Genomic DNA, 115343 nt, shown 5'->3' with positions numbered 1-115343 from the left:
CAGTTCCCACAGCTTCAGACTCATCAGCGCCATCGCCAGGAACAACGACAAACTTACGTTACCCAGCACCGAAACCGCACGCTCGAACACCCGATAAAAGCCCAGTAATGCCAGACCGTTACTGAGGATCACCCCAACAAACAGCACGCAGACAAAGGTCGGCAGTTCCAGCACCGTTCCGACCAGCATTTGCGCAACGATTTTTCCCACCGTCAAACAGATAGCGATCAGCGCGATGGTTTCAATCAACACCAGCGAAGTGATCATGCGCCCGACATCCGGCTTTTCAAACGCGGTCGGCACAGCCTGATCATCCGGTATACCATCTGGCGTAGTGGAGTGTTTGACCAGATAGCGCGCCACCGGACCGCCAATCAGTCCACCTAGCACCAGGCCAAACGTTGCGCAAGCCATCGCCACTTCAGTCGCATTGGCGAAACCATAGCGCTCAATAAACAGTTTGCTCCACGCGGCTCCGGTTCCGTGTCCGCCTGAGAGGGTTATCGAACCGGCGATCAGACCCATCAGCGGATCCAAACCCAGCAGGGTCGCCATACCAATACCGATAGCGTTTTGCATCAGCAGCAGGCCAACAACCACAATCAGAAAGATACCCACCACGCGGCCACCTGCGCGCAGGCTGGCGATATTGGCGTTCAAGCCGATGGTAGCGAAGAACGCCAGCATCAACGGATCGCGCAGGGTCATGTCGAAGTTCACTTCCCAGCCCATGCTTTTTTTCAACACCAGCAGCGCAATCGCCACCAGCAACCCACCAGCGACAGGTTCAGGAATAGTGTATTTTTTCAGAAATGAGACAGACTGGACGAGCTTACGTCCGAGCAACAACACAAGGGTTGCCGCAACCAGTGTTGATAACGTATCGAGATAAAACATTTACAGCTCCATTAGTGCGTTTAGCACAATCACGCACGATGCATTTCAGACCGATTTTTAGCTCTTATTGAGTTTTCGGGGTGGATTTTAAGCAGAAAATGATGAAAAGTTATATAAAAATGTTTGTTTATCCGTTTTAAATATTAAGAATACCCACTAGCAAACGTTTGCTTTTCAGCCCTGGTCAGATAAAATCACCGCTTTTCCACCATGGGATTGCCTCTGATGTCCGTTAACGCCGTAGAGTCAACAAATGCGCAACCGGTTGCGCAGACTCACAACAGTGAACTGATTTACCGTCTTGAAGATCGCCCCCCGCTAGCCCAGACCCTGTTTGCCGCCTGTCAGCACCTGCTGGCCATGTTCGTCGCGGTGATCACCCCTGCACTGTTAATTTGCCAGGCGCTCGGTTTACCGGCTCAGGATACTCAACACATTATCAGTATGTCGCTGTTCGCTTCCGGCGTAGCCTCTATCATTCAGATCAAAGCCTGGGGGCCGGTCGGCTCGGGACTGTTATCCATTCAGGGCACCAGCTTTAACTTTGTTGCTCCACTGATTATGGGTGGTACGGCGCTAAAAACCGGTGGCGCAGATGTTCCAACCATGATGGCGGCGCTGTTCGGTACGCTGATGCTGGCAAGTTGCACTGAGATGGTTATCTCACGCGTACTGCATCTGGCACGTCGTATTATTACTCCGCTGGTCTCAGGCGTGGTGGTGATGATTATCGGCCTGTCGCTGATTCAGGTAGGTTTGACGTCGATTGGCGGCGGCTATGCCGCAATGAGCGACAACACCTTTGGCGCACCGAAGAATTTACTGCTGGCTGGCGTGGTGCTGGCGCTAATCATCCTGCTTAACCGCCAGCGCAACCCGTACCTGCGTGTTGCGTCATTGGTGATTGCGATGGCGGCAGGGTATCTGCTGGCCTGGTTTATGGACATGCTGCCGCAAAATACCGCGCCGGTAAGTCAGGACCTGCTGATGGTGCCAACACCGCTGTATTACGGCCTGGGCATTGACTGGAGCTTACTGCTGCCGCTGATGTTGGTCTTTATGATTACCTCGCTGGAAACCATCGGTGATATTACGGCTACCTCCGATGTCTCCGAGCAGCCGGTTTCTGGTCCGCTATACATGAAACGCTTGAAAGGCGGCGTACTAGCGAACGGTCTGAATTCATTTGTTTCCGCCGTGTTCAATACCTTCCCAAACTCCTGTTTTGGTCAGAACAACGGGGTTATTCAGTTAACGGGCGTTGCCAGCCGCTATGTTGGTTTTGTGGTGGCGCTGATGCTGATCGCGCTGGGTCTGTTCCCGGCGGTCAGCGGTTTTGTACAGCATATTCCTGAGCCAGTACTGGGCGGGGCAACGCTGGTAATGTTCGGTACTATCGCCGCATCCGGCGTGCGTATTGTGTCCCGCGAACCGCTAAACCGTCGTGCGATTCTGATTATCGCGCTGTCGCTGGCCGTCGGTCTGGGCGTTTCCCAGCAGCCGTTGATCCTGCAGTTCGCCCCGGACTGGGTGAAAAACTTGCTCTCTTCCGGCATTGCTGCAGGCGGTATTACCGCTATCGTTCTGAACCTGATATTCCCTCCAGAGAAGCAATAAGCAAAATGCGGCGTTGATTCTGAATCGACGCCGCTGTAACGCTCTTTCACCATTCCCGCCTTGAGCATTCCATCTAAATCGTGCATAACTTGATTATGTGCACTTCGCAGGATGGAAGACCATGAAATTTATTGGAAAGCTGCTTCTTTACGTGCTGATCGCCCTTGCAGTGGCGATCCTCGGCCTTTATTTTCTACTGCAAACACGCTGGGGCGCAGAGCGCGTCAGCGCCTGGGTTTCACAGAACAGCAGCTACCATCTGGCATTTGATGCCATCGATCACCGGTTTTCTTCCCCTTCCCATATTCTGCTGGAAAACGTCACCTTTGGCCGGGATGGTCAGCCCGCCACGCTGGTCGCCAAAACGGTCGATATCGGACTGAGCAGCCGCCAAATCACCGACCCGCTGCATGTCGACACCATTTTGTTGCAAAACGGCACGCTGAATTTGTCCCAACAAACCGCACCGATGCCGTTCCAGGCCGATCGCCTGCAGTTACAGGATATGGCGCTTAACAGCCCCGGCAGCGAATGGACCCTGAGCGCACAGCGCGTTAACGGCGGCGTCATGCCCTGGAGCCCTGAGGCGGGTAAAATTCTCGGCAGCAAAGCGCAAATTCAGCTTAGCGCCAGTTCATTGACGCTGAACGACGTCCCGACGACCAACGTATTGATTGAAGGCAGCATCGACCATGACCGGGTGACGCTAAGCAATATTGGCGCGGACGTGGCGCGTGGGGCATTAACCGGTGTAGCGCAGCGCAATGCCGACGGTAGCTGGGTAGTGGAGAATCTGCGTCTGAACGATATTCGGTTGCAAAGCGACAAATCGTTGGCCGATTTTTTTGCCCCGTTAAGCACCATTCCTTCCCTGCAAATTGGTCGTCTGGAAGTGACGGATGCCCGTCTGCAAGGCCCTGACTGGGCGGTTACGGATCTCGACCTGAGCTTGCGCAACATGACCTTCAGCAAGGACGACTGGCAAACTCAGGAAGGAAAATTGTCAATGAACGCCAGTGAGTTTATCTACGGCTCGTTGCACTTCTTCGATCCGATTCTGAACGCTGAGTTCTCGCCGCAAGGTATTGCGCTGCGCCAGTTCACTACCCGCTGGGAAGGCGGTATGGTCAGAACGTCGGGTAACTGGCTGCGCAACAACAAAGCGCTGATCCTCAATGATGCCGCCATCGCCGGTCTGGAATACACGCTGCCGGAAAACTGGAAACAGCTGTGGATGAAACCCCTACCCGCCTGGCTAAATAGCCTGACGCTGAAGAAATTCAGCGCCAGCCGTAATCTGGTGATTGATATCGATCCGGACTTCCCATGGCAGCTCACCGCGCTGGACGGCTATGGTGCCAACCTCGGGCTGGTACAAAACAATCAGTGGGGGATCTGGAGCGGCAGCGCCACCCTCAACGCCGCGGCCGCCACGTTCAACCGCACTGACGTGCGTCGTCCTTCGCTGGCGCTGACGGCGAACAATAGCACCATCAATATCAGCGAACTGAGTGCCTATACCGAAAAAGGGCTGCTGGAGGCCACCGCCAGCATTTCGCAGTTGCCTCAGCGCCAGGCTCAGATCAGCCTGAACGGGCGCGGCGTGCCAATGACGATTCTGCAACAATGGGGATGGCCCGCACTGCCCCTTTCCGGCGACGGTAATATTCAGCTTACCGCCAGCGGCAATATTCAGGCCGATGCGCCACTCAAGCCAACGGTCAACGGCCAACTGCATGCAGTGAACGTGGAGAAACAGGAAGTAACGCAGCAGATGCAGGGTGGTGTGGTTTCAGGGAGTGAAGTCACAACACCACCACCTGCGCAATGATTTATTGCCCGGTCATACACTTCGCTTGCCGGGCCTCCCCCCACTCATAAACGCGCATATTCACTGCACAGCAGCCATTTCGCCGGCTCGTCCTCTTCTATCACAGGGAAGCGACCGCCCGGTTCAAGAAAGTGGTTGTCGTGCAGGTCGTCATTGACCATTGAGATTTCCCAGCCCAGCACGAACGCTTTCTCCGCCCAAAAGCGATGATACAGCCGCGGCGGCAGACACACCCCCTGCCCCGGTTTCAACACCAGTGTCTCACCGGGTTTCACACTATGCCGCTGACCATCGACGCTAACTTCAACAATATGCCGTGCGTCATACCCGTCATCAGGCGTGGCCCATGCCAGCTGCATACATAAGTCACCGCCGCCGCGATTCACGATATCCTCCATTTTATGGCGATGAAAATGCCATGGCGTTTGCTGATCCTGCTGAATTTGCAGCATCTTTTCGGCGTACGGTTTAGGATAACCCGCTGACCTTGGCTGACCATTACGCAACGTCAGTAACGTCAGCCCCGTTTGCGCAAAATCTCCACGGCCAAAGTCGGTAATGTCCCAGCCCAGTTTCAGATCGAGCACTTCGCGCCATAGAGCCAGCTCCTGTTGCCGCCAGACGTCAGCCGTAAAATACGCAAAGTCAGGCAGACAAACCCGAAAGGTCTCAGCGATGGCATGCGCCTTATCAACGGCATAATTAATATGTGAACGCTTCATTATTTACTGTTCTCCCTGTTTGGGCGGCAAGCCACGCAGCTCCCCGCATTCCGCTGCTATCACCGTAGTGCGCTTTAACTATGGGGGTTGAGAAAAAATCGGTAAAAACGAAAGGGGCAACCTCAGCGTCCAGATTGGCAACCAACAGATCGACATTAGATAGCCCACCGCCGATCACTATCACGCCAGGGTCGAGAATATTAACAATCGTCGCCAATGTTCTGGCAAGCTGCTGGCGAAACAGCCCCACCAGCTGTACGGCATGCGGTTCATTCTGCTGTGCCAGAGCAACAATGGCGCTTGCGGAGAGCGATTGCCTTGTGAGCATGCGGTAGCGCTCGCTTATCCCGGTTCCAGAAACAAACGACTCTACGCAGTTTTGCTTACCACAATAACAAGCGACTGACGGGCCATCATCGTGCTCACAGTATCCCGGCAACGTGATGTGACCACACTCAGCCGCATTCCCCCACGCGCCGACAAAAGGCTGTCGATTAATAGCAATGCCACCGCCACACCCGGTGCCCAGCGTAATACCAAACACGACGCCATACTTCTGGCCCGCACCATCACAGGCTTCCGACAACGCAAAGCAGTTGCCATCATTCGCCATAACCACCGGCTGCCCTAACCTGTGCTGAAGATCCGACTGCAATGCCCGTCCATTGATCACTTGAATATTGGCATTTTTAATCATCCCGCTAAGCGGTGAGATACTGCCAGGTAACGCAATTCCCGTCATCATGGGACGCTGAATATCGCTGCGGATCTCGTCAATAAAGGCCACAACGGCTGCCACAAACTGCGAATAGCTCTCTTTCTGCGTTGGGCAACGATAGCGCTTAACCTCCTGTCCGGACGCATCCATTACCACTGCCGCAATTTTTGTTCCCCCGATATCCAGCCCCAGATAGTGCATATATTTTTCCTCACTCACGAAAGAGGCGGGTCACCCCGCCAGCACGCCGTTAGTACAGTGATGCTTTGCCAGTTGAGCCGAACAGTTTCATTTTGTGACGGATCACTTCCCGCGCGGCATCGATCGCGTCCGGATAGATCACGTTCGGATCCCACCAGGTTTCTTTCGCCAGGATTTCACGGACTTTCTGGAAGTAGGCATACTTCATATCACTGGAAATGTTAATTTTGCCCACGCCCAGCGTAACGGATTCGGCAATTTCCGCATCCGGATTCGCTGAACCACCGTGCAACACCAGCGGAATGTCTACACGCCCGGCGATATCACGCAGGATGTTCATTTGCAGCTCTGGCTGCATCCCTTTCGGGTAGATCCCGTGTGCCGTACCAATCGCCACCGCCAGCGTGTCTGCGCCGGTACGGGCGATAAAATCCTGTGCCTGAACTGGATCGGTATAGGTGATCTTCGATACGCCGCCTTCCACTGACGTTCCGGTCTGGCCAATCGTGCCCAGTTCCCCCTCAACCGAGACACCTACCGCATGCGCCAGTTTGACCACTTCGCGGGTCAGCGCCACGTTCTCTTCATACGGCAGCAGCGATCCATCAATCATCACCGAGGTAAACCCACACTGAATCGCCCGCAGGACATGCTCCACTGAAGCGCCGTGGTCCAGATGCAGAGTAAACGGCACCCGGCTACGCATCGTGATATCACGGACGTAGCTAAAAAACGCATCGCCGACAAAATCATGTTCGCTGGGGTGAATGGAGATAATCGCCGGGGTGTTGGTCGCTTCCGCTTCTTCCACGACAGCACGTACAAAGCAGCTGTCCGCCACGTTGAATGCGCCGATGGCAAAACCGTGCTGACGGGTAGGTTGCAGTAATTCTTTCATCGAAACTAACATGTTAATTCTCCAGTTTCAGGGTGTAGAAAGCCCTGCCAGTGCGTCATCGCAGAGGCATAGAAGGCGTTACAGAAAACAAATCAGGCTTTATTGATAGCGCCGCTGGCCTGTAGATACGGAATAATGGCTTCCTCGCAGGCCTGCTCCATCAGGGCCAGGGTATCAACGAGCTCACCGGATGTGTCATGACACAGGGTATGCAGCAGCGCGGCCTTTCCGGCTTCAAAGACCGCTGCGCCAACGTTTATCTTGGCGACGCCAAACATCGGACAGCGCTGCAACTGATCAAACGGCGTCCCGCTGCCGCCATGCAGCGCCAGAGGTACCGTTGATAACCGGGCAATTTCCTCCAGCCGCTGGAAATGAATGGCTGGCGTAACGCCCGGCGCGTACATGCCGTGCGCCGTACCGACCGATACTGCCAGTAAGTCGATCCCGGTTTGTTGGATAAACGGTGCCACATCAGCAGCCTGAGTCATCAAATCCATGTTAGTCGCATGGTCATAGCGCGGAGCATCGGCCAGATGGCCCAGCTCGCCTTCCACACACAGAGAAACGCTGGCTGCGAGCTCAACCACTGCACGGGTCTGGCGAATATTCTCCTCCAGCGCAAAGGCGGAGGCATCGATCATTAACCCGCTGAATCCGGCGCGAAAAGCCTGGCGAATGCGTACAGGATCCTTTCCATGATCCAGTGCCAGCGCGACCGGTACCGAGGCTTCCTCTGCCAGCGTTTTGACGACCGCCGCCGCTATCGGGGCCGGAAAATGCTCCAGATGCCCCTGATACAGATTCAGAATGATGGGCGCACGGTGTTTCTCGGCCACCCGAACCGCTGCGCGGGCGCTTTCCAGGTTCATGCAGTTGATGGCCAGCAGCGCGTACTGCTCGCGCCAGGCTTTCGTCACCATGCTTTTCATATCGGCAAACATACGGCCTCCGGTTATTCCAGGGTGAAGGTGATCTCTTCGTCTTTCAATTTTTGATCGCTGAGTTCATCAAACTCTTCGTCACGCTCGGTCACCGGTTTCTTCCACAGCGACAACATGACACCGCAAATCACCGTGCCGATCCCCAGCGCCAGACAAAACAACAGCGGATGCGTAAAGAGCGGGACCACAAACATACCGCCGTGCGGTACCGGGCTTTCAACACCCCACACCATAATCAGGCCGCCCGCTACCGCCGAGGCCACCACACAGGAGCCCACCACGCGCAGCAGGTCGCGCGCCGCAATCGGAATAACCCCTTCGGTAATCATGCAGATCCCCATCGGGAATGCCGCTTTCAGCGCCTCGCGCTCCGCGCGGGTGTACTTGTGACGCGTCAGTAGGAAGGAGAGCGTAATGCCGAATGGAGGGATCATTGAACCGACAAACTTCACCGCTTCCGGACCATAAACGCCGCTGACCAGCATGCCGTCAGCAAACAGCGACATGGTTTTATTCACCGGCCCGCCGAAGTCGAATGTCGCCATTGCGCCGAGGATGGCGCCCATCAGGAACCGTGACCCGCCCTGCATAGACTCCAGCAGATGAATCAACGCGTCTTGCAGCCAGGCTATCGGCTTGCCAATCAGCGTCATCATCAACAGGCCGCCAATCACGGTACTCAGTACCGGCAACACCATGATGGGCATCAGCCCCTGCATCGACTGTGGCAAACGGATATAGCGCTTAAGTAGAAGGACGGTATAACCGACCAGGAACCCGCCCAGCATCCCGCCGATAAAACCGGTATGAATTTCACCGCAGACAAAGCCGACAATCAGACCTGGCGCGAATCCAGGACGGTCGGCAATGGAGTACGCAATCGCCGCACTAATCAGCGGTACGATTAACCCCATCCCCCAGCCGCCAATCTGGTTGAGCATCCAGGGTATGGTTCCTGTTTTTTCACCCACGTTAGTGCCGCCAAGTATTTGTCCGAGAGCAATACAGATCCCGGCGGCGACAATTAACGGGATCATCCACGAAATCCCCGTTAATAAATGTCTCTTTATTTCCTGAGATAGCGGAATTTTATTTTCACTCATGTGAAATCCCTCCAGAATGAGGATCGCTACTGGTTGTTATTAACTAATGATTTTTCGACCTTTTCAAGAAACTGAATCGGCGACTTTATAACTATTTCGGTTTTTACTCGCACAATAGGTTTATTTGAAAATCGCTCCTCCCCTTTTATTTTTACATCGACAGCGAGAATCACGACATCAGCTGCAGAAATATCTTCTGTGAGTAATTCGTTTTCCGTGCCAATGGTTCCTTGGGTTTCAACTTTTATATTATGACCAAGCGCTTTAGCACCTTTAATTAACTTTTCACGGGCAATATAGGTGTGCGCAATACCCGCCGTACAGGCGGCAACACAAACAATATTCATAACGTGCTCCACTTTTTATTTAGCAGACATTGGATTCAGCATATTGGCTAAAAAGCTCAATAATTTTCTGTGGACTACTTTCGACTAACAGCTGTTCAATAATATCGTCATCCGCCAACGCTCCGGCAACCTGCGAGAGCAAACGAATATGGGTGGTGTTTTGATCCTCAAGGCGTACCGCAAACAGAATAATGCAGCGCACATTGCTGCCGTCCAGGGTTTCCCAGGGAATGTCCTGGCGGGTACGCCCAATTGCCAGCGTGGTATTGACCACTGCCGAGGATTTCCCATGCGGAATAGCAATATGGTTTTCGAAACCGGTCGAGCCTTCTGATTCACGCTGCCAGACATCCTGAATAAACGTTTCCCGACAGCTAATTGCCCCATCTTTTTGCAGAATATCCGTCAGTTCCTCAATAACCTCCGTTTTGTTTGTGGCCCTCATGTCCAAAATAACGCGATTTGTATTGAGTATTTTCGTGATGTCCATCAATCATACCTCATGGAGTTCAGACATTAATTTTCAACGACCAGCGATGTCGCCCGATGTAATTTTTCCGTAATAACCGTTTCTGTTACCCGCTTAATATCCACATCATTGAAAAAGGCGGTGACATACACAACCGGCATGGCAACAACGGGTAAATTAATTGTCGATACCACCAGTTCAATATCGTCCGTCAGTATAGAAGGCAAGCTACTAACCGACACCACGCCAACGATGGTCCAGTCCGGAAATGCGCGTAGAATGCGGCTTTTAAGTAAGTGGGAAGTGCCGATACCGGTTGAGCAGACCAGCAGCACGCGCTTACGCGCGATCTGCCGCTCCATTGCGGCCTGAAAATGTACGGTTAGATATCCCACCTCATCTTCCGACACGGCTCGCTCGCCCCAGCCGCTAAACACCCGATTCACCGCGCACTGGGTCAGACGCCACACGTCCTGCAACTCGCCTTTAATATCCTCCAGCAACGGATTGCGAATGCGGATCTGGTAGTTCAGGCGGTTAATCAGCGGCTTAATATGGATCAGCAATCCGTCATACAGCGCAGTATCCTGGCTAAGATCGCTGTCGACCATTTCAGCGAAGGTGGCAATCAGCCGCTGGGTAATCAAGCGCGCTTCGTCGCTGGAGAGCATGTGGCCAATCACGCTCACGTCGTTATGCTCTTCAATTACCACGCCGGAAGAGATAATGTATTGATAAATAAACCAGACTTCGTCTTCCGGCAGCGGGTGGGCAATGCGTTTTTCAATATGCTGAATCATACGACTGGCAATGGAAAAGATGTTTTCATCACAGGTAGTGATGCTCTCTTCTTTTCTCGGCAGCGCATTGCCCCGCGTGATGCGATACATCATGATCAGAATATGAGTAAAGATATTGACGTAGTAAGGCTCGCCCAACGACCAGCACAGATCGTTCTCCATTTCCTGTAACAGCGTCTGGACAAATAAAACGTCTTCTTCGCCGAAGTAATGTACTAACGCTTTATAGCTGCCCTGATCAAGACGTGAATAAATTACGCTGCCAGGTTCATTATGGTTAATCACACCGTTAATCAGAGACGCCATTGCCTGGCGCACACCGCTCTCACTGCCTTCTATGTGTGTACCGCTCTGGCTGCGAATCAGCGACAGGCCCAGCGGGGTAATCCAGGATTCAATCACTTTCAGATCGTTAACAATCGATGCGCTACTAATAAAATAACGTTCAGATAATTTGCTGATCGACGTTTCATGCGGCGTTTCGCTTAGTAATTGCGAAGCTATTTTAACCCGCCGTGAATTATTCATCATGCCGTCAGCTTCATCACCTTCCGTACCTAATAACTGATCCAGATATAAAAGGTCAGTAATATTATCGGCACTTAATAACACGCCCGCCCCAGCGCGTTTATCAACAGATATTTTCCATTCAGATAGCCATTGTTCCAGTAACCGCAGATCGCGCTGCACTGTTTTCTCTGAAACAGATAAATACTCGGCAATTTTCAGAAGCGTGACATATTCCTTCCGGGACAGAAGAAACTTTAATAATCTGTTTTGTCGCGAGGTAATCATTTGCATTATTTACCCTTATCACACACCAGATTAAATAGCTAAAGAAGCGCTTACGCTCCACGTGTAATCCGTGATGGTAAATATAAGAGGACTACGATGTGGCAACAATACTAAATCGTGTCCTGTATTCCGGACAGAAATAAGACAAAAAGAGGAAATAGTGAGATATTTACGGCACAGATCACATTTTTCGTGGTAATTAGAGTGACCGCGCTCGCAAATATAGGGTGATGAAATGTTAAGTCAGGATATTTTTGATTTTCAGATCTGGAACGCTGCCCGCAGCGTGGTGCCGGATAAAACGCATCCGGCACCACGTCGACACATGCTTACAAGGTAATCGTCAGCTCACTGCCCTGTGGAATAATGACTACACCGTGCTCGCTGCCCATATGCGACCCGCATTTAATGCCGCCAACTTTCTGAATATTACGCAGGCACAGCGTCCAGTTACGTGCCTCACCATTCCCTTGCACGGTGACGGTATTACCTACACGCTTTGCCTTCAGCGTGAAGATAACCGAGCCGTCCATCGTAGGCACTTCACACACCGCTTCCCGGCCCTCCTGCAGATGGAACAGCTGGAACGCGGTTCCTTCGTGCCAGGCGTAATCCGGCTTCTGGTTATTGCTGCCCAGCGCCAGCAGAGTGTTCTCGCGCACGTAGACTGGCAGACTCAGGAAGTTATGCTGTTGCTTATGCCAGCGGCTGCCAGACACCTCATCGTTATGCCACAGATGCGTCCAGCGTCCTTCCGGCAGGTAAAACTGCACATCGCCCGCCTCGCTAAACACCGGCGCAACCATTACGCTATCGCCCAGCATGTACTGCCGGTCGAGGTAATCGCACGCCGGATCGTCGGGGAACTCCAGCATCATCGCACGCATCATCGGCGTGCCTTGCTCGTTGGAGCGCGCCGCTTCGCGATAAAGATACGGCATCATGCGGCATTTCTGTTCAGTGAAATAGCGCACCACATCGCAGGATTCATCATCGTACGCCCACGGCACACGGTAGGATTTACTACCGTGCAGGCGACTATGGCTGGAGAGCAGCCCAAATGCACACCAGCGCTTATACACATGCGCAGGGGCGGTATTCTCAAAGCCGCCGATATCGTGGCTCCAGAAACCAAAACCAGAGAGACCAATGGATAAACCACCGCGCAGGCTTTCCGCCATCGATTCATAGTTGGCGTAGCAGTCACCGCCCCAGTGTACCGGAAACTGCTGTGCGCCCACCGAAGCTGAACGAGCAAACAGGACAGCCTCTTCTTCACCGACGGTGTCTTTCAGCACGTTCCACACCAGTTCATTGTAGATGTACGCATAATGGTTGTGCATTTTCTGTGGATCAGAACCGTCAAACCACTGCACATCCGTGGGAATGCGTTCGCCAAAGTCGGTTTTGAAGCAATCCACACCGATATCCACCAGACCTTTCAGCTTGTTGGCATACCACTCACAGGCTTGAGGATTGGTGAAGTCATAAATCGCCAGGCCCGGCTGCCATTTATCCCATTGCCACAGGGAACCATCCGGCCGCTTGAGCAGATACCCCTTCTCTTTCAGTTCGTTGAAAATCGGTGATTTTTGCCCGATGTACGGGTTGATCCACACGCACACCTTCAGCCCTTTCTCTTTCAGGCGGCGGATCATACCTTCCGGATCCGGGAAGGTCACAGAATCCCACTCAAAATCGCACCACTGGAAGGCTTTCATCCAGAAGCAGTCAAAGTGAAAAACGTGCAGCGGCAAGTTGCGCTCGGCCATGCCGTCGATAAAGCTGTTGACCGTCGCTTCGTCATAATTGGTGGTGAACGACGTGGTCAGCCACAGGCCGAACGACCAGGCTGGCGGCAGCGCGGGACGGCCAGTGAATTGGGTATAACGGTTCAACACGTCCTTCGGCGTTGGGCCGTCAATAACGAAGTATTCCAGATACTCGCTTTCCACGCTGAACTGCACTTTCGACACTTTCTCAGAGCCGATTTCAAACGACACACACTGCGGATGGTTCACCAGTACGCCGTAACCGCGGTTGGTGAGATAAAACGGGATGTTCTTGTAAGACTGCTCGGTACTAGTGCCACCATCGCGGTTCCAGGTTTCTACCGTCTGGCCGTTGCGCACCAGCGCGGTAAAGCGTTCGCCCAGGCCATATACCGTTTCCCCGACACCGAGATCCAGGCGCTCAAACATATAGTTACGCCCGCTGTGGGCATCCTGCACGTAGCCGTTATTTTTCAGCTGACTGCCGGTAATACGCTCGCCATTACGCAGGAAATCCAGCGACCAGAACTCCCCTTTGGTGACGCGCACGCTTAAGTTGCCGCTCTTCAGCTCGGCAAACTCAACGGTGTTCTGCATCTCAACGTTAACGTCTTTCAGCACGTTCAGTGGGTAATGCGGGCCGGTATCCAGCGCACCCTGGAAGTGTTCCATACGTACGCCCACCACCCCTTCCTGCGGAGAGAAAAAACGCAGGGTAAACAATGGGGTATCCAGTTGCCAGGTACGTTCACGCACGTCGCGCGGCGCAACGTAGACAATCATCTCATTGCCCTGCTGTTCAACCTCGAACACCTGAATCGGGTTAATCACATTCAGACCGGGTTGAATCAGCCAGTTTCCATCGCTTATTTTCATTGCTGGTTCCTTAGTTCTGTAATTCTTTCGTCGTGAAATCCTGCTGATTACGACGCGCCCCCTGAGACAGTTGACTCATGATTTCAGTCAGATACGGGGTTTTCAGGGTGTAGAAGCGCTTGGCAATCACGGCACTCAGCAGGTAGCAAATAGCCGGGACAATGGTGAACAGTGCGATGATGATACTAATGGTGGCGCTGTTCTGGGTTTTCGCTGCGGCGTCGTAGCCCCCACCTGCCAGCATCCAGCCAATCAGTGCCCCACCGAACGCCAGGCCCAGCTTGAGCACAAACAATGTGCCCGCAAAGCTGATCCCCGTCAGGCGTTTACCGTTGCACCATTCGCCGTAATCAACGGTGTCGGACATCATCACCCACTGGATTGGCGTTACGAGCTGGTGCAGTACGCCAATCACGAAGATAAAGGCGAACATGGTGATGCTGGCGTGCATCGGCACAAAGAACATCGCCAGGCTCGCCACCGCCAGCGCGGCGTTGGTCCACCAGAAGACGCTGACTTTGCATTTCCAGTCGGTGAGCGGCTTCGCCAGCGCAGAGCCGATCAGGTTACCAACGCAATAGGTGGTGAGGAAGGCGACAAACACCCCCGGCGTACCCAAAATCCAGGTGACGTAATACATCATCGCCCCGCCGCGAACACAGACGGCCAGGATGTTGAGGATGGTCAGCAGGCCAACGATGCGCCATTGATCGTTTTGCCAGATGTCGCGCAGGTCTTCACGCATCGAGGTGGTGCTCGGCGGCGCTTCCACGCGTTCTTTGGTAGTGAAAAAACAAAATGCCAGCATCAGGAAGGCCACCACCGAGAGCACGGCAATCCCGCCCTGAAAGCCGAACGCTTTATCCTCGCCGCCAATCAGATTCACCAGCGGCATCATCAGCACGGTGGAGAGCATGCCGCCCGCCGTCGCCAGCACGAAGCGCCATGATTGCAGGGAGATACGCTGCGTTGGGTCATTGGTGATGACACCGCCCAACGCACAGTAGGGGATGTTCACTACGGTGTAGAGCAGAGTCAGCAGGGTGTAAGTGATGGCAGCATAAATCATTTTACCGTTCAGGCTGAGATCTGGCGTACTGTAGGCCAGCACGCAAACCAGGCCAAACGGCAGTGCGCCAAACAGTACCCACGGACGAAATTTCCCCCAGCGCGACCGTGTACGGTCGGCAAGCAGCCCCATGCAAGGGTCTGAGATGGCGTCCAGCGCGCGCGCCAGCAAAAACATGGTGCCGACAAATCCGGCCGGAATACCAAAAATATCGGTGTAGAAGAACATCATATATAACATGACGTTATCGAAGATAATGTGGCTCGCCGCATCCCCCATCCCGTAGCCAATCTTCTCTTTAACAGACAGAATCTCACTTTTCATTACGCATCCTTGTTAGCACTTTCACACGCCCTGATACCGGTTACAGTTCTTGTAAACCATCCCTGTGAGCGCGGGTATTCCGATTTCTCGTTATCAAATTATGATTCTTGTTTTCTGTGATCAGGGTAGCGTCGAAAAATATGATGAAATGTAACTAACGGATTTATTGAGGATTTATATGAAATCGCTCATAGCAAGACAAAAGGGAAGTTAAAAAAGTGAGTGAGGGGGTGTGGAAACCCCAGGAAGTAGCTATAATGCGCCCCGCCTCCATGTAGCAATCGAGGCGCGGAAGATCGTCATCTCCGGTGAGGTGGCTGGACTTCAAATCCAGTTGGGGACGCCAGCGTTCCCGGGCAGGTTCGACTCCTGTGATCTTCCGCCAATTAGACTCTCCTGAACTCTCCCGAAGTCAATAAATCCCTTCTAATCCCTTATATATCAGGCATTCCTTGTATCCCGAGAGCAATCGACTTCAACCAGTTTCAAACGGTTTTTGGAGTATAAACTTGAAAAGTTCATATTTTTCAATTTATTGATGTATTTGTTCTAATCCCTTCGCCCTCCACGACCTATTTCTTACTGACTCTCATGATTCAATTATTCTTCGTAATTTCAATGTGTTTCTTTGTTTAACGGTCACTTACTGCACGAAGATAAAGGCTAAACCGATTGTGGGAGACGATCGGCGGATTTCGATACCACTTTCGGGAGATACCTCATATGAAACTAACAATCTACAGGAGCCAAAAAGAAATCTTTGACGCACACGGATAGTACGGTCTTGTAAAGGCTGGTTAATCCTTCCAATTCGCGATACCAGTTTCCTAAATATCACTTTTGTATCCGTCTGGTACGAAAAATTAATTATCATAAATTGGATTTATTTAATAAATTGCAAGGGATATGTTAGAGTGCTGGTCTGAAAATATACCAGTAAAAATAAAAATCACGTAATTAATTTTTAGAATATAATTCCATAGTTATCTTTTTTTGAATACAATATAAGATTTTTCATCCTGCATAAATAAAGTAGTCTTTTTACAGGTCAATTTTCTCTTATAGGCAGTAACATATTTTAAATAATTTAGACTTGGTCTGATTTAAAAAGGTACTTATTTATTTTATTAAAAATATCTTAAGGAGTTTGATCATTATCGATAATTTATTAAGGTGACTAGTTTTAGTCTCATTATCCGATCAAAACTTATGTAGATACAAAAAACATATGAATTAGTTTAGTATTTATACCATTTTTAATACTTGCTATGCTGAGTAGTTCGTGTGCCTTATTTATATTATGTCACGCTTGCTGAAAAACATGAAAAATATAGTTAGATAGACTTGAGTTGTACTGATTAAAATATAACACGAGATAGCTAATAATTTAAACGTAAAGATACGGGTGACAATTCAGCCAAGATACCTTTAACCTCGTTATGTATGCTGTAAGTTTGTAAGAAAATGTTTCTGTGTGTTTTGAGAATTTTCTCATTTTGAATAAAAGATGAAAGTGCGTTTTCACAAGTAGCGCTAAAAATACACCAATAATCGCATTAAAATTCCGATATCCATTAGTAATTCAAATCTAAGAATGAATGATTGATAGTTTTTAGCTATGAATGGCGAGGGGTTGATATCACATCCTTGTTGTGTAAAAGTTCATCTCATGCACTTAACAATATTAATAAAATCAATTACTCGATTGTTAGGCATTTTTTAGAGGGTAGATGTGCTTAAAAGTACACACTTACCTTTCCATGGATGAAATAGAGTTGTTAGAGGTTATGGAGGCTTCATGAAGTATCAACATTTCTGGCCACCAAATGATATTTACTTTGGAGTTGGTGTCGCTAGTGTTATTGATGAAATGTCACTGATTACAAACGAAAGAAATTATTTATTTGTGAATCTTAATCAATACAGCTTACATAGCACCTTGGTTTTTTTCTCACGGAATAAAAATATCAATAAAATCATAATCATCATTTCCAGTTCACGGTTGATGCCTTTGGCTCTTTTTTGGCTGGATAATATCAAAAATGTTATTGCTGTTTTCGATACCTCAACACCTGTGTCGGAGATGATTAAGAAAATAAGCCTATATCGAAATGGTGACAAGATAACGGCAGGGCGAAGGGAATGTAGCTTTAAGATTAGCAACAAAGATATCATGAAGATGAAGTACTTCTTAACCGAAAGCGGTATGGAGGAGCTTCAGGATAGATTCATGAACTCGCCGTCAACATTGTATCGTTGGAGAAAAGAAATCGCCCATAAATTCGGCGTGCGGGACCCTCGATATCTTCTATTGCCAAAATAAGCAGATATGCGTTATCTCAATAAGAATTACAATTAAAGCTCCGATCTTTAATTGTTGTTTTAGAACTGATACTGCATACGACCTCCATTTAACTAAAATTAGAAAATATAACATTTCTAGCCTTCCTTAGACTAGAAACTGTCGTAATTTCGATAAGAATAGATACGCTGGCTAAGATCGTCAGGGGCGGTAGCGTTCCAGAAAATATCTGGAATTTATTTAAAGTGAATAATTATTAAATAAGGGATTTATCAGTAATGATCAGCAAAGATGATGTGAAAATTGCCATTATTGGACTCGGGTATGTTGGTTTGCCATTAGCTGCTGAATTTGGGAAAATTCGTCAGGTGGTTGGTTTTGATGTTAATCAGAAACGTATACTTGAGCTAAAAGAAGGGATCGATGTCAATCTCGAAACCACAGAAGAAGAGCTACGTGATGCTCGCCATCTGACGTTTACCTCATCAATTGATGAAATCAGAGAATGCAATTTTTACATCATTACCGTCCCGACACCGATCAACGATTATAAGCAGCCAGATCTCACCCCTTTGATTATGGCAAGTGAAACTGTTGGTAAAGTACTGAGACCAGGCGATATTGTGGTCTATGAATCTACGGTATATCCAGGATGTACTGAAGAAGAATGCGTGCCGATCCTTGAGCGTATGTCCGCGATGACGTTTAACAAAGATTTCTTCGTCGGATATAGCCCAGAGCGTATCAATCCCGGCGATAAAAAATACCGTCTGACAACTATTAAGAAAATTACCTCTGGCTCAACTGCAGAAACGGCCTGTCTGGTTGATGAGATCTATCAACAGATCATCACGGCAGGAACGTACAAAACGGAAAGCATTAAGATCGCGGAAGCGGCAAAGGTGATTGAAAATACCCAACGCGATCTCAATATCGCGCTGGTAAATGAATTGGCGATAATCTTTAACCGATTAGAGATTGACACTGAAGCCGTGCTGCGAGCCGCGGGAAGTAAGTGGAACTTCCTGCCATTCCGTCCGGGACTGGTTGGTGGTCACTGCATTGGCGTCGATCCCTATTATCTGACTCATAAATCTCAGGGCATCGGTTACTATCCGGAAATTATCCTCGCGGGTCGTCGACTGAACGATAATATGGGTAACTATGTTTCGGGACAGTTGATCAAAGCCATGATCAAAAAAGGGATTAATGTTGAGGGTTCTAACGTTCTGATTCTGGGGTTCACCTTTAAGGAAAACTGCCCGGATATCAGAAATACCCGCATTATCGATGTTGTAAAAGAATTGGGCAATTACAGCTGTAATGTTGATATTTTTGACCCTTGGGTGGATGCTGAGGAAGTCGAAGAGGAATACGGGATTGTACCTGTATCGGAAATCAAGGCAGCTTCTTATGATGCTATTATTGTCGCCGTTGGCCATGAGCAGTTTAAGAAGATGGGGAGTAATGATATTCGTGGCTTTGGAAAAGATAAACACGTACTTTATGATTTGAAGTATATCCTTTCACCTGAGCAGTCAGATGTGAGGTTATAATCATGACAGCTTATGATGAATTAAAAATACAACTCGTTCTTGAACCAAAACGTTGGCTTATTACTGGCGTAGCAGGTTTTATCGGCTCTGGATTATTAGAAGAATTACTGTTTTTAAATCAAACTGTAGTTGGGTTGGATAACTTTTCAACTGGCTATCAACATAATTTAGAGGATGTGCGTGCCGCTGTCAGTGAAGAACAATGGTCCCGGTTTACCTTTGTTCATGGGGATATCCGATCGTTTGCCGATTGCCAGGCTGTTTGTGAGAACGTCGATTACGTTTTACATCAGGCCGCTTTGGGAAGCGTGCCACGTTCCTTGAAGGATCCTATCACGACAAATAGCGCTAATATTGATGGTTTTTTAAATATGTTGACGGCGGCGAGAGATGCACATGTATCTGGTTTCACCTATGCCGCAAGCAGTAGTACTTATGGTGACCATCCCGATTTACCTAAAATTGAGGAACGGATCGGCCGGCCATTAAGCCCGTATGCGGTGACAAAATACGTCAATGAATTGTACGCCGAGGTATTTGCTCGCAGCTATGATTTTAATGCTATTGGCCTACGCTACTTTAATGTATTTGGTCGCCGCCAAAACCCTAACGGAGCATACTCTGCAGTCATTCCTCGCTGGATACTATCGCTTCTTAAAGATGAACCAATTTATATCAATGGCGATGGCTCAACAAGTCGGGATTTTTGCTATATAGAGAATGTGATTCAAGCCAATCTATTATCAGCAACGACTAATGATTTAGCCTCAAAAAATAAAGTCTATAATGTGGCTGTTGGAGATAGAACTTCGTTAAATGAACTTTATTATCTCATTCGCGATGGGCTGAATTTATGGCGGGACGAACAAAGTAGAGCTGAACCAATTTATAAAGATTTTCGCGACGGTGACGTTAAACATAGCCAGGCAGATATCACCAGAATAAAAACATTTCTTTCATATGAACCTGAATTTGATATCAAAGAAGGACTTAAGCAGACTCTAAAATGGTATATCGATAAACAGACTGCTTTGTATTCCTGAGTATAACTACTCACTTTCCTTTCACGTGGATGAATTTAATGAAATCGTCAGGGATGTTTACGCTAACAGCCATTGGTAGTTGCCGTATTGTGAGTCCGGTAAAACGAGCTCAGCCTTATTTTAATTTTCAGGCTAACTTTAAAAAAGTATATGGTTTTACTCATACGAGCAGCGAGGCATTACAGCAGGTACGTTTTGTTTTGGGCTTGATAGATATTCCAGAAAAGGTCCGGCCTTTTATTTTTAGACCTGCCGTAAACTATTCAAACACCGATGTTCATAGTCGTTCTGATTTCTATATCGTCGAGATTTCAAGTCAGAAGAAGATTATGGCCTATGGTTTCTGCTTACAAATAAATTATTTAACTCGTCATTTCTATGAGTTTTTTAGCCAAACAGAGCGGGCGCGTGTGTACTGGTCGCTGGCCACGCAAGGAAATCAACATAAACTGCTGGCCTATCTCAAAGACGATCCCTGTTTTGCCGGAATGTCGGAAGACGATCGTGCCTTATTAAGCAATATCAATGTCGAGCAGATGGATGAGCATGCTATCGAACAGGATATGATCGAAATCGTTCAGCTTCTTGGTCACGATCGCGTTATGTTTATGACTCATGTTGATGCCGTGACTCGTGCCGGAACCGTCATTCAGTCCCGCAGTCGGTTAATTAAAAATGTCGACGCTATCGCCGCCAGAATGGGTATTCCTTGCGTTAACCCGACAAATTTGATGGAAAAGTGGGGGCAGAAACGTGCCCTGGAAAAAAATGGCGACGATCTTACTCATTATACCGACATGTTTGGTGACGCGATCGTTGCGGCTATTTTTAAGGGAGTGATCAACAATACCAATCATCATCTTGATGAGGGGCGGCAAGAGAAACAAGATAAAATACGTGAGATTACCTTATCGATCACTAAGCAGCTTGCAGATGGCGACATTATTGCTGCATCACAGCAACTTTTTGCCGCATTAAGAAATCAGCAGCAAGAGCCTGTTCTGATCCAACTTCGGTCCGTAATTTTCAGCCGTTTAGGTTATTATGAACAGGCTTATCAGGATATTAGTGATGTTGAGAAAATTATCGGTACGACGGACAGTACATTACGTTGTCGACTGAGGTCTCTACATGGATTAGCGCGTTGGCGGGAAGCCTTATCGACAGCCGAAATGATGCTTTCCAATGAAATTGAAGATGAAGAAGTACTTACTGTTGCCGCCGGCTCAGCCGATGCTTTACAACTGTTTGATAAGTCATATCAATACTGGAAACGTGTGCTGTTATTGAATCCTGAAACCCAAAGCGGATGGGTTAATTTCCTGAGCAGCACGCAATATTTCAATGATGGCACTGCATTCTCCGAAGCTTTCCATGCCGGCATTCAATCGCAGTGCCTAAATGATGCGTTTATGGAAACAGCGTTATCTTTGGCAATCAAATTTAGTGATGAATTGATTTTCATGCATGCGCTCGAGCAGCTACTCCGCCATGAGTCAGAATTTGCGCTGACGGTATTGTCGACGATTCATGATACCGGTCTCGTCATTCGCACAGCTTTCTGCATCAAAAATATGAGCTATCATCAGGCGCTTAGCACCTCGTATAAAGATAAACTCCACGACGTTTTTGAGGCATGGAACAATACCGCGCTGTCGCTACATTCGGTTGATAATTTTGTCTCACTGAGTACTTCGCTGGTGTACAGCTACTCTGCATTTATGGTTTATCCCCATGCACGTATTTCACGCTTTAATAATGAAGTTAAAACGGCATGGCGCGAGAAATTAAGAGAAATGTATGAGCGCGGGGATTATGAAAATATCCTGACAGGGGCGAAAATTGTGTGGCCACTTCTGGAGTTCGATCCCATTAGCACCGTATATTGTGCAAGAACTCTGGTGAATCTTGGTGCCTGGAAAGAAGCGTGCACGTTGGCACACATGACCTTGATTCGTAACTCGAACATTACCAGCCTGCAGTCGATTATGTTACGCAGCATACGTCATATTAACGACATTCCGTTCCTCATTGATTTGATTGCTAACGTCATGAGTATTTCTCCATCATTCCAGAATGCCTCGATGAACGAGTTGTTTGAGAAAGAGTGTCGCAATGTTGCAACCAGAGCACTTAAATATGTACGTCAAAAGAAAAGTGAAGGTCGTCTGGATGAAGCATTATCTGTATTGATTAGCCTGAAACGAATTGATCCTGATGCTTCTCGCCTGATGCGTGAATTTAAGCAAATTATCAGGTTATTTAATGAGTCACTGAAGGATGGCGGCAGTACTATCGCATCTTATGAACATCTAGATTATGCGAAAAAATTACTCGTTTTTGATAGCGAAAATGCTTATGCCTTGAAATATGCTGCATTAAATGCAATGCATTTACGCGACTACAACCAGGCTTTGCAGTATTGGCAGCGACTGGAGAAAGTGAATGGGCCAACGGATCCAGTGGCCAAGCAGATCTCGACCTGCATAACCGCATTACAAAAAAATACATCAGGGAAGTCGTAATGATTACGCAGGAAGAAAAGATAGCTGTGCTAGGTAAAACACTTTCAACATTGAAAAAAGAGAGGAAGCTTGAGCAAGCTATTACGTTAATTGACAATGAATTACCGGCTGAAGCTTTAACTTCATTAGCTATGCTAAAAAAAGCCGAATTTCTTCATGATTTCAATGAAACGGAGCGTGCATACGCGCTCTACGAAACGCTGATTGCGCAAAATAATGATGAAGCACGTTATGAGTATGCACGGCGTTTATATAATACGGGGCTAGCCAAAGATGCGCAGCTAATTCTTAAAAAGGTTAGCAACAACGTACAGAAAAAATATAACAATTATTTAGGCAAAATAAATAAGATCTGCGATTTGCTTGAACGTCTTGAAGGGGAAACGATCCCTGTGGGGACCAACACCCGTATTATTGCAATGAAGCATGCCATCTTGTTCTACCGAAATCGTCAACCTCGACAGCTTCCCGCCGGGTCTTTCGGTCGTCTTGCGCTCTGTACTGGTTCGCTAGGTAGCGGTGGTGCAGAACGTCAGATTTCCAGGCTGGCTATCGAGATCGCCAGAAAGTATCGGCAACAGGGGAAAATTGGCGACCTGAAAGTAGAAGAACCGGTAGAGCTCATTATTCGCTCCCTGACACCGGAACTCAGGCAAGATTTTTTCCTGAAAGAAGTGCTGGAAGAACAGGTCGAGGTGCTTGAGATCGCGAAGATTACCGGAAACTTCTTTGATGATGCGACAATAGAATCTCCGGAGTTGCGCTTATTGTTATCTCATCTGCCGCCGGTGTGTAATTACGGCATCAAGCATCTGGTCCCCCACTTATGCGAGCGCAAGCCGGATTATCTCTCCGTTTGGCAGGATGGCGCTTGTCTGATGATTGCGCTTGCAGCGTTGATTGCTGGCGTGCCCAGAATTCAACTGGGATTACGTGGGTTACCGCCGGTAGTGAGAAAGCGTCTGTTCAAGCCGGAATACGAGCCTCTCTACCAGGCACTGGCGGTTGTGCCTGGCGTTGATTTTATGAGTAACAACCATTGTGTGACCCGCCATTATGCCGACTGGCTGAAGTTGGAGGCGAAGCACTTCCAGGTTGTATATAACGGCGTCTTACCGCCATCTACCGAACCCTCTTCTGAGGTGCCACATAAAATCTGGCAGCAGTTTACGCAAAAAACACAGGATGCGGACACGACTATCGGCGGCGTTTTCCGCTTTGTCGGCGATAAGAACCCTCTTGCATGGATTGATTTTGCAGCACGCTATTTACAGCACCACCCCGCCACGCGCTTTGTGTTGGTAGGCGATGGGGATATGCGCGCTGAAGCACAGCAACGCGCTGAACAGTTGGGGATTCTGGAAAGAGTACTATTTGTTGGCGTTTCGCGTGACGTGGGATATTGGCTGCAAAAAATGAATGTATTCATTTTGTTTTCGCGTTATGAAGGGCTACCCAATGTGCTCATTGAAGCACAAATGGTCGGAGTGCCGGTGATTTCAACCCCTGCTGGTGGATCGGCAGAATGCTTTATAGAAGGTGTTTCAGGTTTCATTCTTGATGATGCACTGACGGTCAATCTTGACCAGGCTTGCCGCTATGCAGAACAGTTGGTCAATTTATGGCGCAGCAGAACCGGTATTTGCGAACAGACGCGGTCATTTTTACAAGAACGCTTCACCGTGGAACATATGGTGAGAACGTTTGTACAAACCATTTCCTCTCAGCCTCGTTAATTAATGGGCAGCATTTTTTCAGTTATTTCATTTATAAAATAAGCCATGAAAAAAATTATTATATTGTTAACGACGTTTTTCCTGCTTTCGGGATGTACTATTCCCAGGGCGGTATTTAAATCCAGCCTGATTAATCAGGACGATCCTCGTTATAATCTGGTCGAAGTCACTCCGACATTAAAAATGAGTGATACCGATACTGTGCCGAAAACTATTGTCGATCCGGTCTTTGTCGCAAATAACTGGCACTGGACATCTTTGGCTAAAGGCGATGTGCTGCATATCACTATTTTATCCTCGGGCGGGGCGGGGTATTTATCCAATAACGCGAGCGGCGACCGTGCGGATTTTGAAAATATTCTTGTGGCTGACGGTAATACCGTTCAGGTGCCTTATGCCGGGACAATCCCGGTTACTGGATTGGATGTGACGCAACTGGCTGATGAGATCAGACAGCGACTTGCGCGCGTTGTCCTGAATCCCCAGGTGCTAGTGACACTTACCGCCCGCACCGGGGCCATGGTGACGATCGAGGGCAGCGGGAAAACGGGTCGTTACCCTCTCGAACAGAGTATGAATCGTCTGAGTCATTTTTTGGCAACGGCAGTGGCAGTAGAAAATACCAGCGCAGATATGATGGAAGTTCACGTGACGCGCCAGCAGCATTATTTCACTGCGCGACTGTCAGATATTTATCAGTATCCCGAGCTGGATATTGCCTTACAGCCGGATGACCGTATCACTCTACGTCAAGTGACCGAGTATGTTAATGTGCTCGGCGCAGCGGGTGTTCAGGGGAAACATGCTCTGGTTCAGCGTCATTCCAGCGTGGTGGATGCTTTGGCACTGGCGAAAGGATTAAATGACAATCTTGCCGATCCGCAGGCGGTTTTTCTGTACAAGCATAACGAAGCGGAACAGGCGAAACAGCAGATGCGTAAGCTGAATATCTATCATGTCGATATGAGCCAACCTGACTCGGTGTTTTTAGCACAGGCCATGCGAGTGGAAAACGGCGATGTTATCTATATCTCGAACGCCTCTTTGACTGATTTCGCTAAGGTGAAAGCCGCATTCGATAGCTTTTTGATCCGCGGCTCAAACTCTTTCTAACGTCGCCATATGAATATTTTGAAAAATAATACTTATTATTTTATGAAACTCATTACTGTCTGTGAGTTAATCATTTTGTTAATGTCACGCGATATCAAAACACGCTATAACGGTAATTTGCTAAACTATATGATGGTGCTGGCCGTACCACTGGTATGGATAACCATTACCGTTATTTCTTTTCAATATTTAAATCGCGCGGTGCCAATATTCACTGACGATATCAGCTTTGTTATTGCAGGTATATTACCGTATCTGTTATTTCGTTATACCATTACCGCAACTATGCGCACCCGTTCATTCTTTACATCGTTGGCGGTTGTCTCGCAGGTTAAGAAAAGGCATGTAATTTTTGCTCTTGCCGCAGTCGAATTTGTTAATGCGGTTATCATTTATATTATTGTTTCATTGATTAACTTTCTTATATTTTCTCGTTGGGAAGCCCAGAAACCGATCCTGATTTTTGAAGGGATGGTTATCGCATGGCTTCTGGGGTTATCGTTTGGTTACTTTTGTGATGCCCTGTCTGAACGGTTCCCGCTGGTCTACAAAGCCGTTCCTGTGGTGCTAAGACCTATGTTTTTGATTTCGGCTGTCTTTTATACGGCGAATGAATTGCCCTATTCATTATTAAGCATATTCAGCTGGAACCCTCTACTTCATGCTAATGAGATAGTCAGAGAAGGAATGTTTGAGGGGTATCACTCCTTGTACCTTGAACCTCTTTACCCTCTGGCATTTTCCGCAACGTTATTCCTCGCGGGCATCATTTTTCACCTGATCTGTGACGCTGAAAATCAATGACTTTTGCTTCAGGAGAGACGCGTTCGTGTTCGGTTTATTAGGTTGTACACGCTATTTTGAGTCTGATAAGGGCCCGCGGGTGGTCCTTGATAAAACAGATTTTGTCATGGATTACCATGAGCACATCGGTATTCTGGCGGCCCCTGGTTCAGGCAAAACGACGCTAACTCGATTGCTGTGCGGCATAGATGCTCCTGATGAAGGGGATTTTATTGGGTTACGGGGCGATGCGCTCCCGCTGGGGGCAAATGCTTTTGTTCTGCCAGGGTTAACCGGCGAAGAAAATGCGCGCATGATGGCAAGTCTTTATGGCCTGGATGGCGATGAGTTTTCACATTTCTGCTATCAATTGACCCAGCTTGAACAGCGTTATACCGACAGGGTGAGTGAATATTCTGTCACGATGAAAGCGCATCTGGCATTTGCCATTAATTTACTGCTTCCCTGCCGCCTTTATATTGCCGATGACAAGCTGTACACCGGGGATAATGTCTCACAGTTGCGTATGCAGGCGGCGCTAGAGCTTGAGCTGCAACAGAAAGGATTGATTGTACTAACGCGCAACCCTCGGCTTATTAAAGAACACTGTCATGCGTTTGGCGTTTTGCTACATGGAAAAATTACGATGTGTGAAGATTTAGCACAGGCATCTGCGCTTTTTGAACAAAATCAGTCAAATCAGGCGACGATTCAAGCTGATGATTATTCCTTTGATATATAGATAGAAAATATACGGATAGCGTGTGGAAAATTCAGAACGTATTAAAAAATGGAAAGAGGAAAGGGCGAAGGTAGCAGAAGAAAGCCGGGCCTCGCGACTGCAACAAAAAGAGGATGAACGCGCCCTTAGCCAGACGGAAAAAAAGGCAGATTCGAAAAGTTATCATCGCCCAGACGCCGGATGGTCCGCGACGGATGCTGATTCTGTCCGTAGAGCGTCATTGGTTATTAAAGAGCGACGTGTTCAGCAAGCCAAACAATCGCTACGTCGGCTCTTTCTTTATATTGCTTTGCCGCTGCTGGTTATTATGCTTATGTCGTGGCTATTAACCTCGCGTTTTTATAGCGCGGATGCCACCTTTATTGTGCAAACGGATGCCAGCCAGGATAATTTTTCTGGAACAGCTTTCTTTGGCGCAGGCAATGAGATGTCGGAAAGCTTTCAGGTTCGCGAGTTTATACTTTCGAAAGAAATGATGGAGCGGATGGAAAAAGAGCTTGGCTTTTTATCTTATTTCGCGCAAGACGATATCGCATTATTTTCCCGCTACCATGCACCTCTGGGTATTAATAATGATCCTTACCGTTACTATTTATCGAAAGTCTCGGTTGCTGTCGATATCCAACAGGGCATGCTGCGTTTAAACGTGAAGGCGCGGAGTGCGAAACAGGCTGAATTTTTTGCCCAGCGTATTCTGGCTTTTGCTGAACAGCACGTTAATACCGTTTCAGCGCGGATGCAGCAGGAACGGATTTTATGGCTGGAAAACGATGTTAAATCGGCCCAGGAAAATCTGGGGGCAGTTCGGCTAGAATTGCTAAAAATACAGCATATACAAAAAGATATTGAACCGCAGGAAACCGTGACCGCGATTTATCAATTAATTGCTGGCTTTGAAACGCAGTTGGCGGAAGCGAAAGCGGAGTACGCGCAATTAATGGCTAATGGTTTGGATCAGAACCCCCTTATTCCTCGCCTGTCGGCCAAAATCAAGGTACTGGAAAAGCAGATCGGCGAACAGCGTAACCGCCTGTCAAATAAGTTAGGGTCGCAAGGCTCTTCAGAAAGCCTGTCCTTGTTTGAAGATCTTCGCCTGCAGAACGAGATCGCCAAAACACGCTGGGAATCTGCCTTACAGACCTTACAGCAAGGGAAGCTTCAAGCTTTACGTGAGAGACGGTATTTGCTGATTATTTCTCAACCGATGACGGTGTCTGACACCACTCGCTATGCCGATGGAACAAAGTGGTTACTGTTCTTCGTGTTGCTGGGCATCGCGTACCTGGTGACTTCTCTCCTGATAACTATCAGGCGGATGCGTGAATAAGGCAGAGTAAGGAAATACGATGAACTTGCACTCTACATGTGAAAAAATATCGCCAACCACCCTGCTCAAACGAGAGGATTGGGAGGGGCTATGCCACTATTTCGGTCAGCATCCCGAAAAAGTGCGAGATAGTGCTGGAAATGAGCAAAACATTATTCTCTTCGCTATCGCGTGTTTGCGTAGAGATGAAACAGATGTCGGGCTAACTTTGTTGTCTGACCGTGTTCTGACTGCAAAGAATGGCCGTGATTTATTGCGACGCTGGGTTATTTCGCCGCTGGCATCACATCGTCGGGATGCTGTACTACAGGTGGTTAATAAACTGCTGGCGGTGAATGTGTGCCAGTCGGAGGATGTCCTGCTGGTCGCAAGCGTGCTGCTTAAGAGTAAACAATATGCGACTGTTGCTGACTTAGCCGAGCGGGCATGGCTCGCTTTTTCGGGCAATAGCAAAATTTTTGCCCTCCATTTGCGCAGCCTGGCGCTGGTGGATAAAGAGTCACAGGCAATCTCATTGGCCAGAACACAGGCGCAGGAATTTCCCCCGCGGGGAGATATGATTGCAACCTGTCTCAGTTTCTTAAATAAAAGCCGCCGACAAGAAGATCATGACCTGGCTCGTGCATTGCTCCCTTTCTTCGCGTTAGAAAGTCAGGAGTCGGCGGGGCTGGCGGTTGATACGCTGTGCGCTGCCCGTAAATACCAGGAAGCCATTCAGACTGGGGAGTCCGCAATAGCCCGTGGGTTGGATGGTGCAACGCTGCGTCGTAGTCTGGGACTTGCCTACTATCAATTCGGTCGTGGCCGGGAAGCGAAGCTTCAGGCCGCTGAGCATTGGTCTCACGCCCTGCATTTTAATCCTGATAATTTACGTATCGTGACCCTGTATACCGATGCCTTAATCAGAACGGGTCAGAATGAGAAAGCCATTCCGTTACTGCAGCAGTCGCTCGCGACTCATCCTGACCTTCCTTATGTCAGAGCGATGTATGCCCGAGCACTGCGTCAGGTTGGGCAATACGCTGCTGCCAGCGATGAGTTTGTACAACTTGCAAAGGAAAAAGGGGCAACGAGTAAATGGAACCGTTATGCCGCGGCGGCGTTGTTACAGGCGGGGAAAACAAGCAAAGCGGAAGACGTCTTTGAGCACTATATTCAGGCCAGAGCGAGCCATCTGCCTCAGTCATTCGAAGAGGGGCTGCTGGCGCTTGATGGGCAAATATCTGCCGTTAACCTACCACCTGAGCGCCTTGACTGGGCATGGGAAATTGCTGGCAGGCAGTCCGGTATCGAGCGCCATGAATGGGAACGCCGGGCGAAGTGGGGATATCTTGCAGATAATTATCTCCTCGACTGGCTTGAATGCCGTGGAGAGCAGGCCGACGAACCGATGTACCGATTGGCCGATATATCGCATGTCGAGCAATTTTTCCAACGACTGCAGCTTGATCAACGTGGTTGCATTGTTGTATCGGCTCATCTGGGCGCAATGTATGCCGGGCCGATGATCCTGTCCTTGCTGGAAATGAACAGCAAGTGGGTGGCTTCCACACCTGGCGTGCTCAAAGGGGGCTACGGTGAGCGGTTGATTTCGGTTAGCGATAAAAGCGAAGCGGACGTAGTCAGGGCCTGCATACAGACTTTACATAGTGGGCAGTCGCTTGTTGTGGCGATAGACGGCGCGCTGAATTTGAGCGCGCCGACTATCGACTTTTTTGGCCAGCAGATTACCTACTCCACCTTTTGCTCTCGTCTTGCCTGGAAGATGCACTTACCCACCGTATTTGGTGTTCCGGTGTGGCGAGATGGGCGCATCCATTTTGTTTTGGAGAAAATGGTCGATCCGCAGAGGTTCGAAAGCCAGTCTTCTTTCATTACACGCTGGAAAGACAATTACCTGAATTGTGTGACCGAAATCCTGAAAAGCGGTCCGGAAAATCTGAGACTTTCGGGGGGGATTTGGCGAAACATCACGCGCAAGGATGAATCATCTTTGGGCTGAAAAGACGTTTGCCCTGCAATGCCTTTGGCGCACCAGGCGATGCAGCCGCCAAGTAAAACTAAGTTATTCTATTTAGAAAGCATCCGTTCATTAACGTTCGGGTGCTTTTTCGTTCTAACGATATGAAAAATGGAGAATTATATAATAATTACGTTATACCTGATTGTAGTTCTGTTTGTCGGAGGGTTACCAGAAGACAGTATCCTGAAGTCCTCCCTCAGATAGGTTAAATAGGGCATCGAAATCCGCTTTTACGTCAAGCGTTCTTTTCCCTATGCAAATCTCTACAGCGATATCAGATCATGACGCTTTAGTTATTGAAGCGCGGGGTGGTAATAGTGTGCCGTTATTGCGTTATCTTGAGGGTCAGGGAAAGCAAAGCGCGCTAACGACAAATCAGGTTGCCGACTGGCGGCAAGTTTCCATCTGAGTTGATCACAACGACATCGCCACTATTGAAATCTGGCAGCGCTATCGTGGGCAGATGCTCGCTACAATCAACAAGCTCTTACTGAAGCGAATAAATGGTTGCAGGCACATCCGGGTGCTGACGCCAATGCGCAACTTGCCTACGTATATCACTCTCAGGGGAAAAACTGGGACGCGCTGTTAGTTGCTAGCCAGGCGGAGGGAGTACCTACGGCAGACCCAGTGAAGCGCTGATTGCTGAGGTAGCTCAGGATGTAGTGCATACCTCTGCCTACCTCTGCAGCCCCTGGCATCGTCATAAGAGATCACTCATTCTCCTCTCACGCGATAATGCTCCTTAGGTTCACACCAGTATGCCTGCCCCTCTCCCCATGTCACATACTTCCAGGCGTCCCTGAGGATTTCAAAGACATTCCAGACCTCACGATGCTTCTTTTACCTGTAACAGTGATGACGATGAGCCGCAGCCATTAACACTCCGCATGCTGACTGAGTCTGCAAAAGCGGGTAAATGGCTTTATGAATGAGCCTTATTGATGGATGCCGTTTATCCGACCTACCGCTTCGCGAATAAAAAAGCCGCCGATCGGTTAATCAGCGGCTTTTCCATTACCTGCAACTACATCAGAAGTTATATTTCACGCCCAGCATACCGCGGGTATCGCTGTAGCCTTTGTCGCCGATCTGTTGGGCCACGTTGCTCCACACGTTGAGGCGCGGAGTGATTTGCCCTTCTACACCGACTTTCAGCTCGCCGATGTTCTTCGTGCCGCGCATATCGTTGTTCACATCATCCATCTTCACGCGAGTCGTCTGCGTGTTGTGGATCCAGTTGGCTTCGACAAACGGCTGGAACTCGCGAGATTTACCGTCGTCGATGGCGTTGTGACCGTTGATAAAGGCTTTCACACCCAGGCGGGTCATCAGGTTGCCATCGGTGTCATCCTTCACGCGGGTACCGTTCACTTCGCGATGACTGTCGGCCTGCACGTCCATCCACACCACTTGCGCTTTCGGTTGCAGCCAGTAACTGTTGCGCTCGTTTTCACCCAGTTTGAAGCTATAACCCGCTTCAACAGAAGCAGTTACCCCGCTGGATTTGTATTTCTCTGTCGCCTGCTCCTGGCCCATCACTTTGTTATCAAACCAGTTGTACAGCATCCAGGTGTCTACGTAAGTGCCGGTCTTGTCTGCGTCATTGGCATACCAGGTGCCGTACAGCCCTACGCTGTAACCGGTGACCTGACCACGTGAATGGTAGCCAGTCAGGCTGGACTGCGTGCGGTTCTGACTGTTGGCGTAACCTGCCATTGCGCCGATGTGCCAACGGTCAAGGCCGTCTCTACTCCACTGCGCCAAATCGCTGCCTAACTGCAGCACATAGCTGTTGCTTTGGGTTTTCAACTGCCCGCTACCGTCTTTAAAGCGGGTATGCGCCCCGACGTTACGCATCCACATACTGGTGACTTTTTTCTCGCCCGTCAGCATGTCGATGTACTGCGTCTCTCCCAGACGATCGTGCAGTCGGGTCATAAACAGCGTGTTTGCGGCGTAGTTATTCGCCAGATAACTACCCGCTTCCGGACGATACTGCTGCTCGGTGACCGGAGGTGCGACAGGTATTTCCGGTTCAGGGATTATCGGGTCAACAGGATCTACCGGGTCTGGATCGACAGGACCGGGGTCAATAGGATCAACCGGATCCGGGTCGATGGGCTCTACCGGGTCCGGGTCTTCCGGATCCGGCGGAGCTGGAATAAAGCTGGTCAGATACCAGTTGCTGCCCTTTTGCACCAGGTTATAGTCGTACGCACCGGCAACAATACGACCCGCTTTCTCAAAAGTACCGTCAGAATTACCTGCCACTTCGATAATCTCAATACCTTCAACAGTCTGCGCCCCGGTTCCGCCAATGTTGTTCACCGCCACAAACGCGTTACCCGTGGTGTTGCCGAGCACTTTCAGCTTGTCGGTTTCGGAGGCATCGTCATTCAGGACGGTATTGAAAACCAGTTTGCCGCCGTTGCCGATGAAATCTTCATTAATGGTAAGCGTCTGCCACGGTTCGCCGTCAGCATGCCCAAAGTTCACCACTGACCCGCCGTTCAGCGTCAGGTCGGTGAGCGTTGAGCTGTTGGTCATATTCCAGGTCGCATCGCTCATTTGCAGCGAGATAACCCCCGTTCCTGCCGTGACGCTGGTGATGTATGACGCCCCACTCCACAGCGAGTTGTCGGTCATGTTGAGCGTAATGGTACTGTTTTGCTGCGGCAGGCTGCTGGTTGCAGCAGTCGCGCCAGCGGCATGAAGATCGCCGTCGATAAGGAAGCGCCCGCCAGCGGAGCCATCTACGGAGCCGCCCGTTTCGGTGCTGATGGCATAACTTTCATTGCTGTGATTGCCCGCCATGGTAATGGCAGCACCGCCAGCCAGATTTATTGCCCCGCGTGAAGTCGCATACAGGCCGCGTGGCGCTTTGCTGTTGTATGACGCTGCTTTCGCCGAATTGTTTACGTTGATCGTCGCGTTTTCACCGAGATTCACCGTCGCATTGGTGGAATAGACCGCATGGGCGCTGGCGCCGCTCACCGAAATGGTAGCGTTATTGCCCAGTTCGGTTTTGGACGATGTAGCGGCGTAGACCCCTATTGAGGAAGTGCCCGATGTCTCAATAGTGGCATCATTACCAAGGCGGATCGAGGACCCACTCTGCCCGGTGCGAAGACCTTCTGAACTGTCACCTATCGTCACAATGTGTGCCCGGTCACCGACGACAATCGTATTTTTGGCCTGCGTGGCATCTTTCATTGCGTTTGCAGTGATACCACGCCCCTGATTACCGGTGGTTTGAATATACAGATCGTCGCCAACATAAATGTTGGCTGAACCTTTCCAACCCTGGCTATAGGAGTTGTAACCGGCGTTAATACCGTCACCATCCTGACCGTCCACATAAATGCTGGTGCGATCTCCGGTGATGATAAAGACCGGGTTATCCGGCGTATTAGCCCCGTGCGTGCGAATACCGTCAACATCTTTACCATTGTTGGCGGCATTCTTCGACTGCGTGCGGATCGTCAGGTCGTCACCAAAAATAACGCCCGGGCTACCCGTCGCGCTATTCTGAATAACGGTAATGGAGTGTTCGAAGGCTTCTGCTCCTGGTCCATTGAGCGTTAACCCATGACCATAAACGGGAATAGTGCCGGCACTCCACTGATAAACATAATTCGGTGTAGCGCTGGTTTTAGCGAAATTGGCATTCGCCTGTGGAGGAAATAAAGCCTGCAACTCCGGAGAAAGGCTGCTCACCAGTCCACTGGAAGGCAGACTGTCAATATCAATCCAGGCCGCGTGGGTTGAAAATACCATTGACGTTAACGCGGTCGATACCGCGATAGCAATGCGTGAATAATGCTTAGGTTTTTTCATAATAGCCTCCTGCTTTCGGGCGTAGGGCGTCCACCACATCGCGATGATGTGGAAATAATAAAAATGAGAATCAGCTATAAAATGTTAGAGAGTATTTTATGAATACTCAGGCCTAACTTATCTTCAAGTCGAAGTTTGTAGACATATATTCTCTTAACATCAATATTATCTATTCTGGTGATTTGCTGAATACTTATCCCTGAAATAAATCGCTTGAGTAATATCATTTCCGTATAATTTAATGAACGCCCACGTTTGCTGTTGGCGAGATGCCCCCGGAATAAGCGACGTATTTTCTGATGTTGAACTTCATCACTATCATTGGAATAAATAATCCCTTGAATTTTATTGCTTTTCGATAACCAGTAATTGGCTAACGGTGCCAGGATCCGGTCCGCTATCAATACGATATGCATACCACTCTGCGTCAGGCGATCCACCCATTGCGGGTCGGTGAACAAGCGCAAGTTCGGGAATGAAAAATCGATAAAAATAAATCCATGGGATAAATGGTTATGATTATTAAGTAAAAGTTTTTCAATAATACCTTTTTTCAAATAATCATTACCCTCTGGCCAGACAGCAAAAGCGGCTCGGTGGCAATACTGTGCACGTACGGCAGCATCCGGAAATAATTCACAGGATAATTCACAGCTTATGCAACGAACACTCTGTAGCGGCTTTCTCTTCATCAACTATGCCCCTGTTATTTTCCATAAATATTTCATCGGTAAATAAATGTGTCAATCCGACACGTGGTGAAATCCGTTTCTGCTAATAACAGTCGAGTAGTGAACTTGTTATAAAATCCTATAGAAAAACAATCTCCACCTGTAAATGTCGTTATGTTGATAAGTATTACGAAGCTTTCGCTCAGACTAACAGCCAATATATTAGGAGTTTTATACACAAATCCAGACATCACGATAGACGTAAATACAGCACTATTTGCTAAAACAAAACCTTACAAAATGATTTTAGTAAATCTCAAGATTCCTAAAAACCAGAAACCTTTGTGATGTTATGGGATAAATATAATAACTAATCAGATAAACCTGTAATTAATTCTCATTATTTAACCTTAGTTAATTACCACCTAAGATATCATCAACCTAAATCATTGTATTAAAAGGGTTTAATAGTTGCACACAAAATTCTTATCTTTGATCAAGTACAAAGGTAGAGGCGTCTTATCCATTTCGATGTAATATTAAATGGGTATGTTAATGCAACATATGAGACATTTTCGTTACTAAGGGGCGGGCATTGTACCTTATCAACCAGTTGGTCGAATTTAATCCTGATAACAAAAGCCTGGTCAATCGACAGACAGGACGAACAATTCAACTGCAACTCCCTGCCTCGCTCTGTTTTCTCTATTTAATTACTCACGCAAGTGACATTGTTTCTCAGAACACGCTGCTCAAAGTAGGTTGGGGAGAAAGAAACAATGTGACCACAACCAATACTTTTTACCAGGCAATTTTGACGTTGCGCAATGCACTGGCGGATGTCGGATTGCCCCGTGATACCGTCAAAACTATTTCCCGGCGTGGACTCAGATTAAATGAGAATACGCATGTGGAGACGATCACACATTCCCAAATCGAGCCCCCCTTAGCACCATTTATTAAGGAAAACAAGGTTCCAGAGGTAATACCCTCTCCACCGCAAGTAGCAACGTCGACTCCCTGGTGGAACATTTTCTTAACCACCGGAGTGATTATTACTACTCTGATTATCTGGCTGGTGTGGTATCAGACTCGCCCTGTCATGCCGTTTAGTAAATTCGTGTCGGTTTCTATGCAAATTCCCTCAAAGGAAAACTGTAAAATTTATTACTCACCGAATGAACACAATCTGGAAAGCTATTTCAGCCTGATGCAATCGCATCCCGATCTTTGTGAAGATAATAAACATGTATTTCTTTCAGGTTACCGTAAGGCACAAAGGATGGTGGCCTTTGTATGCGATAAGGATGCGCGGATAGATGTTCACGCGTTTTGTTCTACTCATTATTACTGGATGCGCGGGAAATGAACAAAATACACAATCTTATCTTGCTGGCGATCGGGGTGGTATTGATGCTGGGTTCAGGAGCCTGGTTATGGTATTCACGCTACGCCGACAGACCGTTGAACTGCGTCGGTAACGTGGAGTGGAACATTGGCAGCAACCGCTTTACCGGTACGGTGTCGTACCGACTGTACGACCATCAGGGACTGGCAACCTTAACCGGAAAACTGTACGGACGTCACGTCACAGGTATTAGCAGAAACATCTATTTTACCTATACCCAGCACCACGACGCGCGCGTGCTGCAGTCGACGCAACTGGTAAAAACCTTCTCGGACTCTGCCGATAAAGATGATATCAACGAGACTTTGCCCAGTTTTTATCGCGAAACCGGACAGCGCCTGAGTCTGGTCATGGAGGAGTATAAAGGGGCGTGGATAGTAGCGACTTCCACTGTTCCTTCGCTGTACTGCCGCAAAAGGTAATGTCATATCCAGATACAAAAAGCGCCCCCTCTCGTTGGAATTCATATATTCCATCATCAACTTACGCGACATGGGTCACTGAATCCTCTAATAACCCATTGCTATTCTTCATCCCGAATCAGGAAACATCCTGAATATCACGATATCTATTGCGTAATAATTAAGCGAAATGGGCGTTTTATTTTGCCCAGAAGACTTCAATCTACGGATGGATATTTAGAGAAGGCGTGGGCAGGGGCGTTTATCTCTCTCGCGAGCAATGTCTGAGGGTTCAGACGTTATCGCATTTCAGGAAACGGTATGTTTCCGGTGTATTTTTGGCGTACATATGAGGGATACGTAATGTTTACTTTTAAAAAGTGCCTGATTGCACTTTCTATAAATTTAGCCGTTGTTTCATCAGGTTTTGCTTGTACGACCCTGCTGGTCGGTAATGAAGCATCAGCGGACGGCTCCATGCTGGTAGCACGTAGCGCTGACAGCGATGCCCTGAAAGCGCAGCATTTTGTCATTCACCCGGCAAAACAGAATCAGACCGGGGTATACAGCACCAAAGCACATAACGGCGCGAATGACTTTACCTGGCCGCTACCCAAAAACTCGCTGCGTTATACCACTGTTCCAAACTGGAAAACCCAGTTGCACGGCGCGACCGGATTTAACGAACTGGGCGTCGGTGTGAGCGGTACAGAATCTATTTTTGCCTCACCAAAAGCGCTGGCCGCCGACCCGTATGTTGAGGATAAGGGGATCACCGAAGACGATATCCCGGATATTCTGCTGTCGCAAAGTAAAACCGCGCGTGAAGCCGTGGCGCTGCTGGGCCATATCGTTGAGACCGTCGGTGCGGGTGAAGGCTTTGGCGTTGCCGTCGTCGATGATAACGAGATCTGGTACCTCGAAACCGGCAGCGGCCACCAGTGGATGGCACAGCGCCTGCCGAATAACCAGTATTTTGCCACCGGCAATCAGGGCCGTTTACAGGATTACGATCCGAAAAACCCTGACATGATGGCGTCAAAAAACCTGATTCAATTTGCGACCGAAAAAGGTCTGTACGAACCGGCAAAAGACGGTAAATTCAACTTCTCCAAAGCCTATACCCGTGATGACGAACGTGACCGCACGTATAACGACCCTCGCGTATGGACCATCCAGAAAGAGTTCAATCCTTCCGTAAACCAGGATATGGCCAAAGGACGTGAATTCCCGGTCTTCATGACGCCAGAGAAGAAAATGACGCTGGACGATGTGAAGGCCGTACTGCGTAACCATTACGAAGGCACCAGCCATGATCCATACACCAACGGTCTGAACGGTAAAGAGCCATGGCGTCCGATCAGCGTCTTCCGCACCTATGAGGCGCACGTTATGCAGGTTCGCCCGTGGTTGCCAAAAGAAATTGGTGAAACGACCTATATTGGTCTGGGTATGGCCGACCTCACCGCCTTTGTTCCGTACTACAGCGGCCTGAAAGCGTATCCGGCTAATTACACGATGGGTAGCGATAAAGCGGACGATCAATCCATTTACTGGAAATACCGTAAATTACAGACGCTGACCATGACCGATTATCCGAAGCTCGCGCCAATCGTCAAAAAGGCCTACAAAGCGTGGGAAGACAAAGTAGCGAAGGAGCAAAAAGAGGTCGAAGCAGAGTATCTGAAGATGGCGAAAACCGATAAACCTGCCGCCGATAAGATGCTGAATGACTTCAACCTTCGCATCATGGCTGACGCCGAGAAGCTGACGGAAGATCTGACTAATCAGCTGTTTACCATCCGCACTAAAGACATTCAGTCTGATATTTTCTTTGCCAACGCAGCGAAAAAAGACTGAGTAACGACACGATAATATCCTGGCACAAAGTCAACATCAGAACTTTGTGCCAGCAGTATACTTACATTTCTTTCCAGGGTAGTTGATCAAGAACCGGGCTTCTAAGATGCGAGTTGGCCCAGCAGGCGGCCTGTGTTCGGTTATTCACAGAGATTTTTTTAAAAATATTATAAATATGCGTTCTCACTGTATTTTCACTGATAAAAAATGCGTTAGCAATTTCAACATTTGATGCCCCTTTCGACAACTCAGTCAGAATTTCATATTCTCTTTCGGTTAAACCTCCGTTGTCACTATCGGATGGCGTGAGGTTTATATTTTTTTGCGGCGGTGACAGTGAGCGTGGTGGACGAGAGGTTTTACGCCCCTCTTTAAGAAGCGTTAATAAATGTTCAATAGAGCAATTATTTGGTACGATTGACTCAAAATTTGGCCATAGCATGTTCTCATAGAGCGGGAGCGAACGCAGGCAATTAATAATATAAACACGCAAACCACATGCGCTTTCATTAAGTAATTTTGACCAGATATTTTTTAATTTACGACTAGATGCCTGAATATCATAGAGGATGATACTTTCCTCAGCGATAAAAGACATATCCGGTCTGCTAATGTTAACAAAATCAACCAGTATATCGCTTTGCTTATTGAGATAATCCAGCAACAGCTGCGTCTGTATTGATTGGTTACTAATCAGTATTATCTTACTGTCCATGTTAAGCATATGTGGCCTTCATTCAAATGAGGATTGACAATATTCCCTATTGTTATTGCATGGAAAACCAATAACAAGTCATTACTTAAGATTAAAGATAATCTGATTGAATTATGGAAATTTAGCTAATTGTGCAATACGATCATTCGCTTTTTCCGAATACAAAGTTCGATTTTTGTTTGCGACTTTTTGAAAATTTCAAAAGTGACAACTTAACATATTGTATTTTATATGTTTTAACATCACCCGTTGAGTTAAGAAGTATCTTAACCTCAATCATCTTACAGATGATAACAATTCATTAAGGCTCATATTTAACGATCATTGTTAATATCATAGGATGAGTGAAATACGTCCAATCTACGATGTACAACAATAATTTATCTAACATAATTGATAGCGGGCGACAGCCTTATAGGGCGCAAGACAAAATGTGCCCGGACAATGTTACTGATAATAGGGACGATCTATCTCTCAATGAGGAACGCATTATGAGTAAACTATCAATTATTACTTTAATTAGCTGTGCCATCGTAATTCCTTCCGCCATGGCAGATTTCGGACATGGCCCTAACCCGGATCCAAAAGGGAAAGTTAACTTCACCGGTCACGTTTATGCCAATTCGTGCATAATTGAAACCGGAGATAAAGATAAACAGGTAAAATTAAACCCGGTTCTCAATACATTAGTTAACAAATCTCATGCAACACAACTCCAATCATTCAGTATTAGAGTGAAAAATTGTTATATTAATGAAAACGCAACTCCAAAGTTATCCTGGAATGGTAATTCCCATTTAACCAAAGAGGGATATCTCAAAAATATGACAAGTAGTGGAGACAAAAATGTAGCGCTAGTTATCACGGATAATAAACAAAAAAGTATTGACCTGAATAAAAACAGCAACCGATTTGATCCTGAGGAAGGTTATCTCCGACATGACAATGGTAGCCCAATTTTAACTTATAAATTCAATGTAGGTTACATTATATCGAAAGATAATAATAATTCGTCATACGTTAAGCCGGGTCCTGTAAGCGCCCAGGCAAACTATAGCATTACTTATCTCTAAATACACAATGCTATAGCCTTCTGCGCTATAGCATTTATTTTAATAGAGGCCTTATGAAAATCTTTATTTATTTATTAGCTCTATTTTCGCTCTCGACTGCGCACGCAAACAATATCATTGTCAATGGTACCCGATTTATTTACGCTGAGGATTCTGCGGAAATAACGATACAAATGACCAATACAGGAAAATCCCCTTCGCTGGCCCAGATATGGTTAGATGAAGGAGACCCAGAAAAATTACCAGAAGAAATTACCACTCCATTTATTATTTCCCCGCCCATTGCCCGTATTGACGCAGGTAATGGGCAATCACTCAGAATAAAAAAAGTCGCTGATAAACATATTGTCGCTACTGACAGAGAGTCTATGTGGTGGCTAAACATACTGGACATTCCTTCCGTAGATAAGAATAACATCACGGAAAATTCAGCCATGCTCAATTTGGCTATTCGCTCGCGCTTCAAATTTTTCTGGCGACCCAGTGGGTTAGGTGACCGTCAGAATGCGGAAAGCAAGGTACAAATTCTGGCAAACCAACGAGACATAACACTGGTAAACCCTACCCCGTTCTTCATCACTGTTGCAGATGTTGTGACGTCATCAGGCCATGGACTCATAAACGAGGGTGTCATGATCGCCCCGAAATGCAAAACCACTCTCAGTGCAAAACAACAAATTAGCCGGGGCGAGTCTGTTGTTTTACAAGCAATTACTGATTACGGCGGAATTGTGGAACACAAAACAACCGTTAATTAATAAAAAGGGATAAAAGGAATTAACAATGGGTTTATGTAAAAGGATCCTCACCATACCCTGTTTCGTTATTTTTCATGGTTCATTATTTTCAGTTGGACTTCACGCAGAAGACAGGTCTCGCTACGAGTTTGATAATGCCATCTTGATGGGCAATGCTTCGCTTAACGATTTACAATCATTCAATGCCGCTGGTTTATTACCAGGAACATATATTGTAGATATTTATATTAATGATAGTTGGCGCGGACGTCGTGAGCTCTCATTCAAAAAAGATAATCACGGAGAATTAGTCAGTTGTTACTCTGAAGCCTTCCTCACAGGTATGGGTATTAACCCAGGGAAAATGAATCAAACGCTGGCACACCAACCAAAGGAGTGCCAACGTCTGGCTGATTGGGATACCAGCGGTAAAACAACTGAGAAGCTCAATACCAGCCAACTTGAACTGCACATCACCGTCCCCCAGGCCTATCTCGACAATATAGAAACTAATTATATCCAACCTGAATTATGGCAACCGGGAGTTCCGGCGATTAATTTCGGCTATAACGCAGATTATTACAGTACTCAGCAACGCGGTAGCAATCGCTCAAGTACGGACAGCGCCTGGCTGGGAATGGATATCCGCAGCTCCGCTGGCGGGTGGCTAATTGAACATTTTGGTAGCCAAAATTGGGACAGCAAAATGGGCAGCCATTACACGAATAATCGTACAACGCTAAAGCGGCCAATCACTAGTTGGAAATCCATGTTCAGCGCTGGCAAGTTCTATACTGACAGCCAGATGTTCGACAGTATTGCTATTCTTGGGATGGGGTTGGCTTCTGAGGATTTAATGCGCCCGGACAGCACGCTAAATTGGGCGCCAATCATTCGTGGCGTAGCAGAAACCAACGCCCGCATCACCGTTACCCAGGATGGCCAAACTATTCATCAGTCTTCGGTTCCAGCTGGGCCATTCTCGATTGAATCAGTGTTGCCCGCGAATACTGGCGGCGAATTGCTGGTCACGATTCAGGAATCAGACGGACGTATCCGCCGTTTTACCGTTCCATACTCTTCAGTACCACAACTACTAAAACCCGGCGTTTCGCGCTATGGCATCACCCTTGGGACCGTCAATGAAGATAATTATGATAAAGATCCGTTTGCCGCACAGGCCTACTGGCAGTATGGCCTGAACAACTATTTAACGTTGTATACGGGGGCATCCGGATTCGAGCGCTATCAGTCAGCCCTCATCGGTAGCGGGCTCAATTCCCAGCTTGGCGCATTCGCCCTTGATGTCACCCAATCTCGCCTCAATCTTGAGGACGATCGCCAGCAAGGACAACAATATCGTCTGACATGGAATCGAACTCTCCCTTGGTCAGAAACCTCGCTCTGGCTGGAAGCTAAATACAGTTCACATCACTTTTACGGTCAACGCGATGCGCTGGATGCCCTGGATACACAAGCATCCGTCAACCAATACCTCTCATTACGCGAAAAGCAGTCGTTTAGCGCCAGTATTAATCAGCCGTTATCCGACACCTGGGGCTCATTCTATTTATCTGGCTCTCTTAAGAAATTCTGGGATCAACAGGATAACTATCGCCAGTATGCCGTGGGTTATACCAATGCCTGGGGCAACTTGACCTGGAGCATATCCGCCCAGCGTTTCTGGAATGAGGATCAACAGGGCTCCGTCACCAAAGACGACCAAATCATGCTCTCATTCAGCTATTTCCTGCCCCGGAATAACGCCGGTTTTACACAAATCTCCTCTGATAGCTACAGCAATAACGGCAAAGCGAGCAATACACGCCTCGGCTTCACGACGTCGTCTGATGAAGAAAATAATATCGTTTGGGGCGTAAATACTGGCTATGCCCGTGGTGGTGATGTGGAATGGGGGACAAACGGCATGATACGTACGCCTTATACCTCTCTGAGCGGAACGTGGAGCCAGAGCAACTCATGGCACCAGGTCAGCGGGGGAATGAGTGGAATGCTGGTTGGCCACTCGGGGGGAATAACGTTCTCTCCAGAGCGCTCAGATACCGTCGCATTAGTCCATGCGCCTGATGCGCATGGCGCGCATCTTGATGGTGTGCCTGGAACCCGCTTCGATAAAAATGGCTACGCTATTCTGCCCTGGCTTCGTCCATGGCGCGTAAACGACGTCACTATCGATCCAAAAGGTTCAACTGAAGGCCTGAATTTTACCAAAACCCAGGCCAAGATTGCGCCGTATGAAGGTAATGTCATTCCAGTCACTTTTGAAACGATACTAAGAAAACAGAATATTATTTATCCTCGTCTGCAGGGTCAGCAGAAAATGCCATTCGGCGCCATAATCCGCGACAAAGCTAATAATCATGTCGGCTACGTTGGGCAAGGTGGTGCGCTTTATATTGATGAAACTACCTCACCAGAAGTGTTCGTTTCACTGGAAACGGGGAAATGCACGATCGTGTTAAAAAATCAGGAGGCCACATGTCAATAATACGTGTCGTTCTAATTCTGGGGTGCGTAATGGGCATTCATCAGACAGCCAGTGCTGCATGTACCCTGAACACACAAAAGATTATCTTGTCACCGGAAATCGTTAACGATAAACAGTCAATCCAGTCCGGAGGGATTATTCAGACGCGCACACTTTCCCTACAGAATATTCAGTCGTCAGGTTGTAATGACAGCCATCCTTTTTCTGCCCAGATTATTGGGGATCTGTCCGCAATGAAACAGCCCGGTATTATGCGTAGCAATGTGAGCGGTATTGGCATTAAAGTCACCCTGGAAACCTCAACCGGACGAAAGATCCAGTGGCCATCAGATTTTAAAGCGACGGCAGATGAGTTCAGAAACAGCAAAATTAATATTGAGCTAATCAAGCTGGATAATCAGCTTGCGGCCGGGTCTGCTGCGGGTGCGATCAACCTGCAAATCAGAAGTGCCACTCAATCGTTGCCCGTGGTGGATATTATTGTGCCGGCAAAATATATTACTATGCTCAACCGGTCATGCACGATCAAAGGTAACCGTACAATCAACGTAAAACTCCCCAGTGTAGCACTTGAGCAGTTTAGCGGCCTTGGCAGCACTGCAGGAAGAAAACCATTTACTATCGACCTTTTTTGTAAAAGTGATTTTACAACACCTTCTCAGATTATTCTAAGCTGGAGCGGCATAGAGAATAATCACAGCAGTAATAGTGGTGTACTACAGAATATCCACCCCAAAGGTGCGGTTGGCATAGGTATTCAGGTTTTGGATCAACAACAAAGAGTTATCAACTTAAAAAATACCACGTATATCCATTTAGCGCATCAGAATAATGGAAACCACTCTATCCCGTTTTATGCACAATATTATCAAACAACTAACAAAGTTAGTCCTGGAATTGTGCGCTCAGTCTTGTATTTCAATGCTGAATACCAATAATCGTTCCTAATTTAGGCGTACTGCGAAGTCTTTGCTCCACGTAAGTGGAGCTTTTTTACATTACATATCAATGGGAATGTAATGTTCACAGGTAATTGTTTTATTGTTAATATCTTCTTGATTATATTTAAATATTTCAATATCATAACCTGTTTTTCTTTTTAATTTACTCTCTGGCAGTATTTTCAAATAAATATATCTTGAATAGAATGGATAGTCCTTTTTCTTAAACCGGAATGAAAAACAGGCATAAACCCCCGAAGGACAGTCATAACGATTATAGATATTTGGCGAATGATGAGTTTTATTGCCAATGATACTCTTTACTTTCAATCGCATCATTGAGTTTGGATTGGAAGAGAAATCGGTTAATGCCCACACATTTTGTTTTGAACTGGTAAGTTGCTCAAATATCAAATTTAATCGATGCAGATGCGAATCACTGGCGGGTGGGATTGGTGTATCATAGTTATACTGAAATCCGTAAACGGTATCAGCAGGCAAGGTACGAAGTTGTAATTCGCTGACAACAACATCACAGCGCTGTACAAATGATAGTAATGGTGCGAGATCCCAACTGGAATTTTTCCGATATTCTGTGGGAGTATAACCTGTTAGTTTTTTAAATTCACGACAGAAAGATTGCTGGGAATCGAATCCTACCCGCACTGAAATATCAATAATATCCATATGGGTAAGACGTAACAAGTTTGCCGCTTTGGTTACGCGTCGCTTACGAATATACAGCCCCACGGGCATATTAATTCGTTGTTTTAAAACACTCTGAATATGCCTTCGACTATATCCAGAAAACCGTGAAATATCATCAATATCGATGCCCGAAACAAAATTATCTTCTATATAATACAACACATCATTTATAGTCTTTGACTTCAATGTCCCCTCTCCTACCCAATAACAATAAAAACCGTAATAACAAAAATCGTTAGTCCATTTAACAATTAGGTAAAGAAATAGTTATATAGCAGAGTGATTATTTCTTATATCGTAGCAACAGCATGTCGTCAAATCTATTTTGATAAATATACAATTCATTTAACCAATGACCGGGAATTTATTAACCAGCATATTATAAATTCCTCATTAATTAAAAGAATAATATTTATCGAGGTTACTATAATCAACAGTAATTATCATAAACTGATCGGAGTTCCGATCAGTTTAATGCTAAAAATAGAGAGTAGCTATTATTTATGCGTATCGATAAAAAAATAATACGCCTTCAGTTAGACACTTCCTGGGGAAATGCTCAGCACCTCACACCGTGATTTCACTGCGTCGTGCAGCAAACGGACCGCCGTTGAAAGCTGCTGCCGATGCGGGCAAATCATATTCAGCGGGACTGTCTCTCCCTGATAATCCGGCATCAGCAGTTGTAATCGACCGTCACGAACATCCTCGCTGACATCCAGCCACGACTTGTACGCCACGCCCTCGCCGGCAATCGCCAGGCGCCGGATCACTTCCGCATCATCGCTCATAATGGTGCCGTTAACCTGCACGATGCTGACCTCACCGTTTCGCGTAAACGTCCAACGATCGTGCAGGCGTCCACGTAATACGAAGGTCATGGCGTTAAGCTGCGCCAAGTCCCCCGGACTTTGCGGAGCACCGTTTTGCGTCACCCATTCCGGTGAGGCCACCAGCACGCGTCGGTTTCCAGGTGCAACAGGCAGTGCAACGTAAGACGCGTCCTCGTTGTTGCCATAGCGAAACGCAACATCGACGGGATCTTTAAAGACATCCGTCACCTGGTCGGAGAAAAATATCCGTAGTCGCAGCGCCGGATAGCGGCGTCGAAACGACTGAAACACTGGCAGCAGCAAGTTACGCCCGAGATCAGAAGGTACGGCAATTTGCAGCGTGCCCGAAACTTCATCTTCCGGGGTCTGTATTTTTTGCAGTCCGGCATGCATCACGTCCAGCATCTGGCGGGCATAGGGTAGCCAGACCTCGCCTTCCGGCGTGAGGCGCAGGCTGCGCGTGGAGCGGGCGAACAAACGGATAGCCAACGTCGACTCCAGGCGCTTGATGGCAGAGCTAACCTGAGCAGGCTGAACGCCGACTTCGCGCGCGGCATCGCTAAAACTATTCAGCGCCGCGGCGCGGACAAACAACGTGAGATCTTCAAGCCGGAACATTTTCACTCCCCGAGTATAAGTCCTGTCGCCGTGGAGCTATTTTTCCCGTTCTGCTGCCGCTTTACCATCGAATTATTCAACAGAGATAAGGTTTCTGAACCGGAGAGATTATGAAAGCCATCGCTATTACCCGCGCCGCGACCGACGGCAATAACATTGAATTTTTACAAGAGATTGACCTGCCCGTGCCGGTTGCCGCCGGGCACGATCTGCTGGTTGAAGTGAAGGCCATTTCCGTCAACCCCGTTGATACCAAGGTTCGCGAAGGTTTTAACGCTGATATCCCGCGCGTTCTGGGCTGGGATGCCGTGGGCGTGGTGAAATCCGTCGGTGAAGCAGTCACCCTGTTCTCACCGGGCGATGAAGTCTGGTACGCCGGTGCGCTGGGGCGTGCTGGCAGTAACAGTGAATTTCAGTTGGTTGATGAACGTATTACCGCGCTGAAACCGCAATCACTGGATAACGCTTCTGCGGCGGCGCTGCCGCTGACTGCGATCACCGCCTGGGAAATGCTGTTTGACCGTCTGGGGGTTGAGGAAAACGGCAATGAAAATGATGTGTTACTGATCGTTGGCGCAGCTGGCGGCGTCGGTTCTATCCTGACGCAACTGGCCAGTAAGCTGACCAGAATGACCGTCATCGGCACTGCATCACGTCCGCAAAGCCAGAAATGGGTACGTGATGCAGGCGCTCATCATGTCATTGACCACAGCAAGCCGCTGACGGATGAGCTGTTACGGATAGGGGTTAAGGAAGTGACGCACGTTGCCAGCCTGAACAATACCGAGCAGCATTATCAACAAATTATTGCCGCACTGGCACCACAGGGCAAACTGGCGCTGATTGACGACCCTGAATTCCTCGATGCCCGTCCGCTGAAGGCTAAAAGTATTTCGCTGCACTGGGAATTTATGTTTACCCGTTCGATGTTTACCACTCACGATATCATCGCGCAGCATCAGCTATTAACCCGTGTGGCGCAATTGATCGACGACAACACCCTCCGCACTACGCTGGGCGAGCATTTTGGCGCTATCAACGCGGCGAACCTGCAAAAAGCCCATGCGCAAATTGAAACTGGTCGTTCGGTCGGCAAGATTGTGCTGGAGGGGTTTTAACATGTCTGATTCAGAAGTGATTTCAATTATTGCGGTCTTGAAAGCCAAACCAGGGAAGATCGACGCACTGAAACAAGCGCTGCAGAACCTGCTGTTACCCACTCGCCGGGAGCCGGGCAATATTGAATATGCTCTGTTCCAGTTACGCGACACACCGGATGTATTCTACGTACGCGAATCCTGGCGCGGTCAGGCCAGTCTGGATGAACATATCACTCTGCCACATTTCCAGGCATTTATTCTGCAAATGAACGATCTACTCGCCGAACCGCTACGGCTGGATTATCTGACGCCGATTGCGCCATAAAATAACTGCCGAAGCCTCCCTACTGCGCGAGGGAGGCTGCACCAGTCATGTCTTACTGACTTCGATATCTCTGCTATGATGCCTGCACACAAATAAGACAAAACAACATGCAGAGGGAAAGATGAGTTCCACCAGAAGAGGGATGATGAACGTCCTGATTGCCGCCGTATTGTGGGGAAGTTCGGGTGTGTGTGCGCAGTACATCATGGAGCAAAGTCAGATGTCGTCACAATTTCTGACCATGACGCGCCTGATATTCGCCGGGCTGATTCTGCTGATGCTCTCTTTCGTTCACGGCGATAAAGTCTTCTCCATTATCAAAAACCGCAAAGATGCCATCAGTCTGCTGATTTTTTCCGTAGCCGGAGCGCTCACCGTACAACTCACCTTCCTGCTGACTATTGAAAAATCTAACGCCGCCACGGCAACGGTACTGCAATTTTTGTCACCGACCATTATCGTGGCGTGGTTTTCCGTGGTTCGCAAAGCACGACCGGGAATATTAGTGTTGACCGCGATTTTCACCTCGCTCATTGGCACCTTCTTACTGGTCACCCACGGTAACCCAACGTCGCTGTCTATTTCACCTGCCGCGCTGTTCTGGGGAATTGCTTCGGCGTTTGCCGCCGCGTTCTACACCACTTACCCCTCTACGCTTATCGCGCGCTACGGTACGCTGCCGATCGTCGGCTGGAGCATGTTGATAGGTGGCCTGATCCTGCTCCCGTTCTATGCCGGAGAGGGAACAAACTTCGTGGTTAATGGCAGTTTAATTCTGGCGTTTTTCTATCTGGTGGTCATCGGCACGTCACTCACGTTTAGCCTGTACCTGAAAGGCGCGCAGATGATTGGTGGGCCGAAGGCGAGCATTTTAAGCTGCGCGGAACCCTTGAGCAGCGCATTGCTGTCCCTGCTGCTGTTAGGCATTACATTTACCCTGCCTGACTGGCTGGGCACGCTTTTGATCCTCTCATCGGTAGTACTGATCTCAATGGACTCACGTCGCCGCGCCAGAGCGGTTTAATCCCAATCGGCGCGGCAACAGGTCACGATTACCAGCCCGGAACCGCGCCGCCGTTAAAGATAGTTTCTGCCGCCTTTGCCACTTCCGGTGACTGATAAGATTGCAGGAATTCCTTCACATTCTCGGCATCTTTATTGTCTTCTCGCGCCACCAGGATGTTCACGTACGGTGAGTTTTTGTCTTCGATAAATACACTGTCATGTACCGGAGAAAGTCCGGTTTGCTGGATGTAGGTGGTACTGATAATCGCTACATCCACTTTCTGATCGTCCAATACGCGCGGCAACTGCGCGCCTTCCAGTTCCATAATTTTCAGATGTCGCGGATTATCAGTAATATCCAGCGCTGTGGGTAGCAAGCCTGTATTTGCTTTCAGCGTAATTAACTTCTCTTTTTGCAGCAGCAACAGCGCCCGCCCGAGGTTAGTAGGATCGTTAGGTATCGCAATCGTCGCACCATCTTTAAGCTCCGCAACGGTTTTGATTTTCTTCGAATAACCGGCCATCGGGAACACAAAGGTATTGCCCACCGCAACCAGCTTATAGTCGTGTGCTTTATTATCTTGTTCGAGGAACGGACGATGCTGGAAGACGTTGGCATCCAGCTCACCCTGATTGGTGGCATCGTTGGGCAGCAAAGAACCGCTAAACCCAATTAACTCCACCACCAGGCCATATTTTTCTTTAGCAACTCTCTTCGCGACCTCCGCCACATCCTGCTCTGCGCCGTTAATCACCCCCACTTTGATATGCTTTGCATCACTGCTCTGCTGATCGCATCCTGCCAGCAATAATCCTGCCAGTAATACCGCCGTCCCAGCCCTGAAATAAGGTATCTTCAACTTCACGTTTTATCCTTTAGTAATAACCGCCTGATGAGTAATGAAATGACTATAGCGGCAAGGCCGCTGCGGTTTAAAAAACGAAAAAGCATCAGCAAGAAGAAAAAAGAATAAAGCAGACATATGTACAAAAATGCCCGGTGGCACCTAACGCTTACCGGGCATTTATTGTGTGCCATCCGGCGATAGCAACATCACACCAGGGTTTTGACTATCTCCATCAATCTGGCGACATCTTCAGGCCGGGTATTGCCGGTTTGCGAGTCGATAATCGAGCTGTACACATGCGGCATGACCCGCGGTACGCCCGCCTCAAGACAAGTTCGCAGGATAATGCCGAAGTTATCCAGATCGATACCGCCGGTCGGCTCAATCAACGTCATGCCGTTGCGCGCCGCGGTCGTCGCCAGCGCGTAAAGCTCAGGCAACGATTTCTCACCGCCCATCGGGAAGAACTTCGCCGCATGCGCGCCAGAGTCCAGCATCATGCGCACTGCCGCATCACAAGAAACGCGGGCCGGCGTACCCTGACTGCTGCTGACGCCGGTGGAGATCAGCACCTCGCCAGGCGTTCCGGTCGGGCTGACCAGGGCGTTGATGTGGGTCTGCTCGCCACCCGTTGCAGCCAGCGCGCCTGCCGCAAAACCACAACCGGTAAAGGTCTGGTTGACGTGTGCCGGATGGACCTGTGAGGCAATCATTGCCGCTTTGTAATACTGCGCCGGATCGCCCGCCCCCAGCCCTACGGAAATTGACGGCACTTCAGCCATCCAGCGCTTCACTTCCACAACGCCTTCCTCAACCGAGGCAAACTGCGCGGAAAGGATGCCGATCGCCGCATGGCCTTCGGCGGCGTCATAGATTTCCCGGGCGTTGGCGATATCTTTTGCCAGCACGTTAATGGCCACTTTATTACGATAAAAATTAATGTGCTGCATGTTCTGCAATCTCCTTTAATCGCGCCACGATCAGCGCCATTTCCCCTTCTGCGACCGTACGCGGGTCGAGACTAAAGACACCCTGGTGAAGGTTATAACGACGCGCGTAAATCGCGATATCGCCCCCGCGCAGCTGTGCTTCTACGGCGTAGGCATCCAGCCCTAACTCCTGTGCATTAACCTGAATACGAACCCGCCAGATGGCGCGCCCGGCTTCGTCCTGCTCAATATCCGCCTTCAATCCGTGAATCGCTGAAATCGCCTGCGCCACAGGTTGCAGTTCTTCAGCGGTGACCACGGTTTGCCCCTGATGATAGTTTTCCAGGGCATACACCAGCCCGACCATATTCTCTTTGCCGATCTTCATCGCCCGGGCAATACCGTGGTGCTGCGCTTTACACGCGGCAATCCACTGTTTCTTTCCGGTGATAAACCCGGAGGTCGGCGCGTTAAAGGCTTTTGCCCCGCTGTAGATCACCATATCCGCCCCGCTCGCCACCCAGGCGTGTAAGTCTTCCTCGGCGGCGGCATCAACAATCAGCGGCAGGTTGTGAACCTGCGCAACCTGCACGAAGTCCGCAATGTCTAACATACCTTTCTGCACGCAGTGATGAGATTTCACATACAGTAGCGCGGCGGTGTTGTCGGTAATCGCACTCTCCAGCTGCCAGCGGGCCGCCAGATTACTTGAGCCAACCTCCACCACGCGTCCGCCGCCCAGGCGAATCGCACTGGTGATGGGCGCCCCGTAATCCACGTTATGTCCACGCAGCATAACCACTTCATTGGCCATACCTGCGCTATCTGGCATCAACGTGACTCGCGCCTGATCATCGCGGGTAATGGCAGCGGCAACGGCAATCGCAATACCCGCCGAGGCGCACGAAGTAACATAGCTGTCCTCCGCGCCGGTGTAGCGGGAAACCAATTGACCGGTACGGTCCACCAGCCGGTCAATTTCAACAAAGGCCGCAGCTGCCCGCGCGGTGGCTTGCATCACCTCCGGCGCGACGCTGGAAACGCCAAGAATCGTCATCTTGCCGCAGGCGTTAATCACCTGTTTTAGCCCCAGTTGTTGATAGATATTCTGTGTCATGGCTTACAACACTCCCAGCAGCGAACAGACCACGCTGAGCGCGACAATTGACAGCAAAATCGTGGTGTAACGCGGCCCTTTCTTCACCAGATAGAAGTAAATAGCGAACACCGCCGCCAGCGGCAACAGGCCGGGGGCAATAGAGTCGAGGATTTGCTGGACCACCACTTCAGAGCCTTTCAGGGCACTGAGTTTTAACGGTGTGGTGATCTTGACGTAGCTTGCCGACAGCGCGCCCATCATGATCAGGCCCAACACGTTCGCGCCGTAGATCAGTTCCTTAATTCGCCCTCCCTGCAGCAGACCGATAATCGAGTCACGCCCCAGCGTGTACCCTTTGTGCACCATACCGTAGCTGATTGCTAACGTAATGGCCGGGTAGAGGATTAACGGTACAATTCCGCCCATCGCGCTGCCATTGGCGGCAAATGGGATGAAAATGGCAATTAACAGCGGCATCACGGCGGCCCAGATGATCGAATCTCCCATCCCGGCCAGTGGCCCCATCAAACCCGTTTTTATCCCGGTGATGGATGCATCGCTGATCGGCTCACCGCGCGTTTTTTGCTCCTCCATCGCAATGGAGATCCCCTGAATTACCGCCCCGAACGTCTGCTCTGAGTTGAAGAAGTTCAGATGGCGTTTCAGCGCTTCTACCTGTTCCTCTTTTTGCGGGTAAAGCTTTTTGATGATCGGCGTCATCGAGGCGCAGAAAATCAGGCTTTGCAAACGCTCATAGGAGCTGGAAACTTCCGCGCCCAGCCAGTAGATAAACCAGGCTTTGGTGATATCGGCTTTGGTCAGCGTGCCGCTTTCACGCGCACGCTCCACCAGTTCGTGTTGCATTACGTCGCTGCTCATCATGCTGCTCCTTCATTTTTTGCCAGACCTTTAATCAGGAAGGCCACGCAGGTTCCAAAGATTGCCATCGCCATGATGTCCACCTTCAGGTACAGCACCGCGAAGAATCCGCCGATAAACCACGGCAGCAAGCTCTTTTTACCGATCACCATAATGGTGATGGCGAAGCCCAGCGCTGGCAGAATGCCGCCCATAATTTCAAAAGAGTGCGTCAGCCAGTGCGGCATCAGCTTAAGGAAGCTTTCCACCACGTCCTGACCAAAATAGTTGGCGGCAAAAACCACCGGGAAACGTAGTACCAGGCCAAGCAACGCCGGGTAGAGGAACGCACAGCGCATAATGCCCGCCATGTTGGCCGTTTCCGCATGCTTGTCGGCCATATGCACCCAGGCCGCGTTTAACGTACGGCGTAGCTGGTCGAGAAACACGCCGATGACGCCAAACGGGATCGCCAGCGCGATAGCCAGGTTCGGGTCCATTCCGGCCTTCACGGCGATAGGAATTGAAATACAGGCGGCCAGCGCCGGATCCGACGGGACGTTACCGCCCGGCGTGGAGGTCACGCCGAGGTAAACCAGCTGCATACCTGCGCCAATGATCATCGCCGTTTCCATATTGCCTAACAGCAGGCCAACGAATACGGCAATGACCACCGGTTGCAGCAGCATAGCGGAGAAGGTGTAGCCAAGGCGTAAGCGGGCAAACCAGTAATACAACCCCATCAGGCTTGCAAAGACTAAAGTATCCATAATTAGTTACCCTGTTATCAAAGAGTTAGAATTTTTTCAGGATATCGTCCAGCGACTGCGGCTTATCCTCCGGGATGGTCTGGAAGAACACCTGAATCCCACGATTTTTCAGGTCGCTCAGAATGCCGACGTCTTTTTCATCCAGCGTAATGTTCTGGAATACCGCTTTGCGGTTTGGCCCACCGCCCAGCCCACCGACCTGAATGGTAGTGACGTCAAACCCCAACTGGACCGCTTCCTGAACCGCCGCCAGAGAAGGGAACAGCACCAGCACTTTGCCGTCACCAAGCTGGTTTTCTTTCCAGGCGGCCGCAAAACTTTGGTTACCGAAACAATCCACTTTGATGTTTGGCGGCGCGGCCATCAGGTAGATGTTTTTCATAAACGGATCGGCATCCAGCTCATCGCTAACCACCGCAATCCGGTTTGCCTGAGATTGCCCAACCCATTTGGTCACCACTTGTCCATGAATCAGACGGCTATCGATACGACATAAGACGATGTTTGCCATGATGTTTATTCCTTATTGTGATTGTTGTAATTGACGCACGTGGGCGACAACGTCCAGGCAACTGCTACGCCCGGCGTCGACCAGTTCAGCCACGCAGGTGGTCAACCGGCCATGCTCGCGTTTGTCGAGCGCCTCCAGCAGCAAAGAGGCGTTGAGCCCGGAAATAACAGCCACCGGGTAATCGGCGCTCAGCCGCGCCGCCACGTTGGAGGTGGTGCCGCCAATAAAATCAGTCAGGATCAATGAGCCTTCCGGCATGGTTTTCACTACGGCTTCAACGCGCTGATAAAACTCGCCGAGCGTATCAACGGGCATCAGCGCAATTTCCGTCACGCCTTTGATTTCACCCATCACCATGCGTAGGCTGTTGCAAAGCTGTTGCCCCCAGCCGCCATGGGTCAGCAGCAGGATCTGGGGCAAGGATTCAGTGGTAGTCAAAATGGCCTCCAGGCTCGATTACATAGACATAGGTAAACAGAGCAAAGGCTGTGCCAGAATTTGTGTCACGCGGGGAGGAGAGGAGCGCTGGCGAGGCAGAAAGCCGCGCCAGTAAAGGAATTAGCTATACAGCAGTTCGTAAATATAAAAATATTCCGCGTCCGATAAGCGAATGGCATAGGCCTCTTCGATCGGCAGGAAAGCGGATTTAATGACACTAAACGCGCGATTATCCAGATCCGGCTTGTTCTCCAGCGCCATCTGTAACGGTTTGCGGTTAATCACGATACGCTCGACCATACAGCAGCAGTGGATCAGGAAGCGCAGTGTCACCTGACGGCTCGGTTTGAGCGAAAGCGCGGTGGTCAGATGATTCAGCACGCCTTCCATCTCTTTGAGAATTCGCTGCGGGTTGAGCACCGAAATATGGTTAATGATGCTCTCCATAGTCAACGCGCTGATAAAGCGCATCGCGCTGCGCTCCATCTCCAGACGGCGTTCGCTGCTGGAGAGATCTGGCGTCAGCAGGCTGAGTACCAGCTCGGGGCCTTGCTCAGAGAACAGCTCCTCGAGCGAGATAAACGGAATATCCGGCAGTCCTGGCTGGAAAGTGCCCACTATTCCCGCCAGGCGTTCACTGGCGTTAATCGCCTGCTGAACACGCTCCAGGCTGCGAACTTCGTTGTAATCGAGGATCACCATCCGCGTATCCTGCGACATCAACTCACCGAAGCTCTCCTCCAGCACCTTTTTGATTTTCTCTGCCGTTCCCATCCCGGTGATGCAGGAGATAACCAGCACTTTACCGCTGTTTTCCTGCTGCGGAGTACAGAGCTGACAGGGAATATTTTTGCTCTGCATCAACGCCGCCAGCTGCGGCAAGTCGCTGGTTTCGTAGCTTAAATCCAGCCCAATCTCCAGCAGGCTGGTGAGCGTGATATTGGGCATTAGCAGTACGTCTATCTGGAATAACTTACTGATCGTGCTGCCAAAATGGACCAGTGAGCCAATATCCACCATCAGGATCAATCGGCGATATTGCCGGGTCTGGATCATCTGCGTCAGGGCTTCCAGCGTGTCATGCACCGACTGCTCGAAAGGCATATCGATAGCGCTGAACACCTCGCGCTCCAGCACGCGATTCACGTACTGCGCCTGACTTGTGGCGGTCGTCGCACCGTGGGCAATCAAAATCACTCCGCAGTCCGGACTGGCGTCAATCCGTTGGCGGTAATGGCGACACTCTTTGAGGAACAGGCACAACCAGACCACTTCCGTCGCCGGACACTGAATATGCAACAGTTCATTGATTTTCCGGCATAACAGCGTGGCGTTGTCATATTCATCTTTACAGCGATCGAGGATCAAGCTGGAAGAATAAAGCTGGGGAATAAGCCCGCGCTGCACATAGCCAATCAGCGCCAGGAAGTGTTTACGCAGCGGGTTAATCAGATTCTCCGGCAGCGTGAAACCGAGCACCTGCTCAACGCAGCCGATCAGCAGCGTGACGCGCTCTTCTATCTGATCGCCATAGCGTGGCGGATGCCCCACGCTGTCACGGCTGTAGAGACCATATTCAAAAATGGAACTGAGTTTGTTTTTGAGGATCGCCAGCGTTTCGGCTGGCGGTACGTTGCTGTTACGCAGATTGATATATTCCCGGGTCAGGAAGCTGTAGAAGAGATCGCTCTCTTCTATTTCGGCTCCGGTCGCCAGTGAATTTTTCAGCGCGGGCAGCGTGCGGGCATCGATGCTTAAATGCTCTTTGCCTTCGAACAGCGCGCCAACCAGCAAACGCTGTTCCGGCGTGGCATTAAATGAAATCTCCGCCAGGCGTTTATCCAGCTGTAGCGTGTCGCTGTGCTCGGTCATCCCTGAGGCCCAGGCCTGGGCGCAGAGAAACTGAATGTCGCTCTTAAGCTGACCAATGTTACCTTCCAGCGGCTTGTTCAGTAGCCAGAGCAGTAAGGTGCGGTCGATACTTATCGTACGCTCGATTTTGCGGCTCTCACGCTGTAAGAAGCCAACGATCAGTTCAACCTGCTCTTCCACTGAACGCTGGCGGATGCCGGGCAAATCGATACACACCTGAATACGTCGCTGGAAGGTACGCAACAATGCCGAACTTACCGGTTCGGTGGTGGCGCAAATCAGACGCACCGAAATAGACCGCGCCACGGCGTTGGAACCCAGCGGCCGGTATTCGCCTTTGTCGAGAATAGAAAATAGCTTTTCCTGACCTTCATACGGCAGACGATGCACTTCGTCGAGCAGCAGATAGCCACCGTCGGCTTGCTCGACCAGACCGGGTTTATTTTCATTTGCGCCGGTAAATGCCCCCTGTCGATGACCAAACAGGTGCGAAGAAAGCAGCTCCGGGTTATGGGCGTATTCCGCGCAGTTAAAGTAAACCAGCGGCGGCGACGCTCCCACTGCGCGTTCGCAGGCAAAACGGTGCATCAGTTCGGCAAAAAAGGTTTTGCCGACGCCGGAGGGACCGGTCAGCAGAACGTGCAGCCCGTGGGGATACAGCACCGCCGCGCGGCCTTTTTCCACCGCGTCGCGCAGGCTGCGATCGTAACCAATCAGGCCGGTAAAGGGATCGTCTGTCGTCAGGTTTTCTTGTTCAGGTAACAGATCGGCAACGGTTTGCACTTCGCGCTCAGACTCATCCAGTTTGCGCCCCAGCAGCGTTTCAATCGCCTGACGATGCAGAAAAAATACCGGGCGTCCTCGGCTTTTAATCGCCAGGCCGTCGTTCCAGAGCTGATTGAGATCTTTACTGACCGAGTTGCGCGCCAGCCCGAGGTTAAAGCCGATAGCCTCTGCTGTGAACGCCGTTTCCTGCGCCAGATGGGCAAGATTCAGTCCTCGCGTCAGCCGTTCCAGCTCCCCCAGTATTATCTCAATCCGTCTCATCTCTTTACCGCTTAAGAAATAAATGATTGTTCAGAACATACACTATTCTGCTGCGCAAGAAAGTGAGGCGGCGTCCAGACCTTCCGGTCATCAAAACGTTTTCGACAAATAATGCCGCGCAGAGCCGGTTTCCGGAAAGTTATCGAGGGTCATTTGCAGCTGATAACCGTTTTTCTGATAAAACGGCAGCGCCTGGAAACTCATCGTGTCCACCAGCGCATGCAGGCATCCTCTCTCACGCGCTGTCTGCTCGGCAGCCTGCATCAATTTTGTGCCATAACCGCCTTTGCGCAGCGAATCATGCATCCACAGGAAATCTATACACAGCCATTCCCCTTTAATTTTGCCAATCAACCCGCCCAGAATTTCATTGCTTTCATCGCGCCAGTACACCGCCAGGTCGCCAAAGTTGGTGGTTCGCAGGAACTGGCGGTTGTAGGCGCGCAATCCGGCAAGCAGGGCATTTTGATCGTCTTCGGTAATGGTATCTGTAATCTGTATTTGCATCCTATCCTCCTGAAAAAATACAACTTCTGGCTGATTTTTTGTTTGAAAATTAACACAGGCTGATGAGTGAGACGCATGCCGTCTACACTTACTCTTGAGATGATGCGCATCGACAACAAGGATTATTATCATGAAACGAGCCGCTTTACCGCTTATTGCCATTCTTTTCACGCTGCCGGGTTTTGCGCAGGCCGATTCGGCTTATGGCTCTCTACAGTCCGTTCATGAAAAAAACACCGTATTAAAGGACTTACGCAAGATTTGCACCCCACAGGGATCACCCTCCGATGATGTGTGGGAAAAAACGATTATGTCTGATACACGTAATCAGCAGCATATCCGCGAGGCTATTCTGGCAATACAAAGAAATAACCAGAACAACTACTGGGAAGCGTTGGGCAAAGTTGAATGCCCGGATTTGTAACTATCGTATTGAAAAACGAGCGCTGTAACCGGTTTCTGCGTAGCAAAATCGCGTATTGTGTAGGGAAGTGAAATACATCAAGGAGCAAGATAATGCGATACCGTTTTCCTGATAACTTTTGGTGGGGGAGTGCCTGCTCGGCGCTGCAAACCGAAGGGGATAGCCTGAATGGCGGCAAAAGCCAGACAACATGGGACGTGTGGTTCGACCGTCAGCCTGGGCGTTTCCACCAAGGGGTTGGCCCGGCGAACACCTCAACGTTTTATCAGCACTGGAAACAGGACATCGCACTGCTCAAACAGCTGAAACATAACAGCTTCCGCACCTCAATCAGTTGGTCACGCCTGATTCCGGACGGTACTGGCGAGATTAATCCTGAGGCCGTCGATTTCTATAACAACGTCATCGACGAGCTGTTGGCGCAAGGTATTACACCGTTTATCACCCTGTTTCACTTCGACATGCCGATGGTGATGCAGGAGAAAGGCGGCTGGGAAAACCGTGACGTGGTTGAGGCGTTTGGACGCTACGCGCAGACCTGTTTTAAATTATTCGGCAACCGGGTTAAACACTGGTTCACCTTTAATGAACCGATTGTCCCGGTGGAAGGCGGCTATTTGTATGACTTCCATTACCCTAACGTAGTGGATTTCAAACGCGCGGCCACCGTGGCGTATCACACTGTGCTGGCGCATTCCAAGGCGGTGCGAACGTATCGCGCCGGAAACTACGGCGGTGAAATCGGTGTGATCCTAAATCTGACGCCCTCTTATCCACGCTCGCAGCACCCGGCGGATGTAAAAGCCGCGCACCATGCGGATCTGCTGTTTAACCGCAGCTTTCTTGACCCGGTACTAAAAGGGGAATATCCGGCGGATCTGGTCGAACTGCTGACAGAGTACGATCAGCTACCAGCCTGTCAGCCAGGCGACTGTCAGCTCATCGCCGAGGGGAAAATCGACCTGCTTGGTATCAATTATTATCAGCCGCGCCGCGTGAAATGTCGTGATACTGCCGTTAATCCAAACGCGCCGTTTATGCCAGAGTGGCTGTTTGATTATTACGAAATGCCGGGGCGTAAAATGAACCCTTACCGTGGCTGGGAAATTTATGAGCCAGGTATTTACGATATTATTACTAATCTGCGTGATAATTACGGCAACCCGCGCTGCTTTATTTCTGAAAACGGTATGGGTGTGGAAAATGAGCAACGTTTCGTTGAGCATGACCAGATCAACGACAGCTACCGCATTGAATTTGTTTCCGGGCATCTTAAATGGCTACATAAAGGCATTAGCGAAGGTTGCAATTGTCTTGGCTACCATATGTGGACTTTTATTGATAACTGGTCCTGGCTCAATGGATATAAAAACCGCTACGGTTTTGTCCAGTTAGATTTAGACACGCAAAAACGTACGGTGAAGAAAAGCGGCGAATGGTTTGCCCATACCGCCGAAAACAAGGGTTTTAATTAAAAATAACCAGGATGCCGGATAGCGATCCGGCATACCGAGCTTAGTTTATTGCATACCCTTTATGCGAACTTTTGCTGCCACCAGAAGCGCCGTCAGCAGCATCAGGCTGCCGGAAAGCATCAGGGGCGACAGCAATCCGAGGTTATCGAGCGCATAGCCTCCTACTGCGGCCCCACAGGTATTGGCAAGCTGGATCACGGCGACCTGGATGGATCCGGCTTTTTCTGCTTGATCGGCAAGTGAGCGCGTGATCCACGTCGACCAGCCTACCGGTACCAGCGCAAACGCCAGTCCCCAGATAATCGCAATGCCAGTCGCAACAACTTTGTCGCTGCCCCACAGGATCAGGACCAACGCACTGAACGCCAACACCAGTGGCGCGCCGGCTAACGCAAGTTTGACCGAGCGCTTCAGAATCACCGACGAAAGCGACGTACCAACAAAGCTGGCAATACCGAAACTGAGCAGCACCAGCGTCAGACCATCAACGTCAAAGCCCGCCAGATTCATATAGATCGGGCGAATATAGGTAAAGAAGGCGAACTGCCCGGCAAAGGACATAAAGATGGCAATCATCCCGGCCATCACCCCCGGGCGCTGCAGCAGACTGAACATATTTTGTTTTTGGTGCGAAGGCTCACCGGGCAGCGATGGCAGCGCTCTCACCACCCAAATCGTACACAGCACGCCCATGACCGCCGCCGCATTAAACACATTACGCCAACCGATAATGCCGCCCAAAAAACTTCCCAGCGGGGCGGCAATCACCAGCGCGATGGAGACTGCGCCAAAAATAACCGACAGCGCTTTCGGCACCGTACGAGCGGGAACCAAACGCATGGTCAGCGACGCCGACATCGCCCAGAAGCCACCAAGCGCCAGACCGAGGCAGGCGCGGCCAACGAGCAACAGCGAAAAAGAGTTGGCAAAGGAAACCAGCAGGCAGGAGAGCGTCAGCAGCACCGAAAACAGGATCACCACGTAGCGACGATCGGTCGCCTGGATGATTTGCGTCACAAACAGGCTGGCAAACATAGCGACAAATGCCGTCACTGTCACCGATTGTCCGGCAACACCTTCCGAAATACCCAGATCCTGTGCCATCGGCGTTAGCAGGCTAACGGGCAGAAACTCAACGGTTATCAGGCAGGCAACGCAGAACGCCACGGCGAATACCGCCGACCAGTTAGGTCGGGTATTCACTTCAGCGCGGGATTTTTGTTCAACAGCTTCACTCATTTTGTTACCTGCGTGGGATTATTGTAGAAAAGTTACGCAGTGTAACATTAAATTTGTGACCTATTTAACGTTTCAACAACTTTCACGGCTGAATGGCGATGTGGCTTATTCCATCTACGGCAGGGCCCTTTTGTCGGCCTGATAAGCGTAATGCCATCAGGCATTAATTACTGTCAGTGCAGCCAGTGCACGCCATCTTCGGGCTGGAAAAAGGCGTTATAGCGCATTTGAAACGCATTAAGCTCCTGCATATCCGGCTCCATTTCGCGCAGAAATCCGAGCGCCAGACGCACTTGCGCGTCGGTAATCGGCGCAGCCAGCCGAGCTTTTTGCAGCCAACGGTGCCACTGCAGCAGATTCGGCTCACTGCTGTCGACAATCACGATTTGCCAGATCAACAGCACCTGGGCAGCATTTTGCAGATGCGATTCGTCAGGCCGGTGCAGGTACTGTAAAAACGCCTCGCCCTGCACTTTTCCCATCTGATCGATCATCGATTCTACCGGCACGACATCAATATTCAGTCGCTCGCTCAGACGGCGAATTGCGCGTCGTGAACCGGACGTCAGCACCCGAAATCCCACCACAAAAACAACCACCAGGGTGGTCAGCATTATCCAAATCATGCGCACATCCATTACCAGACAGGATGCCCATCATAGCGGCAAATTTATCGCTGTCGATGGATGAACGCCACGGCATAAAAAAGCCCGCCATTAAGGCGGGCAAAAGTTACCAATGCACACTTAACTTAAGCGACTTTCAGTTGTTGAATCTTTTTCTCGCGACGAATTTTACGTTCTTCGAACACAGCCACGATGGCCATCAGGCAGATACAGCCGATGGCGGCGGTGTCCAGCGCGGCGAAGGTTCCTGCCCAGCCGGTGAGGCCGAAAATCGGCGTACCGTCGGCAATCATCCCCAGGCCCAGCTTGGCGAAGCTGTCACCAATCAGATAGGCGAAAGTACCTTTAATCCCGTCGGCTGCGCCGATCGCTTTTTTCGGCACAAATCCGACTGCCGCCACGCCGATTAACAGCTGTGGACCAAACACCAGGAAGCCCAGCGCAAACAGCGACGCCAGATAGACATACTGATTGCTGGCATGCTGATAAACGCCTAACGTGGCGATGATTAATGCCAGCGCTACACAGGCCACCAGGGCACGACGACCGTTCGCCAGATCAGAGAGCCAGCCCCACAGCAGCGTGCCGACCAGCGCGCCGACTTCAAACAGAGTAAAGCCCTGAATCGCCACTTCTTTGGAGAGCTTCAGCTCCTGGAAAGCGTAGACGGTGGACCACTGGTCAATACCGATACGCACCACGTACAGGAAGATGTTCGAGAAACATAACAACCAAATCACTTTGTTTTTCAGCACGTACTCAACAAAGATCTGCCATTTGGTCATTTCGTTTTCTTCGGTCTCTTTGTCCTCTTCGCTGATCTCTTCACCGAACAGCTCTTCCGCTTTGCCGAGGCCGTAAGATTCCGGGGAGTCGCTGCCGTAGCGCAGGCCGATAAAACCGACAATCAGGGCGATAATCGACGGGAAGATAAACATCCCAATGACATGGCCGTCGAACAGATAGTTGGCGCCAAACAGCGCCACGCCCGCCGCGCCCGCACCGCCGAGGTTGTGGGAGATGTTCCACATACCGAGATACGATCCACGCTTACGACGCGGCGTCCATTTGGTGATGGTGGAATAGCTACACGAGCCGCCGGTACTCTGGAAGAAGCCGCTCAGCGCGTAAAAGGCGATCATCAGAAACAGGCTGGTCGAACCCGCGCCCATGCTGGCGCTGAAGCCGAGCATACAGATGGCGGAGAGGATCAGCATAAACGGCAGGAACTGCTTGGTGTTTTTACCGTCCGCGTAGTAGGAAACCAGCGTTTTACCCACGCCGTAGGTGATGGAGAAGCCCAGGCCAATCATCCCCAGTTGCGTCATGCTCAGCCCGTAGGTGGAGATCATGTCGTTCTGCGCGATGTTGAAGTTTTTGCGGATCAGGTACATGGTCAGGTAGCCGATGAAAACCACCAGATAAGACTGCATGAACGGTTTGAACCACATTTTGCGCCGCACATCGAGCGGCAGATCCAGGGTCGGCTTGCGTACCTGGTTTAGAAAGGCCAGCATTTGACACTCCCGAGCTAATTTTTATACCTGCGAATGGCAGGCATTGTAAAAATCAGTCGGGAGACACGCCTGAGACAGCGTCCAGGTGAAACCGGGAAAATTTCTTAGTTTTGCCCTACTCGGGGAAAAAAGGTGAGGTGCATCACGCTTCGCTGACGTCGCGCGGCGCCTGGGCGTTTAAAAAAGGCAGCAACAGCAGCGCGGAAATCCCCGCCGCAATGGCAATCACCACGAAAAATCCGGTCCAGTGCCAGACTTCCATTACCTTAGCCAGCGGCCATCCGGAAAGCGACGCGCCCAGATAAGCAAACAGTCCGACAAACCCGGTCGCCGCGCCTGCGGCCTCTTTGTGCGAGCACTCCGCCGCCGCCATGCCGATCAGCATTTGCGGGCCGAAAACGAAGAATCCGGTGGTGAAGAAGCACGCCGCCTGCATCACGTAACTGGCAAACGGCATCAGCCACAGCGAGCCCACCGAGAGCAAAATCCCGGCGGCGAAGATCAAGTTCATTGGGCCACGGTTGCCGTTGAACAGTTTATCCGATCCCCAGCCCGCCACCAGCGCGCCGATAAATCCGCCCAGTTCGAACATCGTCACGGCAGTATTGGCGGTCACCAGATCAACGCCCAGCGTCTCCGACATGTACAGATTGCCCCAGTCATTGATCGCCGCACGCACCACGTACACCAGCACGTAACACAGCGAAAGCAGCCAGATATACGGGTTCAGCAGCACGTATTTGGTGAGGATCTCTTTGCGGCTCAGGCCTGCGCCTTCCTGCTGCTGGGCGATTTCCAGCTCATCATGCCGCCAGTCGCCAATCGGCGGCAGACCAATCGCCTGTGGTCTGTCGCGCAGCCGCCAGCAGAGGAAAATACCGACCACAATCGCCACCATCCCGGCAATCATCATCCCGGCACGCCAGCCATAATGCAGTGCGGCTGCCGCCATCACCATTGGGATTAATGCTCCACCAACATTATGTGCGGTATTCCACAGCGCCCACCAGCCGCCGCGTTCGGTACGCGAATACCACGCGGTCAATAAACGCGCGCAAACCGGCGACCCCCAGCCCTGGAAGAACGCATTGAGCGCCCACAGCACCGCAAAGGCCCATAGCGAGGTGGAGAAGCCAAACAGAATGTTCACCACCCCGGTAGCAATCAGCCCTATCCCCATAAAATAGCGGGCGTTGGAGCGGTCGCTGACGATACCCGACACAAACTTCGACAGCCCGTAGGTGATGTAAAACAGCGTGGCCAGCAGGCCAATGTCGCTGCGGGTCAGCACGCCGCTGGTGAGGATATCCGGCACGGCGGCGTTGAAACTCTTGCGTGTGAAATAGAACAGCGCGTAGCCGAGCCAGATGGTGATCAGAATATGCCGCCGCCAGTAGCGATAGCGGGTATCCACCTCGTGTTTATCGGTAATGAGCGGCGCGTTGGCCGGAGCTTTTAAAAACGCAAACATGGCCGCTCCTTACACATAACGTTGAGGCAGTGACACGCTGACCCGCGTGCCGTGGGTGCAGGAAATCGACAACGCCCCCCCGAGGGCGGTAATGCGTTCACGCATTCCGGTCAGGCCAAATCCCTGCTGATTCGACCCCGGTGGCAGGCCGCTGCCGTCGTCCTCAATCACCAACATCAGCCGCTCATCTTGTTGCCAGCCTTGTAACGTCACCGCGCTGGCGTTGGCGTGCTTCACAATATTGTTCAACCCTTCCTGGCAGACGCGGAACAGCGTCACGCGCTGGCTTTCGCTGAGAGCCGATTCATCAATATGCCAGTCAAGATGGCTGACGATGCCGCGGCTTTCCAGCTCCATTTCACGCATCAATGAGCGGATGGCCTGCTCCAGCGTGAGATCATCCAGTTGGCGAGGACGCAGACGACCCAGAAGGCGGCGCACCGAGTCGTAGACACCCAGCGAGAGCTGTTCAATATGCTTCCCGCTCTGCTTCACGCCCGCATTCTCCGGAGCCAGGCGCTGGACGATGCCCGCTTGCGTACGAATGGCGGTGATGGTTTGGCCGATATCATCGTGCAGCTCGCGCGCCACGTCGCGACGCACGCTCTCTTCGGTCTCCAGCAGGCGTTCAGCCAACCGATGGTTACGCGCTAACTCGTTTTGCAGCGACTGATTCAGCTCGCGCAGGCGTTGGATCCCTGCGCCGAGCAGCAACCCGGTCAGGCTTTGCGCCAACAGCGAGAGCAGTAAATCAACGGGGTGATCGTGCCAGGTCTGGCTGGCAATCAGCGCAATGGCGTTCATCAACGTCGCAATCAGTGCCCCCTGCCAGCCGTAGTGCCAGGCCAATGCGATGATTGGTAAGGCAAGGCAGAACGGCGTAAAGCGCGAAAGCTCGGCGGGTAATCCCAGCTGGAGCCACAGGCTGATGCTAAACAGCAGTAGATACCAGACCAGATGCCGCCCGCGCCAGTTCACCGGCTGAGACACCACCGCCGGGCCGAGTGGCAGCCAGGTTGTACTGGTCAGATAGTGCCAGAACACCAGGCAAATTGGGGCCAGCGTTAATCCACCGGTGAGAGTCAGCAGCAGTGCATTCCACGCAGCTTCCCCCTGCCCCAGCCACGGCAGCGACTGTAACAGCGCCGCCGCCGTCAGCGCCGCGCCCTGCAACAGCAAGGTACGCCAGTCGCGCTGATGGCGATAACGGGAGATCAGCGTCACCGGCAGCAGCGTGAGGAAGCTACCGATCATCAAAAGGGGCAAATGTTCTAGCGCCACTTCCTGCGTCAGCCAGAAAAGAAGCAGCCATTCCGCACCCAGCAACACCGGCCAGTAGCCGCGCGGACATTGCAGCATCAGCCCCAGACGCAGGCCAAATGGAAACAACAGAACCGCCAGCTCCGGGCGCTCAACCAGATGCAGGCTGATGCTCCACAGGCAGAACCACGCGGCAGAGAAGATAAAGAAGCAGGCAACAACGGTGATTACCCGGGAACAGAGCGTGTTCATTACCAGCCGTCAAACATCCGGCGGGCCAGTTCGACGTCGTTGCTGACACCCAGCTTTTCCATCAGGTTGGCGCGGTGGACGTGCACCGTTTTCGGCGACAGGCCTAGTTCGGCGGCAATTTCTTTGACCGCCATGCCTTGCGCCAGTTTTTCCGCCACCTGACGTTCGCGTTTAGTCAGCGGATCCTGACGACCGGCCGCCAGCTTGACGGCGATGTCAGGCGTCAAATAACAGCCGCCGGTCGCCACGGTATGCACCGCCGCGATCAGCTCATCCGGGCTACAGCGTTTGGAAAGGAAACCACGCGCGCCCGCGTTGAGCGCCTGCTCCACCAGCGCTGGACTGTCATGGACAGAGAGCATGATAATCGCCATTCCCTTTGGCAACTGGCTTAACAGTTCAAGGCCGGAGATGTCTGGCATCGAGATATCACAGATACAGACCTGCACGCCGCGCCCCGGTAATCCCGCCAGCGCCTCGCTGCCTGAGCCAAACTCAGCCACAACCTGCAAATCAGGCTCCAGACCGAGCAGTTGGGCAAAGCCGGAGCGGACGATAGTGTGGTCGTCGATAAGGGCAACGGTGATCATGGGTTCATCCTGGCGCTAAGACATGCCTGATGGCGCTGCGCTTATCAGGCCTACGGGCGGGTGCCGTTGTAGGCCGGATAAGGCATTAATACCGCCATCCGGCAAAAGCGCTTACCTTAACGATAAGTGCTTTGCTGTTCAAGCCTTGAGCGATCAGGCTATGCCCGTTGTGACGGTAAATGTGCGGGTGTGTTTCGGTTCTATCTGAATCAACGTCCCGTTTCGTTCCGCCGCCAGGAAGCCTTCAGGGCGACAGGTCGCGGGTAGTGCGAAGGCTGCCACCTGCTGATCGCCGTTATAAAGGATCCAACGGGTGACATAATTCAGCTCCGCGCTGGAGAAACGCGTCACGAACGTGGTGCCATCAGGTGCGATCATGCTAAATTCAGGCTTATCCGTGTATCTGTCCAGTTGGTCAGCGAAGAAAACGATTTCCGGATCGTAAAAATCGGGTTCATTAAGGCGCGCCAGCGAGGCCTCACCCTGAATAATTCGCTGATTAAACGCCAGCCACTGCTCTGTAGGCTTAACATGTGCGGGTACCGACTCACGCAGCGTTATGGCTTCATCCGGGATATTCTGGCTGAAGGTCGCTTCCGGGACGTAGGCATAGTTCATATGGCACATGTACTGCAACGGCATTGCCACTGAGGCGAGGTTAGTGACCGCCATCTGAATATCAAACAGCGCGCTCGCCTTGCGCATGACCACCGCCGGATGCGCCTGATAATGATGACCGAACCCCATCACATACTCGTAGCGTCCGCTTACGCGCAAATTCTCGCCTTCCAGTTCCAGCCAGGCCTCATCCATCGCGGCACAGGCCATTTCACCATGCAGCGGGTGAGAATCTTCTGGCGACGGGCAGCCATTAGCCAATAACCCCGAGTGGAAAGCAAAGCAGCCGTAGGTCGCGACCACTTCTGCAGCCGGTTTTGGCTGAATAAACATGTTGCGCATGGTCAGATCATGCCCGTCAAACTGAGCATCCCAGATCATCTGCCCCATCCAGGGCAGAATAACCAGATGTCCACGACTGTTTTCTACCTTCAGCCCTTCCACACCGCTGGCATAACGAAACGCGGTAACCGTGAAATCGCTATTTTTCAGTAAGATTCGCGGATGCTCGGTAAAGAGTTCCCGCCACAGCGTGATACGTGTTGTCATGATCGTTCTCCTCAGGAAACCGTCGCTTCAGCCAGATTGTTGCGTACTTTGCTCTCACGCCAGAAGTAGATTCCGACGTACACGAAGCACAACATGGAGACCAGGAACGAGAGTTGCAGCGAGTGGAACATATCGGCCACATAGCCCTGAATTGCCGGAACTACCGCAGCACCGACAATTGCCATGACAATCACAGCTCCCGCCATTTCAGTATGCTCGTTATCCACGGTATCCAGCGTACCGGCGTAGATTGTCGCCCAACAGGGTCCAAACAGGACGCTCACCAGCACGGCGACGTACACGGCACTGAAGCTGGGCGCCAGCGCAACATAGATGAGAAACAGTGCGCCAATGATGGAGTAGAAGATCAGCACTTTTTCCGGATTAAAGCGCGTCATCAATATGTTGGCGATAAACTTGCCGATAAAGAAGCAGGCAAAGCTATAGACCATGAAGGTTGAAGCGTCACGCTCGTTGATATCACCCAATTCCAGTGCCAGACGGATAGTGAATGACCACACCGCAACCTGCATCCCCACATACAGGAACTGCGCCACAATCCCACGGCGGAAACGGGCATTGCTGGCCAGATAACGCAGCGTGTCCATCGCTGACGGGCGCTTATGACTCGCCGTTTGCGCGACTTTGCAGGTCGGGAAGCGGGTCAGCAGGAACAACACCATCACCACAACCAGCACCATAATCATGTACTTGTAAGGTTCAAGGGTATTTTCCAGCATCAACACTTTAAAGTTGTGGATCTGTTCCGCGTTCATCCCAGCCATCTGTTTTTCCAGACTCTCACCTTCAGAGAAGACCAGATATTTGCCCAGCAGAATACCGGCAGCTGCGCCAATGGGGTAAAAGGTCTGGCTGATATTCAGGCGCAAGGTGGCATACGCTTTTGGGCCTATCATGGAGCTGTAAGTATTAGCTGCCGTTTCCAGGAAGCTCAGGCCAATCGCAATCGCAAAAATTGCCGCGAGGAACATGGTGTAGGTGGCCATGTGCGATGCCGGGAAAAAGAGCGTACAGCCAACAATATAAAGCGTCAGTCCCATTAAGATGGCGATTTTATAGCTGGTCTTTTTAATCACCAATGATGCTGGAATCGCAATTAAAAAATACCCGCCATAAAAGGCACTCTGCACTAATGCCGAAGCAAAGTTGCTGAGTGAAAATACGCTTTTGAATTGCGTAATCAGAATATCATTTAATGCGGCTGCGCATCCCCATAATGGGAATAAACAGGATAACAAAATAAACTGGAACAGAGGTGTCTTATTCAGATAGCCGTCAGGCATCTGAATGATGTTTTTATCGTTCATAGTGCTACCTTTTACAATGCAGGAGTATTATTCGTTTAAGGTAAGAAACTCATTAAATTGTTCGATGCTTGGATAAGATGATTGAGTGCCTTTCCCGGTAACGCTAAATGCAGCGAAGAGAACGGCTTTTTTCATGGCGGCTTCGACATCACCGCTTTGAACGTAATAGTGGGCAAAACAACCGATAAAAGCGTCACCTGCGCCACTGGTATCGACAGCGTTCACTTTAAAGGCCGGCACATGGACTTCCTGGTCACGCGTCATCCACAGTGCACCTTTCTCACCCATGGTGACGATAATATTGTTCAGACCTTTATCAACCAGCGAACGTGCCGCAGCACGAATATGGTCATAGGTATCCACCGGCATACCGGTTAATATTTCAAGCTCGGTTTCATTCGGCACGAAGAAATCGCATTTACAGGCATAAGACATATCTAATTCCCGTAATGCTGGCGCGGGATTTAGTAACACTTCAATACCGTGTTTTTTACCAAATTCAATCGCGTGATAAACCGTTTCCAACTGAACTTCAAGCTGCAGGACAATAAGTTGACACTTTTTCAGATCTTCAGCGGCGCGATCGATATCCTCCGGAGAGAGAAATTTGTTGGCGCCTTTGATGATCAGAATGCTGTTGCTGGAATTTGCATTAACAAAGATCGGCGCAACGCCGCTACTGGTACAAGGTACCTTTTCGACATAGGTCGTATTAATCCCCCAGGATTCGAGATTACGAATGGTGTTATCCGCAAAAATATCATCACCAACTTTCGTCAGCATCAGTACTTTGGAATTGAGCTTAGCGGCCGCAACGGCCTGATTTGCCCCTTTACCGCCACAACCAATTTTGAACGCGGGCGCTTCCAGCGTTTCCCCTTCTTTGGGCATCTGGTTGATGTAGGTGATGAGATCCACCATGTTGGAGCCAATAACCGCGATATCCATTTTACTACCTCTCAGAAACAATCACACAACAATGATATTAAAATAACATTATCATGTTACTTTCGTATCATTTGTGACTAGGATCGCGATTGGAGGATCATTTTATTGTTTATTTATTCCGCTAAGTGTTGCACTTCTATCACATTCAAAATGATTAACTTGCTTACAATTGGCTAAAAATAAGCTGCATGTAATCAATAAAACGTGAAAAAACACGCTTTTATTTCACAATAGTCAGACGTATAGTAATGCAGCAATGTCATGTTCTCAGAAACACACAAATGTTACTGAAGGAACATGAGAACATGATTCGTGGAGAGTATGCATGGAAACCAAGCAAAAAGAACGTATTCGACGTCTGATGGAATTGTTGAAGAAGACCGACAGAATCCATCTGAAAGAGGCGGCGCGAATGCTGGAGGTTTCCGTGATGACCATTCGTCGGGATCTCAGCCAGGATGACGAGCCGTTACCGCTTACGCTGCTCGGTGGTTACATTGTGATGGTGAACAAGCCCGCCGCCAACGTTAATGCCCCAGTGCCTGCGCAAAAACAGTATCATCGCGACGACTTACCGGTTGCCATTCTGGCCGCGGGACTGGTAAGTGAAAACGATCTGGTCTTTTTTGATAATGGTGCGGAAATGCCATTAGTCGTCAGCATGATCCCGGATGATATTTCCTTTACCGGAATTTGCTACTCGCACCGGGTATTCGTGGCGCTGAATGAAAAACCCAATGCCACGGTGATTCTTTGCGGAGGCACCTATCGGGCGAAAAGTGACGCCTTTTACGATACCAGCAACCCCTCTCCGCTGGATGCGCTCAACCCACGAAAAGTATTCATCTCCGCCAGCGGCGTCCATGAACATTTCGGCGTTAGCTGGTTCAACCCGGACGATCTGGCCACCAAACGCAAAGCGATGGAACGCGGATTACGCAAAATTCTACTGACGCGCCACGCCCTGTTTGATGAGGTCGCCCCCGCCAGCATTGGTCCGCTCTCCACTTTTGATGTACTGATAAGCGATCGTCCGTTACCGGCAGATTACGCAACCCACTGCCGGAACGGCTCTGTCAAAGTCATCACTCCGGACTCAGACGGCGACTAACTCACTCAAAGAAAACCGTGATTTTGTTAAACATCGACGGGTCAGACTGGTTGCGGGTCACCTTCACCACATCTTCCAGCTTGTCGATCTGGCTTATCATCTGCTCCAGACGTTGATCGTCGTTGACCAATAGCCAGATGCGGCTTTTATCGCTGCCCTGAATCGGTAGACAGAGAATGCCTTCCACGTTGAACGCGCGACGGGCGAACAGGCCGCAAACGTGAGTCATTACGCCGGGGTGGTTACGCACGGTGAGTTCCAGGATTACGTTGTCATGAGTCTGCTGTTGCATGGCTTATTCCCCCACCATCTCTGTGTTTGCCGCACCCGGCGGCACCATCGGGTATACTTTTTCATCGGCATCGATGCGTACGTGGATCAGCGCCGGGCCGGGACGATTGATAATGGCCTGCAATGCTGCCTGTGGGTCCGCTTCGTTATTCAAATCGCAGGTTTCGAGCCCAAACCCGGCGGCAATCTGCATAAAGTTAATCATTCCCGGATAGGTGGCGGCAAAAACGCCCTGCTTATAAAACAGGCTCTGCTGCTGATACACCAGACCCAACGCTTCGTTATTCATCAGAATGATTTTAATATCCAGCTGATTTTCGCTGGCTGTCGCCATTTCCTGAATGTTCATCATCAGGCTGCCGTCACCAGAGAAGCACAGCACTTTTTTATCCGGGTTCGCCAGCGCCGCGCCAATCGCCGCTGGCAGGCCAAAGCCCATGGTTCCCAGACCGCCGGAGGTCAGCCACTGACGTGGGCGGTTCAGCGGATAAGCCTGCGCCGCCCACATCTGATGCTGACCGACGTCGGTGGTAATGATCGCGCTGTCGTCCACGCAGGCGGCAACGGCGTTAATCAGCCCGTAATGGCTGAGCGGATTTTTTTCCTGCGGGATCGTGCATGGAAATTCTTGCTGCAGGTCAGACACCAGCTGATGCCACTCTTCACGCGGTTGCGCTTCAATCAATGGGATCAATTGCGCCAGAACCTCATCGACATCCGCCTGGATCGCCACGTGCGGCTGTTTGATTTTACCCAACTCTGCGCGGTCAATATCTACGTGGATGATTTTGGCATTCGGGCAGAACTGTTCGGTTTTACCAATCGCCCGGTCATCAAAACGTGCGCCAAGAACAATCAGTAAATCAGACTCTTGCAGAATAAAATTAGTGCTGCGCGCGCCGTGCATACCCAGCATGCCTAACGACAGCGGATGCGCTTTTGGCAACATGCCGAGCGCCATCAACGTCATGGTGGTAGGCAATTTTGCTTTTTCGGCCAGCTCACGAACGCGCCCCGGCGCGTTAATCACGCCGCCGCCGAGGTACAGCACCGGGCGTTTGGCGGCGTTAATCATAGCTGCAGCATCACGAATACTGTCCTGGCTGAATTCCGGCGCCGCCATTTTCTGCGCAGGCTCCGGCATTTCTTCAATGTCAAAAACAGCGGTTTGAATATCCTTAGGAATGTCTATCCACACCGGGCCTGGGCGTCCGGACTGCGCAATGCGGAACGCATCGCTCATGACCTGCGGTAATTCATTGATATGACGGACCAGATAGTTGTGCTTGGTGATGGGGATAGAGATGCCGTAGGTGTCAACTTCCTGGAAGGCGTCAGTGCCAATCATTGAGGCCGGAACCTGTCCGGTGATACACACCAGCGGGATGGAATCCAGACGCGCGTCGGCAATGGCAGTCACCAGGTTGGTTGCGCCCGGTCCGCTACAAGCCATACAGACGGCGGGCTTGCCATCGGTTCTCGCCATCCCCTGCGCGATAAACCCCGCGCCCTGCTCGTGGCGCGCCAGGATATGACGGATTTGCGTACTTTGGCTTAAGGCGTCATAAACGGGAAGAATCGAGCCGCCTGGAATACCGGTGACGACCTGAATCCCCTGGCGCTCCAGGAAATGAACGATGAATTCTGCGCCCGTAAAACGCGTACGCTTGGATGTTATGCCCGAACTTGCCATGCTCCAGTCCTTTTATTCTGGGCCTTTGCTCCGGGCAGGTCTCTGAAACGAAAAACCCCGCCCGGTTTGCGCCGGCGGGGTTTTGGAATCGTGTGTTGTTCCGGACCCTACGGCGCATTGCCGACGACCACCACCACACGCACGACGACCGCTGCGCGAGATGGCGCAGTTTTTAGTAGGGTCGCAGTCAGCATAGAAGGGTTCATTAGGGACCTGTTTGTTTGTTGATTAACTGGATTCATACAAACACAGGTTTTTCAGTGTGACAATGGAAAAATTTTCATCTGCACAAAAATGCGTCAAAGATCACATTTCGCTGTGCCCAATTGAAAAACAAAAAACCCCGCCGGAGCGAGGTTTTTTTCAGCGCGGCGCGGTTGGTAGCCGCCGAACACACTGTGTTATGTCAACAAAAAAAGTATACGCGTTCTGCGAAGAACACGCAATTTCGGCACGAATTTTGATGGTTTTGAGTATGGAGCATGAATAGCATAACGTCCATAAAATACTGTTAATTTATACAGTATTTATCTATAATGTCTCGGTACGCAATGTGTTATGCGGGGGCCGCAGAGTAAACCGGCGCAACAAAGTCCTGGCTGAAACGGGTGGTGCCGTCAGCGCCTTAACCCCGTGTGAGCACACTGTGTTATGTCAATAAAGGTGCTGGCAACAGGCAGCGGCGAGGTACGCCAGCACCGTGCTCCTTGTACCAAAAGGAGAGCGTATGAGCCTCGTGGATATCGCTATTCTTATCCTCAAACTCATTGTTGCAGCACTGCAACTCCTTGATGCTGTTCTGAAATACGTTAAGTAACTCAGATTCAAGTCGCACCGAAGGGGGGCGGGTAACACTCCGCTCCCCTTTCACCTTCTCCCTGGTGCTTGTGTCGTACCAATGTGTTACGTTTTTATGACATTCTCAGGGAAGAATTCCACTATGACGCTTTCTGTTTTCTGCATTTTGCTGTTCGCCGCACTGCTGCATGCCAGCTGGAATGCCATTGTAAAAGCGGGAAACGACAAGCTGTACTCGGCTATCAGCGTCAGCGGAACCGCTGCGATTATGGCGCTGATTTGTTTACCCTTTGCGCCGCAACCCTCTGCCGCCAGCCTGCCGTTTTTAGCTGTCTCAACCGCATTACAGGTGGTCTATACCGTTCTGGTCGCTAAAACCTATCAGGTTTCAGATATGAGCCAGACCTATCCTCTGATGCGCGGCACAGCGCCGCTGCTGGTCGCAATTATCAGCGTCCTGTTCCTTGGCGATAGCCTCTCGTTACTCGCCTGGGTAGGGATTGCCACCATCTGTCTGGCTATTCTCGGGATGGCATTTAACGGACGTAGCGGTTCGCAACGGGGGATTATCCTGGCGCTCGTTAACGCCTGCTTTATCGCCGGTTATACGCTGGTTGATGGCACTGGCGTCAGGCTTTCAGAAACCGCGCTGGGCTACACGCTATGGACCTTCTTTCTGAACGGCTCTTGCCTGCTGAGCTGGGCGATGTTCGCCCGACGCCGGGAAGCGTCACGTTATCTGGTACAGCAGTGGAAAAAAGGTATTCTTGGCGGGATTGGTACGATGGGATCTTACGGCCTGGCGCTGTGGGCCATGACCCAGGCTCCGCTGGCGGTGGTCGCTGCGCTGCGTGAAACGTCGATCCTGTTTGGCGCGCTGCTCGCGTGGCTGCTGCTGAAAGAAAAGGTTGCCGGAATACGTCTTGTTGCAGCCGCAGGCATTGCTGTAGGCGCAGTTTTACTCCGCTTATCATGATCGCGTTGTAAACCCGATGCAATCCGGCAACATTTGTTGCCGCTTTTTGTTTACATTTCCTGCCGTCTATCACGTAAACTTTCCAGCCCACTATCTGGCCTTCTTTTTCTGTTGTGGTAGATTCCACGCGCATTTACGGGAAAGTGCAGCACCTTATTCTTCTTTTTTCTCTTTTTTAAAAGTAATCAGCGAAATGAAAAGGCATAGAAGCGTCAATTTGTTGTTGATGTTGGTATTACTGGTGGCGGTAGGTCAGATGGCGCAAACCATTTATATCCCCGCGATTGCTGATATGGCGCGTGAACTGAACGTTCGCGAAGGGGCGGTACAAAGCGTGATGGCCGCCTATCTGCTGACCTACGGCGTGTCGCAACTGGTTTACGGTCCCCTTTCTGACCGCGTAGGGCGCCGCCCGGTGATCCTCGCCGGAATGTCTATTTTTATGCTGGCCACGCTTGTCGCGATTACCACCCATAGCCTGACGGTACTGATTATCGCCAGCGCCATCCAGGGGATGGGAACGGGCGTCGGCGGTGTGATGGCGCGAACGTTACCGCGCGATCTGTACGAAGGCACGCAACTGCGCCACGCCAATAGTCTGTTAAACATGGGGATCCTGGTCAGTCCGCTGTTAGCTCCGCTGATTGGTGGTGTGCTGGACACAGTGTGGAACTGGCGCGCCTGCTATATTTTCCTGTTGATTCTGTGTGCGGGCGTGACGTTTAGCATGGCACGCTGGATGCCGGAAACGCGCCCTGCGGGTGCGCCGCGTCCACGACTGATCGCCAGCTACAAAACCTTGTTTGGTAATAGCGCTTTCACCTGTTACGTGCTGATGTTGATCGGTGGTCTGGCGGGTGTTGCGGTCTTTGAGGCCTGCTCCGGGGTGTTGTTGGGCGCACGACTCGGTCTGAGCAGCATGGTGGTCAGTATCCTGTTTATTCTGCCCATCCCGGCGGCATTTTTCGGTGCATGGTTTGCCGGTCGTCAGAATAAGCGTTTCTCGACGCTAATGTGGCAGTCGGTGACCTGCTGTCTGGTAGCGGGTTTAATGATGTGGATCCCAGGGCTGTTTGACGTGATGAACGTCTGGACGCTGCTGGTTCCTGCCGCACTGTTTTTCTTCGGTGCCGGAATGTTGTTTCCTCTGGCAACCAGCGGCGCAATGGAGCCTTTCCCGTTCCTGGCAGGCACGGCTGGCGCGCTGGTTGGAGGATTACAGAACATTGGTTCCGGCGTGCTGGCATGGTTCTCTGCCATGCTGCCGCAAACCGGGCAAGCCAGTCTGGGTCTGCTGATGACCCTTATGGGGCTGTTGATTTTTGTTTGCTGGCTTCCGCTGGCGTCACGCGTATCGCATCAGGGACAGGCGGTTTAAGCGTATGATGGCCCGGCATATCGCCGGGCTTTTCGCATTCTGGCGCGATCATCGTCGTCAGCAACGGCTCCAGCGCCGGACGCCAGGCCCCCTCCTCACCATCATAGAACTGCGTATCCGCATTGATAGCATAGGGAATTTTCGCTTTTTTCAGCTCGCACGCCATAAAGCGTGCAAACGCCATTTGCGAAGCAGAAGGCGGGTTTCTGATGGTCTCTCCTGGCGACCAGCCTCCAACCCAACTGAGATGACCTGTTTTCTGCTGCCAATGAATGGCGGTATTGATACGCGCGCGAATGGCGGCCTTTTCTGCCACAGTCCCTGATGTCCACGGATATTTGCCGTTATTTTTCATCGGTCCCCACGGAAAAATATGCCATTGGGCCAGCACGGTATTCTGACTTTGCGGCGGCAGCTTTAGATTGGCCAAATCTTCCGGAGCGGCATGCAGTTTCGGCGCGATAAAAATCATTCGCTGTGGATCGATGGCATGGATGGTTCGAATGGTTTTGTCATACACGCGATTGAGCGATGCCTGATTATGGTAGAGCTTATCAGAGGGGTCATATATCAGGTCAAAACCCAGCAACGGCGAGCGTTGACCAAAATAATGCGCCACCGCCACCCACCAGTTAACCACCTCTTTTTCGTTACCGGCACTGGGGTCTTTTTTATATTCATCAGCCTGATAGGCAATGATCGGGATCACGCCATACTGCTCGCAGGCTTCTACCAGCTTGCGCAGATGAATCAGCCGCGATTCTGTGGGCTCTCCCGCCACACGAATGCGTACGTGGGCCAACCCTTTCGCCTTGTAGTCCCGCACCACCAGCGGATCAAATTCTCGGATACCCCGATCGGTGCGTGCCCAGTCTACGTCCATCCCAACGCCAAGCTGCTGCGCATATTGCGCCGCCGTCAGCGCAGGTTGCGCGGCACACACGGTGGCGCTGGCTAACAGTAAAAGGGAAACTATCGGCTTTAACACGGTCGTCCTTACGCAAATCATCAGGAGTGATATCACGTATTTAGCATGCTTTTTGACTTTCCGTGTAGTGAGAACGCGTAAAAATATTCGCAGTCCGCTTATTTAACCTGCTCCTGAAGCCAGCTGATAAATGCCTCAATTTTCGGCCATTGCCTGCCTGGCAATGTGGTGATGTAGTAATGCTGATGGCATTTCAGCGCCTTATCGCCAAAAGGCGCGACCAGTTCTCCGCTGTCGAGACGTTTTTGAACCAACCGCTTTCGGCCCATCGCCACGCCGATATGGTTCATGGCGGCAATTACCGCTAAATCAGAGCGATCGAAACCAATCCCCGACGATGTCGGCAGATTCGCCGCAAAATGTTGTGCCCAACTGTGCCACTCATCGGTTCCTGAGTCGTTACTCCATGCCTGTCTGTCGTGCAGCAAGGTGCAGTGCGGCAAATTCACCAGCGAACCCGTAAGGTCATGGCGGCGAGCGTAGTCCGGGCTGCATACCGGCAGGATCTCTTCATCCATCAGGAAGTGGTGTGTAAGCTGCGCAGAGGGTGCATCGTCAAAATAGATAGCCAGATCGACACCGGCGCGCTGCAGATTGACGTTGTCGTTTCCGGTTAGCACGGTCAGAGAAATCGACGGATAGCGACGCGTAAAGTCGCCGAGTGCCGGAACCAGCCAGCACTGAGCGATAGAGGGCCGTGAGTAGACAGTGAGCGTCCCGGACAGCTCCTGATTTTTAATATCAAGAATCTCTTGGTTGAGCGTATCCAGCGACGATTTCAGCGCCCAGAACACCCGCTTACCCTCGTGGGTGAGTTCCACTTTACGGTGCGAACGGACAAACAACTGAATGCCCAGTTCCTCTTCCAGCTGATTAATGCGATGGCTAACGGCGCTGGGGCTTAACGATAACTCATCTGCCGCCAACGCAAACGATTGATGCCGGGCCGCCACTTCAAAGGTATACAGTTTTGACAGCTGCCAACCGTTGAGCAGCCGGTTTCTGACCTCGCGTAGGGGATCCAAATTCACCTCCTGTCCTCCTGATTCATTCGCCGGAGTGTAAAAAAGTTCGCTGTAAAAATCAGCATAAAGATGAATCAAAGTGAACCATATCGCATAAATGCAGCGTAATTAGACGCAAATCACTCATTTGATGCAATCTGGCTCATGTGAAAGGAGATTTATATCGTTTGTCAGACCGTGCCTTATTTTTGTCCAATAACCCTATATTAATCACAGGGCAAGGTGAGCTATGCACTCTCAAATCTGGGTTGTGAGCACGCTGCTAATAAGCATCGTGTTAATCGTTTTGACCATCGTGAAGTTCAAATTCCACCCGTTTCTGGCGCTGCTGTTAGCCAGTTTCTTCGTGGGTACGATGATGGGGATGGGGCCGCTGGATATGGTCAATGCCATTGAGAGTGGTATTGGCGGTACGCTGGGCTTCCTCGCGGCGGTTATTGGTCTTGGGACCATTTTGGGCAAAATGATGGAAGTGTCCGGCGCGGCCGAACGCATCGGCCTGACGCTGCAGCGCTGCCGTTGGCTTTCCGCGGACGTCATTATGGTGCTGGTCGGGCTGATTTGCGGTATCACGCTGTTCGTTGAAGTCGGCGTGGTGCTGTTGATTCCACTGGCCTTTTCGATTGCTAAAAAAACCAATACCTCATTACTGAAGCTGGCGATTCCGCTGTGTACGGCGCTGATGGCGGTACACTGCGTCGTACCTCCGCATCCGGCCGCCCTGTTCGTGGCGAATAAGTTGGGCGCGGATATTGGCACCGTAATTGTCTACGGCTTACTGGTGGGTTTAATGGCTTCGCTTGTCGGTGGGCCGCTGTACCTGAAATTCCTCGGTAACCGTCTGCCGTTTAAACCGGTACCGGCTGAGTTTTCCGACCTGAAAGTGCGCGACGAAAGTACGCTGCCGTCGCTGGGCGCTACGCTGTTTACCGTACTCCTGCCGATTGGCCTGATGCTGGTCAAAACCGTCGCTGAGCTGAACATGGCGAAAGGCAGTACGTTGTATACGCTGCTGGAGTTTATCGGTAACCCAATCACCGCGATGTTTATTGCCGTTTTCGTGGCCTATTACATTCTCGGTCTGCGTCAGCACATTGGCATGGGGACGCTGCTGACCCACACCGAAAACGGTTTTGGCTCGATTGCTAACATTCTGCTGATTATCGGTGCAGGCGGCGCATTCAACGCTATCCTCAAGAGCAGCGGGCTGGCGGATACTCTGGCTCTGATCCTCTCAAACATGCATATGCACCCGATTCTGCTGGCGTGGCTGGTCGCACTGATTCTGCATGCGGCGGTAGGCTCTGCCACCGTTGCGATGATGGGCGCGACGGCAATCGTGGCACCGATGCTGCCACTCTACCCTAACGTGAGCCCAGAGATCATCGCTATTGCCATCGGTTCCGGCGCTATTGGCTGCACGATCGTCACCGATTCCCTGTTCTGGCTTGTGAAGCAGTACTGCGGCGCCACCCTCAATGAAACGTTCAAATACTATACGACCGCGACATTTATCGCGTCCGTTATTGCACTGGCTTGCACATTCCTGCTTTCCTTTATTATCTAAGCGCGAAGAGACTGACTATGGAAAACATTCAAACACTTATCGCCCAGCATCCTTTAGTGGAAGATCTGGTGGCTATGAAAGAGACAACCTGGTTTAACCCTGGCACCACCTCTCTTGCGGAAGGTTTACCCTATGTTGGCCTGACAGCACACGACGTTGAGGATGCCCACGCGCGTCTGACGCGCTTCGCACCGTATCTGGCGCAGGCCTTCCCGGAAACTGCCGCTACCGGAGGCATTATCGAATCTGAGCTGGCCGCAATCCCGGCCATGCAAAAACGGCTGGAAAAAGAGTTCGGGCAGCACATTAACGGCGAACTCCTGCTGAAAAAAGACAGCCATCTGCCGATTTCCGGTTCAATCAAAGCGCGCGGCGGCATTTATGAAGTACTGACCCATGCGGAAAAACTGGCGCTGGAAGCCGGTCTGCTGACCACCAAAGACGATTACCGCATTCTGCTTTCGCCGGAGTTTAAACAGTTCTTCAGCCAGTACAGCATCGCAGTCGGTTCCACCGGCAACCTCGGGATGTCGATTGGCATCATGAGCGCCCGGATCGGCTTTAACGTTACGGTTCATATGTCTGCCGATGCCCGCGCGTGGAAAAAAGCCAAGCTGCGCAGCCACGGCGTGACGGTAGTGGAGTACGAAGAAGATTACGGCGTGGCGGTTGAACAAGGTCGTAAGGCGGCACAGTCCGATCCAAACTGCTTCTTTATCGATGATGAAAATTCCCGCACGCTGTTCTTAGGCTACGCGGTCGCCGGTCAGCGTCTGAAAGCGCAGTTTGCCCAGCAGGGGCGCGTAGTGGATGCCGAGCATCCGTTATTTGTCTATCTGCCGTGCGGCGTCGGCGGCGGCCCTGGCGGCGTGGCGTTTGGCCTCAAGCTGGCGTTTGGCGATAACGTGCACTGTTTCTTCGCGGAACCAACCCACTCCCCGTGCATGCTGCTGGGGATTTATACCGGGCTACACGATACCATCTCCGTACAGGACATCGGTATCGACAACCTGACGGCAGCGGACGGGCTGGCGGTCGGTCGCGCCTCGGGCTTTGTTGGCCGGGCGATGGAACGTCTGCTCGACGGTCTGTATACCCTGGACGATCAGACCCTGTACGACATGCTGGGCTGGTTGGCGCAGGAAGAAGGCATTCGCCTTGAGCCGTCGGCGCTGGCGGGGATGACCGGTCCGCAGCACGTTTGCGCCTCCACTGACTATCAGCACATGCACGGATTTAGCGCAGCGCAGCTCAATAACGCCACACACCTCGTGTGGGCGACCGGCGGCGGTATGGTGCCGGAAGCCGAAATGGCGCAGTACCTGGCGAAAGGGCGCTAATCTCAGCGCAGCATCGCCATCAGCTCCGCGGGTGAACGATGCTGCTTAATGAGATCACGCATTACGCGCATATGCGGCGCGGTATGGTTGAAAAAAGCGCTGTATCCGCCGCAAATCGCACTCTTTCCATTTCTGCCACGGTGCTTAGGGCAGTCGCCGTGGCAAAAACGCAGCAGCGAACACGCCTGACATTCCGCGCTCAGCGTGGTTCTCTTAGCCTGACCAAACTCCGCAGCCCGAGAGCTGGCATTGAGCTCACTCAGCGAGGTGTGATGAATATTACCCAGGCGATAATCAGGGTAGACATAGTGATCGCACTGATACAAATCGCCATTCGCTTCCAGGGCAAAAGCATGCCCGCAGGTGGAGCTTAGCGAACACATCTGCGCCGGATGCCCGCACCATACCCCGAGGGTTGAATCAAATAGCTGGACGAATACGCGACCAATATCTTCTCTGACCCAGATATCAAAGACGGAATTCAGAAAGGTTCCCCACGCCTGCGGCGGGACGGAGTCGGCGGTAAGCTCGCCTTTTTCATCATATTCAACCAACGGAATAAACTGCAGAAAGGGCGTGCCGCATTGGCGAAGATAACGATACATTTGTTCGGGCTGCTGGCTGTTCAGGCGGTTAATCACCACCAACAGATTGAACTCCACCTGATACTCACGAAGTTTAGCAATAGCCTCTATCACCTTATGATGCGTCGGTTTTCCGCTGCGGTTAACGCGATAAGCATCGTGCAACTCGGCCGGGCCATCCAGAGAGATCCCAACCAGCCAGCCGTTATCGCGTAAAAACTGACACCATTCGTCATTGAGCAAAATTCCGTTGGTCTGGAAAGCGTTATGGATTTGCTTCCCTTCTCCGTACTGTTTTTGCAACGTCACAACGCGGCGAAAAAAGTCTACGCCACAAAGAGTTGGCTCGCCCCCCTGCCAGGCGAACATCACTTCGGGCCCCGGCTGCGCAGCGATATGTTGGCGAATAAACGTCTCTAAGGTAGCGTCATCCATTGCGGGTTGAGTGGGTTTCTCAATGTAAAAACAGTAGCGACAATCGAGATTACAACGAGAGCTGGCCGGCTTGGCCATGACCTGACATCCTGTCATGCTAAATTCCCGATAAATGCCATAAGTTGGCGGACATGCGTTACAGCAAACAGTATTGCGAGGGATAACACCGCGAGGGAGATCATAAATTTGTCACGCACCGCGCGAGATTCAGAAAAATCGCTATGACTGACATCCATCAGGTTGCGACTGCGGGTATAGCGCCAAAGAACAATCGCCACCAGCGCCAGCACTACAATTGAAACCCAAAACAGGAAACCCGCCTGATGCCAGTTGTGCTTCAGCGCCAGCGCCATTAACGCGCCATAGCCCAACAACGTGCGAAACCAGGCCAGCGAGGTACGTTCCGGTTGTAAACCAGGATCGGCGATCCGTCGCGATTTACGGCTATCCGGCATACAGCACCAGCGCCATCACAATCACCGCAACTACCGTTAAAATCAGGCTGATGATTAACAGGCTATGAGTGTACGGCAAGTCCTCTTTCAGGCGCATTGCCTTTTCATTGCGCAACCAGCGCAGGTAGCCATAAATCGCCAGACCGCCGGCAAACAGACACAACAACAGTGCCAGCAGTTCACGAATCACCGGCGTGGCAAAATCCGGAGCCAGTTGGTCAAGACCCACACCCGCCGCCAGAAACCCCAGCGAGGTGCGGATCCACGCCAGAAAAGTGCGTTCATTTGCCAACGAGAAGCGGTAATCCGGCGCTTCACCCAGGCGGGAAATCTTCATCCAAACTCCTCTGGTTGTCATTGCCGGATGGTGGCTAGCGCCTTATCCGGCCTACAAGTAAGTTGCAAATAAGGATATTTGCGCCAACTGGCATTGTAGTCAGAACTTCTGCTTTTTCTCTTCCACTTTTACGCCCTGGGTCGGTAAACCGGTGTCGTAATCACGTACCACCGGAGAATAGCCGTCTTCAGGGCGCGGGCGGAAAGCCCCCATCCAGCGCGGTATGGCATCAGCACGCCACGGACGCAAACTCCACTGATAGGTGCGAAACGGATCGCGGATTTTATCCATGTAGTCCAGCAGCTCGTCGTGCATCTGGCAGCGAACGTCGGCCAATTGTGGCGAATCTATCAGGTTGTGTAGTTCATCTGGATCGTTACGCCTGTCGTAAAGTTCATCGCTGGTAAACAGATTTAATACCAGTTTCCAGTCGTCCGTCACCCAGCAGCGTACCGGGATAAATCCGCCGAAACTGTCATGTTCAATTTCATAACGGTTGAACTCCACCATCACACCGCGCGGCTTTTCAACGGCAAGAATGTTTTCACCTGGCAGGATTTGCGGCTTCTCAATACCCGCCAGCGCCATCATCGTCGGCAGCAGATCAATATGGCTGACCGGTGTGTCTACCTGTATAGGCTCCCCTTGCGGCGGGCGCATAATCAGCGGAATTCGTGTGATGTCGTCATACATCGCGGCCCCTTTACTGATGAGTTTATGCGCGCCCATCATCTCACCGTGGTCGGAGGTATAAATGACCCAGGTATTCTCTCGCTGCTGCGGCGTTAAGGCATTGATCACCCGACCTATCTGATCATCAACAAAGTCGTTGCAGGCAAAATAGAGCGGATGGTGGTAGCGCCCGTCATCGCTAACCGGGGATGGCATGGCTTGCGACCACAGACGATGGTGCTCGGGCTTATCGAGCAAAGAGTCATGCGCTTTCGCACCGAGATAGTAATAAAAGTCCTGATATTTCTGCAGATACTCGACCGGACAGGTAAACGGATGGTGCGGCTCGTCATAGGAAACCACTATCAGAAACGGTTCCTCGGCACGCGCAGGCTGATGGAGAAAATCGACCGCCCGGTTACTGATACGATGCGCCCAGGTGAACGTCTCATCAATGTTATTGGCCTGCAAATCTTCCACGCTATTGAGTCCATTACGCCACAAACTGATCTCTTTATCCGTCAGTTCTGCGAGATAATTTGCCCCGTCATACCAGTAATCAGCATCCCACTCTGGCGGACATTCGCCGGTCCCAAAGTAGTCATGTCCGTCGAGATGCCACTTGCCGATATAACAGGTGTGGTAGCCCGCATCTTTAAAGTAGCGCCCCATAGTGGAGATGTTTTTCCCCGGCGCGACGTTATTGGTCCACGGCCCGGACTGGTTGGCATAAATCCCGGTAAACAGCCCTGCGCGGGCCGGCGTACACACTGGTGAACAGGTATAGGCCGAGTTAAAGCGAATACCTTCCGCTGCCAGACTATCAATATTATTGGTGTTCAGCGGCTTACCGCTGTAGCAGCCGACCATATTGGTCGCCTGGGTATCGGTCATAATGAACAGAAAATTGGGCCGGGTCATGCTTCATCCTTAGCGTCAGGGACACATTGTGCAGTCGCGTTACGCCGCGTCTGCCAACTGCTGTACATCAAATACATCATCACTGCCGCCGTAGTTGAGTAGCAGAGAATGGTCAGCCATTGCGTGTTGTACCCGCCGAACTGTGCGAGCCCGGCATAGACGCCAATCATCGCAGTCAGGATACCGACAGAGGCAAGTTTGGCGTTTTTCCACGGTTTCATATCTACCGCGAAAGCATCATGGAATTTAAACGGCGTGGCACGCGGCTTGATAACACCGATAACCAGCATGACCACCACGTTGATGCAGAAGGTACAGGCCAGTACGTAAAGGAAGTGAAAGTCGAATTTCACCAGATAGTTGATGGTGATGTAGCTGACAATACCGAGTCCCATGGCGACTTTTGCTGCCAGCGCGGGAATGCGCGGGAAAAAGAATCCCATAATGATGATGGTCACCAGCGGCACGTTATAAATACCGTTGAGCTGTTTCATCCAGCTGTAGAGCCCTTCTGGCGCATTAGCGATCCAAGGCGCTACCAGCACGGAAATTACCGCGATAAAAAAACCAAATTTACGACCAACGCGAACCAGCTGTTCCGGTTGTGCATGTTGATTAATAATTCGCCGGTATATGCCCATGCTAAATAAGGTACTGGCGCTGTTTAAAAATCCATTGAACGTACTGATTACCGCGCCGAATAAAACCGCGCCGAAAAACCCCACTAAAGGAACAGGCAGCACGTTATTCACCAGTGTCGGATAGGCCATATCCGCCTTTGGCAGATCCTGGTACAGATGAAAAGCAATTAAGCCCGGTAATACCAGTACCAGCGGATCGAGCATTTTCAATACCGCTGTGAGCAATGCCCCTTTCTGCCCTTCAGCGAGGCTTTTGGAGGCCAGCGTACGCTGCACGATGCCCTGATTGGTACACCAGTAGAAAGTATTCACCAGAATCAAACCGGTAAAGGCCGCACCAATCGGCAACGGATCGTTCGCTCCGCCGATTGAGTTTAATTTCTCCGCATGCACGGTGGTCAGTTGCTCGATACCTTGTAAAAAACTGCCTTTGCCCATCGCAATCAAGCCAAACACGGGTACCATCAGTCCGCCAATCACCAGGCCAATACCATTGATGGAGTCAGCCACCGCCATTGCGCGCAAGCCGCCGATCACCGCATAAATAATTCCGGCAATGCCCAGCAAAATAACCAGTAACCAGATTGCGGCACCCTGAGAAATATTGAGTGATTCACCGATGTGAAAAAGACTGTTCAGCGCCAGCGCCCCTGAATAAAGCACAATCGGCAGGAAGCAGACGCCAGTGGCAATAAGAAAGCAAAAGTCGATAATAATCCGTGTTGTTTTATCGTAGCGTTCTTCAAGAAAATCCGGGATCGTAGCGATACCACGTTGCAGATAGCGAGGCAGAAAGATCAGCGCCAGAAAGATAAGCGTCACCGCAGAGGTAACTTCCCAGCCCATGACCGACATTCCGCTTTTGTAAGCCTGACCAGACAGACCAACCAACTGCTCGGTCGAAAGGTTAGTTAACATCAGTGACGCCGCAATCACTGGTGCTTTCAAGGAACGCCCGGCAAGAAAATACCCTTGTTGCGATCCGGTATCCGTCTTGCGTACCTTCCACCAGGTGATTACCGCCACCAGCAGCGTAAAGCCCACAAAGCTTAAAATTTGTAGCGTATTCATCTCATAGCCCTTTTTTTCATTATGTCCCGGTAGCTGTAGGGTGTAACAGGAGGTATTGCGCACCGGGTCAGGCAGTCAGATTTCATAAAATAAAAACGTCATATCCCTGAACGGGTTTTTTCTGTTAAGTTCAGGTTGTGGGCATAATTCTCCGGCGGGAAATTAAAATGAATGGAAAGATGCAAAGTTCGCATGTAAAAAACGAAACTACATACAATATTCCCCTGTTGATTAACGAAAATGTGATCTCAAGCGGAATTTCATTGATCTCGCTGTGGCACACCTATGCCGACGAACATTACCGGGTTATTTGGCCGCGCGATAAGAAAAAGCCACTGATAGCTAATTCTTGGGTTGCCGTCTATACCGTCCAGGGCTGTGGAAAAATCCTGCTAAAAGGCGGCGAACAGATTACTCTCAACGGGAACTGTATAATCTTTTTAAAACCGACCGATATACAGTCTTATCATTGCGAAGGGTTAGTATGGGAACAATACTGGATGGAGTTCACACCAACCAGCGTAATGGATATTCCGCTAGGCCAACAAAATATTATTTATAATGGTGACATTTATAATCAGGAGCTGGCTGAAGTTTCACGATTAATTACTTCTTCAGACTCAATGAAAAATAATCTGGCCGTCGCTTTTCTTACAAAAATGATTTATCAATGGATTTGTCTTATTTACGCTGAAGGTAAAAAAGACCCGCAGCGGATGCAAATTGAAAAACTGATTGCCACTCTACATGCCAGCCTACAAAAACGCTGGAACGTAGCGGAGATGGCAGCAACTATTCCCTGTAGCGAAGCCTGGCTACGTCGTCTTTTTTTACGTTATACCGGCAAAACGCCGAAGGAATATTATCTGGATGCCCGGCTGGAACTGGCGCTGTCACTGCTAAAACAGGAGGGAAATACGGTCGGACAGGTGGCGGATATGCTTAACTTCTTTGACTCGTTTCATTTCAGCAAAGCGTTTAAACACAAGTTTGGCTATGCACCGTCGGCGGTATTGAAACATGCGGACCGGCACCCAAAGGATGCCGGTCAACAGGATTAGTGCAATTCCGGCCAGTACGCTTTGTTGGCCTCGATCAGATCATCAAGAATCGCTTTTGCCACAGATGCGCTCGGTACGGTTTTCGACAAGGTGATAGCCTGCCACAAACGCTGATAAGAACGGTGCTCCCAGGCATCAACCACCAACTTCTCAACCGCTACCTGCTGGCTCATCAGCCCTTTCTGGAACTGAGGTATATCACCCACCGTCAACGGTTCCGGGCCGTTATGCCCTACCAGGCATGGGATCTCGACCATCGCTTCATCGTCAAAGTTATGAATGGCCCCGTTGTTCGGCACAATCAGCAACATTCTTTCCTGAGTATTAAAGGCAATAGCCGCCGCCAGATCGACAATGTAAGAAGCATGTTCGTCAATCTCCAGCTCACCAGCGGCAGAATTGCCCGCCTCAATGATTGCGCGGCAGGAACCGAACACCTGTTTTTCACGGTGGTCCATCACCTCATTGGCGCGCGTGCGCTGCGGATCAGAGTGCTGAACCACGTAATCCGGGAATAGGTAGTATTTCAGGTATGTATTCGGCATGGTATCTGGGTCCAGCGCCTGTACATCTTTTGCCTTCGCAAAAGTATCGTTCCAGCTTGCTTCTGTGTGCGGGTCGTTTGACGGAGGAACATAACCATACTGCGCCACATATTCGCGCAGCTTCGGCATCAGATCGTTCCCCTGCAGATCTTCAATCGATGTCCACCAGCCGAAGTGGTTCAGTCCATAGTAACGCACACGCATCTGTTTGCGGTCTTTAAGGCCAACGATCTGCGCCATCCGCCCTTCAATACCGATAGGCATATCGCAAATATTGAGGATTTTCGCATTTGGACGCAGCCGACGCGTGGCTTCAGCAACAATTGCCGCCGGATTGGAATAGTTAAGCATCCAGGCGTTTGGTGAATATTTTTCCATATAATCCACCAGTTCCAGCACGCCGCCAATAGAACGCATTCCGTAGGCAATCCCACCCGGCCCGCAAGTTTCCTGACCTAACACCCCGTGACGTAATGGGATTTTTTCATCTTGTTCGCGCATTGGGTATTTACCCACTCGGATATGCGCCATCACGAAATCGACATCGGTAAATGCTGCTTTAGGATCGGTGGTGTAACTAAACTCAATTTCCGGTGCCTTTTCTTTGAGGATGATTTTACACGCCTCAGCAATCACTTCCTGGCGCGCGCCATCGTTGTCATAAAATTTCAGCGCACGAAGCGGGAAACGGTCCTGATTTGCCAGCAACATCAGCACGATGCCCGGCGTAAAGGTACTACCGCCACCTGCGATAACCACTGAGAATTTTTTCATGATACTGCCTCCGTCATGGGGATCTGTTCGTTTGATAAAGAAGATTTCATTAGCGTTTCGAGCTGCTCGCGTACCTGAGGAACGTGCAAACCAACAATGACCTGAATACCGTTGCCGCGGCGCACAACACCGTGCGCGCCCAACGCTTTGAAAACGTCATCGCTTTGCGTTTGCGCCATGTCGTGAAGCGCAATACGCAGGCGAGTAGCGCAGTTATTAATACTCTCGATATTGCTTGCGCCGCCTAACGCCTGTAGAAAACCCGCAGCCTGACCCAGTTTGGTCTCCGGCGATGCGGCGGTGGTTTGCCCACGAGCAGCTTTGTAATCAGCTTTGGTATAGAGTTTGATTTCGCTGTCTTCTCGCCCTGGCGTTTTCAGGTTGAAGCGCAGGATCAGGGTGCGGAAGATGGCGAAATAGAGCACGGTAAAGGCCAGACCAATCGCTATCTGGGTGAACATCATTCCGGCATGGTTGTGGAACATTGGGATCCAGTTTTGCGGTAAGAACTGATCAAGCAGACCGCCGCCCATGTTGCCTACCACGCCGCAGAGATACATTACCGTCGCCATGGAAGCCGCCAGCACGGCATGTACAGCAAACAATAAGGGAGAGATAAACAGGAAGGTAAACTCCAGCGGTTCGGTAATCCCAACCAGCACAGCCGTGAGCGTAGCGGGGATCAATAGTCCCGCCACCTTCACCCGGTTTTCCGGGGCGGCGGTGAAGTAGAGCGCCAGAGCAATGCCTAATGAACCAAAGATTTTCGAGTTGCCGTGCAGGGCAAACCCACCTTCAGGGAACAGCGTTTTCAACGACTCAGTACTTTGGCTGAATTCCTGCAAATGTTGCGCCCAATAGACCTGGATGCCGCCTTCCACCGCGGCAGGGCCGAAAATAAATGGCCCATAGACGAAATGATGCAGCCCGGTCGGAATTAAAATACGCTCCAGGAAGGTATACACCCATACCCCCAGCGCACCTGCAGAACGCAGAAAAGCTTGCAGAGATTCAATCCCCATTTGCACCTTTGGCCAACCCAGCAGCGTCAGCCAGGCGCAGGGAATCATCACCAGGAAGGCAATGATCACCACAAACGATGTCCCCTGAAAAATACCGAGAAATACTGGCAAGGGTTTATCGAAATAACGGTTATGTAGAGCAGTAACAATACCGGAAATGACAATTGCGCCGATGATGCTGGTATCAAGCGTTTTAATTCCAGCCATCATCGTTAAACCACTGCCAGCAGTCGGTTCTGCGCTAAAATCCACGCCGAAGAAATGTCCCCATGTCATACCCATGGCATTGATGAAGTAATTCCACGTCAGAAAACTGACCAATACCGCCAGACAAGCGCGGCCCTGAGCCTGTTTTGCCAGACCAATAGGCAGACCAACGGCGAAAATCAGCGGCATATTACGAAATACCGTCCAGCCACCTTCTTCGATGATATGAACGATTTGGGCGAACAAACTGTTGGGATCGGTAAGCGCTTCGCCCACAAAGAGCGGGTTGCGCAACATAATAGCGATACCCACGACGATACCAGCAAAGGGAAACAGCAGCACCGGGGTGAACATCGCGCCGCCAAAGCGTTGTATTTGACTGAGCATTTTCACATCCTCATAGAACAACCAGTAGGGGGAGAGGCCTTTTTTTTCGTCATTGCTGGCCTGATACGAGAATAGAAAGTTGCGATCCTCCGGACATGGTATGCCGCTACGATTCGTGATCGCTTTCATGGTTTTAATTTCGACAATGAGGTCTACTTTTCACGTAAAAGTTAGACATCAAAAGGTCTATGGTGCGGTGATTAAAAGAAAAAAGAGGTCTGGTAGTGATCTACAAATCAATTGCGGAACGACTACGAATTCGCCTGAATTCTTCTGATTACAACATCGGTAGCCCGCTACCTGGCGAAAAAAAACTTGCCGAAGAGTTTGCGGTGTCACGAATGACGATCCGTAAAGCAATTGATATGTTAATTGGCTGGGGATTGGTCGTACGCCGTCATGGAAGTGGAACTTATGTAGCACGCAAAGATGTCCATCATGAAACCACCAATCTAACCGGACTGGCGGAAGTGCTGAAGAGACAGGGAAAAGAAGTCACCAGTGAGGTACTGGTTTTTGAAGTGATGCCCGCACCACCGGCAATTGCCAGTCAGCTGCGTATCCAGATTAATGAACGTATCCACTTCTCACGCCGTGTTCGCTATGTGGATGGCAAACCGCTGATGCTTGAAGACAGCTACATGCCGGTAAAATTATTCCGTAATCTGTCACTGGCACATCTGGAAGGGTCAAAATTCGATTACATTGAGAAAGAGTGCGGGATAACAATCAGCGGCAACTATGAAAGTCTGACCCCCGTTCTTGCCGATAAGCAGCTCTCCGCACAGATGAACGTACCTGAACAGACGCCGTTATTACGCATTACCTCGTTGTCATACAGTGATAGCGGGGAATTTCTAAATTATTCAGTCATGTTCAGAAACGCCAGCGAATACCAGGTGGACTACCACTTACGGCGCGTCCACCCGGACCCGTCCTGACGCTAACCCATTCCCCAGAAGATCACCGCCAACAGTTGCGGGGTGATAATCCTCAGGAACATGACCAGCGGATAAACGGTGGCGTAGGAGAGCGCTGCCGCCCCGCTGGTGGCATGCAGGTTGTTAGCAAACGCCAGCGCAGGAGGATCGGTCATTGAGCCGGCCAACATGCCACACAGCGTCAGGTAGTTCATTTTGGTGAGAAGGCGCGCCAGCAGGCCAACGGTAATCAGCGGAATCGCGGTGATAAAAATACCGTAACCCACCCAGCTCAGGCCATCGCCTTGCGTCAGGGTATGAACAAAATCACCGCCTGACTTCAGACCAACCACCGCGAGAAACAGCACGATACCCAACTCTCGCAGCGCGAGGTTAGCGCTGGGAGGCATAAACCAGTACAGCTTACCGATGCTGCCAATACGTCCAAGAATCAAAGCCATAATCAGCGGCCCACCGGCCAGCCCCAGCTTTAACGCCACCGGAAAACCCGGAATGAACAGCGGGATTGACCCCAGCAGAACACCCAGTCCGATACCGATAAATACCGGCAGCATCTGCACCTGCTGCAGTTTTTGCTGCGCGTTACCGACAACATTGGCAACAGCATCAATCGACGAAGGCCGCCCTACCAGATTGAGAATGTCCCCGAATTGCAGGCTGGCATCGCTGCTGGCTACCAGCTCAACCCCCGCACGGTTCAGGCGGGAGATCACCACGTCGTAACGTTCTTTAAAGTGCAGATCCCGGATACGTTTACCCAGCACTTGTTCGTTGGTGACCACCACGCGCTCAACGCGTAAATCAGTCCCGCGCGTCGACAACGATGTGTCCACCTCCTGACCAATCACCACCTGCGCGTTGTGCAGATCGGCTGGCTGCCCGACCAGGTGCAGCAGGTCCCCCATCTGGATAACCGTTCCCGGCGATGGCACCATCAATGTTTCTTCACGTTTCAGTCGCGAGCAGATGATTTTATCGCTGTTCAGGATCGGAACATCCTGAATGGCCATATTGTTGAGGTTCGGGTTTTCCACGCGGATATTCATCGTCTGAATTAGCGCGTGTCCGTTGGTCAGTGTGGACTCATGCTGCCTGGCTTCAGCATCGACGTTAACGCGAAAAATCATGCGCATCAGCCACATGGTGAGCAAAATACCGCAAATACCAAATGGATAAGCCATGGCATAGCTCATCCCCATTTGGTCTACCACATCGCCAGACGTACCCAAATCGCGCAGAATTTGCTGCCCGGCCCCCAACGCCGGGGTATTGGTGACCGCTCCGGAGAATATACCCAGCACCACGGGAAGAGGAATGGCAAAAAGCTTATGCAGAATAGCGGTGACCAGGCCACCCATGATGACAATCAGCACGGCAAACAGATTCAGCCGCAGGCCCGAAACGCGCAATGACGCAAAAAAGCCCGGTCCGACCTGGATACCGATGGTGTAGACGAACAAGATCAGGCCAAATTCCTGAATAAAATGCAGCATATCGCCGCTAAGGGTCATCCCTGCCTGATCGACAAAATGCCCGACAATAATACCGCCGAACAGTACACCTCCGATGCCAAAACCCACACCACGTATTTTTACGTTGCCGATCCATAATCCGACAACCGCCACTAATGCCAGAACGCTGACCGTCAATGCTATATCACTCATTATCCTGTTCCCTGTGAATAACATCATTAAGTAAATGGATTCTCGCAGAGTACAGTCGCAATGTATGGGTGGTAAAGCACAAAAAAGCCCCGTCATTTCTGGCGGGGCAAAGGCATGGAGCTATTTAACTATTTAATGCGGGACGTTCGCTGATAGCGATACGTTGTGGAGCAATGGCTTCAGGTTCATTACGGGTCAAATCGATATGCAGCAAGCCGTTAGTGAAGCTTGCGCCGGAGACCTCCATATTTTCAGCCAGCGTAAAGCTCAGGCTGAACGGCTGAGTGACCAGCCCCTGGTGCAACCATTTAGTCTCTTTTTCTGGCTGCTGCGGCGTCCCTTTCACGGTCAGACGCGTGCCTTCCAGTTGAATATCCAAATCTTCCTGGCGAAAACCGGCTAACGCAAGCGTAATGCGATAGTGGTTATCATCGCTCTTTTCGATGTTATAAGGAGGGAAGCTCTGGTTTTCACCGGTGTTTTGTAAGGCGTTGGCCAGTTTGTCAAAACCGATCCATTGACGCAGCAGTGGGGATAAATCGTAGTTACGCATAATAATCTCCTTCTAAGAAGCGAGTAGGTACATGTCGGCTCCCTGACGGCAAGCCGATGATTTAACAAGGCCGCCCGAAGCGGCCCACAGAATTAGTTGATTTCGATGCGGCGCGGCTTGTTCGCTTCGGGAATTACGCGCTCGAGATCGATATACAGCAGACCATTCACCAGGTTTGCGCCGCGAACATGAATGTTCTCCGCTAACTGGAACTTACGTTCAAAGTTGCGCTCGGCAATGCCCTGATACAGGTAAGTACGTTCTTTTTGATCGTCCGCATGGGCGCCTTTCACCACCAGCAGATTGTCCTGGGCAGTGATTTCCAGTTCGCTTTCAGCAAAACCGGCAACGGCTATCGCAATGCGGTAATGGTTTTCGTCTACCAGCTCAACGTTGTACGGAGGGTAGCCGCCATTGCTCTGGCCCTGGTTGTTTTCCAGCAGGTTAAACAGGCGATCAAAACCAATAGCAGAACGGTACAGTGGGGATAAATCAAAGTTACGCATAATCAATAGCTCCTGAAATCAGCGAGGATAATGGACCTTCCATCATGGACAGGTCAGGTAGCCAGGACACCCATCAGGCATGCCCTTCATTTGCCTACATCCTAAAAGTGGGTCTTAAACCAAACTTTTCAAGCGTATTCATCTGACTTTTTTTGCAGTTTGTTGTCTATTGCATACACTGGGGGGAGCAGTTGTTATCGTTAAATCGCGATAGCCGCCACAGTGCGACGAAATGGTGATGTTATTTTCGCAACGGATCGCTTTAACTCACCATGCAAACACGATAAATACAGATGAATAAATGATGATAAAAAAAATGTTGGTAACACTGACAATGTGCAGCGGGATGGCGTTTGTGAGCGGCTGTTCCAGCATTATGTCGCATACCGGCGGCAAGGAAGGGACGTATCCTGGCACGCGCGCCAGTGCCACAATGATTAGCGAAAGTGATACAAACTGGGGAACCAAGTCGCTGGCGATTCTGGATATGCCGTTTACCGTTGTCCTGGATACGGTATTGCTTCCGTGGGACCTCTTTCGCAAAGATAGCTCGGTGAGATCCCGTGTAGAAAAGAGCGAGGAGAGGACGCAGGCCACAAACGCCGTTATCCCTCCGGCAAAAATACCAGCACCTTAAGTTAACGCCCGGTTTCTGTCACCCACAGTTGGCGGAAACCCTCGACGTCTTCCATCCACGCAACCTGTTGACCATCAGGAGAGAAGACGATCGCATCGCCCGACGGCGGGTTGCCGTGACGCTCCGTTAAAAAATCAATATCTCCCGTCTGAGCATCACAACAAGCGATTCTGTTCTGCAGTACAAATCCCAGCCATTTTCCCGACGGATGCCAGTTGAATGCCGACTGAATATCCGTTTCGCAGCGAGTAAGCTGACGTGGTTCTCCTCCCTGTGGGGAAATCAACCATAGCTGCACTATACCGCCGTCATCACGCATTAAAAACGCAATCTCAGACGCCTGTGGATTACTGCGCACCCAGTGGCGCGGCTGATTCACCAGCCCAGGGAAAGCACGGTTATGGGTAAACGTCAGACGACACTGAACAACGCCAGACGGAGGCGCAGGCATTGTCGCCTCAGAACCCTCCAGCGGTGCCTCGCCCGGCTTTTTCCAGCCGTTTTCATCCCGTGGCAAATCGACGATAAACAGCTCGGGAACCTTCTCGCCATTTGCCGACAAGGTATCACCGATAAATGCCAGCGCATGATCCCCCACCCAGCCTTCTTCATAAGCGCGGTTAATCTCATCACTACCTGGTTTTGGCGTTGGTGTCGTCTGGCTCACCAGCACGCACCAAGAGTTCCCGCTGTATTCACGGGGATGCTGCGCGGATACCTTCACCGGACCATACGGCGCAGCCACACCGACATTGCGTAAATCCAGCGCCGGTGAACGCTCATGCAGCACATGATCGTTATAGGTGAAACTGACAAACTCGCCGTTTGGGCTAAAAACATGCACATGACTACCACCGCGCAGCGCGCCCGGCGTGTAAGGCGCAGTAATATCCATCGCATCCAGATTCTCCACTTCTGCCTGCGTAGCAATCACTCCACGCCGATGATGGAAGTCGTAATGCCATGATTCATCTGGATTTTCAGGTCCATGAATAAATACATACTTTTCCGACTTTGGATGAACGGTCACTACGCCAACATGCGATCCCTGTGTCGCGCGATAAATCACCTCCAGCTCGCCGGTGTGAATATTGATGCGTTCAATCGTCTCTCCGGTAAACGATGCGCCGGAAGGACGTACATCAAAAACCAGCCACTGGCTGTCCGGTGTCCAGGTGTTGATATTGGTAAGCTGATGATTACGCGGCGTAAAGGTGATTTGCTTCATGGAATGCCCTGATACAAGACGATTTCAGCAATCATACTTCACAAGCACTTCACTTTCAGGCTTTAGCGTATCGTCATCTTCATTTTTGCGGACAGAAAGATGGAACATTTTGACGTAGCGATTATCGGATTAGGCCCGGCAGGCGCAGCGCTGGCGCGGCAGTTGAGCGGAAAAATGCGCGTGATCGCGTTGGATAAAAAACGTCAGTGCGGCAATGAAGGTTTCACTAAACCCTGTGGCGGCCTGCTGGCCCCGGATGCCCAGCGTTCGTTTATCCGCGATGGGATAACCTTACCCGTTGATGTCATCGCTAATCCACAGATATTTAGCGTTAAAACGGTTGATGTTGCAGCCTCTTTGACGCGTAACTACCAGCGAAGTTACATAAACATCAACCGCCATGCCTTTGATTTATGGCTTAAATCTCTCATTCCCGACGATGTACAGGTGTATCACGACAGCTTGTGTCGGAAAATCTGGCGCGAGGGCGATAAATGGCATGTTATCTTCCGCGCCGACGGTTGGGAGCAACAGATCACCGCACGTTATCTGGTCGGGGCCGACGGCGCGAATTCACTGGTGCGCCGTCATCTCTACCCCCAGCATCAAATTCGTAAATATGTCGCTATTCAACAATGGTTTGCAGAAAAACATCCTGTGCCGTTCTATTCCTGTATTTTTGATAACGACGCAACCGACTGTTATTCCTGGAGTATCAGCAAAGACGGCTATTTTATCTTTGGCGGCGCCTACCCGATGAAGGACGGCCAGGCACGCTTTGACGCGCTGAAAACGAAGATGGAAGCGTTCCAGTTTCAATTCGGCAACCCGGTGAAAAGCGAAAAATGTACGGTGCTATTCCCCTCACGCTGGAAAGACTTCGTCTGTGGTGAGGAAAACGCATTTTTGATTGGCGAAGCGGCCGGTTTTATCAGCGCCAGCTCGCTGGAGGGGATTAGCTATGCGCTGGACAGCGCGGAGATTCTCAAATCTGTACTACTGCGGGATGCGCCAGATATGAATCTCGCTTACCGCAAAGCTACCCGTAAAATACGTCTCAAACTGTATGGCAAAATCCTTAAAAGCCGGGCAATTACGTCAGCGTTTTCCCGTAAATGGATAATGCGCAGCGGCGTGGCACATATTCCCTTAGGTCTGGAAGAGCAGCCCGCCATAACGTCTGACGGGCTGGTTAAAGAACATTAACCGACGCGCTTCACATCCCCCACCAGCAGGATGTAAGACAACGCGCCAAGCAGCGCAACGGCAGAGATGTAGACCAGCGCAGGCGCAAACCCATAATCCTGCGCAAGGTAACCGACTACCAATGGTACGGTGATTCCGCCCAATCCTCCAACGAAGTTAAACACACCGCCAGTGAGACCAATCAGGCGCATGGGTGCCAGTGAAGAGACCAGCGACCAAGTGATAGAGGCAAAACCATTGCCGAAGAACGCGATGGCCATCAGTGTCATAATCCATACCGGATCGTTGGTGTAGTTCGCCCCCATAATGCAAGTGGAGATCAGTAATCCGCAGATAATCGGCGTTTTACGCGCCATTCCCAGCGAGAAGCCTTTTTTCACCAACTTGTCTGCCAGCCAACCAGAAAGCAGTACGCCAAAGAAAGCCGCCAGGAACGGGACGGTAGTCATAAATCCAGCTTTCAGCGCAGTGATGCCTTTTTCCTGGGTTAAATAGTTGGGGAACCATGTGAGGAAGAACCAGAGCGTGGAGGTCACCGCAAACTGGCCCAGATAGACGCCCACCAGCTTACGGTGGAACACCAGCTTCCAGTCGGCTTTGGTCAGTGGCTGACGCGCCTCTTTCTTCACGGGCGCATCACCATCCACCAGGCCACCACCGTCACGAATATAATCTAGTTCAGCCTGGGTGATACTTTTCGTCAGACGCGGCGGCTGGTAAACCTTAAACCAAATAAGTGACCAAATAATACCGAGCCCACCGGTAACAATGAATACCCAGTGCCAACTCAGCATTTCTTGGATCCAAATCAGCAGCGGTGTAAGAAATGCCAGTCCCACAAACTGTCCTGATGTATAAAAACCTACAGCAGATGCACGTTCATGTTCAGGAAACCAACTGGTCACCATACGGTTATTGGTGGGAAATGCGGGGGCTTCAAAAATGCCGGTTATCGCACGTAGGCCAATTAACGACATTAGTCCGGTTGCAAATCCCTGAAACAGGGTTGCCACCGACCAACCAAAGATGGCAATAAAGTAGGTCAGGCGAGAACCTACACGATCGAGAAACCAACCGCCCGGGATCTGGCATAATGTGTAAAGCCAGGCAAAAGCAGAAAAGACATATCCCATTTCCGCTTTAGTAATACCGAATTCTTCCTGAATATGTGCCGATGCCACGGCGAGATTAGCACGGTCAACATAACAAATAACCACAGTAATAAAGATCATAATTAGCGTCAGATACCGACGACGCCCGGGTTTTGCAGTAGTAACTGAAATATCCATCGCAATCTGTCTCCAGATTTTGGGCATAGCGATACCGCTCACCATGCCCTGTAATTTACAGAGGGTTTATTTAAATTTTTTATTAATAACTCAACTGCAATGCGCTAAATAATTCGTGCTGGGTGAAGGCAGCAAGTTTTCACATCCCCGGGAGCATACGACCAGGGTAAGAAAATACAGCCAACGAACCACCAGTGCGAAGTATAACGCGCATTTACCATTCGGCGACGCTGCCATCCTCATGCCGCCACAACGGATTACGCCAGTCCGGTGCATTTTTGCTGAGCTCAATCACCCGAGCTTCATCAATTTCTACGCCCAGACCCGCTTTCATTAGCGGTTTAAAGAATCCACCTTCCATATTGAAATCTTCTTTGTTTTTCACAAAGTCGAGTAACTCAGCGCCCTTATTGTAGTGAATACCCATGCTTTGCTCCTGGAATACCGCGTTTCGCGAGACGAAGTCAATGTGCAGACAGGCAGCTAACGCAATTGGCCCCAGCGGGCAGTGCGGAGCCAGCGCCACATCGTAAGCTTCCGCCATTCCGGCAATTTTATAGCACTCGGTAATACCACCAGCATGTGACAGGTCGGGTTGTAGAATTGCCAGGCCACCAGCTTCCAGCACGCGTTTAAATTCGAAACGTGAGAACATGCGTTCACCGGCAGCAATAGGAATATGTGTTTGTGCCGCCAGCTTCGGATAATATTCAGCCTGTTCAGCCAGTACCGGCTCTTCAATAAACAGAGGTCGGTATTGTTCCAACTCTTTAATTAATACTTTTGCCATCGGGGCGCTAACACGACCATGGAAATCAAGGCCAAACTCAATTTCATTGCCAAAGGCTTCGCGAATTTGCGCCACTGTATTTACCGCAGCGTCCACGGCTCGCGAATTGTCAATGACGCCCATCTCTTCACAGCCGTTCAGTTTGAAGGTATCAAAACCAATGCTGCGCAACTTCTTAATACCGTCAATCACTTCTGCTGGACGATCTCCACCAACCCAGCTATAGGCTTTGATTTTATCGCGAACCAGCCCCCCCATCAGTTGCCATACAGGTGCGTTCAGCACTTTACCTTTGATATCCCACAGCGCCTGGTCAATACCAGCGATTGCACTCATCATGATAGGACCACCGCGATAAAAACCAGCCCGGTACATCACCTGCCAGAGATCGTTAATACGCGCGGGATCCTGGCCAATCAGATAATCACCAAGCTCGTGAACCGCCGCTTCCACAGTGCGTGCCCGCCCTTCAATGACCGGTTCACCCCAGCCAACAATCCCCTCATCTGTTTCAATCTTTAAAAACATCCAGCGCGGGGGTAAACGGTACGTGGTGATTTTAGTAATTTTCATTTCATTGCCTCTCGATACGCTTTTACAAATGCCACAGCCTGCTGCACGGTACGTTCAACAGACTGCCCGGCGCGATAGAGATCGCTGCCCAGTCCTGCACCTACACAACCTGCATTGATCCATTGATTCAGGTTTTCCGGCGTCACACCGCCAACGGCAAACACAGTAACATCTGGCGGAAGTACCGCTTTCAGCGCTTTGATATAGTCAGGGCCAAAAGCGGATGAAGGGAATATTTTTAGCGCCTGCGCGCCAGCATCCAGCGCAGTAAAGGCTTCACTAGCGGTCGCACAACCAGGACAAACTGTCATGCCATAGCCCACCGCTCGACGGATCACCTCGGGTTGAATATTGGGCGTGACGATAAGCTTACAGCCCATTTGTGCAAGCTGGTCAACTTGCTCCGGTTTGAGCACGGTTCCAGCGCCAATTAGAGCCTTGTCGCCATACGCATCCACAATTGCCGGAATGCTCTTTTCCCACTGTGGGGAATTAAGCGGGATCTCTACCGCATCGAAACCCGCGTCAATGACCGCACCGACGTGCGCCAGCGCTTCATCGGGCGTTACACCACGTAATATTGCAATTAGCGGAAGATTAGTTTGCCACTGCATGAGCGATACTCCTTATGCCTGCCTGAAATGCCGCGTCGCCGGATACTGCAGATACCTCACGTCCAATGGCGTGAAATGCCTGCTGATAACGTGAGGTCAGGGCTGAACCTGCGACGAGAGTAATAGCCTGCCCGGCAGCGAATTGTTCGCTCATACTGGCGACTTCTGCGCCAATCAGCAGGCCGGAGAGAAATTCGCTAACCTGCTCTCGCGGGAGTGTTCCCAGTACATGCGAGGCACGAACTTCAAAGAGTTGCGGCAAAACGGCTGGCGTGGCGAGACCGCGCATCAGTCCCGCAGAGAATGCACCGGCCGAGGCTTCCTGCTCCGGCAATCCCGCCCCCAACAGTGAATGGCGCAGCAGCAAATGATGTAACTCACCGGTCATCACGGTACGGAAATCATGAATTTGCTGTGCATCCGCCAGAACCCATTTGCAATGAGTACCCGGCATGACATAGACAGGAGAGGGTGAAAGTGTACGGGCGCCCAATAGCTGGGTCTCTTCGCCGCGTATCACATTGTGGTTATCCTCACGAGAAACGCAAAGTCCGGGAATAATCCAGATATTGTCGCCAACAGAGGTTAACTGCTCGCCAATGGCAGAGAATTGGGCGGGAACGGCCAGATAAGGAGCCTCTTTCCAACCCACGTTACTGCCTACCATTCCCGCCATCACCACAGGGGTGGCGCTGTTGCGCCAGTTTTGTGTAACCTCAGCTAACACCGCTGCGGGAGATTTACCGTTCAGACGCGTAACGCCTGCTTCTGATTGCCTGCTCTCCAGGCATTTGTCGCCCTGGTAAAGCCAGGCGCGCAAATTGGTTGATCCCCAGTCAATTGCGATGTAGCGAGCTGTCATGTGATGTCCTTGAGCCTTCGTGTTGAGCTGGCGATCATAGTTAAAGCCGCCTGCTCTGCCGCATTGCTATCCTGGTGCCGTATCGCATCGAATAGCGCCTTATGTTCCTGGAGTGTCTTCGGCATGTTGGCCTCATCCCCCATCCAGGTTCGTTCAAAAACCGCGCGTTGTAGCGAACTAATCGCTATGCTAAGTTGTTGTAAAACAGGGTTATGTACCGACTGTAAAACCGCCTCGTGATAGCGAATATCAGCTTCATTAAAAGCATCCCTGTCCTGGTTGTTGGCAATCATGTCATTAAGCGCCGACTCGATTTCAGCCAGATCGCTCGAGTTCGCCCGCTCCGCTGCCCAGCGAGCAATCGCCGGTTCCACCAGATTACGAACTTCACTCATCGCGCTAATCAGACGCGGGTCATAGTCGTTTTCCAGCACCCATTGCAGTACATCTGTATCGAGGTAATTCCACTGGTTTCGTGGTGCAACAAACGCCCCGCGGTAGCGTTTCATTTCAATGAGCCTCTTCGCCATAAGCGAACGGAACACTTCACGAATGATGTTGCGCGAGGTTTCAAATTCCTCGCATAAATCCGCTTCCGCCGGTAGTGCCGACCCCGGTACGTATTTGCCACTGATAATCTGTTTGCCCAGGGTGATAACAATGCGATCGGTCTTGTTGAGAGTCATGGATAGTCCTTGTGCTCTGAATGTTCTGCTCTACTTTACCGTCACCGCTGAAATTCACCTCAATTTTGTAGTACGACCATGATATCTATCATCGTTGTCACACGACTAATGTAGTACAAACAATAAATGTTGTACTACAATTTAGATCACAAAAACTACAAATGGTAAAAAGAATGTTATCTGGACGGTAAAAAGAGACATAAAAAAACCCGCGCTTAGCACGGGTTGTAACCTGACGAAGCGGACTTAATTCAGCGCAAACTTCTCAATGGCATACGCGACGCCATCTTCGAGGTTAGATTTGGTCACGAAGTTGGCGATTTCTTTGACTGATGGAATAGCGTTGTCCATGGCAACGCCCACACCTGCGTATTCAATCATCGCGATGTCGTTTTCCTGATCGCCAATAGCCATCACCTCTTCGGCTTTAATTCCTAACGCGTCGGCCAGCGATTTTACGCCAGTACCTTTATTGACGCGTTTATCGAGAATTTCGAGGAAATACGGCGCACTTTTCAGTACGGTGTACTTCTCTTTAACTTCTGCTGGGATGCGCGAGATGGCTTTATCGAGGATCTCCGGTTCGTCAATCATCATCACTTTCAGGAACTGGGTTGCGGGATCCATTTTCTCGGCTTCACAGAACACCAGCGGGATGGTCGCGACAAACGATTCATGCACCGTGTAGTAGCTGATATCGCGATTAGCGGTATACAGCGTGTTGCGATCGAGAGCGTGGAAATGCGAGCCGACTTCCCGGGAAAGTTGCTCCAGATAGCGATAATCGTCATAGCTTAGCGCAGTTTGCGCTACGGTACTGCCATCCCCGGCTTTCTGCACCAGCGCTCCATTGTAGGTAATGCAGTAGTCACCGGGCTGTTCCATATGTAGTTCTTTCAGATAGCTGTGGACGCCGGCATAGGGGCGCCCCGTGGTCAGCACCACATTTACGCCACGCGCTCGCGCTGCGGCAATCGCCGTTTTGACCGCAGGTGAAATGGTGTGATCGGGCAGCAGAAGTGTGCCATCCATGTCGATAGCAATAAGTTTGATAGCCATGAGTTCCCCGGATTAAATGAGTCCATCCTCATGCTAACGCGATTCCGCTCAAAAAACAGCTACGAAAAGGGGCTGAATAACGACAAAGCAATCCTCATTACCGTTTACGCACACGCGTTAACCGACAAAGTTAATCATTAACATTGTGTATGATTATTAAAATTAAATCGACAATAGATATTAAATCACAAACTCCGCCAACTTCCAGACAATAGACACGTTAACATTTTATTTTAAATAAAACGGTATCAGTAGATAAACCATCACAAACTTCAATATTAAAAATCTATTATTTAATGTTTTTTATTCACAATAATTATGCATATTCCATTGCTTTCACATAATAATTATTTTTCCTTTCAGGAGTCATGAATAACACGATGAAAAACAAGGAAAAAACAACATATCACATTCATTTTTTTATACACAAAATATTTTGTGTATTTCTTTGCTTCATGTAAGTGTGAATTTCCTCACGGAAATTAATATCATTTTTGAGTCTTATGCATACAAAACAGCGTTTCATTTTTATAGATTCACTGTTTCTTAAAATCATTAACTGTATACATGAGACCAACAATGAAAATTAAGAATTTGCGATGGTATATCATCGTCCTTGTGATGCTGGGCACCATTACCAACTATCTCGCAAGAAGCACCCTCGGGGTAGCTGCTCCTGAGATGATGAAAACATTAGGGCTGTCGAGCGAGCAGTATTCCTGGATTGTCTCTGTCTTCCCCTTCACTTATGCGATTGGCGGCATCGCATGCGGCTTTATTATCGATAAATTCGGTTTGCGATTAAGTTTTGCTCTACTGGCGGCCCTGTGGTCAATCTTCAATATGCTCACAGGCCTATGTAGCACCTGGTTGCCAATGGCATGGCTGCGCGGTGGTTTAGGGTTAACGGAGGCCGCCTTTAACCCGGCGGGTATGAAAGTTACCGCCGAGTGGTTTCCAGCAAAGGAAAGAGGATTAGCCTGTGGCGTTTATAGTCTGGGAACCTCCGTCGGTGCGATGCTGGCGCCGCCGTTAGTCGTGTGGGCGATCGTTAATTACAACTGGGAAATGTCATTTGTCGTTACTGGTGCAATAGGAATTGTATGGGCGGTAATCTGGTACATTTTCTATCGCTCACCAGAACAACATCCTGCACTGATCAAAGCGGAACATGATGCAGTCCTTGCCGACCAAATCGAAGTGGTAAAAGAAAAAGCGACGCTTCGTTCTATTATCACTAACCGCAATTTATGGGCTATCTCATTACCCCGCTTTATGGCCGATCCTGCATGGGGAACGCTGCATTACTGGATGCCGCTGTATCTTGTCACCGTTCGCCATATGGATATGGCACATATCGCAATGTTCGCCTGGCTCCCCTTTCTGACGGCTGATTTCGGCTGTATCTTTGCGGGTTATCTGTCTCGCATACTGGTTAATCGAGGTTTCTGTGTACTGAATGCAAAACGGATCACCTTCACGTTCGCCTCTATTTTGATGTTATCGATGGCAGCCGTTGGCTTTGTTACCGATGTTTATATTGCGATTGCCCTATTCTGTGTTGCGGGCTTCGCCCACCAGTGCCTGTCTATCACGGTCATCAGTATGTCTTCCGATCTGTTTCCTAAACAGGAAGTAGGGACTGCAACAGGCTTTGCCGCATTTACCGGTAGTATGGGTAATTTCTTATTTGGTTTGTTCCTCGGCGCCATGGTTACTGTTATCGGTTATAACGCCTTTTTCGTAGGATTGGGCGTTTTCGATTTAATCGGCGCACTTTTCCTGTGGACCCTAATAAAAACACCTAAAAAAACCACACAAGCCATCACGGCATAAATTATCGGCAAGGAAAACTTTTTATGAAAAAAACAGCTTTATTGCTGGCGGCTTGCTGCTGCCCTATCGTCGGCCACGCCATGACATTTGATATGCGTGGCGGCTATAAAGAGGCCAGCCATAGTTACGAGTCTCGCTTTAAAATGAGCCAAAGTTTTAAATCCGGTTACTGGCTGAGTATGGAAACCGATAATAAGCAAGGTAACGATAACCTCGATCAATCCACGATCAGTTACAATGAAATTGAAGGGAACTATAAATATAAACTAAGCCCAATGGTGGCAATACAGCCGGGGATAGTTTATCACTGGAGCACCGATGGCGCACAAGTTCGCCCTTACGTCAAAATAATCTGGAATATGACTGATACGGTCTACTCTGGAGTTCGTTTTCGTTATGACTGGAATCAGTATGACTCAAAAGATCTTTCGGGTACTCAGGATAAAGGAAGCGTTGAACGACTGGATTTATATCTCGGCTGGCAGAATGAATACTTTAGTATTCAGGATAACCCCGTGTTCTATCGCTATGTGAATGATTTCCATTATAACAATGGCAAGAAAAGTGCCTATGAAAATGATCTGGTCATTAAATATAAACTCAACAAAACATTTCAACCTTATGTTGAGTGGGATTATATGGAGCAACAAGGAAAATATAATAGCGAGTCAGGATTAACAGAAAACCGCTTCCGCATCGGATTAACCATCAACTTCGAATAAACAGGCTAAAAAAGATGAAATGTAAAATACATTTTCTGGCATTAATTGTCAGCGGGGTTTTCTGTTCACAAAATACTATCCTGGCCGCTCAACATGACCCTTGCCTGACTTATGATTGTGAACAAATGTTGAGCATCAAGCAAAGCATTAGTCAACACGATGTCCAATACACACCAGCCTGGCAAGCACTGTTGCAACAGGCTGACATGGCGCTCACTCATTCCGTGTATTCGGTCATGGACAAAACCTTAACGCCGGTTTCTGGAAATAAACATGACTACTACAGCTTTGGTCCCTACTGGTGGCCAAATCCTGATAGTAAAAATGGCATGCCCTATATCCGTAAAGATGGACAAATAAACCCGGATTCTAAAACGAACGGTACCGACAGTAAGCGCATGGTGCAATTCTCCGATGATGTTCGGGCGCTGGCGCTGGCGTGGTTTTACAGTGGCGAGGATAAATATGCGAAAAAAGCGCAGCAATTGTTACAGGCCTGGTTTCTCGACAGTAAAACCCGAATGAACCCTAACTTAAACTATGCACAGGCGATCCCCGGAAAAGTCGACGGACGTGGAATTGGGATTATCGATACCCGCGTTTTGATCGATGTGGCTGACAGCATTGTTTTGCTGGAAAACTCGGGTCATATCCCCTCGCAGGCGCTGAAAGGGTATAAAAAATGGTATGCAGACTATACACAATGGTTGTTAACGAGTCACAACGGCTTTGAAGAGTCGAACTGGTATAACAATCACGGCGCATGGTATGACGCGCAGGTTACAGCATTTTCTCTGTTTACCGATCAACAGCAGCAAGCATCACGGCAGGTGGAAATTTTCAAATTGCGCCACCTGATTTCTCAGGTAAACGCTGCCGGGGAAATCACATCTGAAACCGAGCGCACACGCTCGTTCCATTACACTAATTTTGCACTATCCGCTTATGCACACATGGGACGCTATGGCGAGAAAGCGCAAAATGATGTCTGGGGTTTCGAATTGGATAACCGCACGATGAAAAAAGCCTTTTTGCTGATAAGCGAACAAACCGGCAAGCCGCAGACAGCCTGGGGGCATGAAGATATCCGCTATACGCCTTCTGAAGCAACAGGACCATTACTCGCGGCTGCAAGAGCGTATCAGGATATGAGCTTCATTAAAAATGCAGCCATTATGACAAAGGAAAACCCTAAGGATATCAATATCCTGATCCCAGGATCGGTGCTGGTGAAATAACGAGGATGATATGAAGCAGTTTACACAAAAGCAAGTACTGCAGGCCCGTGAACTCGCCAGGCCAGAGATGATAAACGCGCTGATAGCAAGCAACAGCGATGTTATCAATAATCCGGTTCTGGTTCCTGAAACGGGGTGCGCGACCTGGAACCACTACTTTTTTTGCCCGGAGCACAGCGTACGTTTAATGTGGGATCGCCATTCGCCAGAAGTGCATCGCTGCCCCGTGGATGGTACAACATTTTCCGGTGAGCCTTATGATGGCGCATGGTGGCGCTGGCTTAATGGCTTAAATGCAAAAGCGTGTTATGAACTGGCGGTACTGTGGTTGCTGACCGATGAGGCCCGTTATCTCAGCAAAGTGCGGGATATTCTGATGCTTTACGCCAGATATTATCCGGATTATCAGGAGCACGGCAGAATTCCCTACAATGGCCCCGGAAAAGCAAATGCACAGACATTATGCGAGGCCAACTGCCATTCCGATTTTGCCAGAGGCTTCGACATTATCCGCAATAAACTCACCGCAGAGGAAGACCTGTATATCGCTGAACGTCTCTTACGTGCGGGAGCAGATTTCCTGATGCAACATCGCTGTAATCAGATCCACAACCATGAAGTCAAAATCAGCGCTGCAATCGGCATTATTGGGGCTGTGCTAGATGATAAAACGTATCTCGAATTTGCGGTTAACAGCCAGTACGGGCTTCGATACCAGTTAGAACATGCCTTAATGCCTGACGGTTTGTGGTTTGAAGGTTCTCTGCATTACCATTTTTACGCGCTGCAGGGATTTTTCGCCTATGAAAAAGTCGCCCGTGGTTCGGACTACAGTTTGCTGGAAACCGCCTGGTATCCAAAAATGTTGAGCGTACCACTGACGCAGTTAATGCCAGATATGACGCTGCCGAAAATTAACGACTGTGTGAACGGCCAGGAAAAACTGACGCATAGCGATATTTATGAGTTTGCCTGGTGGTATTACGACACACCAGAATATGGACAGCTATTAAAACAGATTTACAGCCAGCACCCTCGAAACAGTATTGATGCAGTATTTTACGGGAAAACGCTCCCTTCACAGGCTCTTTTACCACCACAGGAGACGCTGCATACAGCAGAAAGCGGTCTGACGATTATCCGGAATAAACCTGGGCGTGCTATTTGTGTCAAACACACACCTTATGGCGGCGAGCACGATCACTATGATCGACTGGGGTTAACCGTGTTTAATAATGGCCGGGCAATTTTTCCGGACCTTGGTACCACAGGCTACGGCGCACCGCTGCATTACGGTTACTTTAAGAACTCTTTTTCACATAACACACTCTGTATTAATGGGAAAAACCAGGCACCGGCAAATCCCAGCGTGGTGCTATACCGTGAAGAAAATGGCACGGTACAACTGGTTACCGAAGTCGAGTGGCAAAGTATGCCAATGCTCCCTGACAGTAAAACCCGCGTCGAATGGGATGCAGAGGCCTACAAAGACGTGGTTTTTCGTCGAAACATCACCACAAGTAGCGACTTATTAATTGATATTATTACAGTTGATAACCCGCACAATCAGGAGATTAATACCAGTTACCTGATTAATGCTGAACCGCTCTGCACCAGGCACACCGTCACGCTCTTCCCGCACATTATGGCTGTTGATGCCGTTAATCTGGATACCCCCGTAAAATTGCGCTGGCAGTCGCCGGATAAGTTCACGGTTTATTGCTTATCGGCAGGTAATAGCGTGCTCTTCCACGGCAAAGGGCCAAACAATCCCTCAATATCAGAGCTGACGTATCTCACGATGCGTTCAACAGAAAAGCGGGTCATTCATATCACTGTCACCGACTTTTCAGGAGATGATGATATCCAAATAAATATTGAAAATGAGAACCTTATCGTTACGGTGAATAATATAGTCGCTCACTGCATTCCTTTTGGCCGGCAGATTATCTAATCACCTTCAGACAGACCATAAAAAAACGCCTGAACAAATTCAGGCGTTTTCGTCAGGATCGTAATGTTCAAAACGACTTAGATATCGATATTCGCCGCTTTCAGGGCATTCTCTTCGATAAACGCGCGACGCGGTTCAACGGCATCGCCCATCAGCGTGGTGAATAGCTGGTCAGCGGCAATCGCATCTTTCACGGTAACGCGCAGCATGCGACGACTTTCCGGATCCATGGTAGTTTCCCACAGCTGTTCCGGATTCATCTCGCCCAGACCTTTATAACGCTGGATAGCGAGGCCGCGACGTGATTCTTTCTGCAACCATTCCAACGCCTGCTCGAAGCTGGCAACCGGCTGACGGCGCTCGCCACGTTCGATAAACGCATCGTCTTCGATAAGACCGCGCAGCTTCTCGCCGAGCGTACAAATACGACGATATTCGCCACCGGTCACAAATTCATGCTCCAGCGGATAATCGGTATCAACGCCGTGGGTACGCACGCGGATCACCGGCTCGAACAGGTTCAGTTCAGCGTCTTTACGCACAAAGCTGTTCCAGGTGCTGCCGTGAACTTCGTTTTCATTCAGCACGTTAACCAGCTGGGACACCCAGGTAGTGACTTTCGCTTCATCAGCGAGATCGGCTTCAGCCAGCGTCGGTTGATAAACCAGTTCTTTCAACAGCGCTTTCGGGAAACGACGTTCCATACGGCCAATCATTTTCTGGGTCGCGTTGTATTCAGAAACCAGTTTTTCCAGTGCATCACCCGCCAGCGCCGGAGCGTGGGCATTGGTGTGCAGCGTGGCACCATCAAGGGCGATAGAGATCTGGTACTGATCCATCGCTTCATCGTCTTTGATGTACTGTTCCTGCTTGCCTTTCTTCACTTTGTACAGCGGTGGCTGTGCAATGTAAACGTGGCCGCGCTCAACGATTTCCGGCATCTGACGATAGAAGAAGGTCAACAGCAGCGTACGGATGTGCGAACCATCGACGTCCGCATCGGTCATGATGATGATGCTGTGATAACGCAGTTTGTCCGGGTTGTACTCGTCGCGACCGATGCCGCAACCCAGCGCGGTGATCAGCGTCGCCACTTCCTGAGAAGAGAGCATCTTGTCGAAGCGCGCCTTCTCAACGTTAAGAATTTTACCCTTAAGCGGCAGAATCGCCTGGTTCTTACGGTTACGCCCCTGCTTCGCAGAGCCGCCCGCTGAGTCCCCTTCCACCAGGTACAGTTCAGAGTGAGCCGGGTCGCGTTCCTGACAGTCCGCCAGCTTGCCCGGCAGACCCGCTAAGTCCAGCGCACCTTTACGGCGGGTCATTTCACGCGCGCGACGAGCAGCTTCACGAGCACGCGCAGCATCAATGATTTTGCCGACGACGATTTTCGCGTCAGACGGGTTTTCCAGCAGGTATTCGCTCAGCAGTTCGTTCATCTGCTGTTCTACCGCCGATTTCACCTCAGAAGAGACCAGCTTGTCTTTGGTCTGAGAGGAGAATTTCGGATCCGGCACCTTCACGGAAACAACGGCAATCAGGCCTTCACGGGCATCGTCACCGGTGGCACTGACTTTGGCTTTTTTGCTGTAGCCTTCTTTGTCCATGTAGGCGTTCAGGGTACGGGTCATCGCCGCACGGAAACCTGCAAGGTGAGTACCGCCGTCACGCTGCGGAATGTTGTTGGTGAAGCAGTAGATGTTTTCCTGGAAACCATCGTTCCACTGCAGCGCAACTTCAACGCCGATACCGTCTTTTTCAGTGGAGAAGTAGAAGATATTCGGATGGATCGGCGTTTTGTTTTTGTTGAGGTATTCAACAAACGCCTTGATGCCGCCTTCGTAGTGGAAATGGTCTTCTTTGCCGTCGCGCTTGTCGCGCAGACGAATAGACACGCCGGAGTTCAGGAATGACAGCTCGCGCAGACGCTTAGCCAGAATGTCGTATTCGAACTCAACGACGTTGGTAAAGGTTTCGTGGCTTGGCCAGAAACGTACCTGAGTCCCCGTCACTTCGGTTTCGCCAGTGACCGCCAGCGGCGCCTGCGGCACACCGTGCATGTAAGTTTGCTGATGCACTTTGCCTTCACGACGAATCACCAGCTCCAGTTTCTGCGACAGGGCGTTAACGACGGAAACACCTACGCCGTGCAGACCACCGGAAACTTTATAGGAGTTATCATCAAATTTACCGCCTGCGTGCAGAACGGTCATGATAACCTCCGCCGCCGAAACGCCCTCTTCCGGGTGAATACCGGTTGGGATACCACGGCCATCATCGGTAACGGACACGGAGTTATCAGCGTGAATCGTTACCACGATATCTTTACAGTGACCCGCGAGCGCTTCGTCGATAGCGTTATCTACCACCTCGAATACCATGTGGTGCAGACCGGTGCCGTCATCCGTGTCGCCGATATACATACCCGGGCGCTTACGCACCGCATCCAGTCCTTTCAGGACTTTGATACTGGAGGAGTCATAAGAATTCGACATCAACGTTTCTCGCTCATTTTATCTTGGGTTAATCCGTTATTTTACCCTTTTCCACGGTAAACATCTTCGAATTTTCATCGGACATGTCTATAACGTGTTCAGCGCTGATTGCGCTGACAAAGACTTGAGATTGCGTAGCTTTTAAGCGGCTGGCCAGCAGCCCACGACGCGCATCATCCAGTTCAGAGGCAAAATCATCTATCAGGTACAGGCAGCGCCGTCCGCTTTCGCGGGTCAGGAACTCCCCTTGCGCCAGACGTAAGGCGCACATCAGCAGCTTGAGCTGCCCACGCGACAACGTGTCTTCCACCGGCGCGCCGTCGGCACGAATGCGAAAATCCGCCTTATGCGGACCGTGCGCGGTGTAGGTCAACATGCGATCGCGTTCAAAACTGCGTTCCAGCACTTCGGCGTAATCTGTCTCTTTCTCCCAGCCGCGCTGGAATGAGAAGGAGAGAGAGAACTCGGGAAGAAACTGCTGGCAGGTATCCGCCATATCTTGCGCGATACCGGCGCTGTACTCCGCGCGCCAGGCGCTGATTTGTTCCGCCAACGGGATCAGTTCTTTATCCCACGGGCGCAGTTGCTCATAACGACTTACCTGGCGCAGTGCCGCATTGCGCTGCTTGAGCAGCCGCTTCAGATTGCTCCAGGCAGTGAAAAAGCCGGCTTCATTGTGAAAGCATCCCCAGTCAAGGAATGCTCTTCTGTATTTGGGGCCGCCATTGAGTAAAGTAAACCCTTCAGGCGTTATCAGTTGCATCGGCATCAGGTGCGCCAGCTCGGCGACCTTGTGCCCGTCAGTGCCGTCAATGCGCACTTTGCTGTCGCCCAGTTTGTCTTTCGTCAGACCAATCGACGTCTCACGCTCATCACCCTGCAAACGCCCGTGTAAAACAAACGATTCTTGTTCGTGGCGAATCACGCGGCCAATTTGCAAACTACGAAACGCCCGGCCGTGGCCGAGCGTATAGATAGCTTCCAGCACGCTGGTTTTGCCGCTGCCGTTAGCGCCTACCAGGAAGTTAAAGCCGGGAGATAAAGCGAGATCCGCATTTTCAATATTGCGGAAATCTTTAATCAGGAGTCGGGATAGCGACATATCAACTCATAACCAGGGCGTTATCGTCGCAGTTAGTCTGGTTACGGCCAGCGCACAGCAACCGGAGCGTACTGAAGTACGTGAGGATTGCGAGCACTGCCCGGAGCCAGAATAACAAGTAAGATAGCCCGATATTCTTTACAAGCGCATAGGCATGACGACATAGGCTGCAGATTGTGACGCTGCATCTTCAATCTGTACGCTCGATACGGAATCGGTCAGCAGAATACGCACATTCTCGCACTTCAGCGCGTTCAGAACGTCCAGCACGTAGCTAACGTTAAACCCGATTTCCAGTTCAGTACCCGGATAGGAGACATCCAGAATTTCTTCGGCTTCTTCCTGCTCCGGGTTATTAGCGGTGATTTTCAGCTGGTTTTCGCTGACATACAGACGCACGCCGCGGAATTTCTCGTTAGAGAGGATCGCCGCACGAGCAAACGCCTGCTTGAGGATATCGCAACCGGCTTCCAGATGTTTGTCCGGATTCTTCGGCAGTACGCGGCGATAATCCGGGAAACGACCGTCAACCAGCTTGGAGGTAAAAATGAAATCCCCTACGTGCGCACGAATGTTGTTGCTGCCAATCTGGACGCGCAGCGGGTTGTCGCCGCCGTCAAGCATACGCATCAGCTCAATCACGCCTTTACGCGGTACGATCACCGAATGGCTGGGCAACGGCTGACCGACAGGCATTGAACAGACTGCCAGGCGGTGACCGTCGGTCGCCACGGTACGCAGCTCTTCCCCTTCGGTTTCAAACAACATACCGTTTAAGTAATACCGCACGTCCTGATGCGCCATTGAGAACTGCGTGGCTTCAATCAGACGCTTCATCGTCGCCTGTGGCAGCGTGAATTCGACTTCGCTCTGCCAGTCGTCCAGATTAGGGAAGTCGGCGGCAGGCAGCGTGGACAGCGAGAAACGGCTGCGGCCAGAACGCACCAGCATACGATCGCCTTCCAGTTGAACGGCAATTTCCGCGCCTTCCGGCAACCCGCGGCAAATATCGAAGAATTTACGCGCCGGAACGGTGGTTGCACCAGGCTCATGAGGCTGGATCAGCGCCACGCGCGCCACCATCTCCATTTCGAGATCGGTACCGGTCAGAGAAAGCGCGCCGTCAGCAACCTGCAGCAGCAAGTTTCCGAGGATCGGCAGTGTAGGACGTCCACCCAGCGGGCCGCTGACCTGCTGAAGCGGTTTTAATAAATGTTCACGTTCAACGGTAAATTTCATAGCGTCACGAAGATAATGTTCTGATTAAATTGGAGAAATCTTCTTTAATATCATGGCTTTCTTCACGCAACTGCTCAATCTTACGGCAGGCATGAAGCACGGTAGTATGGTCGCGCCCACCAAACGCATCGCCAATTTCCGGCAGACTGTGGTTAGTGAGCTCTTTTGCCAGCGCCATCGCCATCTGGCGCGGACGAGCTACCGAGCGAGATCGACGCTTAGAAAGCAGATCCGCAATTTTGATTTTGTAATACTCCGCCACCGTCTTTTGAATATTGTCGATGGTGACCAGCTTTTCCTGCAAAGCCAGCAGATCGCGCAGCGCTTCACGCACGAAATCGATAGTAATCGCCCGGCCAGTAAAGTTAGCGTTGGCGATCACGCGGTTCAGTGCGCCTTCCAGTTCACGCACGTTAGAGCGTAGACGCTTGGCGATAAAGAATGCCACTTCACCCGGCAGACGAATGTCGTTTTCGTCTGCCTTTTTCATCAGGATCGCGACGCGTGTTTCCAGTTCAGGCGGTTCGATCGCGACAGTCAGTCCCCAGCCGAAGCGGGATTTCAGACGATCTTCAACGCCATTGATCTCCTTCGGATAGCGATCCGAGGTCAGGATGATCTGCTGATTACCTTCCAGCAAGGCGTTGAAGGTGTGGAAAAACTCTTCCTGCGATCGTTCTTTATTGGCAAAGAATTGGATATCGTCAATCAGCAGCGCGTCAACGGAACGGTAGTAGCGTTTAAACTCTTCGATCGCATTGTTTTGCAGGGCTTTAACCATGTCCTGCACAAAACGCTCGGAGTGCATATACACCACTTTGGCGTTTGGCTTACGCGCCATAATGCCGTTACCGACAGCGTGCAACAGGTGAGTTTTACCCAGACCCGTACCGCCATAAAGGAATAACGGATTGTAGGCGCCGCCTGGATTGTCCGCCACCTGACGTGCCGCCGCGCGCGCCAGTTGGTTAGATTTACCTTCAACGAAGTTATCAAACGTGTGTTTGACGTTGACGTTAGAACGATAGGTAGGTTCAGCCGGAGCCGGGACGTTATCCCAGCCAGAACGCGCTGCCGGAGCGGCACGTTGCGGTTGCACTTGCTGGGTCACGTGGGCGGGCGCCACAACGTTGTTGACCGGCGTTTTCAGCGTTTGCGTGACGGGTTTAGTACCGACTTCAAAGCGCAGCTGTGGGGCATCCGCTCCGCAGAAATTATTGAGTAATCCATTAATATTATTGAGGTATTTATCCCTTACCCAATCGAGCACGAAACGGTTTGGCGCATACAAAGCCAGCGTGTTATCGCTCAATTCCGCCTGCAACGGGCGTATCCACATACTGAATTCTGTGGCTGGTAACTCATCCTGCAATCGGGCAAGACACTGCTGCCAAAGCGAAAGTGACACGGCGGACTCCAC

Annotated in this window: 98 protein-coding genes, 1 tRNA gene, 2 pseudogenes and 1 other annotated feature (1 of these 102 running past the window's edge); of the genes and pseudogenes, 41 read left to right on the top strand and 60 right to left on the bottom strand. The window is 50.5% G+C overall.

Features of this window, described 5'->3' with window-relative positions; genetic code table 11:
• Positions 1-897 carry the 5' portion of a sodium/glutamate symporter gene (gene gltS / locus NMD08_RS00505; RefSeq protein ID WP_151217035.1) on the bottom strand. It extends 309 nt beyond the left edge of the window, so only the first 897 of its 1206 coding nucleotides appear in the window; the start codon lies at positions 895-897; its stop codon lies off the left edge, out of view.
• A gap of 225 nt (positions 898-1122) precedes the next feature.
• On the opposite strand from gltS, the gene xanP reads away from it, so the two are divergent.
• Both xanP and NMD08_RS00495 read left to right on the top strand, forming a co-directional pair.
• Positions 1123-2514, top strand: coding sequence for a xanthine/proton symporter XanP (gene xanP, locus NMD08_RS00500; protein WP_137376861.1), 1392 nt, complete (start codon positions 1123-1125; stop codon positions 2512-2514).
• Between the two features lie 121 nt (positions 2515-2635).
• Positions 2636-4345: an AsmA family protein gene (locus NMD08_RS00495; protein WP_370619321.1), complete on the top strand. Its 1710-nt coding sequence runs from the start codon at positions 2636-2638 to the stop codon at positions 4343-4345.
• A gap of 44 nt (positions 4346-4389) precedes the next feature.
• Here the strand turns inward: NMD08_RS00495 and NMD08_RS00490 are convergent, their stop codons facing one another.
• The 10 genes from NMD08_RS00490 to NMD08_RS00445 form a co-directional block, all read right to left on the bottom strand.
• Positions 4390-5067: a D-lyxose/D-mannose family sugar isomerase gene (locus NMD08_RS00490; protein WP_370619319.1), complete on the bottom strand. Its 678-nt coding sequence runs from the start codon at positions 5065-5067 to the stop codon at positions 4390-4392.
• On the bottom strand, positions 5048-5986 hold the full coding sequence (locus NMD08_RS00485; RefSeq protein ID WP_210904117.1) for an ROK family protein: 939 nt from the start codon (positions 5984-5986) through the stop codon (positions 5048-5050). The genes NMD08_RS00490 and NMD08_RS00485 overlap by 20 nt, the downstream gene beginning before the upstream one ends.
• 49 nt (positions 5987-6035) lie before the next feature.
• Positions 6036-6896, bottom strand: a complete 861-nt coding sequence (locus NMD08_RS00480) for a ketose-bisphosphate aldolase (RefSeq protein ID WP_210904115.1) — start codon at positions 6894-6896, stop codon at positions 6036-6038.
• 80 nt (positions 6897-6976) lie between these two features.
• On the bottom strand, positions 6977-7828 hold the full coding sequence (locus NMD08_RS00475; protein WP_210904113.1) for a class II fructose-bisphosphate aldolase: 852 nt from the start codon (positions 7826-7828) through the stop codon (positions 6977-6979).
• Between the two features lie 11 nt (positions 7829-7839).
• Complete coding sequence (locus NMD08_RS00470) at positions 7840-8931, bottom strand: PTS fructose transporter subunit IIC (RefSeq protein ID WP_181509930.1); 1092 nt, start codon at positions 8929-8931, stop codon at positions 7840-7842.
• A gap of 26 nt (positions 8932-8957) precedes the next feature.
• Positions 8958-9278 carry a PTS fructose transporter subunit IIB gene (locus NMD08_RS00465; RefSeq protein ID WP_210904109.1) on the bottom strand — a complete coding sequence of 107 codons (321 nt, stop codon included), beginning with the start codon at positions 9276-9278 and terminating at the stop codon, positions 8958-8960.
• Positions 9279-9297: 19 nt separating this feature from the next.
• Positions 9298-9768 carry a PTS sugar transporter subunit IIA gene (locus NMD08_RS00460; RefSeq protein ID WP_210904107.1) on the bottom strand — a complete coding sequence of 157 codons (471 nt, stop codon included), beginning with the start codon at positions 9766-9768 and terminating at the stop codon, positions 9298-9300.
• A gap of 26 nt (positions 9769-9794) precedes the next feature.
• On the bottom strand, positions 9795-11348 hold the full coding sequence (locus NMD08_RS00455) for a transcription antiterminator (protein WP_210904106.1): 1554 nt from the start codon (positions 11346-11348) through the stop codon (positions 9795-9797).
• Positions 11349-11671: 323 nt separating this feature from the next.
• Positions 11672-13990: an alpha-xylosidase gene (yicI, locus tag NMD08_RS00450; protein WP_370619315.1), complete on the bottom strand. Its 2319-nt coding sequence runs from the start codon at positions 13988-13990 to the stop codon at positions 11672-11674.
• 10 nt (positions 13991-14000) lie between these two features.
• Positions 14001-15383, bottom strand: coding sequence for a glycoside-pentoside-hexuronide family transporter (locus NMD08_RS00445; protein WP_151217046.1), 1383 nt, complete (start codon positions 15381-15383; stop codon positions 14001-14003).
• A 290-nt stretch (positions 15384-15673) separates the two neighbouring features.
• Between NMD08_RS00445 and NMD08_RS00440 the strand changes: the two genes are divergently transcribed.
• From NMD08_RS00440 to NMD08_RS00380, 13 genes and pseudogenes are all read left to right on the top strand, one after another.
• A tRNA-Sec gene (locus NMD08_RS00440) sits at positions 15674-15768 on the top strand.
• Positions 15769-17181: 1413 nt separating this feature from the next.
• Complete coding sequence (locus tag NMD08_RS00435) at positions 17182-17706, top strand: Vi polysaccharide biosynthesis protein TviA (RefSeq protein ID WP_151217048.1); 525 nt, start codon at positions 17182-17184, stop codon at positions 17704-17706.
• 257 nt (positions 17707-17963) lie between these two features.
• Entirely contained in the window at positions 17964-19241 is a 1278-nt protein-coding gene (tviB, locus tag NMD08_RS00430) for a Vi polysaccharide biosynthesis UDP-N-acetylglucosamine C-6 dehydrogenase TviB (protein ID WP_151217050.1), read from the top strand.
• Positions 19242-19243: 2 nt separating this feature from the next.
• On the top strand, positions 19244-20284 hold the full coding sequence (gene tviC / locus NMD08_RS00425) for a Vi polysaccharide biosynthesis UDP-N-acetylglucosaminuronic acid C-4 epimerase TviC (protein WP_151224014.1): 1041 nt from the start codon (positions 19244-19246) through the stop codon (positions 20282-20284).
• Positions 20285-20313: 29 nt separating this feature from the next.
• Positions 20314-22809, top strand: coding sequence for a Vi polysaccharide biosynthesis protein TviD (gene tviD / locus NMD08_RS00420; RefSeq protein WP_252838581.1), 2496 nt, complete (start codon positions 20314-20316; stop codon positions 22807-22809).
• The gene (tviE, locus tag NMD08_RS00415) at positions 22809-24545 is read left to right on the top strand and encodes a Vi polysaccharide biosynthesis glycosyltransferase TviE (protein WP_370619313.1); all 1737 of its coding nucleotides are present in this window, start codon (positions 22809-22811) and stop codon (positions 24543-24545) included. The genes tviD and tviE overlap by 1 nt, the downstream gene beginning before the upstream one ends.
• 45 nt (positions 24546-24590) lie before the next feature.
• Positions 24591-25658, top strand: coding sequence for a Vi polysaccharide ABC transporter protein VexA (vexA, locus tag NMD08_RS00410; protein WP_151217055.1), 1068 nt, complete (start codon positions 24591-24593; stop codon positions 25656-25658).
• Positions 25659-25667: 9 nt separating this feature from the next.
• The gene (gene vexB, locus NMD08_RS00405) at positions 25668-26462 is read left to right on the top strand and encodes a Vi polysaccharide ABC transporter inner membrane protein VexB (protein ID WP_151224015.1); all 795 of its coding nucleotides are present in this window, start codon (positions 25668-25670) and stop codon (positions 26460-26462) included.
• 25 nt (positions 26463-26487) lie between these two features.
• Entirely contained in the window at positions 26488-27183 is a 696-nt protein-coding gene (gene vexC / locus NMD08_RS00400) for a Vi polysaccharide ABC transporter ATP-binding protein VexC (RefSeq protein WP_187253951.1), read from the top strand.
• A gap of 22 nt (positions 27184-27205) precedes the next feature.
• Entirely contained in the window at positions 27206-28510 is a 1305-nt protein-coding gene (vexD, locus tag NMD08_RS00395; RefSeq protein ID WP_187253892.1) for a Vi polysaccharide ABC transporter inner membrane protein VexD, read from the top strand.
• Positions 28511-28529: 19 nt separating this feature from the next.
• Positions 28530-30512 (top strand): Vi polysaccharide transport protein VexE, encoded by a 1983-nt coding sequence (gene vexE / locus NMD08_RS00390; protein WP_187253893.1) that lies wholly within the window; start codon positions 28530-28532, stop codon positions 30510-30512.
• Between the two features lie 250 nt (positions 30513-30762).
• Positions 30763-31148: pseudogene (gene hmsH, locus NMD08_RS00385) on the top strand (poly-beta-1,6 N-acetyl-D-glucosamine export porin PgaA); the annotation flags it as partial.
• A 251-nt stretch (positions 31149-31399) separates the two neighbouring features.
• Positions 31400-31468, top strand: a pseudogene (locus NMD08_RS00380) (DUF1493 family protein); the annotation flags it as partial.
• A gap of 97 nt (positions 31469-31565) precedes the next feature.
• On the opposite strand, the gene misL reads toward NMD08_RS00380, so the two are convergent.
• Both misL and NMD08_RS00370 read right to left on the bottom strand, forming a co-directional pair.
• The gene (misL, locus tag NMD08_RS00375; protein ID WP_370619309.1) at positions 31566-34373 is read right to left on the bottom strand and encodes an intestinal colonization autotransporter adhesin MisL; all 2808 of its coding nucleotides are present in this window, start codon (positions 34371-34373) and stop codon (positions 31566-31568) included.
• Between the two features lie 74 nt (positions 34374-34447).
• A complete protein-coding gene (locus NMD08_RS00370) occupies positions 34448-35065 on the bottom strand; it encodes a helix-turn-helix transcriptional regulator (protein ID WP_151217063.1) in 618 nt (205 codons plus the stop codon).
• 574 nt (positions 35066-35639) lie between these two features.
• Here NMD08_RS00370 and NMD08_RS00365 point away from each other — a divergent pair.
• The 3 genes from NMD08_RS00365 to NMD08_RS00355 all read left to right on the top strand — a co-directional run bounded on the left by NMD08_RS00365 (position 35640) and on the right by NMD08_RS00355 (position 38713).
• Complete coding sequence (locus tag NMD08_RS00365; protein WP_370619307.1) at positions 35640-36413, top strand: transcriptional regulator; 774 nt, start codon at positions 35640-35642, stop codon at positions 36411-36413.
• Entirely contained in the window at positions 36410-36874 is a 465-nt protein-coding gene (locus NMD08_RS00360) for a hypothetical protein (protein WP_151217068.1), read from the top strand. The genes NMD08_RS00365 and NMD08_RS00360 overlap by 4 nt, the downstream gene beginning before the upstream one ends.
• 342 nt (positions 36875-37216) lie before the next feature.
• Positions 37217-38713 carry a C69 family dipeptidase gene (locus NMD08_RS00355; RefSeq protein WP_187253895.1) on the top strand — a complete coding sequence of 499 codons (1497 nt, stop codon included), beginning with the start codon at positions 37217-37219 and terminating at the stop codon, positions 38711-38713.
• Between the two features lie 61 nt (positions 38714-38774).
• On the opposite strand, the gene NMD08_RS00350 is transcribed toward NMD08_RS00355, so the two are convergent.
• Positions 38775-39437, bottom strand: coding sequence for a LuxR C-terminal-related transcriptional regulator (locus NMD08_RS00350; protein WP_187253896.1), 663 nt, complete (start codon positions 39435-39437; stop codon positions 38775-38777).
• Positions 39438-39919: 482 nt separating this feature from the next.
• Between NMD08_RS00350 and NMD08_RS00345 the strand changes: the two genes are divergently transcribed.
• The 4 genes from NMD08_RS00345 to NMD08_RS00330 are packed head-to-tail and all read left to right on the top strand — an operon-like array spanning position 39920 to position 44685.
• Positions 39920-40501: a fimbrial protein gene (locus NMD08_RS00345; protein WP_187259849.1), complete on the top strand. Its 582-nt coding sequence runs from the start codon at positions 39920-39922 to the stop codon at positions 40499-40501.
• Positions 40502-40554: 53 nt separating this feature from the next.
• Positions 40555-41259, top strand: coding sequence for a molecular chaperone (locus NMD08_RS00340; protein ID WP_370619305.1), 705 nt, complete (start codon positions 40555-40557; stop codon positions 41257-41259).
• Positions 41260-41284: 25 nt separating this feature from the next.
• Positions 41285-43747 (top strand): fimbria/pilus outer membrane usher protein, encoded by a 2463-nt coding sequence (locus NMD08_RS00335; RefSeq protein WP_187253899.1) that lies wholly within the window; start codon positions 41285-41287, stop codon positions 43745-43747.
• Entirely contained in the window at positions 43738-44685 is a 948-nt protein-coding gene (locus NMD08_RS00330; RefSeq protein WP_370619303.1) for a fimbrial protein, read from the top strand. Before NMD08_RS00335 ends, NMD08_RS00330 begins: the two co-directional genes overlap by 10 nt.
• A gap of 60 nt (positions 44686-44745) precedes the next feature.
• Here the strand turns inward: NMD08_RS00330 and NMD08_RS00325 are convergent, their stop codons facing one another.
• Both NMD08_RS00325 and NMD08_RS00320 read right to left on the bottom strand, forming a co-directional pair.
• A complete protein-coding gene (locus tag NMD08_RS00325) occupies positions 44746-45582 on the bottom strand; it encodes a helix-turn-helix domain-containing protein (RefSeq protein ID WP_151224020.1) in 837 nt (278 codons plus the stop codon).
• 350 nt (positions 45583-45932) lie between these two features.
• Positions 45933-46847: a LysR family transcriptional regulator gene (locus NMD08_RS00320; protein WP_151217076.1), complete on the bottom strand. Its 915-nt coding sequence runs from the start codon at positions 46845-46847 to the stop codon at positions 45933-45935.
• 110 nt (positions 46848-46957) lie between these two features.
• Here NMD08_RS00320 and NMD08_RS00315 point away from each other — a divergent pair, with 110 nt between their 5' ends.
• From NMD08_RS00315 to NMD08_RS00305, 3 genes are all read left to right on the top strand, one after another.
• Complete coding sequence (locus tag NMD08_RS00315; protein WP_187253901.1) at positions 46958-47965, top strand: zinc-binding alcohol dehydrogenase family protein; 1008 nt, start codon at positions 46958-46960, stop codon at positions 47963-47965.
• A 1-nt stretch (position 47966) separates the two neighbouring features.
• The gene (locus NMD08_RS00310; protein WP_151217080.1) at positions 47967-48272 is read left to right on the top strand and encodes a putative quinol monooxygenase; all 306 of its coding nucleotides are present in this window, start codon (positions 47967-47969) and stop codon (positions 48270-48272) included.
• Positions 48273-48393: 121 nt separating this feature from the next.
• Positions 48394-49296, top strand: a complete 903-nt coding sequence (locus NMD08_RS00305; protein ID WP_187253902.1) for a carboxylate/amino acid/amine transporter — start codon at positions 48394-48396, stop codon at positions 49294-49296.
• Between the two features lie 28 nt (positions 49297-49324).
• Here NMD08_RS00305 and nlpA read toward each other — a convergent pair whose 3' ends face one another.
• From nlpA to NMD08_RS00260, 9 genes are all read right to left on the bottom strand, one after another.
• Entirely contained in the window at positions 49325-50143 is an 819-nt protein-coding gene (gene nlpA, locus NMD08_RS00300; protein ID WP_370619301.1) for a lipoprotein NlpA, read from the bottom strand.
• Between the two features lie 188 nt (positions 50144-50331).
• On the bottom strand, positions 50332-51075 hold the full coding sequence (locus NMD08_RS00295; RefSeq protein ID WP_187259857.1) for a 2-dehydro-3-deoxy-phosphogluconate aldolase: 744 nt from the start codon (positions 51073-51075) through the stop codon (positions 50332-50334).
• Positions 51062-52171, bottom strand: a complete 1110-nt coding sequence (gene dgaE / locus NMD08_RS00290; RefSeq protein WP_370619299.1) for a D-glucosaminate-6-phosphate ammonia lyase — start codon at positions 52169-52171, stop codon at positions 51062-51064. The genes NMD08_RS00295 and dgaE overlap by 14 nt, the downstream gene beginning before the upstream one ends.
• A gap of 3 nt (positions 52172-52174) precedes the next feature.
• Positions 52175-53035: a PTS system mannose/fructose/sorbose family transporter subunit IID gene (locus NMD08_RS00285; RefSeq protein WP_005121522.1), complete on the bottom strand. Its 861-nt coding sequence runs from the start codon at positions 53033-53035 to the stop codon at positions 52175-52177.
• On the bottom strand, positions 53032-53781 hold the full coding sequence (locus NMD08_RS00280) for a PTS sugar transporter subunit IIC (RefSeq protein WP_003023960.1): 750 nt from the start codon (positions 53779-53781) through the stop codon (positions 53032-53034). The genes NMD08_RS00285 and NMD08_RS00280 overlap by 4 nt, the downstream gene beginning before the upstream one ends.
• Positions 53782-53806: 25 nt before the next feature.
• Positions 53807-54292: a PTS system mannose/fructose/N-acetylgalactosamine-transporter subunit IIB gene (locus tag NMD08_RS00275; RefSeq protein WP_003023959.1), complete on the bottom strand. Its 486-nt coding sequence runs from the start codon at positions 54290-54292 to the stop codon at positions 53807-53809.
• A 12-nt stretch (positions 54293-54304) separates the two neighbouring features.
• Positions 54305-54730, bottom strand: a complete 426-nt coding sequence (locus NMD08_RS00270) for a PTS sugar transporter subunit IIA (RefSeq protein WP_003840671.1) — start codon at positions 54728-54730, stop codon at positions 54305-54307.
• A 120-nt stretch (positions 54731-54850) separates the two neighbouring features.
• On the bottom strand, positions 54851-57649 hold the full coding sequence (gene dagR / locus NMD08_RS00265) for a transcriptional regulator DagR (protein ID WP_370619297.1): 2799 nt from the start codon (positions 57647-57649) through the stop codon (positions 54851-54853).
• Positions 57650-57739: 90 nt separating this feature from the next.
• On the bottom strand, positions 57740-58156 hold the full coding sequence (locus tag NMD08_RS00260; protein WP_003023951.1) for a GNAT family N-acetyltransferase: 417 nt from the start codon (positions 58154-58156) through the stop codon (positions 57740-57742).
• Positions 58157-58286: 130 nt separating this feature from the next.
• Between NMD08_RS00260 and NMD08_RS00255 the strand changes: the two genes are divergently transcribed.
• Positions 58287-58580, top strand: a complete 294-nt coding sequence (locus NMD08_RS00255; protein WP_210904077.1) for a YicS family protein — start codon at positions 58287-58289, stop codon at positions 58578-58580.
• A gap of 92 nt (positions 58581-58672) precedes the next feature.
• Complete coding sequence (locus NMD08_RS00250) at positions 58673-60055, top strand: glycoside hydrolase family 1 protein (protein ID WP_210904076.1); 1383 nt, start codon at positions 58673-58675, stop codon at positions 60053-60055.
• Between the two features lie 45 nt (positions 60056-60100).
• Here NMD08_RS00250 and nepI read toward each other — a convergent pair whose 3' ends face one another.
• The 9 genes from nepI to rbsK form a co-directional block, all read right to left on the bottom strand.
• Positions 60101-61294 (bottom strand): purine ribonucleoside efflux pump NepI, encoded by a 1194-nt coding sequence (gene nepI / locus NMD08_RS00245; protein ID WP_210904075.1) that lies wholly within the window; start codon positions 61292-61294, stop codon positions 60101-60103.
• Between the two features lie 173 nt (positions 61295-61467).
• Positions 61468-61920 (bottom strand): DUF1198 family protein, encoded by a 453-nt coding sequence (locus tag NMD08_RS00240; protein WP_151217091.1) that lies wholly within the window; start codon positions 61918-61920, stop codon positions 61468-61470.
• A gap of 125 nt (positions 61921-62045) precedes the next feature.
• Positions 62046-63437, bottom strand: coding sequence for a hexose-6-phosphate:phosphate antiporter (gene uhpT / locus NMD08_RS00235; RefSeq protein WP_003023929.1), 1392 nt, complete (start codon positions 63435-63437; stop codon positions 62046-62048).
• 142 nt (positions 63438-63579) lie between these two features.
• Positions 63580-64908, bottom strand: coding sequence for an MFS transporter (locus NMD08_RS00230; RefSeq protein WP_151217093.1), 1329 nt, complete (start codon positions 64906-64908; stop codon positions 63580-63582).
• Positions 64909-64917: 9 nt separating this feature from the next.
• Positions 64918-66420 carry a signal transduction histidine-protein kinase/phosphatase UhpB gene (gene uhpB / locus NMD08_RS00225; RefSeq protein WP_286539196.1) on the bottom strand — a complete coding sequence of 501 codons (1503 nt, stop codon included), beginning with the start codon at positions 66418-66420 and terminating at the stop codon, positions 64918-64920.
• Complete coding sequence (gene uhpA, locus NMD08_RS00220) at positions 66420-67010, bottom strand: transcriptional regulator UhpA (protein ID WP_151217095.1); 591 nt, start codon at positions 67008-67010, stop codon at positions 66420-66422. The genes uhpB and uhpA overlap by 1 nt, the downstream gene beginning before the upstream one ends.
• A gap of 153 nt (positions 67011-67163) precedes the next feature.
• Positions 67164-68177 carry an aldose 1-epimerase family protein gene (locus tag NMD08_RS00215; protein ID WP_286539193.1) on the bottom strand — a complete coding sequence of 338 codons (1014 nt, stop codon included), beginning with the start codon at positions 68175-68177 and terminating at the stop codon, positions 67164-67166.
• A gap of 11 nt (positions 68178-68188) precedes the next feature.
• The gene (gene fucP, locus NMD08_RS00210; RefSeq protein ID WP_286539191.1) at positions 68189-69505 is read right to left on the bottom strand and encodes an L-fucose:H+ symporter permease; all 1317 of its coding nucleotides are present in this window, start codon (positions 69503-69505) and stop codon (positions 68189-68191) included.
• A 27-nt stretch (positions 69506-69532) separates the two neighbouring features.
• Positions 69533-70453, bottom strand: a complete 921-nt coding sequence (gene rbsK, locus NMD08_RS00205) for a ribokinase (RefSeq protein ID WP_003844463.1) — start codon at positions 70451-70453, stop codon at positions 69533-69535.
• 325 nt (positions 70454-70778) lie between these two features.
• On the opposite strand from rbsK, the gene NMD08_RS00200 reads away from it, so the two are divergent.
• Positions 70779-71564 carry a DeoR family transcriptional regulator gene (locus tag NMD08_RS00200; protein WP_151224030.1) on the top strand — a complete coding sequence of 262 codons (786 nt, stop codon included), beginning with the start codon at positions 70779-70781 and terminating at the stop codon, positions 71562-71564.
• 1 nt (position 71565) lies between these two features.
• Here the strand turns inward: NMD08_RS00200 and ilvN are convergent, their stop codons facing one another.
• The 3 genes from ilvN to ivbL all read right to left on the bottom strand — a co-directional run bounded on the left by ilvN (position 71566) and on the right by ivbL (position 73754).
• The gene (gene ilvN, locus NMD08_RS00195) at positions 71566-71856 is read right to left on the bottom strand and encodes an acetolactate synthase small subunit (protein ID WP_151224031.1); all 291 of its coding nucleotides are present in this window, start codon (positions 71854-71856) and stop codon (positions 71566-71568) included.
• Between the two features lie 3 nt (positions 71857-71859).
• A complete protein-coding gene (gene ilvB / locus NMD08_RS00190) occupies positions 71860-73548 on the bottom strand; it encodes an acetolactate synthase large subunit (RefSeq protein WP_187253912.1) in 1689 nt (562 codons plus the stop codon).
• A gap of 107 nt (positions 73549-73655) precedes the next feature.
• On the bottom strand, positions 73656-73754 hold the full coding sequence (gene ivbL / locus NMD08_RS00185) for an ilvB operon leader peptide IvbL (RefSeq protein WP_003827118.1): 99 nt from the start codon (positions 73752-73754) through the stop codon (positions 73656-73658).
• A gap of 521 nt (positions 73755-74275) precedes the next feature.
• Between ivbL and tisB the strand changes: the two genes are divergently transcribed.
• From tisB to emrD, 3 genes are all read left to right on the top strand, one after another.
• Positions 74276-74365, top strand: coding sequence for a type I toxin-antitoxin system toxin TisB (gene tisB / locus NMD08_RS00180; RefSeq protein WP_003023909.1), 90 nt, complete (start codon positions 74276-74278; stop codon positions 74363-74365).
• 123 nt (positions 74366-74488) lie between these two features.
• A complete protein-coding gene (locus tag NMD08_RS00175; protein ID WP_151217106.1) occupies positions 74489-75322 on the top strand; it encodes a DMT family transporter in 834 nt (277 codons plus the stop codon).
• Between the two features lie 193 nt (positions 75323-75515).
• Positions 75516-76700, top strand: a complete 1185-nt coding sequence (gene emrD, locus NMD08_RS00170; RefSeq protein WP_151217108.1) for a multidrug efflux MFS transporter EmrD — start codon at positions 75516-75518, stop codon at positions 76698-76700.
• Here emrD and NMD08_RS00165 read toward each other — a convergent pair.
• On the bottom strand, positions 76627-77709 hold the full coding sequence (locus NMD08_RS00165) for a cellulase family glycosylhydrolase (protein WP_252838595.1): 1083 nt from the start codon (positions 77707-77709) through the stop codon (positions 76627-76629). The two genes, emrD and NMD08_RS00165, sit on opposite strands and share 74 nt — an antisense overlap.
• Before the next feature lie 77 nt (positions 77710-77786).
• Positions 77787-78713: a DNA-binding transcriptional regulator DsdC gene (dsdC, locus tag NMD08_RS00160; protein ID WP_370620230.1), complete on the bottom strand. Its 927-nt coding sequence runs from the start codon at positions 78711-78713 to the stop codon at positions 77787-77789.
• Between the two features lie 229 nt (positions 78714-78942).
• Between dsdC and dsdX the strand changes: the two genes are divergently transcribed.
• The gene (gene dsdX, locus NMD08_RS00155; RefSeq protein ID WP_151217111.1) at positions 78943-80280 is read left to right on the top strand and encodes a D-serine transporter DsdX; all 1338 of its coding nucleotides are present in this window, start codon (positions 78943-78945) and stop codon (positions 80278-80280) included.
• 17 nt (positions 80281-80297) lie between these two features.
• Positions 80298-81620, top strand: a complete 1323-nt coding sequence (gene dsdA / locus NMD08_RS00150) for a D-serine ammonia-lyase (RefSeq protein WP_370619292.1) — start codon at positions 80298-80300, stop codon at positions 81618-81620.
• 2 nt (positions 81621-81622) lie between these two features.
• On the opposite strand, the gene NMD08_RS00145 is transcribed toward dsdA, so the two are convergent.
• From NMD08_RS00145 to NMD08_RS00125, 5 genes are all read right to left on the bottom strand, one after another.
• Complete coding sequence (locus NMD08_RS00145; RefSeq protein WP_252838597.1) at positions 81623-82735, bottom strand: anaerobic sulfatase maturase; 1113 nt, start codon at positions 82733-82735, stop codon at positions 81623-81625.
• Positions 82732-83094, bottom strand: a complete 363-nt coding sequence (locus NMD08_RS00140) for a DUF202 domain-containing protein (protein ID WP_121540571.1) — start codon at positions 83092-83094, stop codon at positions 82732-82734. The genes NMD08_RS00145 and NMD08_RS00140 overlap by 4 nt, the downstream gene beginning before the upstream one ends.
• Positions 83084-83431: a YidH family protein gene (locus NMD08_RS00135; protein WP_057101861.1), complete on the bottom strand. Its 348-nt coding sequence runs from the start codon at positions 83429-83431 to the stop codon at positions 83084-83086. The genes NMD08_RS00140 and NMD08_RS00135 overlap by 11 nt, the downstream gene beginning before the upstream one ends.
• A gap of 99 nt (positions 83432-83530) precedes the next feature.
• On the bottom strand, positions 83531-85024 hold the full coding sequence (locus tag NMD08_RS00130; protein ID WP_370619290.1) for a sulfatase-like hydrolase/transferase: 1494 nt from the start codon (positions 85022-85024) through the stop codon (positions 83531-83533).
• Entirely contained in the window at positions 85021-86736 is a 1716-nt protein-coding gene (locus NMD08_RS00125) for a solute:sodium symporter family transporter (protein WP_003840621.1), read from the bottom strand. The genes NMD08_RS00130 and NMD08_RS00125 overlap by 4 nt, the downstream gene beginning before the upstream one ends.
• A gap of 167 nt (positions 86737-86903) precedes the next feature.
• On the opposite strand from NMD08_RS00125, the gene NMD08_RS00120 reads away from it, so the two are divergent.
• On the top strand, positions 86904-87797 hold the full coding sequence (locus NMD08_RS00120; protein ID WP_187259912.1) for an AraC family transcriptional regulator: 894 nt from the start codon (positions 86904-86906) through the stop codon (positions 87795-87797).
• On the opposite strand, the gene NMD08_RS00115 is transcribed toward NMD08_RS00120, so the two are convergent.
• Together NMD08_RS00115 and NMD08_RS00110 are read right to left on the bottom strand one after the other, a co-directional pair.
• Positions 87794-89116 carry a 6-phospho-alpha-glucosidase gene (locus NMD08_RS00115; protein WP_151217121.1) on the bottom strand — a complete coding sequence of 441 codons (1323 nt, stop codon included), beginning with the start codon at positions 89114-89116 and terminating at the stop codon, positions 87794-87796. The genes NMD08_RS00120 and NMD08_RS00115 overlap by 4 nt on opposite strands.
• Positions 89113-90732: an alpha-glucoside-specific PTS transporter subunit IIBC gene (locus NMD08_RS00110; RefSeq protein ID WP_252838598.1), complete on the bottom strand. Its 1620-nt coding sequence runs from the start codon at positions 90730-90732 to the stop codon at positions 89113-89115. The genes NMD08_RS00115 and NMD08_RS00110 overlap by 4 nt, the downstream gene beginning before the upstream one ends.
• A gap of 224 nt (positions 90733-90956) precedes the next feature.
• On the opposite strand from NMD08_RS00110, the gene NMD08_RS00105 reads away from it, so the two are divergent.
• Complete coding sequence (locus NMD08_RS00105; RefSeq protein ID WP_049000657.1) at positions 90957-91673, top strand: GntR family transcriptional regulator; 717 nt, start codon at positions 90957-90959, stop codon at positions 91671-91673.
• A gap of 2 nt (positions 91674-91675) precedes the next feature.
• Here the strand turns inward: NMD08_RS00105 and NMD08_RS00100 are convergent, their stop codons facing one another.
• The 3 genes from NMD08_RS00100 to ibpA all read right to left on the bottom strand — a co-directional run bounded on the left by NMD08_RS00100 (position 91676) and on the right by ibpA (position 94396).
• Positions 91676-93337: a putative transporter gene (locus NMD08_RS00100; protein WP_151217125.1), complete on the bottom strand. Its 1662-nt coding sequence runs from the start codon at positions 93335-93337 to the stop codon at positions 91676-91678.
• A 124-nt stretch (positions 93338-93461) separates the two neighbouring features.
• Positions 93462-93890: a small heat shock chaperone IbpB gene (gene ibpB, locus NMD08_RS00095; protein WP_187253921.1), complete on the bottom strand. Its 429-nt coding sequence runs from the start codon at positions 93888-93890 to the stop codon at positions 93462-93464.
• Positions 93891-93982: 92 nt separating this feature from the next.
• Complete coding sequence (gene ibpA / locus NMD08_RS00090) at positions 93983-94396, bottom strand: small heat shock chaperone IbpA (RefSeq protein ID WP_003023882.1); 414 nt, start codon at positions 94394-94396, stop codon at positions 93983-93985.
• Positions 94390-94462 (bottom strand) — a sequence feature (ROSE (Repression Of Heat Shock gene Expression) occurs in the 5'-region of heat shock genes and acts as an RNA thermometer to modulate expression.). It overlaps the preceding gene by 7 nt.
• A 235-nt stretch (positions 94463-94697) precedes the next feature.
• Here ibpA and NMD08_RS00085 point away from each other — a divergent pair.
• Complete coding sequence (locus NMD08_RS00085) at positions 94698-95033, top strand: YceK/YidQ family lipoprotein (protein ID WP_370619287.1); 336 nt, start codon at positions 94698-94700, stop codon at positions 95031-95033.
• Position 95034: 1 nt separating this feature from the next.
• On the opposite strand, the gene NMD08_RS00080 is transcribed toward NMD08_RS00085, so the two are convergent.
• The gene (locus NMD08_RS00080; protein ID WP_252838599.1) at positions 95035-96261 is read right to left on the bottom strand and encodes a DUF3748 domain-containing protein; all 1227 of its coding nucleotides are present in this window, start codon (positions 96259-96261) and stop codon (positions 95035-95037) included.
• A gap of 99 nt (positions 96262-96360) precedes the next feature.
• Between NMD08_RS00080 and cbrA the strand changes: the two genes are divergently transcribed.
• Positions 96361-97467, top strand: a complete 1107-nt coding sequence (gene cbrA, locus NMD08_RS00075; RefSeq protein ID WP_370619285.1) for a colicin M resistance lipid reductase CbrA — start codon at positions 96361-96363, stop codon at positions 97465-97467.
• Here cbrA and NMD08_RS00070 read toward each other — a convergent pair.
• From NMD08_RS00070 to yidA, 6 genes are all read right to left on the bottom strand, one after another.
• Complete coding sequence (locus NMD08_RS00070; RefSeq protein WP_151217132.1) at positions 97464-98801, bottom strand: MFS transporter; 1338 nt, start codon at positions 98799-98801, stop codon at positions 97464-97466. The genes cbrA and NMD08_RS00070 overlap by 4 nt on opposite strands.
• Positions 98802-98970: 169 nt before the next feature.
• Positions 98971-100119 (bottom strand): galactonate dehydratase, encoded by a 1149-nt coding sequence (dgoD, locus tag NMD08_RS00065; protein ID WP_151217134.1) that lies wholly within the window; start codon positions 100117-100119, stop codon positions 98971-98973.
• Complete coding sequence (locus tag NMD08_RS00060) at positions 100116-100733, bottom strand: 2-dehydro-3-deoxy-6-phosphogalactonate aldolase (protein WP_370619283.1); 618 nt, start codon at positions 100731-100733, stop codon at positions 100116-100118. Before NMD08_RS00060 ends, dgoD begins: the two co-directional genes overlap by 4 nt.
• On the bottom strand, positions 100717-101595 hold the full coding sequence (locus NMD08_RS00055) for a 2-dehydro-3-deoxygalactonokinase (RefSeq protein ID WP_151224036.1): 879 nt from the start codon (positions 101593-101595) through the stop codon (positions 100717-100719). Before NMD08_RS00055 ends, NMD08_RS00060 begins: the two co-directional genes overlap by 17 nt.
• On the bottom strand, positions 101592-102281 hold the full coding sequence (dgoR, locus tag NMD08_RS00050; protein WP_151224037.1) for a D-galactonate utilization transcriptional regulator DgoR: 690 nt from the start codon (positions 102279-102281) through the stop codon (positions 101592-101594). Before dgoR ends, NMD08_RS00055 begins: the two co-directional genes overlap by 4 nt.
• Positions 102282-102527: 246 nt before the next feature.
• Complete coding sequence (yidA, locus tag NMD08_RS00045) at positions 102528-103340, bottom strand: sugar-phosphatase (protein ID WP_003023871.1); 813 nt, start codon at positions 103338-103340, stop codon at positions 102528-102530.
• Between the two features lie 579 nt (positions 103341-103919).
• Between yidA and NMD08_RS00040 the strand changes: the two genes are divergently transcribed.
• The 4 genes from NMD08_RS00040 to NMD08_RS00025 are packed head-to-tail and all read left to right on the top strand — an operon-like array spanning position 103920 to position 109090.
• Entirely contained in the window at positions 103920-105176 is a 1257-nt protein-coding gene (locus NMD08_RS00040) for an MFS transporter (protein ID WP_187253925.1), read from the top strand.
• Between the two features lie 23 nt (positions 105177-105199).
• Positions 105200-105898, top strand: coding sequence for an oligogalacturonate-specific porin KdgM family protein (locus tag NMD08_RS00035; protein WP_210904062.1), 699 nt, complete (start codon positions 105200-105202; stop codon positions 105896-105898).
• 14 nt (positions 105899-105912) lie between these two features.
• A complete protein-coding gene (locus NMD08_RS00030; RefSeq protein WP_210904061.1) occupies positions 105913-107136 on the top strand; it encodes an alginate lyase family protein in 1224 nt (407 codons plus the stop codon).
• A gap of 10 nt (positions 107137-107146) precedes the next feature.
• Positions 107147-109090, top strand: coding sequence for a heparinase II/III family protein (locus tag NMD08_RS00025; protein WP_370619280.1), 1944 nt, complete (start codon positions 107147-107149; stop codon positions 109088-109090).
• A 77-nt stretch (positions 109091-109167) separates the two neighbouring features.
• Here the strand turns inward: NMD08_RS00025 and gyrB are convergent, their stop codons facing one another.
• The 4 genes from gyrB to dnaA form a co-directional block, all read right to left on the bottom strand.
• A complete protein-coding gene (gyrB, locus tag NMD08_RS00020; RefSeq protein ID WP_187253929.1) occupies positions 109168-111582 on the bottom strand; it encodes a DNA topoisomerase (ATP-hydrolyzing) subunit B in 2415 nt (804 codons plus the stop codon).
• 28 nt (positions 111583-111610) lie between these two features.
• Complete coding sequence (gene recF, locus NMD08_RS00015) at positions 111611-112684, bottom strand: DNA replication/repair protein RecF (protein ID WP_151224039.1); 1074 nt, start codon at positions 112682-112684, stop codon at positions 111611-111613.
• 138 nt (positions 112685-112822) lie between these two features.
• Complete coding sequence (gene dnaN, locus NMD08_RS00010; protein ID WP_005121477.1) at positions 112823-113923, bottom strand: DNA polymerase III subunit beta; 1101 nt, start codon at positions 113921-113923, stop codon at positions 112823-112825.
• A 4-nt stretch (positions 113924-113927) separates the two neighbouring features.
• Complete coding sequence (dnaA, locus tag NMD08_RS00005) at positions 113928-115331, bottom strand: chromosomal replication initiator protein DnaA (RefSeq protein WP_003844433.1); 1404 nt, start codon at positions 115329-115331, stop codon at positions 113928-113930.
• Between the last annotated feature and the right edge of the window lie 12 nt (positions 115332-115343).

This window comes from Citrobacter meridianamericanus, from assembly GCF_041320245.1.
Classification (GTDB): domain Bacteria; phylum Pseudomonadota; class Gammaproteobacteria; order Enterobacterales; family Enterobacteriaceae; genus Citrobacter; species Citrobacter meridianamericanus.
The sequence above is the reverse complement of the archived record's forward strand: the minus strand, read 5'-3'. Positions and strand labels throughout refer to the sequence as shown.

Bases quoted from the DNA above. Each gene is read 5' to 3' on its own strand.
- fucP (WP_286539191.1), bottom strand. From the start codon at position 69,505: ATGAACGATAAAAACATCATTCAGATGCCTGACGGCTATCTGAATAAG.
- NMD08_RS00355 (WP_187253895.1), top strand. From the start codon at position 37,217: ATGTTTACTTTTAAAAAGTGCCTGATTGCACTTTCTATAAATTTAGCC.
- NMD08_RS00280 (WP_003023960.1), bottom strand. From the start codon at position 53,781: ATGGATACTTTAGTCTTTGCAAGCCTGATGGGGTTGTATTACTGGTTT.
- NMD08_RS00255 (WP_210904077.1), top strand. From the start codon at position 58,287: ATGAAACGAGCCGCTTTACCGCTTATTGCCATTCTTTTCACGCTGCCG.
- NMD08_RS00335 (WP_187253899.1), top strand. From the start codon at position 41,285: ATGGGTTTATGTAAAAGGATCCTCACCATACCCTGTTTCGTTATTTTT.
- NMD08_RS00110 (WP_252838598.1), bottom strand. From the start codon at position 90,732: ATGCTCAGTCAAATACAACGCTTTGGCGGCGCGATGTTCACCCCGGTG.
- uhpT (WP_003023929.1), bottom strand. From the start codon at position 63,437: ATGCTGGCCTTTCTAAACCAGGTACGCAAGCCGACCCTGGATCTGCCG.
- vexA (WP_151217055.1), top strand. From the start codon at position 24,591: ATGAAAAAAATTATTATATTGTTAACGACGTTTTTCCTGCTTTCGGGA.
- NMD08_RS00345 (WP_187259849.1), top strand. From the start codon at position 39,920: ATGAGTAAACTATCAATTATTACTTTAATTAGCTGTGCCATCGTAATT.
- dgoD (WP_151217134.1), bottom strand. From the start codon at position 100,119: ATGAAAATTACTAAAATCACCACGTACCGTTTACCCCCGCGCTGGATG.
- tisB (WP_003023909.1), top strand. From the start codon at position 74,276: ATGAGCCTCGTGGATATCGCTATTCTTATCCTCAAACTCATTGTTGCA.
- dsdX (WP_151217111.1), top strand. From the start codon at position 78,943: ATGCACTCTCAAATCTGGGTTGTGAGCACGCTGCTAATAAGCATCGTG.
- NMD08_RS00115 (WP_151217121.1), bottom strand. From the start codon at position 89,116: ATGAAAAAATTCTCAGTGGTTATCGCAGGTGGCGGTAGTACCTTTACG.
- dnaN (WP_005121477.1), bottom strand. From the start codon at position 113,923: ATGAAATTTACCGTTGAACGTGAACATTTATTAAAACCGCTTCAGCAG.
- NMD08_RS00130 (WP_370619290.1), bottom strand. From the start codon at position 85,024: ATGACCCGGCCCAATTTTCTGTTCATTATGACCGATACCCAGGCGACC.
- NMD08_RS00285 (WP_005121522.1), bottom strand. From the start codon at position 53,035: ATGATGAGCAGCGACGTAATGCAACACGAACTGGTGGAGCGTGCGCGT.
- tviC (WP_151224014.1), top strand. From the start codon at position 19,244: ATGACAGCTTATGATGAATTAAAAATACAACTCGTTCTTGAACCAAAA.
- tviB (WP_151217050.1), top strand. From the start codon at position 17,964: ATGATCAGCAAAGATGATGTGAAAATTGCCATTATTGGACTCGGGTAT.
- xanP (WP_137376861.1), top strand. From the start codon at position 1,123: ATGTCCGTTAACGCCGTAGAGTCAACAAATGCGCAACCGGTTGCGCAG.
- uhpB (WP_286539196.1), bottom strand. From the start codon at position 66,420: ATGAACACGCTCTGTTCCCGGGTAATCACCGTTGTTGCCTGCTTCTTT.
- NMD08_RS00310 (WP_151217080.1), top strand. From the start codon at position 47,967: ATGTCTGATTCAGAAGTGATTTCAATTATTGCGGTCTTGAAAGCCAAA.
- NMD08_RS00030 (WP_210904061.1), top strand. From the start codon at position 105,913: ATGAAATGTAAAATACATTTTCTGGCATTAATTGTCAGCGGGGTTTTC.
- NMD08_RS00200 (WP_151224030.1), top strand. From the start codon at position 70,779: ATGGAAACCAAGCAAAAAGAACGTATTCGACGTCTGATGGAATTGTTG.
- NMD08_RS00175 (WP_151217106.1), top strand. From the start codon at position 74,489: ATGACGCTTTCTGTTTTCTGCATTTTGCTGTTCGCCGCACTGCTGCAT.
- NMD08_RS00125 (WP_003840621.1), bottom strand. From the start codon at position 86,736: ATGAATACGCTACAAATTTTAAGCTTTGTGGGCTTTACGCTGCTGGTG.
- NMD08_RS00230 (WP_151217093.1), bottom strand. From the start codon at position 64,908: ATGTTTGCGTTTTTAAAAGCTCCGGCCAACGCGCCGCTCATTACCGAT.
- NMD08_RS00360 (WP_151217068.1), top strand. From the start codon at position 36,410: ATGAACAAAATACACAATCTTATCTTGCTGGCGATCGGGGTGGTATTG.
- NMD08_RS00495 (WP_370619321.1), top strand. From the start codon at position 2,636: ATGAAATTTATTGGAAAGCTGCTTCTTTACGTGCTGATCGCCCTTGCA.
- NMD08_RS00135 (WP_057101861.1), bottom strand. From the start codon at position 83,431: ATGAAGATTTCCCGCCTGGGTGAAGCGCCGGATTACCGCTTCTCGTTG.
- NMD08_RS00035 (WP_210904062.1), top strand. From the start codon at position 105,200: ATGAAAAAAACAGCTTTATTGCTGGCGGCTTGCTGCTGCCCTATCGTC.
- NMD08_RS00490 (WP_370619319.1), bottom strand. From the start codon at position 5,067: ATGAAGCGTTCACATATTAATTATGCCGTTGATAAGGCGCATGCCATC.
- ivbL (WP_003827118.1), bottom strand. From the start codon at position 73,754: ATGAACCCTTCTATGCTGACTGCGACCCTACTAAAAACTGCGCCATCT.
- NMD08_RS00460 (WP_210904107.1), bottom strand. From the start codon at position 9,768: ATGGACATCACGAAAATACTCAATACAAATCGCGTTATTTTGGACATG.
- dagR (WP_370619297.1), bottom strand. From the start codon at position 57,649: ATGAGACGGATTGAGATAATACTGGGGGAGCTGGAACGGCTGACGCGA.
- dsdA (WP_370619292.1), top strand. From the start codon at position 80,298: ATGGAAAACATTCAAACACTTATCGCCCAGCATCCTTTAGTGGAAGAT.
- NMD08_RS00040 (WP_187253925.1), top strand. From the start codon at position 103,920: ATGAAAATTAAGAATTTGCGATGGTATATCATCGTCCTTGTGATGCTG.
- NMD08_RS00025 (WP_370619280.1), top strand. From the start codon at position 107,147: ATGAAGCAGTTTACACAAAAGCAAGTACTGCAGGCCCGTGAACTCGCC.
- NMD08_RS00435 (WP_151217048.1), top strand. From the start codon at position 17,182: ATGAAGTATCAACATTTCTGGCCACCAAATGATATTTACTTTGGAGTT.
- NMD08_RS00465 (WP_210904109.1), bottom strand. From the start codon at position 9,278: ATGAATATTGTTTGTGTTGCCGCCTGTACGGCGGGTATTGCGCACACC.
- NMD08_RS00140 (WP_121540571.1), bottom strand. From the start codon at position 83,094: ATGCCGGATAGCCGTAAATCGCGACGGATCGCCGATCCTGGTTTACAA.
- NMD08_RS00165 (WP_252838595.1), bottom strand. From the start codon at position 77,709: ATGATTTGCGTAAGGACGACCGTGTTAAAGCCGATAGTTTCCCTTTTA.
- cbrA (WP_370619285.1), top strand. From the start codon at position 96,361: ATGGAACATTTTGACGTAGCGATTATCGGATTAGGCCCGGCAGGCGCA.
- ilvB (WP_187253912.1), bottom strand. From the start codon at position 73,548: ATGGCAAGTTCGGGCATAACATCCAAGCGTACGCGTTTTACGGGCGCA.
- NMD08_RS00485 (WP_210904117.1), bottom strand. From the start codon at position 5,986: ATGCACTATCTGGGGCTGGATATCGGGGGAACAAAAATTGCGGCAGTG.
- tviE (WP_370619313.1), top strand. From the start codon at position 22,809: ATGATTACGCAGGAAGAAAAGATAGCTGTGCTAGGTAAAACACTTTCA.
- uhpA (WP_151217095.1), bottom strand. From the start codon at position 67,010: ATGATCACCGTTGCCCTTATCGACGACCACACTATCGTCCGCTCCGGC.
- NMD08_RS00250 (WP_210904076.1), top strand. From the start codon at position 58,673: ATGCGATACCGTTTTCCTGATAACTTTTGGTGGGGGAGTGCCTGCTCG.
- dgaE (WP_370619299.1), bottom strand. From the start codon at position 52,171: ATGACACAGAATATCTATCAACAACTGGGGCTAAAACAGGTGATTAAC.
- recF (WP_151224039.1), bottom strand. From the start codon at position 112,684: ATGTCGCTATCCCGACTCCTGATTAAAGATTTCCGCAATATTGAAAAT.
- misL (WP_370619309.1), bottom strand. From the start codon at position 34,373: ATGAAAAAACCTAAGCATTATTCACGCATTGCTATCGCGGTATCGACC.
- ibpB (WP_187253921.1), bottom strand. From the start codon at position 93,890: ATGCGTAACTACGATTTATCCCCACTGCTGCGTCAATGGATCGGTTTT.
- yidA (WP_003023871.1), bottom strand. From the start codon at position 103,340: ATGGCTATCAAACTTATTGCTATCGACATGGATGGCACACTTCTGCTG.
- NMD08_RS00080 (WP_252838599.1), bottom strand. From the start codon at position 96,261: ATGAAGCAAATCACCTTTACGCCGCGTAATCATCAGCTTACCAATATC.
- ilvN (WP_151224031.1), bottom strand. From the start codon at position 71,856: ATGCAACAGCAGACTCATGACAACGTAATCCTGGAACTCACCGTGCGT.
- gyrB (WP_187253929.1), bottom strand. From the start codon at position 111,582: ATGTCGAATTCTTATGACTCCTCCAGTATCAAAGTCCTGAAAGGACTG.
- NMD08_RS00320 (WP_151217076.1), bottom strand. From the start codon at position 46,847: ATGTTCCGGCTTGAAGATCTCACGTTGTTTGTCCGCGCCGCGGCGCTG.
- NMD08_RS00475 (WP_210904113.1), bottom strand. From the start codon at position 7,828: ATGTTTGCCGATATGAAAAGCATGGTGACGAAAGCCTGGCGCGAGCAG.
- vexE (WP_187253893.1), top strand. From the start codon at position 28,530: ATGAACTTGCACTCTACATGTGAAAAAATATCGCCAACCACCCTGCTC.
- NMD08_RS00470 (WP_181509930.1), bottom strand. From the start codon at position 8,931: ATGAGTGAAAATAAAATTCCGCTATCTCAGGAAATAAAGAGACATTTA.
- NMD08_RS00480 (WP_210904115.1), bottom strand. From the start codon at position 6,896: ATGTTAGTTTCGATGAAAGAATTACTGCAACCTACCCGTCAGCACGGT.
- NMD08_RS00295 (WP_187259857.1), bottom strand. From the start codon at position 51,075: ATGCAGCACATTAATTTTTATCGTAATAAAGTGGCCATTAACGTGCTG.
- NMD08_RS00445 (WP_151217046.1), bottom strand. From the start codon at position 15,383: ATGAAAAGTGAGATTCTGTCTGTTAAAGAGAAGATTGGCTACGGGATG.
- NMD08_RS00315 (WP_187253901.1), top strand. From the start codon at position 46,958: ATGAAAGCCATCGCTATTACCCGCGCCGCGACCGACGGCAATAACATT.
- tviD (WP_252838581.1), top strand. From the start codon at position 20,314: ATGAATTTAATGAAATCGTCAGGGATGTTTACGCTAACAGCCATTGGT.
- NMD08_RS00120 (WP_187259912.1), top strand. From the start codon at position 86,904: ATGAATGGAAAGATGCAAAGTTCGCATGTAAAAAACGAAACTACATAC.
- NMD08_RS00060 (WP_370619283.1), bottom strand. From the start codon at position 100,733: ATGCAGTGGCAAACTAATCTTCCGCTAATTGCAATATTACGTGGTGTA.
- NMD08_RS00055 (WP_151224036.1), bottom strand. From the start codon at position 101,595: ATGACAGCTCGCTACATCGCAATTGACTGGGGATCAACCAATTTGCGC.
- NMD08_RS00275 (WP_003023959.1), bottom strand. From the start codon at position 54,292: ATGGCAAACATCGTCTTATGTCGTATCGATAGCCGTCTGATTCATGGA.
- NMD08_RS00215 (WP_286539193.1), bottom strand. From the start codon at position 68,177: ATGACAACACGTATCACGCTGTGGCGGGAACTCTTTACCGAGCATCCG.
- NMD08_RS00330 (WP_370619303.1), top strand. From the start codon at position 43,738: ATGTCAATAATACGTGTCGTTCTAATTCTGGGGTGCGTAATGGGCATT.
- NMD08_RS00240 (WP_151217091.1), bottom strand. From the start codon at position 61,920: ATGATTTGGATAATGCTGACCACCCTGGTGGTTGTTTTTGTGGTGGGA.
- vexB (WP_151224015.1), top strand. From the start codon at position 25,668: ATGAATATTTTGAAAAATAATACTTATTATTTTATGAAACTCATTACT.
- NMD08_RS00340 (WP_370619305.1), top strand. From the start codon at position 40,555: ATGAAAATCTTTATTTATTTATTAGCTCTATTTTCGCTCTCGACTGCG.
- NMD08_RS00350 (WP_187253896.1), bottom strand. From the start codon at position 39,437: ATGCTTAACATGGACAGTAAGATAATACTGATTAGTAACCAATCAATA.
- NMD08_RS00455 (WP_210904106.1), bottom strand. From the start codon at position 11,348: ATGCAAATGATTACCTCGCGACAAAACAGATTATTAAAGTTTCTTCTG.
- nepI (WP_210904075.1), bottom strand. From the start codon at position 61,294: ATGAGTGAAGCTGTTGAACAAAAATCCCGCGCTGAAGTGAATACCCGA.
- NMD08_RS00370 (WP_151217063.1), bottom strand. From the start codon at position 35,065: ATGAAGAGAAAGCCGCTACAGAGTGTTCGTTGCATAAGCTGTGAATTA.
- dgoR (WP_151224037.1), bottom strand. From the start codon at position 102,281: ATGACTCTCAACAAGACCGATCGCATTGTTATCACCCTGGGCAAACAG.
- NMD08_RS00260 (WP_003023951.1), bottom strand. From the start codon at position 58,156: ATGCAAATACAGATTACAGATACCATTACCGAAGACGATCAAAATGCC.
- emrD (WP_151217108.1), top strand. From the start codon at position 75,516: ATGAAAAGGCATAGAAGCGTCAATTTGTTGTTGATGTTGGTATTACTG.
- NMD08_RS00305 (WP_187253902.1), top strand. From the start codon at position 48,394: ATGAGTTCCACCAGAAGAGGGATGATGAACGTCCTGATTGCCGCCGTA.
- NMD08_RS00145 (WP_252838597.1), bottom strand. From the start codon at position 82,735: ATGACAGGATGTCAGGTCATGGCCAAGCCGGCCAGCTCTCGTTGTAAT.
- NMD08_RS00070 (WP_151217132.1), bottom strand. From the start codon at position 98,801: ATGGTGAGCGGTATCGCTATGCCCAAAATCTGGAGACAGATTGCGATG.
- ibpA (WP_003023882.1), bottom strand. From the start codon at position 94,396: ATGCGTAACTTTGATTTATCCCCACTGTACCGTTCTGCTATTGGTTTT.
- NMD08_RS00100 (WP_151217125.1), bottom strand. From the start codon at position 93,337: ATGAGTGATATAGCATTGACGGTCAGCGTTCTGGCATTAGTGGCGGTT.
- NMD08_RS00085 (WP_370619287.1), top strand. From the start codon at position 94,698: ATGATGATAAAAAAAATGTTGGTAACACTGACAATGTGCAGCGGGATG.
- yicI (WP_370619315.1), bottom strand. From the start codon at position 13,990: ATGAAAATAAGCGATGGAAACTGGCTGATTCAACCCGGTCTGAATGTG.
- rbsK (WP_003844463.1), bottom strand. From the start codon at position 70,453: ATGGATATCGCGGTTATTGGCTCCAACATGGTGGATCTCATCACCTAC.